Raw genomic sequence first — 114,166 nt, forward strand, 5'->3', positions numbered from 1 at the left:
AGGGTGCCGAGCGCGATGCCCACGAGCACCCAGAGCACGAGGGCGAGCAGCATCCGTCCGAGGAACGCCCAGGTCTCAGGGCGTCCGAGCTGCGGGTCGACGCCGAACAGCGCCAGCATCCCCCCGCCCGCGGCGACCGTCGACCCGACGGCGGCGACGCCGAACACGAGACCCATCACGACGCCGGCGATCATCTTGGCGGCCAGCGCGACGCCGCGCCGGGGCGTGGCCAGGAAGGTCGGTGTCAGGGTCTTGTGGCGGTACTCGCCGGTCACCAGCAGCGAGCCCACGACGAGCGGGAAGACGTATCCCATGGCGGTCGCGAGCCCGTAGATGAGGCTCGGCAGTCGGTCGCCGAGCCCGGTCGGCAACGACGTGGTGCCGGGGAGGGAACCGTTCTCGCCGGCCGCGAAGACGGCGGCCATGCCCCCGGCCGTTCCGCCGATGTACAGGATGAGCACGATCAGGAGCACCCACCAGACCGAGGTGGAGAACTGCTTCGTCAGTTCCGATCGGGTCGCGTTCACGAGGTTCATCGCGTCTCCTCCCCGGTGGCGGCCGACGGGTGCACGCGCGCGCCGCTCACCAGTTCGAGGAAGACCTCTTCGAACGCCGGGCCCTTCCGTTGCAGCGCGGTCAGGGCGATGCCGGCGTCGGCGGCGATGCGTCCGACCGTCGGGGCGTCGGCTCCGCGCACGGCGAGGCCGGTGCGACGCTCGTCGCTTTCGAAGCCGGCGGCCGAGATGGCGCGGCGGAGCGCCTCGCGGTCTTCGGCGTCGACGACGGTCGCGATCTCGTCCTGCGGCACGACGTGCTCGATGCCGCCCTGGTAGACGAGGCGGCCGCGCGTGATGATCATGAGCGAATCGACCGACTGCTGCACCTCCGCGAGCAGGTGCGACGAGACCAGAACGGTGCGTCCCTCGGCGGCGAGGTCTCGGAGGAAGCGGCGGATCCAGCGGATGCCCTCGGGGTCGAGTCCGTTCGTCGGCTCGTCGAGGACCAGGACGCCGGGGTCGCCCAGCAGTGCGTAGGCGAGGCCGAGGCGCTGCCGCATCCCGAGCGAGAACCCGCCGACCTTCCGCCCGGCGACGTCGCCGAGACCGACGATGCCGAGGGCGTCATCGACGCGGGACGCGGGGATCCCGGCGGCGTGCGCGTAGACCCGCAGGTGCGCCGCCGCCGATCGGCCGGGGTGGAAGCTCGACGACTCGAGAACGGCGCCGACGGTCTGCAGCGGGTGCTTCAGATCGCGGTAGCGCTGCCCGCCGATCGTCGCCGAGCCCGACGTCGGGGCGATGAGGCCCAGGAGCATACGCAGCGTCGTGGTCTTGCCGGCGCCGTTGGGCCCGAGGAAGCCGGTGACCGCGCCGGGTTCGACCCGCGCCGTCAGACCGTCGACCGCCGCGACGGGGCCGAAACGTTTGGCCACGTCGGTGAACTCCAGCACCTGTCCGTCCGCCATCGCGCCCCCTCTCGCCGGGTGGTTCGGCTCCCATCCTGCCCGACACGCCGCGTTCACCGCGAACTCCGGGCGGTAGCGTGGCGAGGGTGACCGACGCCGCAGCATCCGATTCGCGTGTCCGGGCCCGTGTCGATCGTGCGCTGGGACACCTCACGCTCGACCGCCCGCGAGCCATCAACGCCCTCGATCTCGGCATGATCGAGAACCTCGCCGCCGCGCTCGACGCGTGGGAGCACGACCCGAGTGTGGATGCCGTGCTGCTCGACGGTGCAGGGGAGCGCGGGCTGTGCGCAGGCGGCGACGTCCGCGGCCTGTACGACCAGATTGTCGCGGGCGATGTGGCCGAGACGGCCCACTTCTTCCGTGCCGAGTATGCGCTCAACGCGCGCATCGCCGCGTATCCGAAGCCCGTTGTCGTCTTCGCCGACGGCGTGACGATGGGAGGCGGCATCGGGCTCGCCGGCCATGCGGCGGTGCGCGTGGTGACCGAACGGTCGCGCCTCGCGATGCCCGAAGTCCGCATCGGGTTCACCCCCGACGTCGGCGGGAGCCTGCTGCTCGCCCGCGCGCCGGGTCGTGTGGGGGAGTTCCTCGCCCTGACCGGCGAGTCGATGGACGCCGCCGACGCGATCTACGCCGGTTTCGCCGACCACCTCGTTCCCTCCGAGCGGCTCGACGATCTGCGCGACGCTCTCGTCAGCCGCGCCGATCCGCAGACCGCGACCGAGCTCGTCCTCCTGTTCGACGAGACCGCCGGGCCCGCTCGCCTCGAGGCCGCCCGGCCCTGGATCGACGACGCCTTCGCCGCCGATTCGGTCGCCGAGATCATCGGACGGTTGCGGGATCGGGCCGAGCCGGACGCGCGAGCGACGGCGGAGCTGCTCGAGACCCTTCCGCCGACCGCTCTCGCCGTGACGCTCGCGGCCGTCCGCGCAGCGCGCGAGCGGAACGAGCTCCGGGCCGTCCTGGCGCAGGAGTACGGTCTCGTGCTCTGGTTCGCCACGACGCAGCCCGACCTCGTCGAGGGCATTCGCGCTCGCCTCGTCGACAAGGACGGGGCTCCCTCGTGGTCACCGGCATCCCGCGACGATCTCGCCCCGGATGTCGTGACGCAGGCGTTCGCATTCGAGCCGGCACTCGCCCTATGGACTGACTGAGTTCGCGCGTCCGTCCGGGCCGCACCTCCGGGCAAGGTAATAGTCTCGGGATGCTGTGCGTCCGCGCCGTCCCGGGGCAGCGCCGCACGAGGGAGGGTTCGTGTTCGACAGTCCGCTGTCCGCCTCTGCGTACGACGTGCTCGGGGTCGCGCCCGACGTCGACGACGAGGAGCTCCGCCGCGCCTACCGCCTCCGGCTGCGGCAGACGCACCCCGACACCGGCGGCGACGCCGTGACGTTCGTGCAGGTGCAGCGCGCATGGGACCTCGTCGGCACGGCCGCTGCCCGGGCCGCCTACGACCGCGGTCACGGTTTCGCCGACGCACCGACGTTCTCGCCCGATGCGCCGACGTGGCGGCCGCCGCAGCGACCCGCCGACACGCGCCCGCGGGCGCGGTCGTTCGGTCAGCCCGGCGGCTGGCGTCGCGAGCGCTACCTGACCCTCATCCGGGAGTGGGTGGGACGCGGCGCACCGGTCGAGGACCCCTATGACCCCGCCCTCGTCCGCACCGCGCCGCACGAGATCAGGCGGCTGCTGGCCGACGCGCTCGCCGAGGAGGCGACCGCCCGGGTCGTCGCCGACCTCGGCATGGGATACACGGTCTGGCACGACGTCGCCGCCGATCCGCGGGATCCCGAGGCGAAGCTCGACCACGTCGTGCTCGGGCCCTCGGGGCTCTACGCCGTGCTGTCCGAGGACTTCGGCACCCCCGTGCGCACCCGGCGGGGCGAGCTGATCGGCGAGGGCGTCGACTCGCCGATCGCGACGCTCGTGCATCGGGCGCGCGCGCTCAGCCGCGCGGCTCGCGTGAAGTTCAGCGGCGCGATCGTCGTCCTCCCCGACGACGACGTCGTGCAGGCCATCGAGGAGCTCGGACGTGTGCGCGGGCTCGCGATCGCCGTGGTCGGCCGCTCCGCGCTCGCCACCGTGCTGCGCCGGGGCGTCGCCGGGGCGCGCGAGATCGGCGGCAACGAGCTCTTCGACGTCCGCACCCGCCTGCAGCAGACCGTCCGCTTCGTGTGACGCGTGCTCGCGCGTCGCGAGGTCAGTCCGCGAGGCCCCACAGCTGCAGCGGGTGGCTGAGGCGCCACCAGACGTCCGGGTCGGGGATGTCTGTGGTCAGGCGCAGGGCCGTGGTCGCCGTGCCCAGCGGACCGGTGAGCGTCAGCTCGCCGGCCTCGTCGCCGGCGCCGCGCGAATCGCCGAGCTCGACGTTCGCGGCGGCCTGAGACGACTGCGTGTTCCACAGTGCGACACGGATGTCGGACTCGGTGACGATCTCGGAGGTCGCGCCCCACGCGGTCGTCGCGGTTCCCGCGACGGTTCCCGCGGGGAGAGCCGGTGAGGCCGCGATCTCGCTGATCGTGCGATCGAGCAGCGCGGCCGTCGCGGAGTGGCGGGTCTCGTCGTCGGGCTGATCGAGGGCGGTCGCGTAGACGCGGACGTTGACGCCGTCGACGTCGGTGTCCTTCGCGGCGACGAGGTTGTACGAGCCGAACAGGCTGCCCGTCTTGACTCCGACGACCGCGGGGTCGGCGAGCAGAGCGTTGGTGTTCTCCACGAATCCGGCGCCCGGGAGCTCGGCGGAGCGCTGCCCGACGATGCCCGAGATGACGGGGTTCGACATCGCGGTTTCGGCGAGGGTGATCACGGATGCCGGTGCCGCCGTGTTCTCCGGGTCGATACCGCTCGAATCGACGACGGTGACGCCGCCCAGGCCATGCGCCTGCAACCAGGCGTTCGCCGCTTCGACGTAGGCGTCCTCGTCGGGCCAGAGCTCGGACACGAGCCGGTCGGCGTAGTTGTTCGCCGACCCGATCAGCACTCCCTGGAGCAGCTGGTACTGCGTGAGGACACCGTCGACGGGAACGTCGAGCGCCGACTGGTCGTCGGCGAGGTAGGCGCGGTACTCCCGGCGGTCGGCGGAGGTGAACGCGAATTCCGGGCCCTGCTCGCCGTCGGCGAGCGGCATCCGATCGAGCACGACGAGGGCGGTGACGAGTTTCGTGATGCTCGCGATCGACTCCGGCTCGCCGGATGATGCCGACACTGCCGCGAAGCCGCCGACGGCCGTGGCGCCGGCGCCCTCGGCCGGCCACGCGGGCTGCGCGACGGGCGCGGCGGGCGCCGAGAGGGCGGCCGGCAGGATGTCGGGCGCGACGGCGTCGAGCGGCCACAGCAGCGTCGCCGCCGTGTATCCGCCCACGGTGAGCGCGGCGACCCCCAGCGTCGAGAGCACGGCCGGTGCGGCCGAGCGTCGAGGGGGCTCGGTGAGCAGCTCGGCGTGCGCGAGCGTGTACGGTCCCGCTGAAGCGGCGGCGTCACGACGGTCGTTCCCGCTGGCGACGGCATCGTCGTCGAGCCACGCGAGGGCGACGCGCGGGGCGGGAGAGGTCACCCGCCCAACGTACAACGCGCGTGCGCCGATATACTTCATCGACAACCACGGGAGTCCGGTGAGCCGGGCTGAGAGGAAGCGATCCACGCTTCGACCGTCGAACCTGATCCGGATCATGCCGGCGCAGGGAGGAGAGAGAATGCACGCTGCTGCGTCCACCACCGAGTCCGATCGTCGTACCGGGCGCACGCCCGGCCGCTTCCGCTGGCGCGTCGTCGACATCGTCATCGCGAGCGTCATCGGCGTCGCCTGCGCCGCGGTGTTCCTGCTGTGGAACGTCGCCTATCAGGGACCGTCCGCCGCGCTGACGCCGTTGCTCCCCGGCCTGCAGGGGCTGCTCGCGGGACCCTGGCTCATCGCCGGAGTGCTCGGCGGCCTCATCATCCGCAAACCCGGTGCGGCGCTGTACACCGAGCTGCTCGCAGCGGTGATCTCGGCGCTCGTCGGCAACCAGTGGGGTCCGCTCACGATCGTCTCCGGCCTCGTGCAGGGACTCGGCGCAGAGCTGATCTTCCTCGTCTTCCTCTACGCGTCGTGGCGTCTTCCGGTCGCGCTCCTCGCGGGCGCCGGGGCGGGCCTCGCCGGCGGCATCAACGACCGCGTCCTCTGGTACCCCGGTGCCGACACGCTGTTCACGTCGGTCTACATCGCCTCGACGACGGTCTCGGGCGCGGTCATCGCCGGCCTCGGCGGGTGGCTCATCACGCGTGCCCTGGCGCGGACGGGAGCCCTGAGCAGGTTCGCGGCCGGGCGCGAAGCCACCGCCCGCGTCTGACGGTGGGCGAAGACGCCGGCGCGGCGCGACCCGCGACCCTCGAAGCCCGCGGCTGGGGGTGGCGCTACGCCACACGTCGCGCGTGGGCCGCGCGCGAGACGACGTTCCGCATCGGGGCCGGCGAGCGGGTGCTGCTGCTCGGAGCATCGGGATCGGGCAAGTCGACGCTGCTGCAGGGTCTCGCCGGTGTGCTCGGGGGAGCGGACGAGGGCGAACAGGAGGGTGGGCTCCTCGTCGACGGTCAGCCGGCGGCGGACGCCCGGGGTCGGGTGGGGCTGGTCCTCCAAGACCCCGACAGTCAGACGATCCTCGCGCGGGTGGGCGACGACGTCGCCTTCGGATGCGAGAACCTCGCCGTGCCGCGCGACGAGATCTGGCGCCGGGTGCGCGCTGCTCTGGATGCCGTGGGGCTCGACGTCCCGCTCGACCGGTCGACCGCCGCGCTGTCGGGAGGGCAGAAGCAGCGCCTCGCGCTCGCGGGCGTCGTCGCGATGCAGCCGGGCGCGGTGCTGCTCGACGAGCCCACGGCGAACCTCGATCCGGCGGGTGTGATCGATGTGCGGGACGCCGTCGCCCGCGCGCTCGATGCCACGGGAGCCACCCTCGTCGTGATCGAGCATCGGATCGACGCGTGGCTCCCGCTCGTCGACCGAGTCATCGTCCTCGCACCCGGCGGCGGCGTCGTCGCGGACGGCGACCCGCGGACGGTGCTGACCGAACGCGGCGCGGAGCTGGCGGCCTCGGGGGTGTGGGTGCCCGGCATCCGTCCGGTCGTCCCCCCGCGGCCGGCCTCTCCGCCCGGCGACGTGCTGCTGTCGGCCGACGGCCTCGTCGTCGGCCGCACGACGGACGTGCCGGTCGCGGGCCCCCTCGACCTCGACCTGCGCGCCGGCGAGGTGCTCGGCGTCGTGGGCCCCAACGGCACCGGCAAGTCGACCCTCGGCCTCACGCTCGCGGGGCTGCTCCCCGGGCAGGGCGGCGCCGTGCGCGCGGCCGACGATCTGGCGGCGGGAGCGGCGCTCCTGCGCCGTTCCCGGCGACGCGACCGCGCCGACCGCGCCGACCCCGCGGCATGGACCTCGACGGCGCTGCTGACCAGGATCGGCACCGTGCTGCAGGAGCCGGAGCACCAGATCCTGCGCTCGTCGGTCCGCGCCGAGCTCGAGGTCGGGCCGCGCGCTCTCGGGCTCGAAGAAACCGAGATGACAGCGCGCGTCGACGAGCTGCTGGAGCGGCTCCGGCTCGCCCCGCTCGCCGCGGCGAACCCCTACACGCTGTCAGGCGGCGAGAAGCGCCGCCTGACCGTCGCCGCGATGCTGGCGGCGCGTCCCCGGGTCGTGGTCCTCGACGAGCCGACCTACGGCCAGGACGCGCGCACGTGGTCGGAGCTGGTCGCGATCATCGCCGCCCTCCGCGACGGAGTCGACGATCGCGGCCCGCGCGGGGTGATCGCGATCACGCACGACGACGCGGTGCTCGACGCCCTCTCGGCACGCCGGTTCGCTCTGGACGCGCCCGCCGGAGTCGGCGCATGACGGCCATCGCACCGTCCCCTGTCCGACGTGGCGTCGCGGCGCTCAACCCCGTGGCGAAGCTGCTGGCCGCACTGCTCATCGCGCTGCCGCTGGTCATCACGATCGACCCGGTCTCGGCCGGGGTGGCCCTGCTCCTCGAGCTGCCGCTCCTGCTCGCCTCGGGTGTCGGCTGGCGCCGATTCTGGATGCGGACGCTGCCGCTGTGGATCGCCGCGCCGGCGGCCGCGGTGACCATCTCGCTCTACGGGGAACGCAGCGGAGCGGAGGTCTTCTCCTGGGCGTTCGTCCACGTCAGCGAGGGGTCTCTCGCGCTGGGACTGGCAGCCGCGCTCCGCGTCCTGGCGATCGGTCTCCCGGCCGTCGTGCTGTTCATCACGGTCGACCCGACCGACCTCGCCGACGGGCTGGCGCAGATCCTGCGTCTTCCCGCCCGGTTCGTCATCGGGGGCCTCGCGGGGATGCGGATGCTCGGTCTGCTGACCGAGGACTGGCGCGCGCTCGCGCTCGCGCGGCGGGCCCGCGGTGTTGCCGACGCGGGGCGGCTGCGGCGCGCCTTGGGCATGGCGTTCGCGCTGCTCGTGCTGGCCATCCGGCGCGGCTCCGCCCTCGCGACGGCGATGGAGGCGCGGGCTTTCGGCGCACCCGGACGTCGAACGTGGGCACGGGAGTCGCGGCTGGCGGCATCCGATGTCGCGGTCATGGCGGGCGGGCTCGTGATCTCGGCCACGGCGGTCGCGGTGTCGGTCGCGGTGGGAGCCTTCCACCCGATCTTCGGCCCGTCCTGAGGTCGCGTCCCGAGATCGGGCCTCAAGCCGCTCCGACCGTGGTCTCCGCCAGCCGCCGGGCGAGCGCTTCCTCGACGACGAGCTCGGTGATCAGTCCCGCCGCGAGCGCGCCGCGCAGCGCGTCGAGCTTGGTCAGGCTCGACACCGCGCACAGGCGACGGGGGATGCGGCGGATCGCTTCGAGCGACGGGCCGCTCGAGCGGGCGTTGAGCTCGATGCCGGTCGCCGAGCCGTCGATGCGGTAGAACACGGTCGCGCAGTCGCCGACGACGCCGTCGCGCAGCAGCGAGCGCAGGTCTTCACCGGTGAGGTAGCCGCCGGCGTAGACGTGGGAGGGGACGTCGGCGTGAGGCGAGCCGAGCCCGAAGACGAACACCTGAACGCGTGACTGCGCGTCGAGGACGCGCCGGATCGACCGCTCGCGCCACAGCAGCTGCTTGGTCAGCGGGTCGTCGAACAAGGCGGGCACCGGGAACTGCTGCACGTCGGTGCCGAACGCCTGCCCGAACCGCTCGAGGATCGCGCCCGAGTACGAGATCCCCGACGTCGACTCGTTGGCCGCACCGTTCATCTGCACGATCTGCGAGTCGTGCAGCCGCTTGGTCGGCAGATGGCGGGCGATCGCCGACACCGTGGCTCCCCACGCGATGCCGATGCTGGCATCGGGGTCGAGGGTCGACGACAGGACGTGGGCCGCCGTGCGCGCCGTGCGCTCGAGTCGTTCGGCGTCGTTCGTGCGCGGGGGCGTGCTGACGACGTGAACCGAGATGCCGAAGCGCTCGGACAGGCGCCGGGCGACCACGGAGTTCGCCTCGTGCGGCGAGTGCACCGTGATCTCGACGAGTCCGATCTCGCGCGCGTGAGCGAGCAGACGCGAAACGGAGGAGCGCGAGAGCGCCATCTCGGCCGCGATCTGATCCATCGTGCGGTCCTGCACGTAGTACAGCTGCGCCGCGCGCAGCGCGTCCCGTGTGCGTGCCTCGGCCTCGGCGTCCGCGCTCATCGTCATCCGTCCTGCACGTTCGTGCATCGCCGCAGCGCCGGTGCACGTTCGTGCATGACCGTTGCGCATTCGTGCGGTGGACCCCAGTGTAGATCGGGACAGCCGTGGAAAAGGATGCAGTATGACCGAGTCGACGCCGACCACCCGAGCGAACATCCGAGCCCTGCGCGAGCGCCCCCATGCCGAGGTCCTCGTCATCGGCGGAGGCATCAACGGGATCGCGACGTTCCGCGACCTCGCCCTCCAGGGGGTCGACGTGGCACTCGTCGAGCGCGGCGACTACGTCAGCGGCGCATCGTCCGCGTCGAGCCACATGATCCACGGCGGTGTGCGCTACCTCGAGAATGGCGAGTTCCGTCTCGTGAAGGAGTCGGTGACCGAGCGCAACCGCCTCGTGCGCAACGCGCCCCACTTCGTCAAGCCGCTGCCGACGACGATCCCGATCCATCGCACCTTCTCGGGCATCCTCGCCGCCCCGTTCCGGCTGCTCGTGACGCACGGTCGCGGCAAGCCGCGCGAGCGCGGGGCGCTGCTGATCAAGGTCGGTCTGATCATGTACGACACCTTCTCGCGCGACGGCGGATCGGTGCCTCGTCACCGGTTCCGCGGCCGCCGCAGCTCGCGGACGCAGTTCCCCGAGCTCGACGAGCGGTTCCGCTACACCGCGACCTACTACGATGCCTCGATGCACGATCCCGAGCGCCTCGCGCTCGACGTGCTGCGCGACGGCGCACGCGAGGACTCCGCCCGAGCGGCGAACTACGCTCCGGTCGTGGGCGCCGACGGGTCGTCGGTGATCATCCGCGACGACGTCACGGGAGAGGAGTTCCCGTTCACGGCCGACGTCGTCGTGAACACCAGCGGCCCCTGGACCGATCTGACCAACAGCGCGCTCGGCACCCCGACCCGTTTCATGGGCGGCACGAAGGGGTCGCACATCGTCCTCGACAACACCTCGCTGCTCGAGGCGACCGGCGGCAACGAGATCTTCTTCGAGGCCGCGGACGGCCGTATCGTCCTCATCTACCCGCTCAAGGGCCGGGTCATGGTCGGGACGACCGACATCGACGCCGACCCGAGCCGCCCCACGGTCTGCACCGACGACGAGATCGACTACTTCTTCGATCTGATCGGCCAGGTCTTCCCCGACATCGCCGTCGACCGCTCGCAGATCGTCTACACGTTCTCGGGCATCCGTCCCCTCCCGCGGCACGACGACCTCGCTCCGGGCTTCGTCTCCCGCGACTACCGCATCGAGAAGGACCGTCTCGGCGACGTGCCCGTCCTCAGCCTCGTCGGTGGGAAGTGGACGACCTTCCGCGCTCTCGCCGAGCACCTCGCCACCGACGTCCTCGAGCTGATGCGGCGCCCGCGCCGCGTCGCGACCACCGACCTCGCGATCGGCGGCGGTGCCGGCTACCCCCGCAGCGTCGCTCAGCGTCGGCGCTGGATCGAGGCCCACCGCGGTGCGCACTCCGCCGAGTTCGCCGATCGCATGCTCGAGCGCTACGGCACCTACGCGCAGGAGGTGCTCGCCGCGCTCCCGGTCGCTCAGCAGGAGCTCGGGCACGCGCCCGGCTACTCCGTCGAGGAGATCGCCTTCCTCGCCGAGCGCGAAGAGGTTGTCACGCTCATGGACCTGCTGCTGCGCCGCACCTCGATCGCCTTCGTCGGCGGTGTCTCGATGGAGACCCTCACCGAGGTCGCCGAAGCGGCCGCTCCGGTGCTCGGCTGGGACGCGGAGACCGTCCGCGCTCAGGTCGAGGAGGCCGCGCAGGCACTCGAAGAGGCCCACCGCATCGACGTCCGCACGTCGCGCCTCGCGCCTCTCCCCGCCTGACGCGCTCACAGACCCGGCGAGGCCCGACGCCGGATCACCCTCGGGCCGCCCTCTCGCACGGCGACGCCGCCGCGCGATGATTCTGCAGAAAGGTCGACGCTGACATGCACGACATCAATCTCGGGCTCTACTTCGTGTCGGAGCTCGTGGGAACGGCGATGCTGCTCCTGCTCGGCGGTGGCGTGGTCGCCAACGTCATCCTCGCCAAGTCGAAGGGTCTCGGCGGCGGGACGCTCATGATCAACTGGGGCTGGGGCCTGGCGGTGTTCGCCGGTGTGCTCGTGTCGTCGTACTCGGGCGCTCAGCTGAACCCGGCGGTCTCGATCGGGCTCCTGGTGGGCGGGAAGATCGAGTTCGTCCAGTTCCTCGTCGCGATCGCCGCCCAGTTCGTCGGCGCCTTCCTCGGCGCCGTGCTCTGCTGGCTGGCCTACCACGACCACTTCGACGCCGAGCCCGACCCGGCCAACAAGCTCGGCGTCTTCTCGACGGGCCCCGGCATCCGCGCCTACGGCTGGAACCTCGTCACCGAGATCATCGCGACCTTCGTGCTCGTGTTCGTCATCTTCGGGTTCGCCGACTACGGCGACATCGAGATCGGCACGCCGGGCTCGCTCGGCCCCCTCACCGCGGTGCCGGTCGCCCTCCTCGTGGTCGGCATCGGCGCGTCGCTCGGCGGTCCCACCGGGTACGCGATCAACCCCGCCCGCGACCTCGGCCCGCGCATCGCGCATGCCGTGCTCCCGATCAAGGGCAAGGGATCGAGCGACTGGTCGTACGCGTGGGTTCCCGTCGTCGGACCCCTCATCGGCGGTACGCTCGCGGCACTCGCTGCCGGCGCCCTGCTCGGCCTCGCCTGACCCTCCCCACCGAACCGACAACGCGAACAGACAAGGACGTCACATCATGACCGACTACATCATCGCCCTCGACCAGGGCACGACCTCGAGCCGCGCGATCATCTTCGACAAGAAGGGCTCGATCGTCTCCGTCGGGCAGAAGGAGCATGAGCAGATCATGCCGCGGGCGGGTTGGGTCGAGCACGACCCGATCGAGATCCGCGACAACATGCGCGAGGTCATCGGCATCGCGCTCGGTCGCGCCAACCTCACCCGCCACGACATCGCCGCGATCGGCATCACCAACCAGCGCGAGACCGCCGTCGTCTGGGACAAGAACACCGGCATCCCCGTCTACAACGCCATCGTCTGGCAGGACACGCGTACGCAGCCGATCGTCAACCGGCTCGCCGGTGACAAGGGTGTCGAGCGGTACAAGGACATCGTGGGTCTGCCGCTGGCGACCTACTTCTCGGGCACCAAGATCGTCTGGATCCTCGAGAACGTCGAGGGTGCGCGCGAGAAGGCCGAGGCCGGCGATCTCATCTTCGGCACGACCGACACCTGGGTGCTGTGGAACCTCACCGGTGGCCCCTCGGGCGGCATCCACGCGACCGACGTCACGAACGCGTCGCGCACGCTCTTCATGGACCTCGAGACCCTCGAATGGCGCGACGACATCCTGGCCGACTTCGGGGTGCCGCGCTCGATGATGCCCGAGATCCGCTCCTCCAGCGAGGTCTACGGCGAGGCTCGCGACACGTCGCTGCTGCGCGAGACGCCGGTGGCCGGCATCCTCGGTGACCAGCAGGCTGCGACCTTCGGGCAGGCGGCCTTCGATGCCGGCGAGAGCAAGAACACCTACGGCACCGGCAACTTCCTGATCTTCCAGACCGGAACCGAGATCGTGCGGTCCGAGAACGGTCTGCTCACGACGATCGGCTACAAGCTCGGCGACGGCCCCACCCACTACGCGCTCGAAGGATCGATCGCCGTCACGGGGTCGCTCATCCAGTGGCTGCGCGATCAGCTCGGAATCATCGCCACGGCGCCCGAGGTCGAGAAGCTCGCGCTGTCGGTCGAGGACAACGGCGGCGTCTACTTCGTGCCCGCGTTCTCGGGCCTGTACGCCCCGTACTGGCGGCCCGATGCCCGCGGCGCGATCGTGGGGCTCACGCGCTACGCGAACCGCGGGCACCTCTCGCGGGCGGCGCTCGAGGCGACGGCCTTCCAGACGCGTGAGGTCCTGGATGCCGTCAACGCCGACTCCGGCGTCGACCTGGCCGAGCTGAAGGTCGACGGCGGCATGATCGCCAACGACACGCTGATGCAGTTCCAGGCCGACATCCTGGGCGTTCCCGTCGTGCGACCGGTCGTCGCCGAGACCACCGCGCTCGGTGCCGCCTACGCCGCGGGTCTCGCCGTCGGGTTCTGGAACGACCTCGACGAGCTGCGGGCCAACTGGCAGGAGGACAAGCGCTGGACGCCGAACGACGACGCCCCGGAGCGCGAGCGCCAGCTGCGGCTGTGGAAGAAGGCCGTGACGAAGTCGATGGACTGGGTCGACGACGACGTCCGCTGAGGCCGCGGTCAGAGCGCGAGCGCGAAGCAGACCGAGCGAGGCATAGTCTCGGCATAGGGCTCGTAGACCGGGATGCGGCTGAAGCCCATCGAGGAGTAGAGCGCGAGGGACTCGGGCTGCTGGAGCCCGGTCTGGAGGATCACGCGTTCCGCACCGTCTGCTCGGGCGGCATCGAGCGCGGCCGACATGAGGGCGCGCGCGATGCCGAGCCCGCGGAACGCGGGTGCCACGATGAGCCGCTTGATCTCCCATTCGTCGCCGAGCCGGCGCAGGACGACGTGCCCCGCGGGGGCCTCGTCCGCGCCGGCTTCGGCGACGAGGGCGATCAGCGTCGTGACGATCTCGTCAGGGTGCGTCGCGAGTGCGCGGGCGCGGGCGCGGCGTCGCTCGTCTGGCTCGTCGCCGTGGAAGCCGTCGTACCGGGCGCCGAGGTCGTCGTCGAGCTGTCGGCGCAGGTCACGGGCGCGGGGATCGTCGTAGGCGACGTCGACGATGCGCCAGGTCAGGTCTCGTTCCACAGCGACCGATAGTAGGCCAGGCGCTCGGGGTCGGGGGTGACGCCGTAGGCGGCGATGAGCGCGTCCTCCCAGCCGGGGCCGTAGTTCCACTCGGTGCTCATCGCCGCGACGGCGATGTCGGCCCACCGGTCGGCGACGCCGAGGGCCCCCAGGTCGACGTGCGCGAGCCACCGCCCGTCGTCGTCGACGAGGGTGTTCGGGCAGCAGGCGTCGCCGTGGCAGACGACGAGAAGATCGGGCTCGGGCGCCGCGTGGAGGGATGCCGGTACGTCGAGGCCGCGGGCCGCTGCGGTGCGCAGCCGATGCTCGACACCCCAGTCGAACGGGCAGCCGGCGACCGGCAGGGCGTCGTGGAGGGCGCGCAGTCCCTCGCCGACCGCGCGCACGGCGGTGGCGGGCTCCTCGACCCAGCGGGGATCGACAGCCGACCGGCCGGGCAGTGCGCGGGTCACGAGCCACTCGGCGTCGCCATCCTCACCGGTCTCGATCACCTCGGGAACCGGCGTGTACCGCGCGGCCCATCGCAGGCGCTCCGACTCGGCGCGCATGGACGTCTCGAGGTTCCGCGGACCGATCTTGACGACGCGGCCGTCGTCGGTGCGGAATGTCACACCCCCGATGGTGTTGCGCCACAGCGGCGTCGCGCCCGCACCGCCCGCGAGCCGTCGCAGCCGAGCCGAGAAGTCCGGCGGGATCGGGGCATCCGGCGGCAGCAGGGTCACAGCCTCATCATGCCTGCCCCACCCCAGTGTCTCACCCGCTCCGGCCTCACCCCCGCCTCCCTGCATCCCGCCCCCGAGATCCGCTGCAGGACCGGATCCCGGTGCCGTGCGCAGGCTGACCGGCCTATATAGCCGTGGCGCGGCGGTGGCGTAGCCGCCCAGCCTGCTCGCGGCACGCGCTCCGACAGCGCCCGTCCTTACCCGCGCCCGTCCTTACCCGCGCCCGCTCCCGTCGCGCCCGTGCACAGTGCATCAGCTGGCGTGCGGCCGGGCGTCGGTGCCGTCCGCAGGCTGGGGGGCTGGTCTGGGCGCCGCCCGGCGGCAAGACAGCGGCTCAGCCTGTCGACGGCACGCGCGACCGCCGGCCACCGGCCGGAGGTCGGAGGTACACCGCGGGCGTTCTAGGGTGGAGGGGCGAGTTCGAAGGAGAACACATGCAGATCGCGGGAGTCTCCGCCCTCATCACGGGCGGCGCCAGCGGCCTGGGTGCGGCCACGGCGCGGCGCCTCGCCGCCGCCGGCGCCCACGTCACGATCGTCGACCTCCCGGGGTCATCCGGGCCCGAGGTCGCAGCCGAGATCGGCGGCCGGTTCGCGCCGGCCGACGTCACCGATCCGGGCGAGGTCGCCGCGGCCGTCGAGACAGCCGGCGACACCGCGCCTCTGCGGGTCGTCGTCAACTGCGCCGGGATCGCGCCGCCCGCCAAGGTGCTCGACCGAGAAGGACACCCCACGCCGCTGCCGGACTTCGAGCGCGTCATCCGCATCAACCTCGTCGGCACCTACAACGTCGTGGCCCAGGCTTCGGCGGCGATCGCCCGGACCCAGCCGACCGAGACCGGCGCCCGCGGCGTCATCGTCAACACGGCCTCCGTCGCCGCCTTCGAGGGCCAGATCGGGCAGCCGGCCTACGCCGCGTCGAAGGGGGCGGTGCACGCGATGACCCTGCCGATCGCCCGGGAGCTCGCGCGCTACGGCATCCGCGTCTGCACCATCGCCCCCGGGATCATGCAGACCCCCATGATGGCCGGGCTGCCGGATGCCGCGCAGCGCTCGCTCGGCGAGCAGGTGCCGTACCCGCAGCGGCTGGGAGCGCCCGAGGAGTTCGCCGCGCTCGCCGCCCACATCGTCGACAACGACTACCTCAACGGCGAGACGATCCGTCTCGACGGCGCGATCAGAATGGCACCACGATGACCGACACTGCATCCGACACCGCATCCGACACCGTCCTGCTGCGGCGCGAGGGCGCGCTCGCGCGCATCACCCTGAACCGTCCGGCCTCCCTCAACGCGGTCGACGCCGAGATGGCCGTCCGCTGGCGCGAGGTCGCCGCCGAGGTCGCGGCCGACGCGTCGATCGGGGCCGTCATCCTGGATGCGGCGGGCCGCGCCTTCTGCGCCGGCGGCGACGTCGTGTCGATGTCGACCTCCGGGATGGGCGGCGCGGCGGTCACCGAGACGGCCCGCGTCATCCACGACGGCATCACGTCGCTGACCACTGCGGCGGTGCCGATCGTCGCCGCCGTGCAGGGTGCGGTCGCCGGGGGAGGGCTCGGCATCATGCTGGTCGCCGACTACATCGTCGCATCGCCGTCGGCGGTCTTCGTCAGCAAGTACGCGAACATCGGGCTCACTGCCGACCTCGGCGTGTCGACCCTGCTCCCGGCCGCGATCGGCCAGCGGCGGGCCTTGCAGCTGCTGCTCCACGACACGGCGCTCGACGCCGCGACCGCGCTCGACTGGGGGCTCATCGCCGAGGTCGTCGATGATCCGGCAGCTCGCGCCCAGGCGCTCGCCGCAGCCTGGCTGGACGGCGCGACGACTGCGTTCGGGCAGGCCAAGCGCCTCGTCCGAGAAGGCGCCGGGCGCACTCTCGCCGAGAACCTCGACGACGAGGCGCGGACGATCGGAACGCGCTTCGACACCCCCGAGGCGCGCGTTCGCATCGACGCGTTCGCCGCCGCATCCGCTCGCCGCACCCGAACCGAGGAGAACCGATGACCGACGCGAAGCCCTTGGCGGGCAAGACGCTGCTGATGTCGGGCGGAAGCCGCGGCATCGGCTTGGCCATCGCGCTCCGAGCCGCGCGCGACGGCGCGAACATCGCGCTGCTCGCCAAGACGGACCAGCCGCATCCGAAGCTCGAGGGCACGGTGCACACCGCCGCGGCCGAGATCGTCGCGGCGGGGGGTCAGGCGCTGCCGATCGTCGGCGACGTGCGCGACGAGAACTCCATCACCGAGGCCGTGCTGAAGACGCAGGGCGAGTTCGGCGGCATCGACATCGTGGTGAACAACGCCTCGGCCATCGACCTCTCGGGCACCCTGGAGCTCGGCACGAAGCGCTTCGATCTGATGCATGCTGTCAACGTGCGCGGGACGTTCCTGCTGTCGCGGGCCGCGATCCCCGTGCTGCGCGACGCCGCGAACCCGCACATCCTGTCGCTGTCGCCCCCGCTCAACCTCTCGCCGAAGTGGCTCGGCGCGCACACCGGCTACACGCTCGCGAAGTACGGCATGACGATGGCGACCCTCGGCATCGCGGCGGAGTTCGCCGGCGACGGGATCGCCGCGAACACGCTCTGGCCCCGGACGACGATCGCGACGGCGGCGGTGCAGTACTCTCTCGGCGGTGACCGGATGATGGCCGCGAGCCGCACGCCGGAGATCTACGCGGATGCCGCCTACGAGGTGCTCGTCCGGCCCGCGCGCGAGTACACGGGCCGGACGCTCATCGTCGAGGATGTGCTCGAGGCGTCGGGCGTGACCGATTTCTCGGGCTATGCGGCGGTTCCCGGCACGCCGGACAGCGAGCTGTTCCCCGACGTGTTCCTCGACTGAGACCGCTCCGACCGGCCGGGTTCAGGCGTTGAGGTCGACGCGCGTCCCGATGCCGCGCTCGTGCGCAGCGTCGAGCAGGACGGCCGCCACGGCGACATCCTGTGCGCCGATGCCGACCGAGTCGAAGAGGGTGATCTCGTCGTGGCCGGCGCGGCCGCGCACCCGACCCGTGAGCACCTCGCCGAGCGTCCCCACGACGTCGTCGAGGGTGAGGGCTCCCTCGGCGACGGCGAGGAGGAGGTCGCCCGATTTGGTCTCGGCCGTCGCGCGGTCGTCGACCCACACGGAGGATCTGGCGAGGGCGGCCCCGTCGACCTCGCGCTCGTCGGGACGCGGCCGTGCCCCGACGACGTTGAGGTGCTGACCCGGCCGCAGCCACGCGCCGGAGAGGATCGGCTCCACCGACGGGGTCAGCGTGCAGACGACGTCGGAGGCGTCGACGACCTCGCGCGGCGAGGATGCCGCGACGATCTCACCGTCCCAGTCGCCCGAGCGTTCGACGTCGGCGGCGAAGCGCGCGACGGTGGCGGCCGAGCGCGACCAGACGGTGAGGCGTTCGAACGGTCGCACGGTCCGCAGCGCGCGGACATGCTCTCGGGCGAGCGCCCCCGCCCCCAGCAGGCCCAGGGACCGGCTGTCGTCGCGGGCGAGGGCTCTGGTGGCGACGGCGCTCGCGGCCGCGGTGCGCACGCGCGTCGGGACGCGGCCGTGCAGCAGCGCGACCGGGGCGCCGTCGGCGCGGTCGACGATCAGGATCATCGACCGCTGCGTCGGCAGGTCGCGCTCGGCGTTGTCGGGGACGTCGGCGAGCAGCTTGACCCCCGCGAGGCCCGCCGCATCGGAGACCGCTGCCATGAGGATGAACCGTCCCGTGTCGCCGGGCGTCGCCATCGAGGTGGGGCCGGGCTGGTGCGCCCCGCCCTCCGCGATCTCCGCGAACGCCCGCGCCACCGCTTCGAGGGCGGCGTCACGGTCGACGAGGGACTCCAGCTCGGACGCCCCGAGAAGCAGGGTCACGCGGTCACCCCTCCGGTGAGCTCGAGCCCGTCGGCGACGACGACGCCGCGGTAGAGCACGGTGCGATCGGGGGACCGGTCCATGACCGCCGCAGTGACCGTGTCGCCCGACACGAGCACGAGGTCGGCCGGATCTCCCTCGGCGAGCCCCGGGCGGTCGGCCGCACCGTTCAGGCCCGGCGCCAGCCCCATGACGGAGCGGCCGCCGACCGTGGCGATAGCGACACAGTGCTCGATGTCCTCGTCGCGGCGGAAGCCGTTGGTGAAGGCGAGCTGCCACGTGCGGTCGAGCATGTCGGTGTTGCCGTAGGGCGACCAGTAGTCGCGCTGACCGTCCTGGCCGAGTCCGAGCCGGATGCCGTACTCGGCCAGCATCAGCGTCGGGAGCGCCGTCGGCGGGGCGATCGTCGCCATCGAGATGTCGAGCTCCCGCATCTCGTCGAGGAGCGGCCGCAGCTGCGCTTCGGGCAGGCGGCCGAGGCCGTACCCGTGCGAGATGGTGACCCGCCCCTGCATCCCCGTCGCGCGGGTGCGCTCGATGATCAGCTCGGCCGAGAACTTCGCCAGCTGATCGGGCTCGTGCAGGTGGATGTCGATCGGGGCGCCGTGCTTCTCGGCGATGCCGAAGACGATGTCGAGATGGCGCGCCGGATCGCGGTCGAGCGCACAGGGGTCGATGCCGCCCACGACGTCGGCGCCGCGTGCCATGGCCTCATCGAGCACGTCGGCCGATCCCGCCTCGCGCAGCAGGCCCGCCTGCGGGAACGCGATGATCTCGACGTCGCAGCGCCCGGCATTGGCCTCGCGCGCGGCGACGACCGCGTCGAGGCGTTCGTGGCCGGCGTCGACGTCGACCTGCGCGTATGTCCGGACGGCGGTCGTGCCGCGGGCGATCGCCCGCTCGAGGGTCGTCGCGACCCGCTCCTCGATCGAGACCTCGGCCTTGCGCCAGTTGCGGCGGTCGTTGAGCATCATGTTCCAGACGCCGGGCGAACCGGTGTGGGGGCGGAACGGCAGGCCGACGCGCGTGGAGTCCAGGTGCACGTGGACGTCGGCGAACGAGGGGATCAGGATCCGGCCCCGTCCGTCGACGACGTCCGCGGCGGTGGTGTCCGCGGTGCCGGGGGCGGCGGTGCCGATGATGACACCGCCGCCCACGATCACATCGGTGGTCGCGCCGCCCCAGGGACGGACGCGGGAGAGGATGGTGCGGGTCATTCGAAGCTCGTCTCGGTGAAGTCGTACAGGCCGTCGGCGCGCGGGGTCCACTGCAGCGACGATCCGGCGGCGAAGTTGTTGGCGGGGACGTACAGCGGCACGAAGTAGACCTGCTCGTTGCTGTAGCCGAGCAGCTCGGCGAAGACGTCTTCGCGCGCGGCGCCCTCGACGCCGCGCTGGCGCTCGGCGAGCTCGGTGGTCGCGGGGTCGAGTGCGTAGTTGTTGTTGCCCGCCGGCTCGTAGAAGTCGGTCAGGGGCAGGTCGCCGTCGAGGGTGGAGGGAGCCCACGTGTTCAGGTAGATGCCCTGCATCTCCTTGCCGCGGACCTTGAGCGTGTGGCTCTGCTGGTCGGCGCCGCGCATGTCGACGGCGATGCCGACGGTCTCGAGGTAGCCCTGGATGCTCTGGGCCACTTCGCTCGAGAGCGGGATGCGGCCATCGGTGGCGTAGTCGAAGGGGATCGGGGTGCCGTCGTACCCGGCCTCCGCGAGCAGCGCGCGCGCCGCCTCCGGGTCGTAGCCGATCGCCTCGACGTCGTCGGAGTAGCCCTCGACGGCGGGGGCGAGCATCGCCTTCGCCGGCTCGGCGAGTCCGGCCAGCAGCGAGTCGACGATCGCCTCCGTGTCGATCGCATGGCCGATGGCCTCCCGGACGCGGACGTCCTGGAGCGGGCCGGCCGTCGAGTTGGCGCCGAGGAAGACCACGCCGTTCGACAGGGCCGAGAACACCTGCGCGTTGCCGGCCGACTCGATGCTCGAGACCTGGGTCGGACCGATCTGGGCCACGTCGAGGTCGCCCGAGAGCACGCCGCTCGCACGCGACTCGGCGGACGAGACCGGCTGCAGCGAGATGGTCTCGATGGCGGGGGCCTCGCCCCAGTAGTCCTCGTTGCGGACGAGGTCGTACGAGACGCCCGGGGTGATGGAGTCGAAGACGTAGGGGCCCGATCCGATCGGCTCGCGGGCGTAGGCGTCGGGACCCATCTCCTGATAGGTGTCGGCCGGGACGATCGAGATGAGCGAGGTGTTTCGGGGGAACGCCGAGAAGGGCTGCTTCAGGACGAAGCGCACCGTCAGGTCGTCGACCTTCTCGACGCGGTCGACCGACGAGAGGTAGGCGTAGTTCTCGCCCGTCGGGTCGCCGAGGATCGTCTCGTACGAGAACACGACGTCGTCGGCGGTGATCTCCTCGCCGTTGCTCGCCGTGACGTCGGGCTGGAGGGTGAACTCCCACTCGGTCAGGTCGGCGTTCGCGGTCCAGTCGGTCGCGAGCTTGGGCACCATCTCGCCGTCGGCGGTGATCTTCACGAGCTGGTCGTGCGTGTGGAAGAACACCGACAGCACCACGAGAGCGCCCGAGCGGATGGGATCCATCGACGTCGGGTCGGTGGGCAGGGCGGCGGTGATGGATGTCTGGGCCGACCCCGAGGCGGAGCCGCCGGACGGGGAGTCGAACCCGCCGGCGCAGCCGGCGAGCACGAGGGCGCCGAGGGTGAGGAGGGATCCGCCGGCGAGGGCGCGCCGGGAGGTGTGTCGGGTCATGTGAGTGCCTTTCGAGCGGTGAGACGGGGAATGGCGTCGAGGAGGGTGCGGGTGTAGGGATGCTGCGGGTCGGTGAAGACGTCTTCGGTGGGGCCGTGCTCGACGATGCGGCCGCCCTCCATCACGACGACCCGGTCGGCGATGCCGCGCACCACGCCCAGATCGTGCGAGACGAAGAGGTAGGCGAGCCGGTGCTCGCGCTGCAGGTCGCGGAGGAGGTCGAGCACTTGCGCCTGGATCGACACGTCCAGCGCCGAGACCGGCTCGTCGAGGAGCACGAGCGCCGGGTCGAGCGCGAGAGCGCGGGCGATCCCGACGCGCTGACGCTGCCCGCCGGAGAGACGTCGGGGCAGCCGGTCGTCGAACGACGGGTCGAGGCCGACGCCCGCGAGCAGCTCGCGGACGCGGTCCGGGCTGTACGCGTGCCGCACGCGCAGCGGCTCCGCCACGGAGCCGGCGACGCTGACCCGGGGGTCGAGGGCCGACGAGAGGTCCTGGAAGACGATCTGCGCCCGGGCGCGCTCCGCGGCGGAGCGTCCGGCGATGGCGGGGGCCGCGGCCGTGCCCGCGATCGTCACGCGGCCCGAAGCGGCCGGGGTGAGCCCGAGGATCGCGCGCAGCAGCGAGGACTTGCCGCATCCGGACTCGCCGACCACGGCGAGGGTCTCGCCCGCGCGGATCCGCAGCGAGACGCCGTCGACCGCGCGCACGGTGCCACCGCGGCGGCCGGGGTACTCGACGACGAGGTCGCTCACCTCCAGCGCGATCTCCGCAGCATCGTCGACCACCACGGCCGCCGCGCGGGCGGGCGGCTCGTGCGCCGACGGGACGGCGGCGAGCAGCATCCGCGTGTACTCCTCGCGCGGGGCGGCGAGCACGTCGGCGGTCGCGCCTCGTTCGACGATGCTCCCGGCGCGCATGACGGCGATGTCGTCGGTGTGCTCGCCCACGAGACCGAGGTCGTGCGTGATGAGCGCGAGCGCCGAGCCGGTGCGCTCGCGCACCTCGTCGAGCAGCGCCATGACCTGCGCCTGCACGGTCACGTCGAGCGCCGTGGTCGGCTCGTCGGCGATGAGCAGCAGGGGATCGTGGGCGATCGCCATCGCGATCATCGCGCGCTGCCGCATCCCGCCCGACCACTGGTGCGGCCGGGCTGCGGCCCGCTCGGCGGCGTTGCGGACCCCGACCGACTCGAGGAGCTCGACCGCGCGCCGCCGGGCGGCGCCGCGTCCGAGGCCGGGCGCGTGGACCCGCACGGCGCTGGCTACCTGCGCGCCGACCGCGCGCAGCGGGTTGAGCGACGACATCGGGTCCTGGAAGATCATGGCCGCGACGCGGCCCCGGCTCGACCGCAGCTCGCGGTCCGTGAGCGCCGTGACGTCGCGTCCATCGAGGAGGATCCGGCCGGACGTCACGCGAACGCCCTCGGGCAGCAGTCCCATCGTCGCGAGCATGGTGAGGCTCTTGCCCGACCCCGACTCGCCAACGATCCCGAGCGCGCGGCCGCGCCCGACGTCGAGCGATACGCCGGCCACGAGCGGCCGCGGGCCGGTGGGGGTGACGGCCTCGAGGGACAGATCCTCGATGGTCAGGACGGATGCGGTCATCGCCGGCCTCCCTTGCGCAGCAGGGCGCCGCGCGCCTCCGCGGTGAACTGCTGACTGACGAACTGGGCTCCCGCGACGGCGAGGAACATGACGAGTCCGGGCAGGATGACCAGCCAGGGGTCGGTCGACAGGTACTTCTGACCGTCGAAGATCATCGCGCCCCAGCTCGGCGTGGGCGGCTGGACGCCGAGCCCGAGGTACTCCAGCGACGCCTCGATGAGGACGATGGTGGCGATGTCCGTGGCGGCGATGATGAGGGTGTGCGGCCAGACGTTGGGCACCACGTGGCGCGTGATGGTCCAGAAGGTGTCGGCGCCCTGCGTCAGCGGGGCGACGACGAAGTCCTGCCGTCGCAGCGCCGCCGTGATGTTCCGGGTCACGCGGGCGTAGCCGACCCACCAGGTGCAGCCGACGACGAGGATCGTCAGACCCGCGCTCGGTGAGACGACGGCGCAGATGGCGATGAGCAGCAGCACCACGGGCATCGCCAGCACCGTGTTCGACAGCACCGAGAGGCCGGCTTCGACCTTGCCCCCGAAGTAGCCGGACACGATCCCGACGGTCGTCCCGATGAGGGCGTTGAGGGCCACGATCGCGAGGGTGATCCCCAGGGTGACCGACGACGCCAGGGCCACCCGGCTGAACAGGTCGCGGCCGAGCGGGTCGGTCCCGAGGGGGTGGGCGGGGTCCGTGAACGGCGGCAGCAGAGCCCGCGAGAGGTCCTGCCCCATCGGATCGAACCCCGGCAGCACCGGGCGCAGCGCGGAGAGGGCGATGACGAGCCCGATCATGGTGAACCCGACGACGGCCGAGGGGCGCAGGCGCAGACGCGGCGGACGCGGGGCGGTCGCGGGTGACGCGGTGACGGGCGCGGGAGCGACGGGCGTGAGGGTCATGAGTGAGCCGTCCGGGTGTCGATGCGGGAGACGAGGGTGTCGACCAGGGTGTTCACGAGCACGAACATCAGGGCCACGAACAGCAGGCCGGCCTGGACGATGGGGAAGTCGCGCTGGCTGACGGCGTCGGTCAGGAGGCTGCCGAGGCCGGGCCAGGCGAACACCACCTCGACGACGACCGTGCCGCCCAGGAGCCCGCCGAGGTTCAGGCCCGCCATGCCGAGCACGGGCGCGAGCGCGTTGGGAAGCATCTGGGTGAGCAGGATGCTCGCCCGGCTGTGCCCCTGGGCGAACGCGGTGCGGACGTAGTCCTGTTCGGCCTGTTCGCTCAGCGCGGCGTCGAGGAGGCGCAGGTACATGACGAACTGGCCCGTGGCGAGCGTGATGACGGGAAGCACCAGGCTGGCGGGGCTCGTCCGGCCCAGCGAGGGCAGGACGCCCAGCAGGACCGAGAAGACCAGCACGAGCAGGAGAGCGAAGAAGAAATCGGGGACCGACTGCCGCACGGCACCGCTCCAGCCGACGATCGCTCGCAGCAGGCGGCTGCCGGTGAGCTGGATGGCGAGGGCGGCGATCAGCGCGAGGGCGAAGCCCGCGATGAAGGCCCAGAAGGCGAGTTCGACGGTCGCCGGGACGCGCTCGAGGACGAGGCCGAGGGCCGACTCGTGCCGGCGGTACGAATCACCGAAGTCGCCGACGAACAGACCGCCGAGGAAGTCGAGGTACTGCACGATGACGGGCCGGTCGAAACCGAGGCGCGCGTTGAGCGCGTCGACGTCGGCGGTCGAGGCGTTGTCGGGCAGGAGCAGCGCCCCGGGCGCGCCGGTGAGGCGCCCGAGGACGAAGCCGACGGTCACCACCAGGAAGATCGTGGCGACGGCGAGGCCGAGGCGGCGGAGGAGAAAGGGGAGCACGAGCAGGACGCTATGGCACGGCGGCTCGCGGACCGGGCCGCGTAACGAACACGCAACACAACTCTTACGCTCGTGACACTTTGGCGTACCGAATCGTGCCTTCGAGCCGCTTTCAAGGCTTCAAATGGCCATCCGGGATACCAGATGGCGATTCCCGCCCCGACTGCCCGACCTGCCAGGATGGTCGGGTGGATGACGAGACGGATGCCGCCGGGCGGCGCATCGCACATGCCCTGCGGGAGCGGATCATCACCGGCGACATCGCGATGGGCGACAAGCTCGGCGAGCGTGACGTCGCCCTGCAGCTCGGAGTCTCGCGGGTGCCCGTCCGCGAGGCGCTGCAGCTGCTCGAGTCCGAGGGCTTCGTGTCGTCGTCGCACCGGCGGGCCGCGATCGTTCACACGTTCACGCTCGACGACGCCGTCGAGCTGTTCGACATGCGCATGCAGCTCGAGCCCTTCGCGGCATCCCTCGCCGCCCGCAACGCCGCGGCAGGCGCCGACACGACCCACCTGGTCGCCGCCCTCGAGGTCGCTCACGTCGCGCACGACGAGGACGCGCCGGCGTCGACCCGCAACTCCGATCTGCACGAGGAGATCTTCGCGCTCGCCGGACACCGCCTTCTGCTGCGGATGAGCGGCCAGCTTACGGGCCGCACACGCTGGCTCTTCCGCCTCACCCCGGAGCGCGACACGGAGCGCCGATGGGACGAGCACGACGAGATCGTCGAGGCCATCCTCGGTGGGCACGCGGATCTCGCGTTCGCGCTCGCAGCGGCCCACGTCGAGCGCGGGCGGGTCGAGTCGATGCCCCGTCTGGCCGAACGGCTGCCCGCCGAGCCCGTGCGACGTCGCCGTCGCGGCGCATCGAAGGGCTGACCGCGCGTCCGGCGCAGCCGATCAGTCGAGTGGCTTGCGCAGGAATATCTGGAAGGTGCCGTCGCCCTGCGGCACGCGCTCGGACTCGGCATACCCCTCGCGCTCGTAGAGGCGGAGGTTGGCTTCGCTGAGCGAGCCCGTGAACAGTTCGGCTTCGCGCGCACCGGCCTGCCGTCCGCGTTCCTCGACCGCGGCGAGCAGCGCGGTGCCGAGACCGGATCCCTGCTGGTCGGGGGCGATCGCGATGCGGCCGATGAGCAGCAGCTCGCCGTCGAGACGGGCGCGTGCCGCTCCGACGATGCGTCCGTCGTCGAGGGCGACGCAGCCGAGGTTCTCGTGCAGCTCGGCCCGGAGCTCGTCGAGGGTCTGGGTCAGGGGCGGCATGTCGGCCGCGTCGTAGATGAGGGCTTCGGACACGAACGCCGCGCGCTGCAGGGTCAGCACTTCACCCGCGTCGGCGGGGTCGATGGGGCGGATGTCGTGCTCGCGGGCCTCGGGGGCCATCAGGCGGCCGTCTCAGGGTCGATGATGCCGTGGCGGACGAAGGCGTTCCAGATGCCGTCGTCGAGGACGCCGGTGGTGACCTCGCCGGCGATGCGCTGGAGGTGCGGGTCGGCTTCGGCCATCGCGATCGCGGTGCCGCAGACCTCGAACATCTCGACGTCGTTCCAGCTGTCGCCGATTCCGATGGCGTCGGCGGCGTCGCGGCCGAGGTGGCTCAGCATCGCCTGGATGCCGGTCCCCTTGTTCGTGCCGCGCATACCGACCTCGCCGTTCGACCCGGTCGGCAGCGGCATGCTGCCCGGTATCACGTGGAACTCGTCGCCGAGGGCTCGCTGGGTCTTCTCGACGGCGTCGGGGTCGGAGCTGACGAACACCGCTTTGGCGATGTGGTCGAGATCGGCCTCCTCGACCGGGGCGAAGCGCGGCGCGGCCACGACGTCCTCGGCGAGGGCCACGGTGGAGAGGTCTTCAGCGTGACGGCGCCGGCGTTCGCTGATGAAGTCGGCGATGAAAGAGCGCACGCCCTCGCTCGCGTAGACCCCGGCGTGAGACTGGATGAAGTACCGCGTGCCCTGCTCGTCGAAGTAGGCCATGACGCGCTCGACGGCGGCGCGTGGCATCAGCTCGGCGAGCACCGTCTCGTCGCCGGAGACCGCGAGGGCCCCGCCGTTGGAGATGGCGCCGTCGAAGCCGATGTCGAGCACACGGGGGTTGATGTCGCCGGCGGCGCGTCCTGTGCAGAGGTAGACGAGGTGCCCGCGTTCACGCGCGGCGCGAACCGCTGCGATCGTCGAGGGGGCGATCGACTCGCCGTGCGCGAGGATGGTGCCGTCGACGTCGAGGAAGATGATGCGAGATTGCGACGTCACCCCTCCAGCGTAATGGGGCGATCTAGAGTGGCGACATGTCCGACGTCGCGACCGCTCTGTCCGACCGGCCGCTGTTGCTGGACGGCGGTCTGGGGACGACCCTCGAGGCAGGAGGACACGACCTCTCCGGTGAGCTGTGGTCGGCGCGCGTGCTGTCGGAGGCTCCGGCGGACGTCCGCGCGGCGCACGCCCGTTTCGCCGCTGCCGGCGCAGACATCCTCACCACGGCGTCGTACCAGATCGGGTTCGACAATCTGGCCGCGGCGGGCTTCGACGCCGCTCGCACCCGCCGGCTGCTGGACCTGTCGGTGCGGGTCGCCCGCGAGGGCGGGGCTGAGGCGGGGCGGGAGGTGCGGGTGGCCGCATCCGTCGGGCCGTTCGGTGCGACGCGGGCGGACGGCAGCGAATACACCGGCGACTACAGCCTCACCGCCGCCCAGCTCGAGCGCTGGCATCGTCGCCGTCTCGATGCGCTCGTCGCCGCCGAGCCCGACCTGCTGGCGGTCGAGACCATCGCCTCCCCAGCCGAGGCTGAGGCGGTCGCGCGTGCGGTCGAGGGCATCGGCATCCCGACATGGGTCGCGCTGTCGGCGGCGAGCACGGCGTTCGACGAGGCGTCGCTGCGCGAGACCCTCGTCGCGATCTCGCGGGTGCCGGGCGTCGTCGCCGTCGGGGTCAACTGCTGCCCGCCGGCCGCCGTGGCATCGGCCCTGACGTCGGCCGCAGCCGTGCCGTTCGTCGTCTACCCGAACAGCGGCGAGTCGTGGGATGCCGATTCGCGCGTCTGGACCGGCGAACCGGGCCACGCGCTGGCCGAGGCCGAAGACTGGATCCGGGCCGGCGCGCGCATCGTGGGCGGATGCTGCCGCACCACGCCCGACGATATCGCCGCTCTTGCTCGCCGGCTCAGATGAGGCCGTGGCGGACGAAGGCGTTGTGGATCCCGTCGTCGTCGATCGCCGTCGTCACCTCGTCGGCGAGGGCCTGCACCTCCGGCGCGGCGTTGCCCATCGCGATCGCGGTGCCGCACACCTCGAACATCTCGGCGTCGTTCCAGTTGTCTCCGATGCCGATCGCGTCGGCGGGATCCACGCCCAGGTGGGCGAGCACCTCCAGGATCGCGGCGCCCTTGTTCACGCCGCGCGGCGCCACTTCGCCCGAACTGCCCTCCGGCAGCGGGATCGTGCCCGAGACGACGGCGAAGTCGGGGGCGAGCTCGGCGAGCAGGTCGGCGACCGCGTCCGCGTCGTGCCCGAGGATGACGGCCTTGGCGACCTCGGCATCCGAGAAGTGGACCTCGTCGTCGAAGGTCTTCATGCCGACGCTGAAGAATTCGAGCTCGTCGGGGTCGACCCCCGCGGCCCGGGCGTCGTCGGCGTGGCGGGCGCGGTCGCGCTCGAGCCGGTCCGCGAGCAGGTCCGGCAGACCGGGGCTCGCGAACATACGGTCGAAGGACTGGTAGTACCAGTGGATGCCGCGTGCCTCGAACGCGGCGCTGAGGCGCGCGACCTCGGCGGCGGTCATGAGTCGCGAGACGATCAGCTCGTCGCCCACGCCGGCGAACGCGCCGCCGTTCGTGACGGCGCCGTCGAAGCCGATGTCGAGGATGCGGCCGCGCAGCTCGGCCATGCCGCGTCCCGTGCTCAACAGCACGAGGTGGCCGTTCTCGCGCGCGCGGCGGACGGCGGCGACAGCGGACTCGGGCAGGTGGGTGCCGTCCTGCAGGAGCGTGCCGTCGACATCGAGGAAGACGGCGCGGCGGCGGAAGTCGGACGAAGTCATGCGATCCCCTCTCGGATGCGGAGAAGGGCGCGGTCGCGGGCCAGAAGGAGGGCCCCGCGACCGCGCCCGGTCGGGTCGGCGTCTCAGCGGGTGAGCGAGGCGCCGTTGGTGCGGATGACCTCGGCGTACCAGCCGAACGACTTCTTCTCGTAGCGCTCGAGCGTGCCCGAGCCGTCGTCGTTGCGGTCGACGTAGATGAAGCCGTACCGCTTGCTCAGCTGCGCGGTCGAGGCGCTGACCAGGTCGATGCAGCCCCACGAGGTGTAGCCGAGCACCTCGACGCCGTCGGCGATCGCTTCGCCGACCTGCACGAGGTGGTCGTTGAGGTAGGCGATGCGGTAGTCGTCGATGACCGTCTTGACGCCGTCGACCTCGACGAGCTGGTCTTTCGCGCCCAGACCGTTCTCGACGATGAACAGCGGCTTCTGCCAGCGGTCCCAGAACTGGTTGAGCACGAGGCGCAGGCCCACGGGGTCGATCTGCCAGCCCCACTCGCTCGCCTCGAGGGTCGGGTTCGGAACGCCGCCCATGATGTTGCCCTCGCCGGTGACCTTCTTCGCGGGGTCGGCGGTCGCGGCGACCGACATGTAGTAGCTGAACGACACGAAGTCGACCGTGTTGGTCAGGTCGTCGCGGTCCTCGTCGGTGATGTCGAGCTCGATGCCCTTCTCCGCGAGGGTGCGCAGGAAGTACCCGGGGTAGGCGCCGCGGGTGTGCACGTCGCCGTAGACGAGGTTCGAGTGGTCGAACGACATGACCTCCAGCGCGTCTGCGGGCGACGGCGAGAGCGGGTACACGGGCATCGACAGCACCATGCAGCCGATCTGCGCGTTCGGGGCGACCTCGCGTGCGATGCGCGTCGCGCGGGCCGAGGCCACGAGCTCGTGGTGCATCGCCTGGTAGAGCTGCTGCTCGGTCAGCTCGTCCTTCGGGGTGTTGATGCCGCCCGACATGAAGGGGGCGTGGAGGAGGGAGTTGATCTCGTTGAAGGTCAGCCAGTACTTCACCCGGGCGCCGTAGCGCTCGAAGAGGGTGCGCGCGTAGTTCTCGTAGAAGGCGATGAGGCGGCGGTCGGTCCACCCGTCGTAGGTCTCGGCGAGGTGGAGCGGCGTCTCGTAGTGCGAGATGGTGACGAGCGGCTCGATGCCGTGCTTCTCGAGCTCGTCGAGGACGCGGTCGTAGAAGGCGAGGCCCTCTTCGTTGGGCTCGGTCTCGTCGCCCTTCGGGAAGATGCGGCTCCACGCGATGGAGAAGCGGAAGGTCTTGAAGCCCATCTTGGCGAAGAGGGCGATGTCTTCGGCGTAGCGGTGGTAGAAGTCGATGCCGACGAGCTTGAGGTTGTCGGGGGTCGGCTCGTCGGTGCGGGCGCCGACGATGCCGCGGGGCATGACGTCCTGCACCGAGAGCCCCTTGCCGCCTTCGTCGTAGGCGCCCTCGAGCTGATTCGCGGCGGTCGCTCCGCCCCAGAGGAATCCGTCGGGGAAGGTGGTGGTGCTCATGGCTCTCTCGTTTCGTATCGCTTGGCCCGCAGGTGGCGGGACTGTGTATCGCTGGTCCCGCGGCTGGCGGGACGGGTGGGGGAGGGGGCGCGGTCCGGTTCCGCGCCCCCTCCGCGCGGGGTGTCGCTCAGTTCGCGAGCGCGGACTCGACCGAGACCGCCGTGAACAGCGGCTCGCCGTGCGCGATCGGGCCGGACGCCTGGCCGGCCAGAGCGGGGTACAGCTCGCCGTTGGTGACGATGACGGGCGTCGTCAGGTCGTAGCCCGCACGCTCGATCGCGTCGCCGTCGAACTCGACGAGCAGGTCGCCGGCCTTGACCTCCTGGCCGGTGGTGACCTTGACGTCGAAGTGCGCGCCCGCGAGCTTCACCGTGTCGATGCCGATGTGGATGAGCACCTCGGCGCCGTCGGCGTGACGGAGGCCGATCGCGTGACCGGTCGGGAACGCGGCTGCGACGGTTGCGTCGAACGGGGCGTACACGGCGCCCGAACGCGGCTTGATCGCGACGCCGTCTCCGAGGCTGCCCTCGGCGAAGGCGGCGTCGGGAGTCTCGCTCAGCGGCACGACCGTGCCGTCGACGGGGCTCAGCACGACGACGTCGTTGCCGGATGCCGCGGGGGCCGCGGCCGGTGCGGCATCCTCTTCCGGCTCCGTGAATCCGACGATCGCGGTGAGCAGGAACGGGATGACGATCGCGGCGGCGAGTCCGATGATCAGCATGACCATGTTGCCGTTGCCGAACAGGGCCGGGAGGGCCAGCCCGGAGGGCACGACGAACGCCGTCGAGAACACGCCGCCCATCGCGATGATGGCGCCACCGATCACACCGCCGACGATGCCGAAGGCGAAGGGGCGCTTGAGCGGCAGGTTGATGCCGTAGATGGCGGGCTCGGTGATGCCGGCGAGGAAGCCCGAGAGCGTTGCGGGGGCGGCGAGCGACTTGAGGTTCTTGTTGCGGGCGCGCACCCACACACCGGCGACGGCAGCGGCCTGCGCGAGGACGGCTGCGAACACGGGGCCGATGAGCAGGATCTGACCGGTGGTCTGGTACTCCAGCGTGAACAGCGGCACGAGACCCCAGTGCAGACCGAAGATGACGAAGACCTGCCAGAAGCCGCCCATGATGGCGCCGCCGGCCCACGGCGCGTTCTCGAAGACCCAGCCGATGCCGTTGCCGAGCGCGCCGCTGAGGATCGCGGAGATCGGACCGATGACGACGAAGACGATCGGGACGGCGATGAGCACGACGATCATCGGGGTGACGAAGCGGCGCACCGCGCCCGGGAGCTTCGCGTAGAGGAACTTCTCGGCGTGGCTCTGCAGCCAGACGATCACGATGATCGGGATGACGCTCGAGACGTAGGTGACCATCGTGAAGGGGATGCCGAAGAAGGTCAGGCCCTCGACCCCGACCAACGGGGTGATCGTCGGGTAGAGCAGCGCTGCCGCGATCGCGAAGGCGGTGAACTCGTTGGCCTTGAAGTAGCGCGCCGCGGTGAAGGCGAGCGCCATCGGCAGGAAGTTGATGAGGCCGTCCGACAGGGCGTTGAGCACCGCGTAGGTCGAGTTGTCGGTGGTGATCCACCCGAACGTGACCGCCGCAGCGAGGAACGCCTTGAGCAGACCGGTACCCGCCAGGGCCCACAGCAACGGCGTGAAGATCGCCGAGATCATCGAGATGAAGCGGTTGAAGAGGTTGCCCTTGGGGCCCTCGGATGCCGCGGCGTCGGAGCCGGCGCCGAACTTCGAGATCTTGCCGATCTCGGCGAACACGTCGGGGACGTCGTTGCCGATGACGACCTGATACTGGCCGCCGGCCTGGGCGACGGTGACGACGCCGGGCACGGCCTTGACGGCGGCGGTGTTCGCCTTCGACTCGTCCTTCAGCACGAAACGCAGACGAGTCGCGCAGTGGACGAGGGAGTTCACGTTCTCCTCGCCGCCGACGCCCTCCAGGACGCCGGCCGCGGTCTTCGAGTAATCCATCGGGACTGCTCGCTTTCTGCCGCAGCATCGCGGCACTCGGGTGGAGGAAGCCGCCGCATCCCGTTTCCGGGCAACAAAAAAACCTGAACTCGTTCACCGCCGATCAAAGCGATGTGAGTTCAGGTTTTGCCCGCTGCCGCGGTAACAATCCGGAGACTTCCACAGGGCAGCGACGCCCTGCGAGGGTCACGGTACCACGCGTGTGGTGTCTTCGCCAGTGCCGTTCGCCCCGACCTGCGTCGCGAGGCGCTCGACGTGGACGATGACGTAGAGCAGCTCCTCGTCGGTCAGCTCCGACTCGGTCGCGGCGCGGACGTAGGCCTTGACCTCCTCCGCGATCGCGTACGACCGGGGATAGCTGTGCTTGGCGAACTCGAAGAACGAGGTGTCGGCGCTGCGCAGCATCGTCTTGGAGACGAGGCGCTGCAGCAGGAATTGGATGTGCAGGATGAAGCGCGCGTAGTCGGGGCTGTCGGTGTCGAGTTTGACGCCGAGGCCGTTCTCGACCGTCATGACGACGTGCTGCAGACGGCGGAAGAGAAGGGCCGCCGTGCCGTTGGGTTCGTCACGAGTCGCGTTGAGCAGGTGCATCGTGAGGAACACGGCCTCTTCGTCGGGCAGCTCGCGATCGAGCGACTCGGAGATCGCGGTGGCCATCCGCTGCGCCGCGGAGAACTCGTGCGGGTGCAGCACGCGCAGTTCGGGCATGTTGGTCGCGGGGATCCGGATGCCGTTGTCGAGCCGTTCGAGCACGAACTGGATGTGATCGATGACGGCCATCGTGAAGAACCGGTCGAGGTGGTGGCCGAGACGGCGCTCGGCCTCGTCGACGGCGCGAGTGACGGCTTCGACGACCGGATAGGGAACGTTGGTCAGCAGCTGCCGCTCGCGGTCACCGGCATCCCCCGCATCGAGGATGAAGGTCTTCTCGACCTTGTCGGGGTCGAGGGTGTCGGAGGGCTTCAGCTGGAATCCGAGTCCGCGCCCCATGAGCACGCGCTCGCGGCCGTGCTCGTCGAGGGTGATGACGACGTTGTTGTTCAGCACCTTGTGCACGACGGTGCCGCGCGGGGGCGGAGCGACGTCGTCGAGGTTCATGGCTGAAGTCTAGGGCGGGAGGGGTCGGGGGCCGCCGGGCACGGCGAATGCCGGCGGCCAGCCTTCGCGCAGCCGGCGCCGGTACCCTGGATCATATGACCGATTCTGATCCCGTGCGCGAGACCGCGTCGTCCGTGCGCGAGACCGCGTCGCGCGTGCGCTCCACCAAGCCGCGCCAGGTGCGCCCCGCGACCGAGGGGTGGTCGCAGCAGAAGGACGAGTCCGGTCGCCCCCTCCTCCAGTTCGCGAGCCCGAAGCGCGGCAAGCCGCCCGTCCACCTCGCCGACCTCACCCCCGAGCAGCGCGTCGATAAGGTCAAGGAGCTCGGCATGCCGGGCTTCCGGGCCAAGCAGCTCGAGAAGCACTACTTCCGTCACTTCACCTCGGATGCCGCGGAGATGACCGACCTGCCCGCCGCGGGGCGCGACGAGCTCGTCGCGGGTCTGCTGCCGCCGCTGCTGACCGAGGTGCGCCGACTCGAGACCGACCGCGGCGACACGATCAAGTTCCTGTGGAAGCTCCACGACGGCGCCCTCGTCGAGTCGGTGCTGATGCGCTACACCGGCCGCATCACGCTGTGCGTGTCGAGCCAGGCCGGATGCGGCATGAACTGCCCGTTCTGCGCGACGGGCCAGGCGGGCCTGACCCGCAACATGTCGGCCGCCGAGATCATCGAGCAGGTGGTCCGGGCGAACCGTCTCATCGCGGACGGAGGCCTCGGCGATCCCCGCAAGGTCGGGCACGAGGGCGAGCGCGTCACGAACATCGTCTTCATGGGCATGGGCGAGCCGCTGGCGAACTACGCCCGCGTCATGCAGGCGGTGCGCACGATGGTCGATAAGGATCACGGCATCGGCATGAGCGCCCGCGGCATCACGGTGTCGACGGTGGGCCTCGTGCCCGCGATCCAGAAGCTGACGAAGGAGGACATCCCCGTCACCTTCGCTCTCTCGCTGCACGCCCCCGACGACCAGCTGCGCGACGAGCTCATCCCCGTCAACTCACGCTGGAAGGTCGACGAGGCGCTCGACGCCGCGAAGGCCTACTTCGATGAGACGGGCCGGCGGGTGTCGATCGAGTACGCCCTCATCAAGGACATGAACGACCACGCGTGGCGCGCCGACCTCCTCGCCGAGAAGCTCAACGCCCGCGGTCGGGGGTGGGTGCACGTGAACCCGATCCCGTTGAACCCCACGCCGGGCTCGATCTGGACCTCGTCCGAGCCCGAGGTGCAGGACGAGTTCGTGCGACGGCTCAACGAGGCCGGCATCCCGACGACTCTCCGCGACACGCGCGGCAAGGAGATCGACGGCGCATGCGGTCAGCTCGTGGCGACCGAGGACGACCAGCGCGCGGCCGACACCGTTCCTGCGGGTTGAGGTCATAAGACGCAACTCCGGCCCGTCCGGACCCACCGGGAGGTAGCGTTTTCCCATGGTTGAGTATCGCTACCTCGGCAACAGTGGATTCAAGGTCTCGGAGATCACGTACGGAAACTGGGTGACGCATGCGTCGCAGGTGGAGAACGACGCGGCCATCGCGACCGTCCACAAGGCGCTGGACCTCGGCATCACCTCGTTCGACACCGCGGACGCTTACGCGAACACGGCAGCGGAGGTCGTCCTCGGCGATGCGCTGAAGGGCCAGCCCCGCGAGACGCTCGAGATCTTCACCAAGGTGTACTGGCCGACCGGCCGCAAGGGCCCTAACGATCAGGGGCTTTCGCGCAAGCACATCTTCGACAGCATCAACGGATCGCTCCGCCGTCTCGGCGTCGACTACGTCGACCTCTACCAGGCGCACCGGTACGACTACGAGACGCCGCTGGAAGAGACGATGCAGGCCTTCGCCGACATCGTCCGCCAGGGCAAGGCGCTCTACATCGGCGTCAGCGAGTGGACCGCCGAGCAGCTGCGCGAGGGGCACGCCCTGGCGAAGCAGCTCGGTTTCCAGCTCGTGTCGAACCAGCCGCAGTACTCGGCGCTGTGGCGCGTCATCGAGGGCAAGGTCATCCCCACCTCGCAGGAGCTCGGCATCTCGCAGATCGTCTGGTCGCCGCTCGCGCAGGGCGTCCTGACCGGCAAGTACCAGCCCGGTCAGCCCGTGCCCGAGGGGTCGCGCGCGACCGACGAGAAGAGCGGCGCGAACTTCATCAAGCGCTTCTTGAACGACGAGGTGCTCACGGCCGTCCAGAAGCTGGAGCCGATCGCCGACGAGGCGGGCCTCACCGTCGCGCAGCTCTCGCTCGCGTGGGTGCTCCACAACGAGAACATCGCGGCGGCGCTCGTCGGCGCCTCGCGCCCGGAGCAGCTCGAGGACACCGTCAAGGCCTCGGGCGTCAAGCTCGAGCAGTCGGCGTACGACGCGATCAACGACGCCCTCGCCGGCGTCGCGGTGACCGATCCGGCCGAGACCGACAACGTCTCGCCGAAGACGCGCCCGGCCTGATCCGGGCTGATCGTGGTCACGACGAGCGCCGGCATCCTGCCCTACCGCATTGCTGCGGACGGCACGGTGTCGGCGCTCGTCGCACACATGGGCGGGCCGTTCTGGTCGGCCAAGGATGCCGGAGCCTGGTCGATCGTCAAGGGCGAGTACGACCCCGACCGCGAGGCGGCGCTGGACGCGGCCCGCCGCGAGTTCCGCGAAGAGCTCGGGCTCGAACCGCCCGAGGGCGAGTACGCCGAGCTGGGCACCTTCTCGTACTCGTCGGGCAAGCGCATCACGGTGTTCGTCGTCGACGGCGCCGATCTCGACGTCTCGGGTGCGGTTTTCGGGGAGTTCGAGATGGAGTGGCCGCCGCGGTCAGGGCGTACGGCATCCTTTCCGGAGGTCGACCGCGTCGAGTGGGTCGACCTCGGCCGCGCCCGCGAGCTGCTCGTGAAGGGTCAGCGACCGGCCCTCGACCGGCTCGACCAACTCCTGGATGGGGAGAACTCCCCATCGCCGTGACCGCCCGAGTGTTCCTATGCTGTTCCACGACAACCTGGGGGGACCGCAATGGCCGACGGCGTAGACATTCCGCTCGACTCGATGCAAGCGCTCAGCGATGCGCTGAGCGACATCATCGCCGAGTTCGAGGACGCCGGCTCGCGCACCGGTGACCTGGTGGGTGCGATCGGCAACCCCCAGGGCGACAGTCGTCTCGCCCGTGCCGCCGAGGACTTCGAGTCCGAGTGGGACGACAAGCGCGAGACCCAGCGTCGCAACCTCGAAGAGATGAAGAAGCGCCTCGACGACGCCCGCGAGGGCTGGGAGCAGGCCGATCTGGAACTCGCGCAGAGCATGGAGTCCGCCGAATGACCGAGAACTCGTTCATCTACTCCCGCGAGGAGATGCCCTCGACGCCGGGTCGTCGGCGGGTGCGCAAGATCGAGGGTGATCCCGGTGCGATCAGCGCACGGGCTGCCGACATCGAGTCGCTCGGCGACAAGATGGCTCGTGCGGCGGCGACCCTTGAGCGGTTCGCCGACGGCACCGTGGGCCGTGGCGAGTCGTTCGAGGCGGTCCGCGAGCAGGCGAAGGAGGTCTACGAAGACCTGCAGACGGCGGCTCGCCGGTACCGCCCCAGTGGCACCGCGCTGGCGGCGTATGCGACCGCGCTCAGCACCGTCCAGGCCGACAGCGACTGGCGGGTCGACGGAGCGAACCGGACGTGGCCCGAGGTCAACGAGGCATCGCGCGCCCTGAGCGGTGCGGAAGCCGACCAGCACGAGTTCGACACCCAGGAACGCCTGCATCCCGACGTCGAGCAGACCGGCACGCGGCCCAGCACCGCCGGCGCGCAGGCAGCGTTCGATGCCGCGGTGTCGTCGTGGGAGGCCTACTGGGGAACCTACGACGCGCCTGTCGAGACATGGGAGTCGGCCTACGACACGGCCGTCAACAGCCTCGAGCGCACGAACGCCGACGGCGTGTCCGACAGCTTCTGGGACAACTCGATGCCGTTCGTCGAGGCCATGCTCGACGTTCTGCTCGTCGTCGGCGTGATCTTGCTCGTGGTCGCTTTCCTCGTGACCGGCCCACTTGCATTGCTTGCCGGTGTGCTGGCCGCAGTGGCTGGAGTGCTGAGCCTTCTCGGCGAGATCGCCAAGCTGAACGCCGGGCGCGGTGACTGGCAGAGCGTCGCACTCGCCGCCGTCGGCATCATCCCCTTCGGCAAGCTCGCCAAGCTGGGGGACCTCGCTCAATTCGCGGGGGCAGGCGCCCGGTTCCCGCGGCTCAGCGGTGCATTTCGTCTCGGCGGGAGCGAGTTCGCCGACCTCCATACGTCACTGAACCAGTTCCTCACCAGACGCATCCCCGATCTATTCACCGTGCACGGCCTGAACTCGCAGAATCTCATGCGGGTCGTGAACATGCCCGCCTACCTCGCGCAGGGCAATCGCTGGGTCGGCGGGTGGAGGGCTGGGTGGAACGCCCTCGCTGGCAACCCGACAAACCTGCCGGAGGCTCTCGGCGGCTCTATCGACGTGATGCTCGACGTCATCGGGATCGCCAAGGATGGTAGCGAACGTCTCACCTCGCTCGCGCGATAAGCTCGGCAGCTGTACCGCGTTCGGTCGTCCGCCGGGGGAGGCTGACATGTCATCGCATGTTTCCGAGATAGTCCTGCGCGCTGACCCCGCGATCTGGAGTCCCGTGCCCCACGCTCACGCGGAGGTAAACAATTGGATCGCCGCCCGGGTGGCCAGCGCCCCGGCAGATACTGCTAGACATGTCGAGGACGCCGCCCGGCTTGCGCTCTATGCAACGCTCGGCAGCGAGCTCAGCCTCGCGCTGCTGCTCACCGTGCCATCGTCGGGGATCTACGGAATGCTGGGGGTGCTCGGGGTCGCCGGTGCCCCCGCGCCCTCGAATGCGGAGGAAGCGCGCGATGTCGCCGAAGCGCTGCTCCCTTCGCCTTGGGGCGCGGAGATGTTAGCGGTGGATCTCGGCACCGCCCGTGGGTGGCGTGCGACCGTGCTGGACCCGGTTCAGCGCGACGACGATGGCGTCGCCCTGCCGCAGACCGTGTCGACGGCATACGTCTTGGACGTCGATGGTCGCTGTGTCGTCGCTGCACTCTCGCCGCTCGCACCCCTTGCGGCGGCTGCGGCTCAGGTGCTGGCGCAGCGCGCGCTCTCGACTATCGACGTATCCGAAAGGTCTGAGGTATGACAGATACGCAGCTGATGGCGCAGCTCGCCGCCGTGCGCGCGGAGATCGCGCCGGCACTGCCCCGGAACGTGGAACCGCACATCGTCGAACTCGCGGCTTTCAGCGCCGTTGGCGAGCGCGAGCTCGCGCTAAGAGTGTGGCACGAAGCTCGCGAGGCGGCGGAGGAGGCTCGTCGCGCGATGCGACGTCGTCTGCGCGAACGGCACGGCGCGAGACACCCGGGCGGGTGGCCGCTCACGGTGCTGTTCGTCGGTGCGCTGTGCGCGGCGGTGGCGGCCGCCCTCGCCAGCGGCGTCCGGTTCGACCCGGAAGACACGGCGACCGTCACCGTCGTGCTCGCAGGTGTCGCGGCCGCGACCTGCGTCGTCGTCATGGTCGCGGCCCGCGGGCGCGCCCTCAACCGCGCAGTCATCCGCATACATGGTGTTGTCACAGTCGGCCTCCTCGCAACAGCGGCTTTCGCGATGAGCCGGGACTCCGGTCCGCTGACGCCGGCTGTGCTCATCGCTGCTTTCGTCGGGGTCGTTGGATTCGTCATCGTGCTCGTTGCCCGGGCGCGCAACGCCGCAGACACCGAGGCTGTCGACACCGCGGCGAACGTTGGGCTTGCCGAGACGCTGCCCGAGGTGGAGGCGGTATCGCTGCGGCTGCGCTCCGAGGTCTCGGCCGCCCTGCCGCCCGAGCGTGCACGCCGAATCGTGGAGCTGCGGACCGCGACGCTCGAGGGGCTCTCGGCGCAAGGCATCCTGATCGAGCCCGTCGATTCCCGGACTCCCGCGGGCGGAGTGATCATCGATGCCATGCTCGCCGCCTGGGTTCCGGACGTCATGAATGACGAGATCTGACTGCGCTGACGTGAACGCGGTGTCGGACGAGCAGGTCGAGACGCTGGTCGCGCGCGCCAAGCCCCGCGTCGAGTCGGCCATGGCCCTCCCGCAGTTCACACCCGGCATGGCCGAGGTCAACGTGTTCGATGTCGCCGGCCAACGGGCCGTGGCCGATTGCGCGTCGGACGCGGTTCGCGACCTCGGCTCCGAAGCGGTGCGGCGGGCCAAGAGCGGACTCGTCCGCGATTTCGGCGCGCGTAATCCCGAGCGCGGCTGGATCGGTTTCGCGATGTTCCTCTCCGTCGTGGCGAGCGTGCTGGCGGCCGCCTTCGCGTCGGGCATCCGGTCCGATCCGGCTGACGTGGCGATCGTGGCCACCATCCTCGCCGTGGTCGGCGCCCTCGCGAACGCGATCTCACTCGCGGCCTCGAGGCTGCGACCGCTGAACCGGTTCGTCCTGCGCATGCAGCTCGTGACCTGCGTCGCCCTGGCGGCCGCGGTGGCGCTGAGCTTCTCCCATGGGCTCGTCTGGCCGGCTACGGCGCAACTCGTGTGCCTGATCGTCACGGTCATCGTGGGCCTCATCATCGTCGCCGTGCGCCGGCGCGACGCCGAGGCGACCGAAGAGATCGACCTCTGCGTCGAGCGCGCCTATCTGAGCGCCATCGACGAGGTGGAGGCGGGGGCGCGCGAAGCGCAGCAACGGCTGAATGCCGAACTCGATCCAGGCGCCGCTGCCGTGATCCTGCGCGTCCGCACGGCGCTGTTCGCCGACCTCGGCAAGCGCAATGCCGCTCTTGCCGCATTCGACCCGTCCGCCCCGGTCGGTTCGGCGCTCATCGCCGCAAAGACCGACCCCGATCGCTGGCTTCCGGCTGCGCTCGCCAAGACGCGGAAGCGGCCGGCCCGCTAGTCCTCACCGGTGCCCGCCACGGTGCGAGGCACCCGGGCGGGTGGCCGCTCGCCGTGCTGTTCGTGGGAGCGCTGTGCGCGGCCGTGGCCGCCGCTCTCGGCCGCGGTGCGCGCTTCGAACCCGACGACATGGCGACGGCGACCGTCGGGCTTCTCGTGGCGGCCGGCTTCACGATGAGCCGGGATGCCGGACACTCGACGTCGGTGGTGATCGTCGCGGCTGTCGTCGGGGTCGTCGGGTTCGTCGTCGCGCTCGGGCCCGAGCGTGCGCGCCGCATCGTCGAGCTGCGTACCGCGACGCTCGCTGCACTCGCCGCGGAGGGCATCGCGCTCGAGCCCATCGATCCGCACGTGCCGGCCGGCGGCGTGATCATCGACGCTCTGCTGGCCTCGTGGATCCCCGAGGTGATGCGCGATGCGACCTGACACAGCCGGCTCGATAGGCTGGCACCCCCGACGGAAGGAAACCCCATGTCGCTGCGCGCGGAGCTGATCGGTGAGACCGTGAGCGAGCCGTCGTTCGCGGTGCTCCTGCCCACCGGCTGGGAGGCTCACACGCCCGACTTCGCATCGGTGGATGAGCGTGTCGACGCTGCCGTCGCGGCGCTCCCGGTCGCTTCCCGAGGTGCGGTGCTGGCGACGCTGCGCGAGACGGTGGCTTCGGCCCGTGCCGAGGCGACGCGTGCCGACATCATCCGGGTCTTCTCGCCGTCGCAGGCCGGCGAGGACGACGCGATCCCGGTCTCGCTCGTCGCCTCGTGGCTCATCGCACCCGCGGGTGCAACGGCATCCGATCTGGGGGCGACGATGGTGCAGCGCTACCGGGCACGGCCGCTCGACGAGCGCGGGACGATCCTGAAGTGGTCTGCGGCGAAGACCTCCACGATCGAGGGTGCGGAGGTGCGCACTGCAGGTCACGGCTATCTCATCCGCGTGCCCGACGAGCAGAAGCGAGCGCTCGTCTTCCGATCGACGATCCTCCAGCGTGTGGACGGCACCGAGATCCCCGACGACGGCATCGATGCGATGGAGCTCGTCTGCGACGCGATCGTTGCGAGCGTGCGCTGGAGGAAGCGCGCCTGACGGTGACGGACGAAGAGTCGATCAGAGTCGCATCCGAAGCCGCGCGTCGCAACGTACGCGGAAGCCTCGGTTCGCGGTCATTCCACCCGCGCGACGCGGAGATGCTGGTATTCGACGCCGCCGGTCAGCGGGCGCACGCTGTGGAGATCTGGCACGCCGCTCGCGCGATCGGCGAGGAAGGCAACAAGTCGGCCCGCGCCGAGCTGCGCCGCCGCTACGGCGGTCGGGCGCCGGGCGTCGGGTGGATCGGGTGGGTGCTGGTGTTGGCTGCGATCTGCGCCGCCCTGGCGCTCGTCATGTCCACGGGCTTCCGTGTTCCCGCGGAGAACCTGGAGGGGGTCGTCGTCGCGGTGAGTGTCGCCGCTGCCGTCCTGGTTGCGACGACACTATTCGGCGCGCGCTTACGGGCGACCGACCGTGCCCACGGCCGCATCCTCCTCACCGTGTGCGGTGCCCTCGTCGTCGGCGGCGCCATCGTCGCGTCGGCGGCGCTCGTCGCTCTGGCCGCGCTGGCCACGGTGCAGGACCGAGCGGCCGACCTCCAGCGGCAGACCGCCGACCGGCTGGGCCCTGAGCTTGCGGCCGCGATCGTGCGGATCCGCACTGCGGCGTTCGCCGAGGCGCCCGTCTCGCCCCACGGTCTCGATCTGGCGCGCTACGACGATGCGGTTCCCGCCGGTGGCGTGATCATCAGCGACTTCGCGGACCCCCGGGTCTGGCTGCCCCGCGCCCTCGCCGACAAGCTGTGACTCAGGGTCAGCGCTTCTTCTTCGGCGCCTCCGAGACGTCCAGCTTCTCGTGCAGCCCGCCGAGCGATGACCAGGCACTGGCGGTGCCCTTCGCAGCGTGCTCGGCGCCGCGCACGGCTCGCTCGTCGGCCCACTCGTTCAGGACGTGGCCGCGGTGTCCCCGGACGTGCTCGAGGATGACGTCGGGCAGGCCGCGCGCACGGCGGGCGTCGCGGGCGGCGATGAGCTGCTCGAGGATGTCGCGGTTCTTCGTCGGCGCGCCGGTCGAGGTCTTCCAGCCACGGCGGCGATGGCCGTCCATCCACGATGCGTACGTGTCGATCGCGTACTTGGAGTCGGCCTGAACGACGAGCTCGCGGACGTCGGGGTGGTCCTCGATCGCCTTGAGCAGACCGAGGAGCTCGCCGATGTTGTTCGTGCCCTGCGGGATCGCTCCGGCGGCCCAATGGCCGTCCTCGCCGACCCAGGCCCAGCCGGTCGGTCCGGGATTGCCCTTGCAGGCGCCGTCGGTGGCCACGGTGTATCGGTCGGAACTCACTCGGGCAAGGGTACCCGGGGCCCGGCTTGATGCGATTTCTGTATACGTTCACGTTGGATTCCGGTGATTTGGGCCCGTTTGCGTGCTCTTGTGTATACAATCGCCGCATGGCGGCCGAGGGTGGAGCACGAGCGGGAGAGCGCGCGTACGCCGCTCTGCTGACCGAGATCCAGAACGGCGACCTCGCGCCCGGCGCGGTGCTCGGCGAGGTGGAGCAGGCGACCCGGCTGGGCGTCAGCCGCACGCCGCTGCGCGAGGCCCTGCGGCGGCTCGCGGCCGACGGCCTCGTGCGTCAGGCCTCGCCGCGGGTGACGGTCGTCGCCGACATCGATCGCGACGACATCCGATCGCTCTTCGAGGTGCGGCGTGCGCTGGAAGAGACCGCCGCACGGCTCGCGGCATCCCGGGGCGACGCCGCGCTGTTCGCCGAACTCGCCGCGGCGTTCGAGCGCACGGCGCAGCCTGAGGCGCCATCCGCGGGCGACCCGGACGCGTACTACGCGCTCATCGCACGCTTCGACGCCGCCCTCGACGACGCGGCCGGCAATGCCTACCTGACGTCGGCGCTCACGAAGGTTCGCGCTCACCTCGTGCGGGTCCGGCGCCTCGCGCGCGACAACCCCGCGCGGCTCGCCGCGTCGATCGGGGAGCACCGGCTCATCGCGAGCGCGATCGCCGCCCGCGACGCCGACCTCGCGGCCCACGCGACCCATGTCCACCTGCACAACGCCCTGACCAGCATCCTCGACTCCCTGGAGGCATCCGCATGACCGTCAGCCATCACGTCCGCGTCCACCGCAGCGACGAGGAGCTCGCACGCGAGGACCAGCTCGCCTGGAAGATCGCGGAGGTCGCCGTCGACCCCGTCGAGGTCGAGCCCGAGGTCGTCGACATGATCGTGAACCGCATCATCGACAACGCCGCCGTGGCAGCGGCATCGCTCACCCGGGCGCCCGTCAGCTCGGCCCGCGCGCAGGCGCTCGACCACCCGGTCTCGCGGGGCGGCGCGGGGGCGAGCGTGTTCGGCGTGACCGACCGCACGAGCCCCGAGTGGGCCGCGTGGGGGAACGGCGTCGCGGTGCGCGAGCTCGATTACCACGACACCTTCCTCGCCGCCGACTACTCGCACCCCGGCGACAACATCCCGCCGATCCTCGCGGTCGCTCAGCACGTCGGTGCCGACGGCGCGGCGCTCGTGCGGGGCCTCGCGACCGGGTACGAGATCCAGATCGACCTCGTGCGGGCCATCTGCCTGCACAAGCACAAGATCGACCACGTCGCCCACCTCGGGCCTTCGGCCGCCGCCGGCATCGGCACGCTGCTCGGGCTCGACACCCCGACGATCTACCAGGCGGTCGGCCAGGCGCTGCACACGACGACGGCGACCCGCCAATCGCGCAAGGGCGAGATCTCGACCTGGAAGGCGCACGCGCCCGCGTTCGCCGGCAAGCTCGCGGTCGAGGCCGTCGACCGCGCGATGCGCGGCGAGACGAGCCCGAACCCGATCTACGAGGGCGAGGACGGCGTCATCGCGTGGCTGCTCGACGGACCGGATGCCGCCTACACCGTGCCGCTGCCGGCGCCGGGGGAGGCCAAGCGCGGCATCCTCGACTCGTACACGAAGGAGCACTCGGCCGAGTATCAGGCGCAGGCGTGGATCGACCTCGCCCGCAAGCTCTACGGCGAGCACCCCGAGCTGCGCGACCCGACAAACGTCGAGAGCATCGTCCTGCACACGAGCCACCACACGCACTACGTCATCGGCTCGGGCGCGAACGACCCGCAGAAGTACGACCCGACCGCGTCGCGCGAGACGCTCGACCACTCCATCCCGTACATCTTCGCGGTCGCGCTGCAGGACGGCGGGTGGCACCACGTCGACTCGTATACGCCCGAGCGCGCGGCCCGCCCCGACACGATCGCCCTGTGGCGGCGGATCACGACGGCCGAGGATGCCGAGTGGACCCGGCGCTACCACTCGGAGGATCCGGCCGAGAAGGCCTTCGGCGGGCGCGTCGAGATCCGGATGGCCGACGGCTCGACGATCATCGACGAGATCGCCGTCGCCGACGCCCACCCGCTCGGGGCCCGGCCGTTCGCCCGCGAGGATTACATCCGCAAGTTCCGGATCCTCGCCGAGCCCGTGCTCGAACCGGCCGAGATCGAGCGCTTCCTCGACCTCGCCCAGCGCCTGCCCGAGCTCACGGCCGACGAGGTGCGCGAACTGAACATCGTCGCGCGCGAGGGAGTCATCGCGTCGGCACCGAACCCGCGGGGGCTGTTCTGATGCTGTATTCGCAGACCACGGCGGCCGACAAGCGCCGCGCGCTGCGGGAACGACTCGTGAGCGGTGAGACGCTGCGCTTCCCCGGAGCATTCAACCCGCTCTCGGCCCGGCTCATCGAGCAGCACGGCTTCGACGGCGTGTACGTCTCGGGCGCGGTCATCGCGGCAGACCTCGGGCTCCCCGACGTCGGTCTCACCACGCTCAGCGAGGTCGCCGGACGCGGACAGCAGATCGCGCGGATGACCGAGCTTCCGGCGATCATCGACGCCGACACGGGGTTCGGCGAGCCGATGAACGTCGCCCGTACGATTCAGACGCTCGAGGATGCCGGGCTCGCGGGATGCCACATCGAGGACCAGGTCAACCCCAAGCGATGCGGACATCTCGACGGGAAGAGCGTCGTCGACGAGAACACGGCGGTGGGCCGCATCCGGGCTGCCGTCGATGCCCGGCGCGACGCGAACTTCCTCATCATGGCGCGCACCGACGTGCGGGCGATCGAGGGGATGGATGCCGCTGTCGACCGCGCCCGCGCGCTCGTCGACGCCGGGGCCGACGCGATCTTCCCCGAGGCGATGCGCGACCTCGCGGAGTTCGAGGCGATGGCGTCGGCCGTCGACGTGCCGATCCTGGCGAATATGACCGAGTTCGGGAAGTCGGAGCTGTTCACGGTGGACCAGCTGCGCGACGCGGGCGTGCGGATCGTCATCTGGCCGGTCTCGCTGCTGCGCATCGCGATGGGTGCGGCGGGCCGCGCGCTCGACGAGCTCACGACGGCCGGGAACCTGACCGCGAAGCTCGGCGAGATGCAGCACCGCGCCGACCTGTACGACCTCGTCGACTACGAGGGCTACACGCGATTCGACTCGTCGGTCTTCGACTTCACCCTGTCCACTCGCCAGAATGAGTCGATCGACCGGGGCTGAGACCCGCAAATTCTGGCTACTCGACGGAGAGGGAACAGAACATGACCGAGCAAGACATCCGCAAGGGGCTCGTGGGGGTCGTCGCCGATGTGACGGCGATCTCGAAGGTGAATCCGGAGACGAACTCGCTGCTCTACCGGGGGTACCCGGTGCAGGAGCTCGCGGCGACCCAGCCGGTCGATGCCGTGGCGCATCTGCTGTGGCACGGCGAGCTGCCGACCGGCGACCAGCTCGCCGAGCAGCGCCGACGGGCTCGGCCGCACCGTGCGCTGCCGCCGGAGCTGCGTGAGGCGATCGACCGGATGCCGGTGGACGCGCACCCGATGGACGAGGTGCGGACCGCCGTGAGCGTTCTCGGCGCTCTCGACACCGCCGGCGCGGCATCCGTTCTCGAGGCGGTGGGGACGCCCGAGCGCAACCGCGAGCGAAGCCTGCGCCTGTTCGCGGTGCTGCCCGCGGTCGTCGCCTACGGGCAGCGTCGCCGTCGGGGGCTCGAGATCGTCGAGCCGCGCGACGACCTCGACGACGCGGCGAACTTCCTGTGGATGACCTTCGGTGAGGAGCCCGATCCGGTCGTGGTCGACGCGTTCAACCGGTCGCTGATCCTCTATGCCGAGCACTCGTTCAACGCCTCGACCTTCACGGCGCGGGTCATCGCGTCGACGCTCAGCGACCTGTACTCCGCGGTGGTGGGCGCGATCGGGGCGCTGAAGGGGCCGCTGCACGGCGGCGCCAACGAGGCCGTGATGCACGTCTTCGACGAGATCGGGGATGCCGCCGCCGTCGAGGCCTGGCTCGACCGGGCGCTCGCCGAGAAGCGCAAGATCATGGGGTTCGGTCACCGCGTCTACAAGCGCGGCGATTCGCGGGTGCCGACGATGAAAGCGGCGCTGGACGCGCTGGTCGCCCACTACGATCGCCCGGATGTCGCGGAGCTCTACGACGCCCTCGAGCGCGAGTTCACCGGCCGCAAGGGCATCTACCCGAACCTCGACTACCCGTCGGGGCCGGCGTACAACCTCATGGGGTTCGACACCGTCACCTTCACGCCGCTGTTCGTCGCGGCCCGGGTGGTCGGCTGGACGGCGCACATCATGGAGCAGTACGCCGCCAACGCGCTCATCCGCCCGCTGTCGGCGTACGACGGCCCCGCCGAGCGGCACGTCGACGGATACGTCGCGGACGAGGCCGAGGTCGAGGCAGCAGAGCGCCCCGAGGAAGCCGCCGGCTGACGACTTCCTCGGGGCTGGCCCGGGCGGACTCGGACGGGTCAGGCGGCTCGGCGGCGACGCGCGGCGACCAGCAGGCCACCGAGCGCGAGGGCAAGGACGCCCGCCACCGCGAACCCGATCGGGGCGGTCCCGCCGGTGACGGCGATCGTGCCCGCAGGCGCGGCGGCCGTCACCGTCACGCCGACCTCGATCGGTGCGAGCGAGCCCGACGTCACGACGAGGCGGTGCGCGCCGACCTCGAAGTCCCGCGGGATCGCGATCGAGAACGCCGTGCGGCCGGAGGCGTCGGCTGCGGGGATGCCGCTGACGACGATCGGCTCGCTGAACAGCGTCGCGGCGACCCGCTGCCCCGGCTCGAGGCCCGTCACCGTCACTGCGAGCGTGCCGCCCTGCGCGACGGTGCCGCTGCCGAGCTCGACGGTCGCCCACGGCTGTGCGGGCTCGGCGGGCTCGGTGGGCTCGCCGGGCTCGCCCGGTTCGCCGCCGGGGGCACCGGGACCGGGGAAGCCGGGCTGCTCGATCGGCGGCTGCTCGCCGGCGACGTAGGCACGGTTCGCCGGCGCCGGTGAGACCGGGCCCACGGCGGCGAAGAACTCCACGGTCGCCTGCAGGTCGACCTGGCCCGAATCCGCCGTGCCGGTGCCCGTCGCGAAGGTGCCGAAGTTGTCGCCGCCGCCCGCGAGGAACGAGTTGGTGACGACGCGGATCTTCGTGGTGGTGTCGTCGAGCGCGAGCTGCTCACCGTTCAGCTGCATCGAGCGAATGTGCAAGCCACGCGTCGCCTCGGGGTCGTATTCGAACGTGAAGCCCTTCGACACGCCCATCGCGAGCTTGGGGCGCGACGCTCCTGCCGGCTGCCACTGCTCCTCGAGCACCTGCTTGATCTGTGCCGGGGTGAGCTCGAGCGTGACCAGGGTGTTCGCGAACGGCTGGACGTTGGCGACCTCGCGGTATGACACAGCGCCGTTGTCGTCGCCGAACATCAGGTCGGCGCGCAGGCCGCCCGGGTTCATGAACGCCACCTCGGCGTCGCGCCCGCCGTAGGCGGGGTTCTGCGACGTGGCCCACAGGTAGACGTCGGCGACGGTGTTGCCGAGCGTCGAGTGCACGCCGCGGTCCTCCGAGCCCGACGCGGTCTTGCCGCGCAGGATGTCGGCGGTGATCGAGCCGACCTGCACGCGGCCCTTCTCGTCCGCGATGCGCACCGCGTTCGCGACGACCTGGGCCGTCTCGGTGTCGGGGTAGGCGATGTACTGGCCGACGGTCGTGTCGTACAGCGACACGGTACCGGGGGTGATCGACGCGAGGTCGCCGGCATCCGTGAGCTCGATGTCGAGCGAGCCCAGCGTCGTGCCGTACTGGTGAGCCTGGATCACCGGGCGGCCGCCGATCTCGCACGCGTACCTCTGGTGCGTGTGAGCGGAGACGATCGCGTCGATGTCGTCGGACGCGCCGCGGACGAGGTCGCCGAAGTCGCCGGTCTCGGTCGCGATCGCGGCGCAGTCCGAGCCGGCGGATCCCTCGTGAGCGAGGAGAACCACGACATCGGCGCCGTCGTCGACCGCCGCGGACGCGGCATCGTTGGCCGATGCGACCTGGTCGCGGAACTCGATGCCCGCGATGCCCTGCGGGCTCACCATGCCCGCGGTCTGCTCGGTCACGGTGCCGACGAAGGCGACCTTCGTGCCGTCGACCTCCCTGATCGTGTAGGACTTGAGGGCGTGCTCATCGGTGCCCTTCACGAAGACGTTCGCGCCGAGTGCGAGGTCGCTGAACGCGTCGGCATCCGCGTCGCCCTCGTAGCGGGGGATGACGCGGTCGGTGAGGTCGGCGAACCCGCGGTCGAACTCGTGATTGCCCACCGCGCTCGCGTCGAGTCCCGCGGTGCGCAGGGCGTCGATCGTCGGGCTATCGGCGTCGATGAACGATTCGAACGCCGATGCGCCGATGTTGTCGCCCGCCGAGACGAACAGCGTGTTCGGGTTCTGCCGACGGAACGACTCCACGGCCCCCGCCAGCACCGCGGCGCCCGCCACGCCGTTCGACTCCGGCACGAGACGGCCGTGGAAGTCGTTGATCGTCAGGATGCGGATGTCGGGCTGCGTCACCGGCGCGCCGCCGACGAGCTGCTCGATGCCGTAGACCGTCGTGCTGCCCGACACCTCGTTGCCGACGACGAGGAGAGCCTGTCCGGAGGGTGAGCGGTGCGCCGGGATGAACTGGATGCCCTCCGGGCCGAGGTCGCCCGCAGCCGGCGCGTCGGCGGCGGCGCTGAAGTCGCGGTTGTTGACGTACGTGACGTAGGCCGGTGCCTTCGGGTCCGTGATGTCGTAGACGATGACGCCGCCGACGCGCTCGAAGCCGATGAAGGCGTACGTGCGGCCGCCGACCGTGCCGATCGACAGGTTCTCGGGCTCGGGGCCCTTGTCGTCGCTGCGTCCCTCGAGGTTGGCCTCGGTGTGGTTCGAGTTGACGTACTCGGGCACGACGCGCGCGAGGATCTGCTCGAACTGGTCGCCGGAGTCGAACACCAGCGAGCCGTCGGTGCCCCAGATCGAGAACGAGCGCCCGCCGAAGGAGTACAGCTCGTCGTAGCAGCTGCCGTCCGCGCGCAGACCGTCCTCGATCGTGACGTTCAGACGTCCGAGGGCTGCATCGCCGAGCTGCGCCGCGAGGGGGGAATCGGCGCAGACGGCCGGGAGCCCCTTCTTGCCGAGGTCCTTCACACGGACGGCCTCCGCGTAGTCGCCCCACTCGCGGGCGTCACCCTCGTTGGCGGTGACGAGGTAGGTCGTGGCCTTGCCGCCCGCCGTGGCCGAGTACGACTGGATGCCGTCGGGCATGTAGACGCCCTTCAGGCCGGCGTAGGTGGCGATGTTGATCGCGCCGTCCTTGTCGCTCGCGTCGAGCCCGTTGCCGGTCGCGCCGTGATCCTTGAACCCGAGCGGGACGACCTTGGTGACCTCGGCCTTGGCGAGGTCGACGACGGCGATCGCGTTCGCCTCCTGGAGCGCCGCGTAAGCGGTCGTGCCGTCGACGGTGATGTACTCGGGCTCGAGGTTGCGGCTGACACGGTTGGCGTCGAGGGGCTTGTCTCCCTGGTCCGGTGCCGCGACGTCCGGTCCGAACACGCGCACGCCGGCCGGAAGCGTCTTCGAGCCGCCGGGCTCGAACGCGCCGAAGCTCGCGATGCGCACGGCCGCCTGCGCGGGAGCCGAGACGGTCTTGGGAAGCGCGACGACACCGACGGATCCTTCCGGGTCGACCGAGAAGTCGTCGGCGGGCTCGCCCTCGTTCGCGACGACCGCGTACGCGCCGTCCTTCGAGATCGTGACCATATCGGGCAGGGCGCCGACGGTGACCGAGCCGAGGCGAGCGGATGCCGCGTCGCCGGCGTTCGCGTCGAAGAACACCAGCGTTCCGTTCGCGGTCTTGTCCTCGGCCTCGAAGGCCACGACGCCGAGACCGTCGTCGCGGATCGCGAGGGAGTTCGCCGTGCCGGCATCGGCGATGGTGAACAGCTCGACCGGCGTGGTCGGGTCGTTGTTGTCGAGCACCGTCACCGAGCCGGCCTGCGCGTTGACGACGTAGAGGCGGTCGCGGTACGACTGCACGATCTCGGCGGCCGACTCGTCGAAGACGCCGGTCTCGTGCGTGCCGATCGGCGTCAGTGCGAGTGCGGCACCGGGAGCGGAGTCGGTGATCGGTTCGCTGACGATCGCGGCGGATGCCGTGGTGAGCGGCGTCAGCGCCAGCGTGCAGGTGAGTGCGGCCGTCGCGACGGCGGCGAGCGTGCGGGGAACCGTGCGGCTCCGGGCAGGCGAAGGCATAGGTGTCCTCTGGTCGGGTGAACGGGTGCAGGTCGTGAGTACTCTCCGCACGTGTCCGGCATGTGAATGCCCGGCAACCGATCGGAGACGCGCGGAGAGGCGCGTGGCACGATGAGGGGATGAGCGACTACACGACCATCGTCAGCGAGACGCGAGGGCGCGTCGGCTGGCTGACACTGAACCGACCGGAGGCGTTGAACGCCCTGAACTCGACGCTCGTCGCCGAACTCGCCGACGCGGCCATGGCGTTCGACCGCGACGAGGCGATCGGCGCGATCGTCGTGACCGGCTCGGAGCGGGCGTTCGCGGCCGGCGCGGACATCAAAGAGATGGCGGGCAAGAGCGCCCGCGACATGTCCATGGAGAATCCTTTCGCGGCGCTGGAGGACTTCGCGCGGGTGCGTACCCCCGTCGTCGCCGCGGTTGCCGGGTTCGCGCTCGGCGGCGGGTGCGAGCTGGCAATGATGTGCGACATCGTGCTGGCCGCCGACACCGCGGTGTTCGGGCAGCCCGAGATAGATCTCGGCGTCATCCCGGGCATCGGCGGGACGCAGCGGCTGACGCGCGCCGTCGGCTACTACAAGGCCGCGGAGCTCGTGCTGACCGGACGTCGGATGCCGGCGGAGGAGGCGGAGCGCGCCGGACTCGTATCTCGTGTGGTTCCGGCGGAAAAGCTGCTCGAGGAAGCCGGTGCGGTGGCCGATCGGATCGCGTCGCGCTCGCTTCCCGTCGCCTATGCCGCCAAGCAGGCGTTGCGCGCCTCGCAGGAGACGACTGCGGCCGAGGGCCTCCGCCTCGAGCGCACGCTCTTCGCGTCGTTGTTCGCGCTCGAGGACCAGAAGGAAGGCATGGCCGCCTTCGCCGAGAAGCGCAGCCCCGAGTTCCGACACCGCTGACCTTCTGCGGTGATGCTCGAACGCGGGTCCGCCGCGCGCCGACGGGCGACGCTGGTCGCCGTCCTCGGCGTGGCCCTGGTGCTCGCGGCCGCGGGAGCCGTCGCGTCGGCGCGCTGGATGCTGAGTCTCGATGCGATGCGCGGGTTCGTCGAACGCTACCCGGGCGCATACCCCCTGCCGGAGGGGGCGCCGGTCGGGATTCCGCCGTGGCTCGCCTGGCAGCACTTCTTCAACGCCTTCCTGATGGTGCTGATCATCCGCACGGGTCTGCAGGCGCGGGAGGAGAAGCGTCCGAGGGTGTTCTGGTCGCCGCGGGGCAGGCCGAAGCGCCGGACGAGCCTCACGATCTGGTTCCACCAGGCGCTCGATGTGCTCTGGATGGGCAATGGCGTCGTGTTCGTGATCCTGCTCTTCGCGACCGGACAGTGGATGCGCATCGTGCCGACGAGCTGGGAGGTCGTGCCGAACGCGGTGTCGGCGGCGTTGCAATACGTGTCGCTCGATTGGCCGACGGAGAACGGCTGGGTCAACTACAACAGCCTGCAGCAGCTCGCCTACGCCACGACGGTGTTCGTCGCTGCTCCGCTCGCGGTCGCCACCGGTGCGCGCCTCAGCACCGTCTGGCCGCGTGGTGACGGGAGGCTCAACCGTCTGTATCCGATCGAGTGGGCGCGACGCCTGCACGTGCTGGTGATGCTCTTCTTCGTCGTCTTCATCGTGACCCATGTCGCTCTCGTCCTGGCCACGGGAGCGCTTCGCAACCTCAATCACATGTATGCCGCGCAAGGGTCGGCCGACCCGGCGGCGTACGCCGACAACTGGACCGGGTTCTGGCTCTTCGTGCTGTCGCTCGGCGTCATCGTCGGCGCGTGTGTCGCCGCTCGCCCCGCTGTCCTCGTACCGATCGCACGATTGTTCGGCACGACCATCACCCGTTGACGCGCGCCTGCGGGTCGGAGATCACGCCCGCGTCATCACGCGATGTCAGAAAGGTGGTGGTTCATCCGGTGGCGGGTTTGCGGTGTCGCTGGTGAAGCACACCGCGGGTATGGGTACGTCTTCGCGGTAGACCCGTCCGAGGGGTGAGGTCCATTCGAGGACCCCGCCGCCGAGCTGCCGGACTTCCCACTTGATGAATTGCTTCATGGAGTGGTGTCGTTGGCAGAGGTGGGCGAGGTTGGAGATGTGGGTGTGCCCGCCGAGGGCGTGATCGACGGTGTGGTCGATTTCGCAGCGGATCGCGGCCCGGCGGCATCCGGGGAACCGGCAGTGCTGATCCCGGGCCATCAGGAGTTTCTTCATCGATGCGGTGGGCCGGTACGTGTGGATCTCGACCGGCGTCCGGGTGACCGGGTCGATGAAGAGTCGGTCCCACTCCGATACCTGTCCCGCGAGCTGTCGTGCCGTGTCGGCGTCGATCAGCGCGCCCCCGACGGCTTCGGCGGGGTTCTCGTCCCGCCCCATCAGGGTCTCCGCGGTGACGGCGACTTGCACGCGTGCCCGGATCGCGCCGAGCCCACCGGGCCGGTCGGTCCCGTAGGTCGGGTCGACCACGGGTGCCCCGCCGAGCACCAGGTCGCCCAGAATGTCTGCGCGCAGCTGATCCATGGTCCGCGTATCAGCGGCAGCCTCTCCAGCGGCGCCTGCGCCTGCGGCATCCTCACCCGAGCTGACTGCACCCATCCCGGCGCCAGCCATCCCGGCGGCATCCTCCCCGGCGGCGTCCGCGCCAGCATCCGCGCCCCCGTCCGCTCCGGCACTCTCCACCCGGGCGTCCTTCACCGACTGTCCCATCTGCGTGAGCCGGTCGAGCATCCCCGCCGCGATCACCGTGGGCAGACTGGCGACGAGGTTCGACATCCCATCGGACCCGTGGAACACCCGCACGCACCGTTCCGCGACCGCGGTCTTATGCCGCTCGGTGAACGTCTGCGGGTGCAACCTGGCCGCCAGGGCCTCCAGCGCACCGCGCACCCGGGAGGGCACATCCCGCTCACACACCCCGATCGCGGCTTCCGCGTACTCTGACCGCACCTCGACCGGCACCCCCGCGCCGACCCGCACGACCACATCGACATGTCCGCGTTCGATCCGCCGTGAGACCCACGCCTCGAACACCGCGGGATAGTCGTCGATGACGGTCATCGCATGGTCGATCTCACCCTGCAACCGCCGGTCGGTGAGCCGCGCCATCCCCGCCGCCTCGGCCGCGACCGACCGCAGCTCCATGTCCGACGCCATCCCCCGCACCCCATCACGGCGCGCCTCGTGCAGCGCGGCGCGACCCAGATCGGCCAGCGCCCGGGTGCGGGCGAGGTCGGCGGCGTGGGAGAGGTCGAGAGCCTCGGCGTATCGCGAGAAAGCGAGCGCCTGCGACGGCGCGAGCGTTCCGCGTCCCACCTCGCCACCTGCGCCATTCGCCGTCATGTTCCCATCATGACAGTGGGGTACGACATCGAAATCGAACAAAAGTGCGAGTTGTGGGTAACTCACGACCTAGCCCAGCGGGGGAGAAGAGGCGCCAACCACCGAGGCCGAATAGCCAGTCGAGGCCAGTCAGCTCGCCGAAGCCTCGCGACCTAGCCGAGCGGGGCGAACTCCTACTCAGCGGACGAAACGGACCTCGGTCAGCGTTTCGCCGAGGAACGGCTCGGTGTGCGTCTGCCCGTCGAGCGTGAAGCCGTTGCGCTCGTAGAAGCGGTGCGCGCGGGGGTTGTCCTCCGCGACCCACAGGTAGACGCCCTCGTCCTTCTCGACGGCGGCGTCGAAGAGGCGCTGGCCGATGCCGGTGCCGTGCCACGCGTCGAGGAGGTAGATGAAGTAGAGCTCGCGCATCCGAGGGGCGTCGCGATCGCGAGCCGGGCCCGACCCCACGAAACCGACGATCTCGCCGCGGACGAGCGCGGCGTGCATCCGGAAGTCCTCTCCCTGTGCGGCCCAGTGTGTCCACAGCTCGGCGAGACGTCGCGGCGACACGCTCTGGAGCGCGGCGGTGCTGATGAGGTGGTCGTACGTCTCGTGCCAGCAGGTGGCGTGCACGCGCCCGAGGGCTTCGGCGTCGACATCCCGCACCGGACGGACGACGATGTCGGTCTGCAGTTCGGCTTCCATGGCCAGACTCTACGCGCGGCCGGCGGTGGCGTGAAATCGAGGAAAGGGGGTTGCGGACGGGGTCATCGGGCCCCGGCCCCGGCCCCGTCGCCGACCGCAGCCGCGGCCTCGTCGCTCGCCGCTGCCTCGATCGACACCAGGTTGACCTCTCCCGGCGTCCACCCGGCAGCGATCAGGCGGTCGTGGAGCGCCTCCTCGACGGCAGCCTGGTCGTCGTCGATGCGCACGCGCGTTCCCGTCCGCGTCGCGTCGACGACCGCATCCGGATCGAGCGTCCGTGCCGCGGCGATCAAGTCGTCTTTCATCCGATCCGCGCGGGCGGGGCCGAGCGCGGCGCGCACGATGCCGAACGAGCCCAGGCCGACCGACCATGTCGGGCCGAGCTCGAGGTCGAGCCTCCCGGCGGCGCGCTCGCGCTGCGTGGCCAGCGCCGCGCTCCGGTCCGACAGGATCATCAGCAGCGCGATCCCGCTGAGGAGCACGAGCGCAGCGCCGGCGACAGTCGTGGGCACGACCGACAGAGCCGAGCGGTAGAGGGGCGAATCCCACCCGGTGGTGAGCCCGACGACGGCGCGGCACAGGGAGAAGACCCCGTACGCGGCCATGGTCACCGCGAGCAGCCGGGACCCGCGTCTCGCGGCGATGGCCGGCTGCATCGCCGCGGCGCTGGTCAGCCCGCAGGCGGCAGCCACGACCACGACCTTCACCGCGAGGGACGCCGGCATCCCGACCGTCGTGGACACGACTCCGACCGCGGCGGCGAGCGAAAGGGCGACCCCGGCACGGGCGAGAACCCCGCCGCTCAATGAGCCCAGCCCGGCGAAGACCAGACCGGGGGCCAGAACCATGGCGATGTCGCTGATGACAAGGGTCGCGGCGTCGCCGGTCTTCGTGTGCACGAGGTACAGCAGGCTGGCCGCCGTCGCCGACAGCGCGCCCACGATGCCGAAGCGCAGCAGTCCACCGCGGCGTCGCCAGCTCGGCCGCAGGGCGAGCACCCCGACGAGTCCGGCGATGGTCGCCAGACACGCGCAGACCAGTGCGACGCCTGCTGTCAGCACGGCCCCACCCCCTCGCGCGCCGGCCCGTGAAGCGCGCTCACTCGCAACCTACGCGCTTCGGGGACCGGGAGAAAAGCATCGCGGCCCAGAGGGTGCAAACCGGCCTGCTATGGTCGTGTCCCGACACGGGGTGCCCGCGACCGCGAGCTGAGATCAGACCCGTCGAACCTGCTCCAGTGCAATGCTGGCGAAGGGATGTCGAAATGCGCGATGTCGTGCCCACCGTCCGAGGACCGGAAGCGGCGCTCCGAGCGCTGCGGGATGCCGTTCCGCTCACCCACTGCGTGACCAACGCCGTCGTCACCGGGTTCACCGCGAATGCGCTGCTCGCGCTCGGGGCGAGTCCTGCCATGGTCGACATCGCCGGTGAAGCGGGGATCTTCGCCGGAATCGCCGACGGCGTGCTGATCAACCTCGGCACCCCGAATCCCCAGCAGCAGGCCAGCGCCCGTGAGATCGTGGCGGCGACGCGGCGCTGGGTGCTGGACCCTGTCGCGGTCGGGATGCTGCCGATCCGCACCGCTCTCGCGGCGGAGCTCGTCGCCGCTCGACCCGCGATCATCCGGGGCAATGCCTCCGAGGTCGCGGCGGTCGCCGGCGGCGGTTCCGGCGGGCGCGGCGTCGACAGCGTCGACGACCCGGACTCGGTGCACGCGGCGGCTGCCGACCTCGCGCGCCGGACCGGGACGGTGGTCGCGGTGTCGGGAGAGGTCGATCTCATCACCGACGGCGAGCGGGTCGCGCGGGTGCGCGGGGGAGATCCCCTGCTGACCCGGGTCACCGGCGGGGGCTGTTCGCTGGGCGCGACGATGGCGGCCTTCCTCGGCGTCGTCGAGCCGTTCTCGGCGGCGATCGCCGCGTCGGTCGTGCACAAGCACGCGGCCGAGGCCGCGGCATCCGTCTCGTCCGGCCCCGGTTCGTTCGCCGTCGCGTTCCTCGACGCGCTTGCGGCGCTGAGCCCCGAGGACCTCGACGGGTCCCGGGTCGAGGCTCACCTCGCGAGCGCGGAGGCGACGCGGTGACCCGCCGGGTCGACCTCGCTCTGCACCTCGTCACCGATGACCGGCTCGATGCCGACGCGCTGCCGTCGATCGTCGACGCCGCGATCGACGGGGGCGTGACCGTCGTGCAGCTGCGCGACAAGAGAGTGAGCGCGGCGGAGCTCGTCCGCCGCGCTCGGGTGCTGTCGGAGGTGATCGCCGGACGGGTCCCCCTGCTCATCGACGACCGGGTCGACGTCGCCCTCGCCGCCATCGATGCGGGTGCCCGCGTGGACGGCGTGCATCTCGGTCAGAACGACATCCCACCCACGACCGCGCGCAGGCTGCTCGGGACGGGCGCCGTCATCGGGTGGACGGCGAACACGGCGGCGCATCTGCAAGCCGCCCACGCGATGCCGCACGGAACCCTCGATTATCTCGGTGTCGGTGTGATCCGGCCGACCTCCACGAAGGCCGATCACCCGCCGGCCCTCGGCATCGACGGATTCGCCGAACGCGCCGCGGCCACGCCGCTCGCGTGCGTCGCGATCGGCGGCGTCGTCGCCGAGGACGTCGTTCCGCTTCGCCGCGCGGGCGCGGCCGGGGTAGCCGTCGTGTCGGCGATCTGTGGCGCCGCAGATCCCGCCGCCGCGGCCCGTGCCTTCGCCCGCGGGGGCGACCGGTGACCGCGGGGGTACCGGCGCCCCGGGTGCCGCGGGTGCTGAGCATCGCCGGCACCGACCCCTCGGGCGGCGCCGGCATCCAGGCCGACCTGAAGTCGATCGCCGCGATGGGTGGCTACGGGATGGCCGTCGTGACGGCGCTCGTGGCGCAGAACACCCGCGGCGTGCGGGCGGTGCACGTGCCTCCGGCTGAGTTCCTGCGCGCGCAGCTCGACGCCGTGGGCGACGACGTCGAGATCGACGCGATCAAGGTCGGGATGCTGCACTCCGTGCCGCTCATCGCGGTCGTCGACGACTGGCTCGCTCGCCGCGGCCACGACCTCGTCGTGCTGGACCCCGTCATGGTCGCCACGAGCGGCGATCGCCTGCTCGACCCCGCCGCGGAGGCTGCGATCCGCGACCTCTGCCGGCGCGCCGCCCTCGTGACGCCCAACCTCCCCGAGCTGGCCGTCCTGACGGAGGAGCCGGTCGCGCGGTCGTGGCGGGATGCGCTCGCGCAGGCGTTGCGCTTCGCCCGCGCCTCGGGCTCGATCGTGCTGGTCAAGGGCGGGCATCTCGCCGGCGAGGACTGCCCCGACGCGATCGTGACGCCGGACGGCGTCGCCGCAGAGGTGGCCCGGCGGCGCATCGCCTCGACCAACACGCACGGCACCGGATGCTCGCTGTCGTCGGCGATGGCGACCCTCGGCGCGAGCGGCGTCGACTGGACCGACGCCCTCCCGCGCGCCACGGCGTGGCTGGCCGGTGCGATCGCGGCCGGCGCGGCGCTCGGCGTCGGTCGCGGCAACGGGCCCGTCGACCACCTGCACGAACTGCGCCCGCACCTCCCGTCGCCGGTGTCGCCTGTCTCGTCGTTGTCGTGGACAGCGCGCGTATGGGCCGAGGCGGCTCCGCTGCGCGCAGCCGTCGACGCGTGCGGCTTCGTCGACGGGCTGCGCACGGGGTCGCTCGATGAGCCCGTGTTCGCCTGGTACCTCGAACAGGACGCGCTGTACCTCTCGGAGTACGCCCGCGTGCTCGCCCGCGCCAGCGCTCTCGCGCCGCGGAGCGATGAACAGGTGTTCTGGGCGGAAGCCGCCGCCTCGGCGATCGCAGTCGAGTCGGAGCTGCATCGCTCGCGCGTCGACGCAGATACCGCGGAACCGGCGCCCACGACGCTCGCGTATACCGATCACCTGCATGCGGCGTCGGCCCGCGGCTCGTACGGCGAACTGGTCGCCGCCCTCCTGCCGTGCTTCTGGCTCTACTCCGATGTGGGCGAGCGGTTCGCAGCGGCATCCCACGCGCGGCATCCGTATCGGGATTGGCTCTCGACCTATGCCGACCCCGCGTTCGCCGCGTCGACCCGTGCCGCGATCGAGATCGCCGACCGGGCCGCCGCAGGCGCATCGGCGTTCGAGCGCGAGCGGATGAGCGTCGCGTTCGAACGATCGATGCGCCACGAGCTCGCCTTCTTCGAGGCCCCCGTCGCAGCGCTGGTCGGCGCAGCACGGGCGGGAGGGGCTGTGCGCGGGGCCTAGTCTGTGCTCATGCCGAAGGGAAGAGCCGGCCGAGCCACCATGAAGGATGTGGCGGCGCTCGCCGGAGTCTCGGCGAAGACGGTCTCCAACGTGCTGACGGGCACCGCGGTCGTCCGTCCCGAGACGCAGCAGCGCGTGGAGTCGGCCATGCGCGAGCTCGACTTCGTGCCCAACCTCAGCGCCCGCGGGCTGCGGAACGGCCGCTCCGGTGTCATCGCCATCGCGCTGCCGGACCTCGCGACGGCGTACTCCGCCGAGATGCTGCATCACCTCGTCGATGCGGCGCATCAGCGCGGCTATGCGGTGCAGATCGAGGAGACGGCGCTCGAGCCCGAGCGCGAGCGAGACCTCGTCTCACGGGCGCGACAGCACCTCGTCGACGGTGTCGTCCTGAATCCGATCCGCATCGAGGACAGCGTGGTCGACCGTGATGAGCGGCTGCCGCCCGTCGTGCTGATCGGAGAGGTCGAGCAGCACGTCACCGACCGGGTTCTCGTCGACAGTCGCGCCGGGGCGCGCGACGCCGTCGCGCACCTGGTGTCCCGCGGCGCGCGACGCATCGCCGCGATCGGCGGCGATGAGCAGGCCGGCCTCGCGACGGCGACGAGCCGCCTGCGCCTCGCCGGGGTACGCGACGCGCTCGACGAAGCGGGTCTCGCGCACGATCGTCGCCGAGAGATCAACGCCCTGCCGTGGAACATGGAGGCGGGCGCGATCGGCGTCCGGACGCTGCTGGAGCGCGGGGTCGACGTCGACGCTGTCCTCTGCTTCACCGACTCGATCGCGGTGGGTGCGCTGCACGAGCTGGCGCGTGCGGGCATCCGGGTGCCGGACGATGTGCTCGTGTGCGGCTTCGACGACATCGAGCAGTCGCGCTACACCACGCCCGAGCTGACGACCGTGTCGTTCGACCGGGTCGAGTTCGCGCGCGCGACCATGGCGCTTCTGGAGGAGCGCATCGCGGCGCGCGACATCCCGGTCCGCGCCGTCGCGATCGCGCATCGCGTCGTCGCCCGCGCCAGCACGGATGGCGCGCCCCGCGGCATCTCCGCGCGACGGTGACGCACCGATGGCGTCGCGGAACGCCATCGGTGGCGGCATCCGGATTTTCCTTGCGCATTGATTACATCGATGTAAAAGTATGAGGGTCCCTGGTTGTCACGATGTCGTGCCGTCACAAAGGAGTGACCGATGGCCCCACCCATAGAACTCAGCAGACGGCGGTTCCTCACGGGAGCCGCAGCCCTCGCCGGAACCGCCTTCCTCGCCTCGTGCGCCGGTCTCCCCGGCGGTACGGGCGCCCGCACCCTCCAGTTCTGGCACCTGCTCTCCGGTGCCGACGGCGTGACGATGTCCGGGCTCATCGACGGCGTAAACGCCGCGCAGTCCGACTACCGCGTGCGCCCGACCGTGCTCGCCTGGGGCGAGCCGTACTACACGAAGCTCGCGATGGCGGCCGCGGGCGGGCGGGCGCCCGACGTCTCGGTCATGCACGCCTCGCGCGTCGTCGGCTATGCGCCGGGCGGGCTGCTCGACACGTGGGACACCGCACGCCTGGCCGACCTCGGCGTCGACGCGAGCACCTTCACCGACGCGATCTGGCGCAAGGGCTTCATCGGCGACGACCTCTACAGCGTCGCGCTCGACGCGCACCCGTTCATCCTGATGTACAACACCGACATCTGCGCCGAGGCGGGTGTGCTCGACAGCGACGGCAAGCTGCCGCCGATCACCTCGCCCGACGACTTCCTCGAGCTCGGACGGGCGGTGGCCGCGGTCTCGGAGTCGCACGGGCTGTCGTTCGGCTACCTCGGCGACGGCGCGCAGATGTGGCGCCTCTTCTACACGCTCTACACGCAGCACGGGCTCGAGATCGAGCTTCCCGAGGGCGGCAGGGCGCAGATCGACGAGGATGCCGCGGTCGCGGCGCTCAGCTTCATGCAGCAGCTCCTCGACGACGAGATCGCCTCGCGCAGCGCCGACTACCAGAGCGCGATCGCGGAGTTCGCCACCGGCCGCAGCGGACTGTTCCTCACCGGCGTCTGGGAACTGCGCTCGATGCAGCAGCAGAACCTGCCGATCGACGCCGCGATCATCCCGGCCGTGTTCGGCACCCCGTCGGTCTACGCCGACTCGCACTCGTTCACGCTGCCGCACCAGAGCGCACCCGACGAGGAGACCCGCGACCTCGTCTACCGTTTCGTCGCCGACATCCTGAAGGGCTCGTTCGACTGGGCAGGGGCAGGACACATCCCCGCCTACCTCCCGGTCACGCAGTCGGCCGCCTATGCCGACCTGCTGCCGCAGGCGCACTACGCCGAGGCCGCCGAGCTCGTCCGGTACGACCCGCCGGCGTGGTTCACCGGCTCGGGCTCGCGCTTCCAGGCCGACTTCGGCGCCGCCGTGCAGAACGTCCTGCTCCAGGGCGCCGACCCGGCTCAGGCGATCGCCCGCTTCCGCGCGGGTGTCGACCTGCGCCTGCAGACGCCGAACCCCGCCGCACCGGAAGGAGCCCGCGCATGACCCTCGACACCGGATCCGGCCGCGCCGGTCTCGCCGACACGGCCGCGACGCGGACGATCGTCACCGGCGACCGCACGCGGCGGCACCGTCACGTCGGCGACCGCGGAGAGCAGCGCATCGCCTGGACCTTCCTCGCGCCCTTCCTCGCCGCCTTCCTCCTCTTCCTCGTGTGGCCGCTGCTGCACGGGCTCTATCTGAGCTTCACCGACCAGTCGCTGACGGGCGCCGGCGGATCGTTCATCGGCATCGCGAACTACGTCGAAGCGCTCGGCGACCCCGTCATGTGGCGCTCGCTCGGCAACACCGCCTGGTTCACGGTTCTGTCGACCGTGCCGCTCGTCGTCCTCGCCCTGGTCATGGCGCTGCTCGTGCAGCGCGGCCTGCCCGGGCAGTGGCTCTGGCGGCTGTCGTTCTTCATGCCGTACCTGCTCGCCTCCACGGTCATCTCGCAGATCTGGGTGTGGATCTTCAACCCGCAGATCGGCGCGGCCAACGGCATCCTCGAGGCGTTCGGGCTCGAGCCGATCGCCTGGCTGCAGAATCCCGACACCAACATGCTCGCGATCGTCGTCGCGACGGTGTGGTGGACGATCGGCTTCAACTTCCTGCTCTACCTCGCGGCCCTCCAGAACATCCCCGAGACCCAGTACGAAGCCGCATCCATCGACGGCGCGGGGGAGTGGCGCAAGCTCTTCTCGATCACGATCCCGCAGCTCGGGCAGGTCACCGTGCTCATCGTCATCCTGCAGGTGCTGGCTTCGCTGAAGCTGTTCGACCAGGCGTACCAGATGCTCGGAGGCATCGCGAGCGAGACGACCCGCTCGATCGTGCAGTACATCTACGAGTCCGGGTTCGTCGGGTACCGCTTCGGCTACTCGGCGGCGATCTCGTACGTCTTCTTCGCCGTGATCGTCCTGATCGGCGTCATCCAGGCCCTCGCCACCCGTCGCCGGAAGGAGCACTCATGAGCGCCGTCACCGCCAGCTCCACGGCCACGCGCGCCGTCGTCGCCCCGGGGGTCGCCCCCGATCCGCGAAGCCGCAAGCCCGGCCAGCGCCGGTTCAGCGCGATCAACGTCGTCGCCTTCATCGCCCTCGCCCTCATGGCGATCGGCTGGCTGCTGCCGTTCCTGTGGGCGGTCGCGACCGCCTTCAAGACCGAGACGGATGCCGCATCGGGCGCCGGCGGATGGGTGGGCGAGAGCGGGCCCACGACCGAGGCGTTCACCTCGATCCTCTCGCAGGGCAACGTCTGGGTCTGGGCCGGCAACAGCCTCTGGACCTCCGCCGTGATCACCCTCCTCACCGTCGCGATCTCGGCCGTGGCCGCCTATGCGTTCTCGCGGCTGGAGTTCCGCGGCAAGAAGTTCCTCTACGGCGCGGTGATCGCCTCGATCGTCATCCCGCCGCAGGTGCTGATCATCCCGCTCTTCTACGAGATGCTCGCCTTCAACCTCGTCGACACCCCGTGGGGCCTGATCCTGCCGCAGGTCGTCGCGCCGGCGATGGTGTTCATCCTCAAGAAGTTCTTCGACCAGGTGCCGATCGAGCTCGAGGATGCCGCGCGGGTCGACGGCGCCGGACGCTTCCGGGTGTTCTGGTCGATCGTGCTGCCGCTGTCGCGGCCGATCCTCGGCGCCGTCGCGATCTTCGTGTTCATCGGCGCGTGGAACAACTTCCTCTGGCCGTTCCTCATCATCAACGACACGACCCTCATGACCCTGCCGGTCGGACTCCAGACCGTCATCAGCGCTTACGGCGTGCAGTACGCGCAGGTCATGGCCCAGGCCGTCCTCGCCTCGGTGCCGCTGATCATCGTCTTCCTGGTGTTCCAGAAGCAGATCGTCCGCGGCGTCGCCACGACCGGTTTCGGCGGTCAGTGACCGGCGTCGCCCGGCACGCGTCGTCCGCATCCCCTCACCCCGAAAGAACAGGAGCATCATGCCCCGCGCCCGCATCGTCCTCGATCGCGACTTCACCGTGGCCGACGTGCCGCGCCGCCTCTTCGGCTCGTTCGTCGAGCACATGGGCCGTTGCGTCTACACCGGCATCTACGAGCCCGGTCACCCGCAGGCCGACGAACGCGGCTTCCGGCGCGACGTCCTCTCGCTCGTGAAGGAGCTGGGCGCCACCGTGATCCGCTATCCCGGCGGCAACTTCGTCTCGGGCTACAACTGGGAGGACGGCGTCGGTCCCGTGGCCGAGCGTCCGCACCGGCTCGACGGAGCATGGCACACCGTCGAGACCAACGCGTTCGGACTCCACGAGTTCGTCGACTGGGCGCGCGAGGCCGAGGTCGAGGTCATGGAGGCGGTCAACCTCGGCACGCGCGGTGTCGACGAGGCCCGCGCGCTCGTCGAGTACGCCAACCACGCCGGCGGCACGTACTGGTCCGACCTGCGTCGCCGCAACGGCGCAGCCGCTCCGTTCGACATCCGGCTCTGGTGCCTGGGCAACGAGCTCGACGGCCCGTGGCAGATCGGTCACAAGACCGCGCACGAGTACGGCCGGCTCGCACAGGAGACGGCGAAGGCGATGCGCCTGGTCGACCCCGACATCGAGCTCGTCGCGGTGGGGTCGTCGAACCGGCAGATGCCGACCTTCGGCTCGTGGGAGCACACGGTCCTCACGCACGCGTACGACGAGGTCGACTACATCTCGATGCACGCCTACTACCAAGAGGACGGCGGGGATGCGGCATCCTTCCTCGCCGAGGCCGTCGACATGGACGCCTTCATCGACGGCGTCGTCTCGACGATCGACGCGGTCAAGGCTGCGGGCAAGCACCGCAAGCAGGTCGACATCTCGTTCGACGAGTGGAACGTCTGGTACCAGCGTGGCCTCGACACCGAGGACCAGCCGCACATCGTCTCGGCGTCGAAGGAGTGGCGCGCCCACCCGCGCCTCATCGAGGACACCTACAACGTCACCGACGCCGTCGTGGTCGGGACGTTCCTGCACAGCCTGCTGCGCCACGGCGACCGCGTGCGCATCGCCAACCAGGCGCAGCTGGTCAACGTGATCGCCCCGATCCGTTCCGAGGAGGGCGGAGCGGCCTGGCGGCAGTCGATCTTCTGGCCGTTCGCCCGCATGTCGCAGCTCGCCCAGGGGCGGGTCCTCCGGCTCGCGGTCGACTCCGACCAGACGCCGACGACGAAGTTCGGCGATGTGGATGTCGTCGACGCGGCCGCCACGTGGGACGAGGCGACCGGCCGCGTCGCCCTGTTCGTCGCGAACCGCTCGCTCGACTCCGAGACCGAGGTGTCGCTCGAGCTGCGCGGGCTCGGGGCCTCGGGCGTCGTGTCGGCCGAGGTGCTGACGGTTCCCGAGGGCGGCGACCGGCGGTCGGCCAACACGGAGCACGACCAGGATTCCGTCGGCCTCGTGCCTCTGCGCGGCGTCGGTCTCGACGAGGGCACGCTGCGAGCGACCCTGCCCCCGCTGTCGTGGGCGGTGATCGTGCTCGACACCGCGCGCGCCTGACCCGCGCGTCGCGCGTACGTCGGAGAATCGCGCGTACCTCGGACCGATCCCGCGAGATCCTCCGATGTTCGCGCGATTCTCCGTTCTTGCGCGCGGGTCGGCGGGGCCGGGGTTGTGGAAGGGGCACAACGGATGCGGGTGGGGGCATGGGGCATCCGATAGCGTCGGCCCTCGTGAACGTGTGGCTCCGGACCCTGCTGACGATCTGGCGAGCGAAGCGACAGCTGCGCAGGAACGGCCCGCGGCCGCTCATGGCGGTCGGCCGGGTGAAGCTGCGAACGCTGCCGACCGACATCGACCTGCTCGGGCACATGAACAACGGGCGCTACGCCTCGCTGTTCGACCTCGGCCGGTTCGACCTGCTGGTGCGCAACGGCATTTGGGACACGTTCCAGGAGAAGGGCTGGTACGGCGTCGTCGCGAGCAGCACGATCACCTTCCGGAAGTCGCTGAACCTCTGGCAGCGCTTCACGATCGAGACGCGCCTGCACGGGCACGACGACAAGTCGGTGTACATGGTGCACCGCGCGGTCGTCCGCGGCGAGGTGTACGCCGAGATGGTCGTGCGGTCGCGGTTCCTCCGCCGCACGGGTGGCATCGTGCCGCTCGACGAGCTGTTCGACGTTCTCGGCCGACGCGACGACCTGCCCCCGCTCGAGCCGTGGATGACCGAATGGGCTGCCGCTACCGCGCTTCCGTCGACCCGTGCCGAGGCGCCCAGCATCTGGGAGTGATCGCCCGGGCGAGGCGCCACCCCGGGAGAGCTGCCGCGACATAGGCTGACGGCATGTCCGACACCGTTTCGTCCGGCACCACCCCGCCGGGCTTCCCCGCCGACGACAACCTCGCCCAACAGGCGGTGGACCTGGCCCAGAAATGGGTGCACTCGTCGGCCGATTTCCCCGCGGATGCCGCAGCGCAGCGCCTCGCCGGAGTCCTGCGCGACCCGAACGGGCTGCCGTTCACGATCGGCTTCGTCGACGGGGTGATGCGCCCCGAGAGCGTGACCGCCGCAGCGACCCGGCTGCACCACGTCGCCCCGCTCGTCCCCGAGTTCCTGCCGTGGTACCTCCGCGGGGCCGTGCGCGTCGGCGGCGCCGTCGCCCCGATGCTGCCGACCCCGGTCGTGCCGATCGCCCGCACGGCGCTGCGCGAGATGGTCGGACACCTGGTCGTCGACGCTCGACCCCACAAGCTCGGCCCGGCGATCGCCCGGATCCGCGAGTCCGGCGCCCGACTGAACCTCAACCTCCTGGGCGAGGCCGTGCTCGGCGAGGACGAAGCCCGCCGCCGGCTCGCGGGCATCCACGAGCTGATCCGCCGCGACGACGTCGACTACGTCTCGGTCAAGGTCTCGGCGATCGTCAGCCGCATCTCGATGTGGGCGTTCGACGAGGTCGTCGCCGACGTGGTCGAACGTCTGCTGCCGTTGTACCTCAGCGCCGCCGAGGACGGCACCTTCATCAACCTCGACATGGAGGAGTACCGCGACCTCGACCTCACGATCGCCGTCTTCACCCGCCTGCTCGAAGACGAGCGCCTCCGGGGCCTCGAGGCGGGAATCGTGCTGCAGGCGTACCTCCCCGACGCCGCGGACGCCCTCGACGAGCTGACGGCGTGGGCGCAGGCCCGCGTCGCCGCCGGCGGAAGCCGGATCAAGGTGCGCCTGGTCAAGGGGGCGAACCTCGCGATGGAGCGCGTGGACGCGACGATCCACGGCTGGCCGCTCGCGACCCACGCCAGCAAGCTCGACGCCGACGCGATGTACCTCCGCTGCCTCGACCGGGCCCTGCGTCCCGAGCGCAGCGCGGCGGTGCGGCTCGGCGTCGCCGGCCACAACCTCTTCGACATCGCCTACGCCTGGCTGCTCGCCGGCGAGCGCGGCGTGAGCGACGACATCGAGATCGAGATGCTGCTCGGCATGGCCCAGGGCCAGGTCGCGGCGGTGACGGCCGATGTCGGCCACGTCCTGCTGTACGTGCCGGTCGTGCGGCCCGACGAGTTCGATGTCGCGATCAGCTACCTCGTCCGCAGGCTGGAGGAGAACGCCTCGAGCGAGAACTTCCTCTCCGCCGCGTTCGACCTCGCGACCGATGCGAGCCTGTTCGAGCGCGAGCGCGACCGATTCCTCGCCTCGCTCGAGCGCGCGGCCGACCCGGCGCTGCCCAGCTCGCCCAACCGTACGCAGGACCGCACGCTCTCGCTCCGGCCTATCGCGCCGCAGCGCATCACGCGCGACCCCGCCGAGGGCGACGACGGCCTCACGCAGGCGGTGCTCGGGATCGCCGACGCCGCGGGCCGCTCGGACGACACCACGGCGCTGGGCCAGCACGACGACATCCTGTTCGGCGGTGAGCGTTTCGTCGAGACGGCGGTGTACGCGCCCCGCGAGACGCGCCGCGCACCGGCACTCGGGGCACCCGGTTTCGCCAACACCCCCGACTCCGACCCCTCGCTCGCGGTCAACCGGGAGTGGGCCCGCGGCATCCTCTCGCGGATCGCCGGCAGCACGGCCGGTGACGAGACGATCGCGGCGGCGCGGGTCGACGACGCCGGAACGCTCGACGAGATCGTGGCGCGCGTCGGCTCGGCGGCATCCGCCTGGGGCGCGATGGCGGCAGCCGACCGCAGCGCCGTGCTGCTCGCGGCCTCGCGTGCGCTCGAGTCGCGCCGGGCCGAGCTCATCGAGGTCGCCGCGTCCGAGACGGGCAAGGTGCTGGCCGAGGCCGACGTCGAGGTCAGCGAGGCGGTCGATTTCGCCGCCTACTATGCGGCGACGGCGCGCGAGCTCGACCGGGTGAGCGGTGCCGTCTTCCAGCCGGCCTCGGTCACGGTGGTCACCCCGCCGTGGAACTTCCCGCTCGCCATCCCCGCCGGCGGCGTGCTCGCGGCCCTCGCTGCCGGCTCAGGCGTCGTCTTCAAGCCAGCGCCGCAGGCCCGGCGCTGCGCGGCGGTCGTCGCCGAGGCGCTGTGGGACGCCGGTGTGCCCCGCGACCTGCTCGCGCTGGTCGACATCGACGAGGGCGATCTCGGCCGACGCCTCATCACCCACCCGTCGGTCGACCGCGTCATCCTCACCGGCTCGTGGGAGACGGCGGCGCTGTTCCGGTCGTGGCGGCCCGAGCTGCCGCTGCTGGCGGAGACGAGCGGCAAGAACGCGATCATCGTCATGCCCTCGGCAGACCTCGATCTGGCGGCATCCGACCTCATCAAGAGCGCGTTCGGGCACGCCGGTCAGAAGTGCTCCGCCGCGTCGCTCGCCATCCTCGTCGGGCCGGTCGGCCGGTCGAAGCGGTTCGCGCGCCAGCTCGTCGACGCCACCCGTTCGCTGCGGGTGGGTCCGCCGACCGATCCGCGCAGCGAGGTCGGGCCCGTGATCGAGCCGCCCCAGGGCAAGCTCGAGTGGGCGCTCACCTCGCTCGAGGACGGTGAGCGCTGGCTCGTCGAGCCGCGTCGTCTCGACCTCGGCGACGACACCGCGGGCCGGTTCTGGTCGCCGGGCGTCAAGGTCGGGGTGAGCCCGGGGTCGCGCACGCATCTCGAGGAGTTCTTCGGTCCGGTGCTCGGCATCATGCACGCCCGCACGCTCGAGGAGGCGATCGAGCTGCAGAACGCGGTCGCCTACGGCTTGACCGCGGGCCTGCACACCCAGGATGCCGCCGACCTCGCGACGTGGCTCGACCGGGTCGAGGCCGGCAACCTGTACGTCAACCGCGGTATCACGGGTGCCATCGTGCAGCGTCAGCCCTTCGGCGGCTGGAAGCGGTCGTCGGTGGGCGCGGGCACGAAGGCCGGGGGACCGAACTACCTCGTCGGTCTCGGTTCGTGGCGCGCCTCGAGCGGGTCGGCGTCCAGCACACTGCACCTGCGCGGTCTCGACTCGCGCATCACGACGATCATCGAGTCGGCCCAGCCCACGCTCGACTACGAGTCGTTCGAGTGGCTGCGGCGCGGTGCGCTCTCGGATGCCGTCGCGTGGGACCGCGAGTTCGGGCAGGTGCGCGACGTGTCCGGCCTCGGCGTCGAGCGGAACCTGTTCCGGTACCGCCCGGTCGACGTCGCCGTGCGCGCGTCGTCGGACGCCACCTGGCAGGCGGTGCTCCGCGTGATCGTCGCGGGTGTGCGGGCCGGGTCGGGCGTGACGCTCAGCTCGCCGGTGGGCCTGCCGGCCGAGGTGCGGCGGGCGCTCGGCGAGGTCGACATCTCGGTGTCGGTCGAGACGGATGGTGAATGGCTGCAGCGCATCGCCGCGGCGGATCGGCGCCCCGGCCGCATCCGCCTGGTCGGGTCGCGAGACGCGGTGGCCGAGCTGCGAACCGCGATCGCGGGGGCGACCGGCGGCGACCCGGATGTCGCCGTCTACGCCGACGAGGTCACCACGGCCGGCCGCATCGAGGTGCTGCCGTTCGTGCACGAGCAGTCGATCACGATCACGGCGCACCGCTTCGGCAACCCCGACGACTGGTCCGAGGCGGTCATCTGACGTGCGACTGCGGAGCCGCCTCGGTAGCGTGGCGGGATGACGGATGACGCAGCCGCCGCGCCCACGCTGATCCTGGCCCGCCTGTCGATCGAACGCGAGTCGCTCGTCGGGGCCTTGTTCATCGGGCTCGGGGCGGTGGGACTCGCGATCGCCGTCATCGGGCTGGCGTTCTCGCCGTCTCTCAGCCTGCCGGTGCTCGTCGGTGTCGGTGCGGGGGCGGTGCTGCTCGTCCACGGCATCCTGCGCCGTTCGGCCGCCGCGCGTGCCGCCGCCACGCTCGACCGGCTCGGGTCCGCCCCGGCCTCCGCCTCTCGCTGAGCTGAGCCCGGCGCTGCGCGCGACCTCTAGGCGATGGCGTCGAGCACGGCGGTGACGTGGGCATCCAGTGCCTTCGGCGCCGGCTCGGGGTCGAGGGCGAGGAGGCGTCGACGGTGCGGCTCGCCCAGCAGTGCCCCGAATTCGGGGGCGGGCCGTCGTGATCGGTCTGCGCCGGATCAGGCGTCGATGCCGACCGAGTGCGACAGGCGTGCGCGCTCGTCGCCGGAGAGCTCGAGGTCGACCGCCTTCGCGCTGTCGACGATCGACTCGGCGCGACGCGCTCCCGGAATCGGGATGACGGTGTCGCCGAGTCCCAGCTCCCAGGCCAGCACGACCTGCTGCGGGCTCACGTCGTGGGCGCGGGCGACCTCGCCGAACACGGCGAAGCGATCACCGATCGAGCGTGCGCCACCGCCCGTGCCGCCCAGGGGGCTCCAGGGCAGGAACGCGATGCCACGGTCGACGCAGTAGCGCAGCTCGTCGTAGCTTCCCGGGTGCCGCGGCGAGAACTCGTTCTGGACGCTCGTGACGTTGCCGTCGCCGAGCACCTGCTCGGCGATCTCGATCTCTTCGACGCTCGCGTTCGAGATGCCGACCGCCCGGATCTTGCCCTCCTGCTGCAGGGTCTTGAGATTCTCCATGACCTCGCCATAGACCATCCAGCGGTCGGGGCGGTGGTACTGGTACAGGTCGATCACGTCGACGCGGAGCGCGCGGAGCGAGGCCTCGACGGCCTTCCGCAGGTAGTCGAGCGAGCCGTCGCGGCCCCACTTCTCGCCCTCGCTGCGGGTGATGCCGCCCTTCGTGGCCACCACGATCTGCGAGCGGTCGCCGCTCCACGTGGCCAGGGCCTCGGCCATGATCTCCTCGTTGTGCCCCATCGTGTCCCAGCTCGGGGCGTAGATGTCGGCGGTGTCGAGCAGGGTGACGCCCGCGTCGAGTGCGGCGTGGACCGTGGCGACGGCATCCTTCCGGTCGGGGATCTGCTTGTCGTTGTTCATCGAGACGGGCATCCCGCCCAGGCCGATGGCCGAGACGGTGAACGGTCCGAGGGTGCGCTGCTGCATGGGTCTCCTTCGACGATGAGCGGTGGTGTGGCTCCAGCCTGTCAGGCGCGACCGCGAACGGGCAGGACCTTGCGCATCGGACCGCGATGTCTCTCAGCGGAGCCCGAACGGCCCGGGGGAGAATGGATGCCGGCCGCCCGGCGACCCGCCGCCGCGTGCGCGACCGCCGAAGCCAGGAGCCCGAATGACGATCGCCGACCCCCCTGCCGCCCCCGATGCGAATGAAAGCGGCAGCTCGACGCGCGCCCTCGCGGGACCCGCGCCGCTGCTGCCGGTCATGGCCGCGACGGCCGAGGGCGCGTGGGTGACCGACGTCGAGGGGCGCCGGTACCTCGATCTGACCGCCGATCCCGCGCTCGCCTTCGGGCACCGCCATCCCGCCCTGCTCGCCGTCGCCACCGAACAGCTGGGTCGGTTGACCGCGACGAGCGCCGTCGTCGCCGACGACCGTGCCGACGGTTTCGCCGACGCACTGGCCGCTCTTCTCGGCGCTGAGGCGGTGCTGCCCGTCGGCGCCGGCGACGATGCGCTGCAAGTCGCGGTCGACGTCGTGCTCGGTGCGGGGGAGCGGACGACCGTCGTCGTCGCGGCCGGCTCGCACCCCGAGCTCGTCGCATCGGGAGCCGTCGCCGTGCCTTTCGGTGAGGTGGACGCGCTCGTCGCGGCGCTCGACGCCACCGTCGCGGCCGTCGTCCTCGAGCCCGTGCAGGCCCGCGCGGGCGTCGTCGGCGCGCCGGAGGGATACCTCGAAGCCGTGCGGCAGGCGACCGCCGATCGCGGGATCGCCCTGATCCTCGACGAGACCCGCAGCGGCCTGGGCCGGCTCGGCGACACCGTCGCCCTCGCCGGGGGAGGGATGGCCCCCGATCTCCGCGTGCTCGGCCCGGCGCTGGGCGGCGCGATCGTCCCCATCGCCGCCGTCGTCGGGAGCCGTGCGCTGCTCGGCGGTGTCGTGGCGCCGGCATCCGTTTCCTCGCTTGCGAGCGCCATCGCCCACCGCGTGGTCGAGATGCTCGAGGTGGGCGAGCTGCAGAACCGGGCCCGTGCTCTCGCCGAGCACCTCGCCGGACGCGTGGAGGCCCTCGTCGGAGCGGGTGCCGTGGCCGTCCGCGCCGCGGGGGTGTGGGCGGGAGTCGACGTCGACCCGGCGCTCGTCACCGCCCCCGAGGTCGCCCGGCGCCTCGTCGCACGCGGTGTGCTCGTCGACGTGGTCGACGAGTCGACGATCGTGCTCGCCCCGCCGTTGATCATCCGGGCGACCGAGCTCGACTGGGCGATCGAGCAGCTGCGCGTCGTGCTCGCGGCCTGATTCCGCCTCGTCGCGATACAGCCGCAGGACCGGTGGGGCTGGTGTCAACGCCCGCCGACGGCGGGACGACACCAGCCCCACCGGTCCGACGGATGTATCGCCGAGCCCGCAGAATCCGTCGTTGACACGGTCGCCGCCGAGCCGCTACCGTGCTGGTCATACGTAGAAGCACACCGTCGTTCTTCTACGGATCGGCGCTCATACGTATGACCGTCGGAACCGCACGCCACGTCACAGGAGACCGGAATGCGCACTTCCCGAATCGCCGCCACCGCCGCCCTCGCGACCGCGGCGCTCGCCCTGGCCGCCTGCACACCGGGTGCCGCCACGAACACCGCCGCCCGAGCCGACACCCTGATCTACGGCAAGTCCGACGGCGGTACCACCTACGTCCGCAACTACAACGTCCTGGGTCCCGCGACCGAGAAGGCGCCCAACGCCGAGCTGATCTACGAGCCGCTCGCGCGCATCGACTACGCCAACGGCGCGGTGGTCGAACCCTGGCTCGCGCAGTCGCTGCAGTTCGACGAGGCCGGCACCGCGCTCACGATCGAGCTGCGCTCCGACGTCACATTCTCGGACGGCGAGGCGATGGATGCCGACGATGTCGTCTACTCGCTCTCGCTGCCGCTCGAGCGCCCCGAGCTCAACCTCGCCGGCGTCACCTACGAGGCGGTGAGCAAGATCGACGACGACACGGTCCAGGTCGACTTCGCCGAGCCCTCGTTCGCCGCTCTCAACCAGTTCGCGTCGAGCTCGCTGCCGGTCGTCCCCGAGCACATCTGGCGCGACCAGGACCTCATGAGCTGGACGAACCCCGACCCCGTGGGCACGGGTCCCTTCACGGTCGACGCGTTCGCGGCCCAGCAGGTGACGCTCAAGGCGCGCGACGACTACTGGGGCGGGCAGATGCCCATGACCTACCTCAAGGTGCTCGCGACCAACGCGGAGGCGGTAAAGGCGCAGCTGCTCCGCGGCGACGTCGACTGGGCCCCGGCCTCGTGGGCGGGCGCGGAGGAGGAGTTCGTCGCGCAGAACCCCGAGACGAACCTGTACCAGCTCTACGCCACCGGCGGCGCGTACTCGATGATGTACAACACCGCGCAGCCGCCCTTCGACAACGCCGACCTGCGGCGCGCGCTCGCGCTGTCGATCCCGCGCTCGGACATCACCGCGACGCTCAACCGGCCGGGCACCGAGGCGGGCCCCACGGGCCTCGTCGACCAGATCTACGCCGACTGGATCGCGCCGGAGTATCGCGGCGTCGTGCAGGAGGTGGATGCGGCTGCGGCGCAGGCCGCCCTCGCGGCATCCGGTTTCACGGTCGTCGACGGCGCCCTCGAGAAGGACGGGCAGCGGTATTCGCCGCGCCTGTCCTTCAACCAGGACTTCGGGTGGAACGCGTACGCCGACATCATGATCAACAGCTGGAAGTCGGTGCTGGGCATCTCGGTCGCCCCGGCTGGGGCCCCGGGGGCGACTCTCTACGACCAGCAGAAGACGGGCGACTTCGACCTGACCATCGCCACGACCGGCGGTGCGGGGGTCTACGGCGTCTACGGGTTCCTCGACAGCCGGTACGTCGAGCCGCTCGGCACCGCCGCCGCGACGAACATCGGGCGCTGGAACGACCCCGAGACCGACCGCATCCTGTCGGACATGACCCGCGCGGCCGACGAAGACACGCTGCGCTCGCTGGGGCAGGAGATGCAGCGGATCGTCGTCGACGAGGTGCCCTTCAGCCCGCTGTACAACTCGTACTGGTTCGTCGACGTCAACGCGACGTATTGGACCGGCTGGCCGACGCCCGACGACTTCGATGCGGTGCCCTTCCCGAGCCTCGGGCCCGACACCGTCCGCACGCTGCTCTCGCTGAAGCCCGCGTCATGACCGCGCTCGGTGGGGCTCCCACGCCCACGACGACGACGGCCCTGGCCGAGGTCTCGGCGCGCCGGAAGCCCCGCCGGCGCAGCGGAGCCTTCCTCCTCAAGCGCCTCGGGTTCTATCTGGTGGCCGCATGGTCGGCGATCACGCTGAACTTCGTCATCCCGCGCCTCATGCCCGGCGATCCGTCGGCGGCGATCATCGACCAGCTCGAACGGGTGAGCGGTCAGGCGCTCGCGCCGGAGGCGCTCGTGTCGATCCGCGGGCTCTTCGGCAACCCCGATCAGAACCTGTTGGAGCAGTACGGCGCCTACCTCGCCCAGCTGGCGAGGTTCGACCTCGGCGTGTCGATCTCGAACTTCCCGGTGCCGGTCGCCGATCTCGTCGGCGCCGGCCTGCCGTGGACGCTGCTGCTGGTGGGGACGACGACCGTCATCTCGTTCGTCCTCGGCACGATGCTCGGAGTCGCCGTCGGATGGCGGGCCGGGTCGAGGTTCGACTCGATCATGACGCCGCTCATCACGTTCGTCTCGTCGGTGCCCTACTTCTGGATCGCGCTGCTGGCCCTGTGGCTGTTCGGCTTCGTCGTCGGCTGGTTCCCGCTCTCGGGCGGATACGACCCGAACCTGCCGATCTCGCTCGAGCCGGCCTTCCTGCTGAGCGTCATGCAGTACGGGGCGCTGCCCGCCCTGACGATCATCTTCTCGGCGTTCGGCGGGTGGATGCTGGGCATGCGCAACATGACCGTCACGACGGTGCGCGAGGACTACGTGCTCCTCGCGCAGGCCAAGGGCCTTTCTCCCGCGCGCGTGCGCTGGCGTTATGCGGCGCGCAACGCGATGCTGCCGCAGTTCACCGGCTTCGCGATGGCGCTCGGCGGCGTGGTCGGCGGGGCGCTGCTGACCGAGATCGTCTTCAGCTACCCGGGCATCGGATACCTGCTGTTCTCGGCGCTGCAGAAGCGCGACTATCCGGTCATGCAGGGCGTGTTCCTGCTCGTGACCCTCACCGTCCTGCTGGCGAACCTCATAGCCGACTCGCTCTACGTGTGGCTCGATCCCCGCGTCCGAGAGGAGAGCTGACATGCGTGCCTCCCTGCTCCGCAACGGCAAGGTGCTTTTCGGAGTCGTCGTGCTGGCGTTCTTCGTGCTGCTCGCGCTGCTGGGCCCCGTGCTGCTGTCGGCGCTCGGCCTCGACGCCCGCGCCAACGACATCTCGGCGATCGCCGCCCCGCCGAGCGCGGCGCATCCGCTGGGTACGACCCAGTTCGGTCAGGACGTGCTCGCGCAGGTCATCGAAGGCGCTCGGGGCTCGATGTTCGTGGGCTTCCTCGGGGCGGCCATCGGCACCGCGATCGCGATCGTCGTCGGTGTGCCGGCGGGCTACTTCGGCGGCACGACGGGCAACCTGCTGAACTTCCTCACCAACATCTTCCTCGTCATGCCGGTGCTGCCGCTGATCTTCGTCGTGGCCGGCTACCTGCAGGGCACGGGCCTGGTCATGATCGCGATCATCATCGGCGTGTTCGGCTGGGCCGGCGGGGCGCGGACGCTCCGTGCACAGGCGATGAGCGTGCGCAACCGCGACTTCGTCCAGGCCATGCGGATGCTGGGCGAGCCCCACCGCCGCCTCATCTTCGTCGAGGTGCTGCCGCACCTCTACGGCTGGATCGCGTCGATGTTCCTCGGCGGCCTCATCGGCGCCGTCATGGCCGAGGCCGGGCTCGCCTTCCTCGGGGTCTCGGACTCGTCGGCGATCAGCTGGGGCACCATGATCCAGGCCGCGCAGCAGCAGAGCGCGGTGCTGCGCGGGCTCTGGTGGTGGTTCGTGCCGCCGGGCCTGTGCATCGCTCTGGTCGGCACGGCCGCCGCGCTCATCAACTTCGGCGTGGACGAGCTCGCCAACCCCAAGCTGCGGGCGGCGAGCCGGCGCGTCGCGAAGCGCACCGCCTCGGTGCGCCGGGAGGCCGCCGTGCTCGAGACGACCGGTGCAGAGAGGGCATGACGTGACGATGATCCAGGAGAGGCGACCGGACGCGCCCTCGGATGCCGCGGGCTCGGACGTGCTACTCGAAGTGCGGGGGCTCACGGTCGAGTACGCCGGAGCGACGGGCGCGGTGCGCGCGTGCGCCGATGTCACCTTCGACCTGCAGCGCGGCGAGATCCTCGGTGTCGTGGGGGAGTCGGGATCGGGCAAGTCGACGCTCATCACGGCGCTCACGCGGTTGCAGCGGCCGCCGGCTGTCACGACGGCGGGAAGCGTGGTCTACCACCCTCGCGAGGGCGGAGCGGGGATCGATCTCGTCCAGCTCAGCCCGCGGCGGCTGCGGGGACTCCGCTGGACGCGACTGTCGATCGTGCTGCAGAGCGCGATGGACGCGCTCAACCCGGTCACCCGAGTCGGCGAGCAGTTCGTCGACGTGCTGCGCACCCACGACCGCTCGATGAGCCGGGCCGCGGCGTGGGAGGAGGCGCGGCGGCTGCTCGGGCTCGTCGGCATCTCGGCCGACCGTGCGCGGAGCTTCCCGCACGAGCTGTCGGGCGGGATGCGGCAGCGTGCGACCATCGCGCTGGCCCTCGCGTGCCGACCCGAGCTCGTCGTCATGGATGAGCCGACGACGGCGGTCGATGTCGTGATGCAGCGGCAGATCCTCGCCCAGGTACTGCGGTTGCGGCGCGAGCTCGGGTTCGCCGTCGTGTTCGTCACGCACGACCTGTCGCTGCTGCTCGAGCTCGCCGACCGCATCGCCGTCATGTACGCCGGCCGCATCGTCGAGCTCGCGGCGTCGCGCGAGATCTACCGCTCGCCGCTGCATCCGTACACGCAGGGGCTGCGTGATTCGTTCCCGCCCTTGCACGCGCCGATCCAACGGCTCGAGGGCATCCCGGGAACGCCGCCCGATCTGCGTCTGCTCCCCGCGGGCTGCCCGTTCGCGCCCCGGTGCCCCCACGCGTTCGACCGATGCCGGTCGGAACTGCCGCAGCTCACCCCGCACGGCGAACGGTCCGTCGCCTGCCACCTGCGCGAACCCGAGGAGGTCGGCCCATGAATGAGACCACGACGATCGAGCCCCCGATCGAGCCCGCGCCCGTGCTCGAGGCCGTCGGCGTCACCAAGCACTTCACCGTCACCTCGGGGCTCGGCGCCAAGGCGACCGTGCACGCGGTCGAGGACATCACGCTCCGGCTCGTCCCCGGCCGGGTCACGGCCGTCGTCGGCGAGAGCGGGAGCGGCAAGACGACGCTCGCGCGGCTGCTCGCGCGCTTCTACGAACCCACCTCGGGCACCGTCCGCCTCGAGGGGCGACCCGTCGAGCGGCCGACCGGTCAGGAGGAGCTCGCCTACCGGAAGGCGGTGCAGCTGATCTTCCAAGACCCCTTCGGGTCGCTCAACCCGCTGCACCGCGTACGGCACAACATCGACAGGGCGATCCGCCTGCATCACCGCGGGCTCTCGCGCGCACAGCGACTCGGCCGCGCGCGCGAGCTGCTGGAACGCGTCGCGCTGACCCCGGCCGACGACTACCTCGAGAAGTTCCCGCACGAGCTGTCGGGCGGTCAGCGCCAGCGCGTGGTGATCGCGCGGGCGCTCGCCGTCGAGCCTCGTGTCCTCCTCGGCGACGAACCGATCTCGATGCTCGACGTCTCGATCCGGCTGGAGATGCTGAATCTGCTCGACCGGCTTCGTCGCGAGGACGGTCTCGCCCTGCTGTACATCACCCACGACATCGCGAGCGCCCGCTACCTCTGCGATGACATCGTGGTGATGTACGCGGGCCGCATCGTCGAGATGGGGCCGAAGGAGGCGGTGATCGCCGATCCGCAGCATCCGTATACGAAGCTGCTCATCGAGTCGTCGCCCGACCCGCAGGGCGACCCCGACCGCGATCGTGACGCCGTCTTCGGATCGGCCGACGACCTGGGCGAGCCGCCGAGCCTGATCGACCCGCCGAGCGGATGCCGCTTCCACCCGCGGTGCCCGTTCGCGATGGAGCAGTGTCGGACGACGCGTCCGCCCCGGATCGCCGTGGGGCCCGACCATGGCGCAGACTGCTGGCTGCACGACGTCGGTCGCGGGCACGAGCTCGCCGGTTCATCGATGACGCAGCTCGTCTCCCGCACCCTGACCGAGGAGGTCCCGTGACCACGCCCGCCGCGCGCCCGCGCTCCATCCGCCAGTCCGACGTGGCCCGCCTCGCCGGGGTGTCGCAGTCGGCGGTGTCACGCGTGATCAGCGGCGACGCCGCGCGGATCCCCGACGAGACCCGGCAGCGCATCCACGAGGCGATCGCCGAGCTCGGCTACGTGCCCAACCCCGTCGCACGCAATCTCCGCGGCTCACGCACGCAACTGCTCGGAGTGCACACGTTCGAGCCGCTCTTCCCGAACGCCCGCGAAGGCTTCTACGTCGAGTTCCTGCTCGGCATCGAGCAGCGCGCCGAGGAGACGGGCCACGACCTCGTGCTGTTCAGCTCGACGGGCGACGGTGCCGGCGGACGGCGGATCTACCGCGACGAGACGAACCGGTTGCGCATCGCCGACGGCAGCGTCCTCCTGGGCGTCTCGCCCGACCGCGACGAGCTCGCCAAGCTCTGGCGCGAGGGATACCCCTTCATCCACATCGGCCGGCGCGATGTGCCGGGCGCCGACATCCCGTGCATCATCCCCGATTACCGCGCAGCGGCATCCGAGATCGTCGGACGCCTGCACGAGCTCGGGCATCGCGACCTCGTCTATCTGCGCGATTCCATCGACGTCGAACCCTACGAGGACCGCCGCGCCGGGTACGCCGAGGCGGTCACTCGTCTCGGCATCGCCGACGCATCGCCCGGGTACCGCGAGGGCCGGGCGGGTGTGCCCGACGAGGTCGTCGACGCTCTCGCGGGTGGCCTGTGCACCGCCGCCGTCGCCGAGAGCGAGCGCGTCGCCGCCGAGCTGCGCACCCGGCTGACGGAGCGCGGCGTCGACATCCCCGGCGACGTCTCGGTCGCCGTCCTCGAGGACACCAGCGCCGGGGACGTGCGATGGGACGACCTCCGCATCCCGCGCCAGGAGATCGGGCGCATCGCCGTCGACCGCCTCATCGAGATGGTGGACGATCCGGATGCCGCCCGCGAGAGCACGTTCGTCGCGTGCGAGGTGGTCGCCGGCGCCACGGTCGCCCGCGTGAAGGAGGAACGAGGATGACCGAGCCGATCGACCTGCTGATCATCGGAGGCGGCGTCGGCGGGGTGGCCGCGGCCATCACCGCGACCCGCCTCGGCCTGCGGGTCGTGATGACCGAGGAATCGGGCAGACTCGGCGGGCAGCTGACCTCCCAGGCCGTGCCGCCCGACGAGCACGCCTGGATCGAGCAGCCGACGACGTCGCCGAGCTACGCCGAGTTCCGGAGGCGTGTGCGCGACTACTATCGCCGCAACTACCCCGTGACCGCGGAGGCGGCGGCCGAGCAGGTCTTCAACCCGGGACGCGGCATCGTCAGCCGGCTCTGCCACGAGCCTCGTGTGGCCGACGCGGTCATCGACGAGATGCTCGCGCCGTGGCTCGCGACCGGGAGACTGCGGATCCTGCGAGACCACGAGCCGGTCGCCGTCGAGGTCGTGGGCGACCGGATCGAGGCTGTCGTCGTCCGCGGCAGCACGGGGGAGGAGATCGTGCTGACGGCCCCGATCGTCGTGGATGCCACCGAGCTCGGCGACCTGCTCGAGCTGGCTCGAGTCGAACACGTCATCGGAGCCGAGGGGGCCGACGACACCGGCGAGCTGCACGCCCCGGCCGTCGCCGATCCGATGGACCAGCAGGCGGTGTCGTGGTGCTTCGCGATCGAGCACCGCGAGGGCGAGGACCACGTCGGCGACCGACCCGCGCGCTACGAGCACTGGCGGACGCACGTCGATGCGTTCTGGCCGGGGCCGCAGCTGTCGTGGACCGACATCGAACCGATCGGCCTGCACGAACGCACACGGCCGCTCTTCCAGGAGATCGACACCCCCGAGGTGCCCTTCGATCTGTGGCGGTACCGTCGTGTGCTCGCCGCCGCGAACTTCACCGGCGGGATCTCCGACGTCACGCTCGTGAACTGGCCGCAGATCGACTACTGGGAGGCACCGCTCCTCGGGGTCGACGCCGCAGCGGCCGATCGGGCCCGCGCGGCGAGCCGCGAGCTGTCGGAGTCGTTCCTGTACTGGATGCAGACCGAGGCGCCCCGTCACGACGGCGGCACCGGATATCCGGGTCTCCGCCTGCGCGGCGACGTCACCGGCACCGCCGACGGATACGCCGACCGCGTCTACATCCGCGAGGCGCGACGCGCGGTGACCGAGTTCCGCGTGCTCGAGCAGCACGTCGGGGTGCAGTCCCGCGGTGCGGGGGTGGGGAGCGCCGTGTTCGACGACAGCGTCGGGCTCGGGCACTACCGCATCGACCTGCATCCCTCGACGGCGGGTCGCACGTACGTCGACATCGAGTCGTACCCGTTCCAGATCCCGCTGGGCGCGCTGCTGCCGGTGCGCGTGGACAATCTGCTGCCGGCCGCGAAGAACATCGGCTCGACCCACATCACCAACGGCTGCTACCGGCTGCATCCGGTCGAATGGAGCATCGGCGAGGCCGTCGCCGCACTCGCCGCCGTCGCGCTCGCCGAACGCGTGCCGCCGCGCGCCGTTCGGGCGCAGCCGCGACTGCTCGACGACCTGCGCCGGGTGCTGACGGGCCGGCTCGGCATCACGCTGCGCTGGCCGGAAGAGGTGCGCACGCACCACTGGAAGCCGCGGGAACGAACCCGCCACATCGTCCCGTCGCGCTGACGCGCCGGGATCGTGCGCCGGCGACGAGGCCGGCGCACGTGTCAGGAAGGACGGATCCATGCCCCCTCTCTCCCACCCGCCCCATCCCGCCGCGCGCCGGCGCGGACGCTTGCGGCGACGTTTCGGCGCCGCCGTCTCGGCGGTCGCGCTCATCGCCGGCCTCGCGTGGGCCGCACCCACCGCGGCCGTCGCCGACGGGTCGCTCCCGGCGCTGTCGACCCAGGGCAACCGCGTCGTCGACGCCACCGGCGCCGATGTCGCCCTGCGCGGGGTGTCGGTGCTCGCCCCCGAGCAGAACGACCTCTGCGACTACTGCGATTCGCGTCCGACCTCCGAGATGATCGATCTCGCGGCGGCCTGGGGATCGAAGGTGGTGCGCCTGCCGGTCACCGAGATCTCGGCGACCACCGACCTCGCCGCCTACGACGCCGAGTACATCGCGCCGTATGTGCAGCAGGCCGTCGACCTCGGCATCTACCTGATCATCGACCTGCACCTCGTCCGCGACTACGGCGACGGGGCGGGCGCAGTGCCGCGCTCGACGGTCGAGCGCTTCTGGGACTACGTCGCCCCGCAGTACGGCGATGTGACCAACGTCGTCTTCGAGGTCTTCAACGAGCCCATCAACCCCGCGAGCTGGTCGACGTGGAAGGCCTACATCCAGCCCGTCGTCGACGGCATCCGGGAGACCGCGCCCGACACCCTGCTGCTGATGGGCTCGCCCCAGTGGAGCACGTTCGTCAACGGCGCGGTGACCGACCCGATCGCCGGCGGCAACATCGCCTACGTGTTCCACATCTACCCCAACCAGGGGGCACCGACGACGGCGCTGCTCGACAGCAAGTTCGGCAACGCCGCACAGCAGATTCCCGTCGTCATCACCGAGTTCGGGTGGAATCCGCCCGGGGAGTTCTCCGACAGCATCACGGCGGGGACCACGACGAACTGGGGCGTGCCGTTCCGCACCTACCTCGACGCGCGCCCGTGGATCGGGTGGCAGGCATGGATCCTCGACAACTTCTGGAAGCCGCAGATGTTCGACTACGACTGGAACATCCTCGGCGGCGAGCACCAGGGGCAGTTCGTCAAGGACTGGCTGGGCGGCCTGCCCAACGTCTCGCCGTGCGCCTCGCACGACGGCCTCGGGGCCGCGGTCACGGTGTCATCGACGTACTCCGCGGCGTTCCCCGGCTCGCGCCTCGTCGACGGCGACTGCACCGACGCCGGCCGGTGGCTCTCGGCGGTGGGCGATGCGACGCCGACGGCGACGATCGAGCTGGCCGCGCCGCAGCGGGTGAGCTCGCTCGGCGTCTACAGCGGGTTCGGCGGCGGGGCCGGAACCGGCGTCGTGCTGGTCGACTTCACGGTCGAGGTCCGCACCGCAGCGGGATGGCAGCAGGTCGCCGCCATCACCGGCAACACGCAGGCGGCGCGCGAGGTCGCGATCGGGGTCGACGGCGTCGAAGCGGTGCGCCTGGTGGTCACGAACCCCTCGGCTTCGACCACCGAGGCCAAGATCGCGCGCGTCTACGAGCTCGCCGTGCGCGGCTGATCTCGCCTCGTCGCGATACAGCTGCAGGACCGATGGGGCTGGTGTCAACGCCCGCCGACGGCGGGACGACACCAGCCCCACCGGTCCGACGGATGTATCGCCGAACCTGCGCGCCGGATGTCAACCCGGCGAGCGAAACGAACCGGGAAATACTGACGCAACACAGCCCGGATTAGGCTCGCATCCATGGGTGACCTCTTCGACGGATACGGCTCGACGCTGACGCCGCGCAAGACCGTGACGGGGGTGCCGCCGTACGACGAGATGTTCGAGGTCTCGGGCACTCTGCCCGCTCCGGGCAGCTCGCGTGCGGCATACCGCGAGCTCTACCAGGCGCTCGCGCAGATGACCCAGGAGGAGCTCCGGGGACGCACCGAGTCGCTCGCGAGCTCGTACCTCGCGCAGGGCGTCACGTTCGACTTCGCGGGAGAGGAGCGGCCCTTCCCGCTGGATGCCGTTCCCCGCGTCATCGACTACGACGAGTGGTCGCACGTCGAGTCGGGCGTGAAGCAGCGCGTGCGCGCCCTCGAGGCCTTCCTCGACGACGCGTACGGCCACCAGTTCTGCGTCCGCGACGGTGTGCTGCCGGCGAAGCTCATCGCCTCCTCGCAGTACTACTACCGTCAGGCGGCCGGCATCCGCTCCGCCAACGGCGTGCGCATCCAGGTCTCCGGCATCGACCTCATCCGCGACGAGCACGGCGAGATGCGGGTTCTCGAAGACAACGTGCGCGTGCCCTCGGGGGTCAGCTACGTCATCTCGAACCGCCGGGTGATGGCCCAGACCCTGCCGGAGCTGTTCGTCTCGATGCGGGTGCGCCCCGTGGGCGACTACCCGAACAAGCTGCTGCAGGCGCTGCGCGCCTCGGCCCCTCCCGGAGTCGACGACCCCAACGTCGTCGTGCTCACCCCGGGCGTCTACAACTCCGCGTACTTCGAGCACACGCTGCTCGCGCGTCTCATGGGCGTCGAGCTCGTCGAGGGCCGCGACCTGGTCTGCTCGGGCGGCAAGGTGTTCATGCGCACGACGCGCGGCCCGCAGCGCGTCGACGTCATCTACCGTCGGGTCGACGACGACTTCCTCGACCCGCTGCAGTTCCGTGCCGACTCGATGCTCGGCGCTCCGGGGCTCATGCTCGCGGCGCGCCTGGGCAACGTCACGATCGCCAACGCGGTGGGCAACGGCGTCGCGGACGACAAGCTGCTGTACACCTACGTCCCCGACCTCATCCGGTACTACCTCGCGGAGGAGCCCATCCTCAAGAACGTCGACACCTGGCGCCTCGAAGACCCGGGCGCGCTCGAGGAGGTGCTCGACCGCCTCGACGAGCTCGTCGTGAAGCCGGTCGACGGCTCGGGCGGCAAGGGGCTCGTGGTGGGGCCCGACGCCTCACCCGCCGAACTCGAGAAGCTCCGCAAGAAGCTGCTCGCCGACCCGCGCGGCTGGATCGCGCAGCCCGTCGTCATGCTCTCGACGATCCCGACGCTCGTCGAGGACGGCATGCGTCCCCGCCACGCCGACCTCCGCCCGTTCGCGGTCAACAACGGCGAGGAGGTGTGGGTGCTGCCGGGCGGCCTCACCCGCGTCGCGCTGCCGGAGGGCCAGCTCGTCGTCAACTCCAGCCAGGGCGGCGGATCGAAGGACACGTGGGTCGTCGGAGGCGATGCGCCCCGGACGGCCGAGTACAGCCAGGGCAACCTCGCCGGGCTCGTGGCCGACCAGGCGTCGACGCAGGCGATCCCGATCATCTACGACGAGCAGGACGAGCCGGCCCATTCGCCGCAGGACCATCCCGGCGGCCTGAGCGAGCAGCAGGAGCAGCAGCAGCAGACCGGGGGTGCGACGTGCTAAGCCGCATCGCCGAGAGCCTCTTCTGGATCGGACGCTACATCGAGCGGAGCGACGGCACTGCCCGCATCCTCGATGTGCACCTGCAGCTGCTGCTCGAGGACCCGTGGATCGACGAGGACACCGCCTGCCGGTCGCTCCTGTCGGTCATGGGGTCGTTCCCGCCCGAGGGCCTCGATACAGTGACCCGTCAGGACGTGCTGACCCGGCTCGCGGTCGACCGCACCAACCCGTCCAGCATCGCCTACTCGCTGCAGTCGGCTCGCGAGAACGCCCGCCGCGCGCGCGAGATCGTCTCGACCGAGCTGTGGGAGACCCTCAACACGACCTACTCCCGGATGCCGCGGCGGCTCAACGCCGAGAAGGTGCACGAGTTCTTCCACTGGGTGCGCGAGCGCGCGGCGCTCGCCGTCGGCGTCACCGACTCGTCGACGAGCCGCGACGAGGCCTGGCAGTTCTTCACGCTCGGCCGCTCGATCGAGCGCACCGACATGACGGCGCGGCTGCTCGCGACCCGGTCGCTGACCGAGGAGTCCGGCCCGTCGTGGACGACGATCCTCCGCTCCTGCGGCGCGTACGAGGCGTACCTGCGCACCTACCGCGGCATGCCGAGCGCGCGCAACGCCGCGGAGTTCCTGCTGCTCGATCGGCTCTTCCCGCGCTCGATCATCCACTCGATCCAGCGCGCCGAGGAATGCATGAGTGCGATCGACCCGGTCGCCGACCGCGTGGGCCACTCCAATGCGGTGCTCCGCGCGCTCGGCCGCATCCGCAACGACCTCGAGTACCGGCCGCTGGGCGAGATCCTGTCGGAGCTGCCCGAGCACATGGACAACGTGCAGAAGGTGACCCGCGAGGCCTCCGAGGCGATCCGGAGCCGTTTCTTCCCCACCGCGGCGGAACCGAACTGGATCGGAGAGACCTCGTGAAGCGTCTGCGCATCGAGCACACGACCGGGTTCACCTACCCCGGCGACGTCGCCGCGTCGTACAACGAGGCGCGGATGCTGCCGAGCTCGACCGACAGCCAGTTCGTGCTGAGCTCGCAGCTCGACATCGACCCGACGACGGCGGTCAACCACTACGTCGACTACTTCGGCACCCGGGTCGCGGCGTTCGACGTGCTGGCCGCCCACCGTTCGCTCGCGATCACGGCCCGCTCGCTCGTCGAGGTGCGGCCGCGCCCCATCGAGCACCGCCAGATCTCGTGGGAGGAGCTGGCCGCCGAGACCGAGCGCTCGATCCACACGGTCGAGCAGCTGGGGCAGACCGCCCGCACCGCGCCGCATCCGGAGGTCGTGCAGCTCGCCCGCGAGATCGCGGCGTCTCACGACGAGCCGGGGCCGGCGGCGCATGCGATCGCGATCGCGATCGGGGATGCCGTGGAGTATATGACCGGCGTCACGGGAGTGCACTCGACGGCGGCGGAGTCGTGGCCCGAGCGCAAGGGCGTATGCCAGGACATCGCGCACATCACCCTCGGGGCGCTGCGCAGCGTCGGCATCCCCGCCCGCTACGTCTCGGGATACCTGCATCCCGATCCCGACGCGCAGGTCGGTGCGCCGGTGACGGGTGAGTCGCACGCCTGGATCGAGTGGTTCGCCGGCGACTGGCAGGGTTTCGATCCGACGAACAACGTCGAAATCAGCGACCGGCACGTGCTGGTCGGGCGCGGGCGCGACTACAACGACGTCCCGCCGCTGCGCGGGGTGTTCGCGGGGCCCTACAAGAGCGCCCTGCACGTCACGGTGACGATCACCCGCGAGGCGTGACCTCGGCGGCATCCGCTTCATCCGCCTCGCGGCGGGTGCCCCGGCCGAGGGATGCCGTCGCGGCGAGGCCCAGCACGAGGAATCCGGCCGCGGCGAAGCTCGCGGCGCGCGTGCCGTCGGAGAGGGCGGCTCTCGCGTCGGTCGCGATGTCGGCGGTCTGCGGTGAGGCCTCGAGGCCCGCGATCGCGCCGCCCGCGCTCTCGACGACGGCGCTGACGACCTCATCGCGCTGCTCGGGCGGGATGCCCCGATCGTCGAGTCGCGTCGCGAGGGCGCCGGAGGTCGTCGAGAACAGGATGGTTCCGAGGATCGCGATGCCGAGCGCGGCGCCGAGCTGACGGGCGGTCGACTGCGTGCCGGACGCCTGTCCTCCCTCGGCGACGGGGACGTCGGCGAGCACGACACCGGTCAGCTGCGCCGTGGCGAGGCCCACGCCGATGCCGTAGACGAACAGCGCGGGGATGAGCGGACCCCAGGTGGCATCCGGCCCGATGACGAGGGCGACGCCGGCGACGCCGACGATCTCGGCCGCGAGGCCCGCGCGCACCACCCACACCGGCGCGACCTTGCCCGACAGGGCGCCGGCCAGCCCGCTCGCGACGAACGAGCCCGCGGCGAGGGCGAGCAGCACGAGGCCCGTCTGGACCGCCTCGAAACCGAGCGCGAACTGCAGCCACAGGGGGAGGGCGAGGATGATGCCGAACTCGCCGAGCGCGACGACGAGAGCGGCGAGGTTTCCGTTGCGGAACGACGGGATGCCGAAGAGCCCGAACGCCAGCAGAGTGGGCTGGCCGGCACGGCGACGGTGCAGGCCCCAGGCGATGAAGGCCGCGATCGCGAGGGCCGAGACCGCGAACGCGATCGGGACGGGCGAGAGGTCGCCGGGCCACGACGCGCCGAAGAGCTCGGGACGCTGGTCGACGGTCCACCAGCCGTAGGTACGTCCCTCGATGAGGCCGAAGACGAGGGTTCCCATGGCGATGACCGACAGGACGGCTCCGACGACGTCGATCCGCGTCGCGCCGCCGCGCGACTCGTCGACCGTGAGCAGGACGCCCACGACGATGAGGATGCCGAGCGGGATGTTGATGCCGAAGGCCCAGTGCCACGAGAACGTCGTCGTCAGCCAGCCGCCGAGCAGCGGTCCGACCGCGGCCATGCCGCCGATGGTCGAACCCCAGACGGCGAAGGCGATGCCGCGCTCGCGGCCGCGGAAGGTCGCGTTCAGCAGCGACAGCGTGGTCGGCAGGATCATCGCGCCGCCGACGCCCTGCACGAAACGGGCGAGGATGAGCAGGTCGCCGGTCGACGCGAGCACCGCGCCCACGGAGGCGAGCGCGAAGACGACGACGCCGGTCAGCAGCATCCTGCGGCGGCCGACCCGATCGGCGATGCTGCCGAAGACGAGCAGCAGTGAGGCGAATACGAGGGTGTACGCCTCCTGCACCCACTGCACCTGGGTCGAGGTGATGCCGAGGTCGTCGACGATCGAGGGGACGGCGACGTTGACGATCGTCGAGTCCACGATGATGAGTGCGACGGCGATGCTGATGAAGACGAGTCCCGCCCACCGGCGGCGTGCCGAAGTTTCCATGATTGCTAGAATAGCTAGCAAAATTGCGGGCACAAGGCGTGGTTCGCGCAACGCGAAAACGGCCGGTCCCGCGGGGAACCGGCCGTCTCGATCGAGCCCGTGGATCAGGCGGGCGGGTCGCCCGGGTCGAGCGTCTTGAGCATGTCCTCCTCGGCGGCGTTGTCGGCCGTGAGCTCGTCCTCGGTGGTCTCATCACCACCGCGGGGTGCGTCGTCGGTGATCGACTGCTCGGCGCTGGGATCGTCGAGGTGACGGTCGCCTGTGGGCTCTTCGGACGGGATCGCGCTGTCTCCGGCGCCGCCGGCCGGGTTCTCGTGGCTGCTCATGGGCGCGACGTTACGCTCGCCGTCGCCGCGCGCGGCACCCCTTGACACGCGATCCGGCCGTGGTGCCGATACACCCGTCGGATCGGCGTGACGGGAGTGGTGACGGCCTCCGCTTGAGGCCACTCCCGCACCGCCGGTCCGACGAATGTATCGCCGCCAGGCGCTGGGGCTAGGCGCGGGGCTCGTAGCGACGCGGTGCGTGCGTGCGGGCGACGAGATCGCGGAGCGCCTCGAGCGAGCCCGACACGAACCCCGCGGCGCGGGCCTGCACCAGCACGTTGCCGAGCGCCGTCGCCTCGACGGGGCCGGCGAGAACCGGCATTCCGGCGCGATCGGCCGTGCGCTGGCACAGCAGCTCGTTGAGCGCTCCGCCTCCGACGATGTGGATCGTCCGGACGTCGACGCGGCCGAGGCGAGCGGCGTCGGCCACGGCATCGGCGAACGCCTGCGCAAGCGACTCGACGATCGACCGGGTGTACTCCGCGCGCGTGCGCGGCGGTGCGACATCGTGCTCGGCGCACCACGCGTCGATGCGGGAGGTCATCTCTCCGGGGGCGAGGAAACGCGGGTCGTTGACGTCGAAGACGACGCCATCCGCTTCGCGTGCGGCGTCGAGCAGCGTCGGCAGGTCGATCCGGTGCCCCTCGTGCCGTTCCCATTGACGGACGGCCTCGCTCAGCACCCACAGGCCCATGACGTTGTGCAGCAGGCGGATGCGGCCGTCGACGCCGCCCTCGTTCGTGAAGTTCGCCTCGAGCGCGGCGCGGCTGAGCACGAGGTGGTCGACCTCGACGCCGACGAGGCCCCACGTGCCGCAGGAGATGTAGGCCGCGGCATCCGGCTGCATCGGCACGGCGACGACGGCCGAGGCGGTGTCGTGCGAGCCGACGGCGGTGACGGGCGTGCTCTCGGGTGCTCCGATCGACGCCGCGACGTGCGCCCGCAGCGGGCCGAGTCGATCACCCGGTGCGATGAGCGGGGGGAGGATGCCGCGGGGGATGCCGAGCGCCGAGACGAGGGCGCCGTCCCATGAGGCCTGCAGCACCCGCAGGAGTCCGGTCGTCGACGCGTTGGTCTGCTCGGCGCGGGCCTCGCCGGTCAGCCAGTACCCGACGAGGTCGGGTACGAGGAGGGCGGTGTCGGCGAAGGCCAGCACCTCCGGGTCTTCGGCGGCGAGCTGGTACAGCGTGTTGAACGGCAGGAACTGCAGGCCGTTGCGCTCGAAGAGCTCGGCGTGCGGAAAGCGGGCGTGCACGCTCTCGACCCCGCGCGCGGTGCGCTCGTCGCGGTAGTGGAACGGTTCGCCCAGCATCCGCCCGCCGCGCAGCAGCCCGTAGTCGACAGCCCACGAGTCGACGCCGATCGAGGCGATGCCGGGGGTCGTGCGGAACGCGTCGCGCAGCCCTCCCAGCACCGCGCCGTACATGCCCACGAGGTTCCAGTGCAGGCCGTCGCCCGCGTGCACCGGGTCGTTGGCGAATCGCGCGACCGTCTCGGTCTCGAGCGTGTCTGCCCCCACATGCCCCACGATGACCCGCCCACTGGTGGCCCCGAGATCCACCGCCGCCACATTCCCCGACACGCTCACGCGCGGCATCCTTCCCTCGGGTGCACGGCCTGCCGCCGAGTGCACGACCTCGGAGTGTGCGGATGCCGTGCACTCGGCGCGAAGCCGTGCATTCGAGTGCCCGCGTTCATCGCAGGAACGCGGCGGCGACGCCGGAGTCCACGGGGATGTGCAGGCCGGTCGTGCGCGAGAGCTCGGGGCCGGTGAGGACGTAGACCGCGTCGGCGACGTTCTCGGGCACCACCTCGCGCTTGAGGATCGTGCGGTTGGCGTAGAACTGGCCGAGGTCCTCCTCGTTGACGCCGTAGGTGGCGGCGCGGTTGGCGCCCCAGCCCGAGGCGAAGATGCCCGAGCCGCGCACGACACCGTCGGGGTTGATGCCGTTCACGCGCACGCCGTGCTCGCCGAGCTCGACCGCCAGCAGCCGCACCTGGTGGGCCTGGTCGGCCTTCGTCGCCGAGTACGCGATGTTGTTCGGACCTGCGAAGACGGAGTTCTTCGACGAGATGTAGATGACGTCGCCGCCCATCCTCTGCTCGATGAGTGCCCTCGCGGCCGCCTTGGAGACGAGGAACGACCCCTTCGCCATGACGTCGTGCTGCAGGTCCCAGTCCTTCTCGGTGGTCTCCAGCAGCGGCTTCGACAGCGACAGCCCGGCGTTGTTGACGACGAGGTCGATGCCGCCGAACGCCAGCAGCGTCGCGTCGATCGCGGCCTGCACGCCGTCGGCGTCGGCGACGTTGGCCGCGACGCCGATCGCGACGTCGGTGCCGCCGAGCTCGGCGGCGGCACCCTGTGCCTTCTCGAGGTCGAGGTCGGCGACGACGATGCACGCGCCCTCGGCCGCGAGCCGGGTGGCGATGGCCTTGCCGATGCCGGATGCCGCACCCGTGACGAACGCGATGCGCCCCTGGTGGGTCTTGGGCTTGGGCATCCGCTGGAGCTTGGCCTCTTCGAGGGCCCAGTACTCGATGCGGAACTTCTCGGCGTCCGAGATCGGCGCGTACGTCGAGAGGGCCTCGGCGCCGCGCATGACGTTGATCGCGTTGACGTAGAACTCACCGGCGACGCGCGCGGTCTGCTTGTTCGCGCCGTACGAGAACATCCCCACACCCGGAACCAGCACGATGAGCGGGTCGGCGCCGCGGATCGCCGGCGAGTCCGCGTCGGCGTGGGCGTCGTAGTACGCCTGGTAGTCGGCGCGGTACTCGGCGTGCAGCTCGTGCAGACGGGCGATCTGCTCCTCGGCCGTTGCCGTCGCGGGAACGTCGAGGATGAGGGGCTTGACCTTCGTGCGCAGGAAGTGGTCGGGGCAGCTCGTGCCCAGAGCGGCGAGAGCGGGTGCCTTCTCGGATGCCAGGAAGTCGAGTACGACGTCGGTGTCGGTGTAGTGGCCGACCATCGGCTTGTCGGTCGAGGCGATGCCGCGGATCGTGGGGGCGAGGGCGGCGGCGCGGGCGCGGCGCTCGGTCTCGGGCAGCGCCTGGAACCCGGCGCGCACGCCGCCGAAGGGCTCTGCCGCGCCGTGCTCGTCGATGTAGGCCTGCGCGGTCTCGATGATCCAGAGGCTGTTCGCCTCGGCCTCATCCGAGGTGTCGCCCCACGCCGTGATGCCGTGCCCGCCGAGGATGCACCCGATCGCCTGCGGGTTCTGCTTCTTGATCTCGGCGATGTCGAGGCCGAGCTGGAAGCCGGGCCGCCGCCACGGCACCCAGACCACCTTCTCGCCGAAGATCCTCGCCGTCAGCTCCTCGCCGTCCGCGGCGGTCGCGATGGCGATGCCGGCGTCGGGATGCAGGTGGTCGACGTGCGCGGCATCCACCAGTCCGTGCATCGCCGTGTCGATCGAGGGGGCCGCTCCGCCCTTGCCGTGCAGGCAGTAGTCGAATGCGGCGACCATCTCGTCCTCGCGCTCGACCCCGGGGTAGACGTTCACCAGTGCCCGCATCCGGTCGAGGCGCAGCACCGCGAGCCCCGACTCGGTCAGGGTGCCGAGGTCGCCGCCGGAGCCCTTGACCCAGAGCAGCTCGACGGGCTCACCGGTGACGGGGTCGATGTCGGTGCCCTTGGCGGAGGTGTTGCCGCCGGCGTAGTTGGTGTTCTTCGGGTCGGAGCCCAGGCGGTTGCTGCGCGCGATGAGGTCGGCGGCTGCGGCGGAGGTCATGGCTTTCCTTCGGGGGTAGGGAGGGGAGGTCAGGATGCGGCGAGGCCGGCGAATCGCCGCGCGATGCGTGCCATCGAGGCGGCGAAGCCCGGGTGCTCGGGCCGGTTGAGGTGGCCGTGGTCGGTGCCCGGCTCGACGACGACTTCCACGTCGCCACCGGCCTCTCGCAGGGTCGCGGCGAACACGTCGCCCGAGACGCTCAGCTCGTCGATCTCGCTGTTGATCATGAGCGTCGGGGGGAACCCCCGCAGCTCGGTCGCCGACGCGAGGCCCGGGACAGCGGCGATCGGCGCGCCGATCACCGAACCGCCGAGGTAGTTCTCGTACATGTCACGGACGACGTCGGCTCCGAACCGGTCGTGCTCGGGGTGAGCGGCGAGGGCGGCACGCAGCGCCGGGCCGGGCGCCGGCTGCACGGCGAGCAGCGTGGGGTAGGCCAGCACGACGAGGCGGGGCGGGATGCCGTCCGCGCCGAGCAGGCGCAGGGTCGCGCCCGTCGCGAGGTTCGCGCCGGCGCTTGCCCCGCCGATCGCGAGACGCGTCACGCCGAGCTCCTCGGCGTGTGAGGTCGCCCACTCCCAGGCGCGCAGGACGTCGTCGGATGCCGCCGGGTAGCGGTTGCCGCTGCGGTCGTCCGTCTGCTCATCGCCGCCGTCCCAGGTCGGCGGGACCGGGGCGAGGCGGTAGTCGACGGAGAAGACCGTCGTCCCGGCCGCGGCGAGCCCGCGGGCCACGGCATCCGCTTCCGGCATGTCGAGGTCGCCGAACGCGAACCCGCCGCCGTGCATCCAGACCAGTCCGGTGCCGTCGGGCTCGGTCGCACGGTAGAGCCGGATGAGCCCGTCCGCCTGGGAGGTGGGGGAGGACGCGGCCGGGGCGGCGGCGCTCACCGGGCCACCCGCTCTTCCGCCGGCGTCGGGACGTGCCGGCCGTAGCGCTCGAGCTCGATGTCCTCGAGCGACTTGCCCTCGGTGTTCGGTGCCCAGATCGTGCCGATGAGCAGCGCCGCGACGAGCAGGCCGAGGATGATCACGCCCAGTCCGCCGAGTCCGAGTCCCGACAGCAGGACGGGGAAGACGAGGCTCAGGAGGCCGACCATGACGCGGGCGAGCATGAAGAGCACGCCCTGGGCGCTCGCGCGGTAACGGGTGGCGAACAGCTCGGCCGTCCACAGGCCGTAGAACGCCTGTGCCCCGACGCCGGCGGAGACACCCCATGCGACGGCGAAGAACAGCAGCGAGAACAGGCCCGGGGGAGCGTAGATCAGCACGGCCCACGCCGCGACGCCGAGCGCCGCACCAGCGAGGTAGAGCCACTTGCGGCGCACCCGGTCGCCGAAGCGCATGAAGCCGAAGAAGGTCGCCGCGGCGGTGAGGCTCCAGACGAGCACCTGCAGCAGGTTCTGCTGCATCGGGTCGTGCAGGCCCGCGGCGTCGTAGACCCGCGGCTGGAAGATGCCGGCCTGGCCGGCGACGGTGTTCCAGAGGCCGTAGACGCCGATGAGGAAGGCGAGAGCGCCCCAGTTCTTCGGCTCTTTGAGCAGGCCGACGATGCCGGAGAAGAACGACGGGCGCTCGCCCGCGACGAGCGCGGCCTCGCGCTGGCTCTTCCACCGGCGCGACTCGGGGAGTCCGCGGCGCACCCACCACGTCACCGCGGCGATGACGAAGAGGTGGAAGAAGATCAGGCGCGAGCCGAGCAGGCCGAGCGGGCCGACGATGACGGCGAGGAGGAACCCGACCGCGGGGCCGATCGACCAGGCGAGCTGCGCCGTGCCCACGTGCGCGGCACGGTGCTCGTTGGGCGCCTCCTCGGCGATGTAGGTCCACGACGCGGGAACGCCCGCGCCGACGGCGATGCCCATGAGGATGACGCCGACGAGCAGAACCGCGAGGTTCGGCGCGAACGTCACGGCGAGAGCGCCGAGCATGAACACGATCAGGTCGTAGGTGTAGATGAACTTCCGGCCCAGCCGGTCGCACAGCGGGCCGCCGATCGCGGCGCCGATCGCCGCGCCGAAGGCGTTGGCCGACAGGGCGGCGACGATGCCGACGACGCCGTCGTCGAAGCCGAAGGCCTCCTGCCACAGCGTCAGGCTCGTGGCGAGCGCGATGATCGCGCCGGCCTCGATGTAGTTCGACATGGCGACGGCGATGGTCGCCTTCCACGCGCTCAGGGGGCGCCGGGTGCGGGTCGTGCTCATGCGCCCCACCCCGCCTGGGTGCCGCCGACGCGGTCGGCTTCGATCTTCTCCTGATAGCCGGATGCCGCGTACGCGGCCATCGGGTCGGCGGGAAGCCCCCGCGACTCGCGCCACTCGGCCAGGGCCGGACGCACGTCGGTGTAGAAGGCGTCCATGAACACCGCCTGCGCCCCGAGCACGTCGTTCGCGGTGCGGGCGGCGGCGAGGGCGTCGGCGTCGATGAGCAATGCGCGGGCGGTCATCTCCTGGACGTTGAGCACCGAGCGGATCTGCCCGGGGATCTTCGCCTCGATGTTGTGGCACTGGTCGAGCATGAAGACCACGTCGGGGTTGTCGAAGCCGCCGCCGCGCAGCACCTCGACGAGGATGCGGAACAGCTGGAACGGGTCGGCCGCGCCCACGATGAGGTCGTCGTCGGCGTAGAAGCGCGAGTTGAAGTCGAACGAGCCGAGCTTGCCGAGGCGCAGCAGCTGCATGACGATGAACTCGATGTTCGTGCCGGGGGCGTGGTGCCCGGTGTCGAGGCACACCATCGCGCGCTCGCCGAGGGCCGCCACCTGCACGTAGCTCGTCCCCCAGTCGGGGACGTCGGTGTGGTAGAACGACGGCTCGAAGAACTTGTACTCCAGCACGAGGCGCTGCTCGCCCGTGAGGCGGTCGTAGATCCGCTGCAGCGAGTCGGCCAGGCGGTCCTGGCGTGCGCGCATGTCGTTCTGCCCGGGGTAGTTCGACCCCTCGGCCAGCCAGATCTTCAGGTCGCGCGAGCCCGTGGCATCCATCACGTCGATGCACTCGAGGTGGTGGTCGATGGCCTTGCGGCGGATCGCGTCGTCCTCGTGGGTGAGGGCGCCGAACTTGAAGTCCTCGTCCTGGAACGTGTTGGAGTTGATCGTGCCGAGCGAGACACCGAGGTCTTCGGCGTGTCGGCGCAGGGCGCCGAAGTCGTCGACCTTGTCCCACGGGATGTGCAGGGCGACGGCGGGAGCGAGGCCCGTCAGGCGGTTGACCTCGGCGGCATCCGCGATCTTCTCGAACGGATCGCGGGGCGTGCCGGCGGTGGGGAAGACCCGGAACCGGGTGCCGGAGTTGCCGAACGCCCAGCTGGGCAGCTCGATGCCCTGGCGCTCGAGCAGGGCGAAATGGTCGGGGGAGAGGGTGCTCACGATGCGTCGTCGCTTTCGTCGGGGTTTTCGGTGGATGTCGTGGCGGCCGTGTCGGTGACGGCCGCGGCGGTGGTCGCCGCCGCGAGTTGGTCGTGCAGGTTGAAGACCTCGGTCAGGGGTGTGGCGGCCTGGTCGGGGCGGCCTTCGAGCCCGACGAAGAAGCGCGCCATCTCGGCCTCCCAGCGGGCGGCGACGGGCGACGCGGCGAGGTAGGCCTGAGCCGCGGCATCGTCGTCGACCTCGTAGTAGCCGATGAGTCGTCCGCCCTCGCCGAGGAACAGCGAGTAGTTGCGACGGCCGGATGCCGCGATCTCCGCCAGCATCTCGGGCCAGACAGGGGTATGCCGGGCGATGTACTCATCGAGCAGGTCCGGGCGTATCTGCAACGAGAAGCAGACCCGGTGGGCAGATGCACTCGTCATCGAGGCTCCTTGGTGAGCGGTTGTGAATCGTTTCACGAGCGTAGCGGGTTGTTCGCGGGAGCACAAACGGCAAGCGCTTACCCACATCCTGCCGCTGCCGCCGTGCTCGCGCTACGGTGGTGTGCATGGCAGTGAGCGTGCGGGATGTCGCGGTCGCGGCATCCGTTTCGGTGGGGACCGTCTCGAACGTCCTCAACAACCCGACGCGCGTGTCGCCCGAGATGGTCGCGCGCGTGCAGCAGGCCATCGCCGATCTGGGATTCGTCCGCAACGATGCGGCGCGGCAGCTGCGGGCTGGGCGGAGCCGATCGATCGGTCTCGTGGTGCTCGACATCGGCAACCCGTTCTTCGCCGAGGTCGCACGGGGCGCGGAGGAGCGTGCGGCCGAGAGCGGCATGGCTGTGCTGCTCAGCACGAGCGACGAGAAGCCCGAGCGCGAGTCGGCGTACCTCGACCTCTTCCGCGAGCAGCGTGTCAACGGCGTGCTCGTGACTCCCGCGAGCGATGACCTCGAACGGCTGCGCGGGCTGCAGGCGGCGGGTGTGCCCGTCGTCCTCGTCGACCGCGAGGTACCCGACGACGTCTTCGCCTCGGTCTCGGTCGACGACGTCGAGGGCGGCTACCTCGCCGTGTCGCATCTCTTGGCGCGCGGGCGCCGGCATATCGCTTTCGTCCGCGGGCCGGTGTCGATCCGTCAGGTCGCCGATCGTCTCGAGGGTGCGCGGCGTGCGGTGGCCGAGGTCGCCGACGCACGGCTGGAGGAGATCGCCGTGCCCGCCCTGTCGGTGCTGCACGGCCGCGCCGCCGGGGAGCAGCTGCGCGAGCGCCGCGGAGAGGACCGCGTCGATGCCGTGTTCGCCGCGAACGATCTGCTCGCCGTCGGCGTGCTGCAGGCCTTCGCGGTCCTCGGGCGCCTGAGGGTGCCCGAGGAGGTCGCCCTGATCGGCTACGACGACATCGACTTCGCGTCGGCCACCGTCGTGCCGCTCAGCTCGATCCGCCAGCCCGCGCACGAGATCGGATACCGCGCCGTCGACCTCCTGTTGCGCGGCCTCGACGATCCCGGCGGCGAGCACGAGCGCCGCGTGCGCTTCCGTCCCGAGCTCGTCGTCCGCGACTCCACCGCCTGACCCCCCGGTATCCCCCCGCCCCGGCATCCCCCCGGCATCCGCCCCGCCCCGGTATCCCCCCCGGCATCCGCCCCGCGAGGTCCCAGTTCGGCCGGTTCTGCGCGCCGAATTCCCGGCCCAACGGGGACCTCGCGCCCACCCGGCCCCGGGTTCTGCTCTTGACCAGCGGCGAGAGTGCAGGTCTGCACGGTGTTGGGCCGCTCTGACCGTGCGTTCGCGCGTCCTCGAGGCGAGGCGGAGGTAGAGGGGGGAGAGAGGGCGGGGCAGGGGGGGTCAGAGGTGGGACCAGGTGGTGGGGGAGAGAGGGACGGAGGCAGGGAGAGTGGCGGGGGTGGTCACGGTGAGCGTGCGGGGGCGGGTGTCGAGGTTGGCCGCCAGCACCGTGATCTCACCGCGATGCTCGGCGCCGACGGCCCAGACGAGGCCGTCGGGGCTCGAGCCCGAGAGCAGCTCGCCGCCCGCGAGCCCGGCGAGGGCTGCGATCGCCTCGCCGACCGGCAGCGCCGTGCCATCGGAGTCGAGGATGCCGCGCGGCCCCCACGACTCGAAGAACGTCAGGCTCGCGACGCCGGGCACGGCGAGGGCCGCGGCACTCGCGATCGTCCAGGCCGCGAGCTCAGGCGCGCGCTGCCGCGGGTCGTCGGCGTCGGTCAGGTGCGTGCCGTAGCCGGCCGACAGATCGGATGCCGCGGGGCGCGGCGGCGCCGTCGTGGCGACGTCGTTGAAGTGCGGTCGCAGGGTCACCGGGCCGACGTGCACCGGCACCCCGCCGCCGATCTCGACCGCCTGCGTCGCGACCAGGCGCTGCATCGCGAGCGACTCGACGAGCTGCTCGGTGTCGCGGCTGTGGAAGAGCGGCGTGACGCTGAACGTCAGCCCCGCGAGACCCCGCGGCAGGCGGTGCTGCTCGCGGTTGAGCTCGGTGAAGTGCGAGCGTGCGCCGCCGACGACGGGCACGTCCAGGCCCGACTGATCCAGCGCGTCTCGGAGCAGCGCGACTGTGGCCTCGTCGGAGACGTGACGGCCCGGCCCGGAGGGCTGGAACGCCGCCACCCGCGTCACACGAAGACGACCGAGCGCGGCCATCGCGCCGGAGAGCGCCGAGGCGATCGCGGCATCCGCGCCATCAGACACCCCCGCCTCGGCGGGCAGCACGAGCCGGACGTCGAGGGGAGGGCCTTCGGATGCCGCGCGCTCGAGCGCCGCCGGCCACCCCGGCCACGCCAGGTCGAGCTCGACGAGCGTGCTCGCCGCGCAGCCGGTCCCGATGCGTGCCGACGCGGGATCGGGCGCCGGGTCGGGGGCGGTCGACGCGCTCAGCCCGCTCGCGGGGAAGGTTCCGGCGCGCCGCAGCTCGATCACGGCATCCCCGATCACATCGCTCTCGGCGGCGGAGTCCTCGGTCGGCGCGGCACCCCGCGTCGGCGCGGCCTCAGCCGTGACGGTGATCTGCTGCCGCACGCGCTCGCCCGCCGCGACCGGGTAGGGGAACGGCAGTGCGAGCGGCCGGCTGTAGACCTTGAACGAGGCGTCGGTCCAGTTGCGCTGGTCCTCCATCTCGAACACATCGCCGTCGAACGCGAGCCCGACATCGACGCCGCCGTCACGCCACCGCAGACCCGCGATGTCGAGCACCGGCTGGTGGGGGCTGATGGCGACCGGAAGCGCCGTCTGCGACACCCCGCCCGTGCTGTGGGTCACCGACAATCCGGCCCCGGCCGTCGAGGGCGGGATGAGGGCGACGAGGCCCGTGCGGTTCGTCTCGATGGGCGTCGCCGCCTCGAGGTCGCACAGCACCCGCAGGCTCTCGCCGCGGACCTCGGCGCGGACGACGCCGCTCAGCGGCATCCGCTCGTCGCCGGTCCGCACGTGCATCGTGAGGCTGGTCTCGCCGGCGGTGACCCGGTCGACGACGAGGTCGAGCGTGTTCCAGTCGCGGTCGCGCACGACGGCCCGGATGCTGCGCAGCACGCGCCGGCCATCCCGTCGGATGTCGGCGAACTCGTCGCCGCGCAGCTCGAACTCCCAGGCCCCGATCCGTCGCCGATCCGCGGCGTCGCGTCCCCACATCGTCGGCATCCTCAGAGGGTCGTCATGCCGCCGTCGACCGAGAAGGTCGCCCCCGTCGCGAACGAGCCCTCGTCGCTCGCGAGGTAGACCATGATGCCGGTGACGTCGGCGGGGGTGCCGGCGCGGCCCACGGGGATGCGCGAGACGATCGCCGCCCGCGACTCCGGGTCGTCGCTGATGGCCGACACGAGCGGCGTCTCGGTGTACGCGGGCTGGACGGTGTTCACACGGATGCCGCGATCGGCGTATGCCGCGGCGACCGTGCGGCCGAGCCCGTGCACGCCGGCCTTCGACGCGCTGTAGGCGGTGAACGCCCACCCCTCGCCGTTGACGGCGGTCGGGCTCCCGGTCAGGATGATCGACCCGCCGCCGCGCGACAGCAGCGCGCGGACGGCGTACTTCACGGTGAGGAACGTCCCGGTGAGGTTGATGTCGATCGTCCGCCGCCACACGTCGAGGTCGAGGTCGGCGGCGGGTGCGTCCTGTCCGAAGAGCTGCACGCCGGCGTTCGCGACGACGACGTCGGGCGTCCACCCCGCCGACTCGACCTCGGCGAAGGCCGCCGCGACGGCGGTCTCGTCGGAGATGTCCATCATCACGGCGCGCGCGAGCGGCCCGAGCGAGGCCGCCGCATCGCCGACGGCCGGCCCGTTGCGGTCGGCGAGAACGACGCGCGCGCCCTCGGCGACGAAGCGCTCGGCGACGGCGTGTCCGATGCCCATCGCAGCGCCGGTCACGAGCGCCGTCTTGCCCTGCAGTCTCGTCATCGTCGTCGTCCTCAGCGCTCGATGTGATCCAGGTGCAGCATCCGGGCGAGGTTCTTGTCGAGCTCGTCGTCGCGGAAGATCTTCTTCCAGTCGTCCTTGATGATGCTCTCGCGACCGTAGTCCATCGCGATCAGGCACGCATCGCTGAACGGGTTGTCGCCGCGCAGGCCGTTCGCGAGGGCGACCTGCGTGTGGCCGTACAGGATGCTGCGGGCCGCGGCCTCGGGCACGCCCATCGTGTGGATCGCCTCGTCGAGCGCCTCGTTCAGGAGCGAGCCGATCATGCAGGCGACGGTCTCGACGAGGGTCGGCTCGAGCTGCGCGAGCTGCTTGATCGTCACCCAGTGCACGTCGATGACCGGTGCGTAGATCGCGCGAACGGTCTCTTCGACGATGCGCTGCTTCTCGGGGTCGTCCGACTCGATCGCGGCGATCGCGTCCTGCGGGGCCGCGATGCCGCCGAACGTGTCGGCCCACTCCTCCTTCGTGGTCCGCTCGAGGAAGACCGACGGGTGGCACGGGTGCGCGACAGCCTGGATGACGTCGTCGCGCGTCGTCAGCAGGCCCGCGTAGGCGGCGGCCGGGTCGAGCGTCAGCACGATGGCGCCCGGCTTGAGCTGGGGGACGAGATCGGCGGTCACCGGTCCCAGCGCGAGGTCGGGCACGGCGAGCACGACGATGTCGGCGTCGGCGACCGCGGCGGCGGCATCCGTCAGCTCGCGCCCGGCGGCGATCGTGCGCTCGCGCCCGGCCGGGGAGTTCTCGACGTAGAAGACGGTGTGATCGGTCTTGACGAGGTTGTTGGACACGCGCGTGCCCATCTTCCCGCCCGCTCCGACGACGGCGATCGTGTGGCTCATCAGGTGCTCCTCAGGTATTCCAGGGTGGCGCGGGTCCAGTCCCGCTCGGTTCGGACAGTGGTCTCGGCATCGCCCTGCCAGGGCAGCCAGTGCTCGACGATCTCGTTGACCTCGCGCTCGTCGACCCCGCGCTCGCGCGGCCTCACGGTCTCGAGCAGATGGGGGTAGTCGTGCAGGCCCTCGCCCATGCGGACCCCGGTGAACGTGAAGCCGACCCAGCCGGGCTGCCGGGCGAAGGCGAAGTCCTTCACGTGGATGTTCGTGACGTAGGGCGCGGCGAGCTCGACGGTCTCGCGCGGCAGCTCCAGGCGCGCGACGACGTTGGCCGGGTCGAGGCACACCCCGAGGGCGGGGCTGTCGATGGCCGCGATGAGCCGCGTGAGATCTGCGGTCGACACCTGCTCGTAGGTCTCCAGAGCGAGGGAGACCCCGGCTGCCTCGTACGCGGGCAGGATGCCGCGCAGCCACGCCTCGGCCTCGGCCAGCGTCGGGCGGGAGTCGGGGGCGTAGATCATGCTGCGCACGAGCCGCGCGTCGAAGACCGCGGCGAGCTCGAGGAAGCGGGTCAGACGCTCGGGGGCGACCCCCTTCGTGCCGACCTCGATCGTCAGGCCGAGGTCACGGGCCGCGGCGGCCGCATCGCGCAGCTCGATACCGTCCATGAGCTCCAGCGGCGCGTAATCGCAGATCTGGAACAGGTGGACGCCGAGCTCGCGGGTGCGCTCGAACGCGCCGACGAGCGAGAGGGGCTGGGGTGCACGGTCGGAGTGCTCCCACAGAAAGGCATAGGTGCCGAGGCCGATCACGACGTCGCTCCGTTCTGCGTGCTGCGGGCTGCCGCGAGCTCGGCGGCTTCATCGATGACGCGGCCGAAGGCGGCGGCGTCGTGCGCGAAGCGCCCGAGGAAGAGGCCGTCGACGGCGCCCTCGAGCCGCGCGAGCAGGCCGGGTCCGGCCGAGCCGCCGTAGATGACGCTCGATCCGGCGCGCTCCGGATCGGCGTCGAGCGCTGCCCGCAGCGCGCGGCTCACGGTGACGATGTGCGCTGTGGGTGCGGGCTCGGGGGCGCCGATCGCCCACACCGGCTCGTACGCCACGACGACCCGGCCGGCGGGAGCCCCCGTGAGATCCGCGTGCAGCTGCGCGACGGCCGTGCGTGCCGCGGACTCGGCATCCGTCCGTTCCGGCTCTCCGATGCAGAGCACGGGGGTGACGCCGTGTCGCAGGGCCGCCGCTGCCTTGGCCGCCGTGATCTCGTCGGTCTCGCCGAACAGGCGCCGGCGTTCGGCGTGGCCGATCTCGGCGAACGCGCCGCCCGACTCCGCGACCTCCGCCGCGGTGATCTCGCCGGTGTAGGCGCCGGGTTCGTACGCCGAGACGTCCTGCACCCCCACGCGGACGCCGGCGGGCGCGAGGTAGTCGCGCGCATCGTCGAACTGCAGGTAGGTGGGGATGACGAAGACCTCGACGGCGCCGCTGCGCACGGCCTCGCGCTCGCTCACGGCGGCGGCGACCTCGCCGAACCACACGCGGGCGGCGCGTCGGCCGAAGTACGCCTTGAGGCTCACCCCGACGGTCATGGGCGTCATCAGCAGGATCCGGTGCTCTCGTACCGGTCGATGACGGCCACCTTCTCGGCCGAGGCGGAGGACGTGTCGAAGCGGTAGGTCAGCCACTCGCGGACGAGGCGACGCGCGAGCTCGATGCCCACGACCCGCTGGCCCATCGTCAGCACCTGCGCGTTGTTGGAGAGCACCCCGCGCTCGACCGAGAACGAGTCGTGCGCCGTGACGGCACGGATGCCGGCGACCTTGTTGGCTGCGATCGCGACACCGAGCCCGGTGCCGCAGATGAGCAGGGCGCGGTCGGCCTCGCCGCGCGCGACCCGCTCGGCGGCCTCGATCGCGACGGTCGGGTAGGGGGTGTGGCCGTCGGCGCCGACGCCCACGTCGATGACCGACGCGACGCCGGCGCTGGCCTCGAGGTCGCGCTTGAGCACCTCTTTGTAGTCGAAGCCGGCGTCGTCGCAGCCGATGACGATGCGGAGCGGTTCGGTCATGACGGGGTCCTCTCGTGGTGGGTGAGCACGTCGCCGACGGCGGTGACGATGAGCGCGAGGGAGTGCGCGCCCGGGTCGGGGGTGCCGACGCTGTGCTGGCCGTGGGTGCGCGCCCGGCCCATGCGGGGGAGCAGCGCGGCGGTCGCGGCAGCGGCGGCCGACGCGGCGGATGCCGCCGAGCGCCAGGCCTCGGCCAGCGTCGCGCCGCCCGCGACCGCGGTCGTGAGCTGCGCGCTGAAGGGAACGAGGGCGTCGACCATCGTCTTGTCGCCGAGCTCCGCCTTGCCGTACGACATCACCCCGCGGGTCGCGGCAGCGACACCTGCGGCCACCCCGGCGGCATCCGGCCGTCCCGTGTCGCCGAGCGCGCTCGCGACCGAGGTGAGGATGACGCCCCACAGGGCCCCGGACGTGCCGCCGGCGCGGTCGGACCAGGCATCGGCGGCGCGGGCGAGCGTCGTGGCGGCGCCGGCCCCGGCGGCCGCGCTCTCGTGGGCGGCAGCGCGGGCGGCGTGCGAGCCTCGCTGCATCCCGATGCCGTGGTCGCCGTCGCCCGCGATCGCATCCATCCGTCCCAGCTCGTCGACGTGGGTGTCGACCGTGCGGGCGACCGTGTCGACCACCTCGACGACCACGCGGGCGACGGACTGCGAGTCGGTGTCGCCGGGGACGATGGCGGTGGCGGCTTCACCGCCATCTGCGTCGGCGCCGGCGGTCGTCGCCGTGTACCGACCGGAGGCCTCGGGCGCGACGGAACCGCGGCGATAGGCCGGGGTGTCGACGGGGGTCTCCCACAGTTCGGCGAGCTCGTCGTCGAGCCAGAACAGCGTGAGCGAGGTGCCCGCCATGTCGAAGCTCGTGCAGTATTCGCCCACGTGCGGGTCGATGACCTCGAGGCCCGCGTCGGCGAGCAGCTGGGCGATGCGCCGGTAGACGACGAACATCTCCTCGTGCTTGAGCGAGCCCAGGCCGTTGAGGATGGGCACGACGCGTCCGTCCGCGCCGACGGGGCGTTCGGCGAGCAGCCGCGACACGAGCAGCTCGGCCAGCCCGTCGGCGGTCGGCACCTCGGCCTCGTCGATGCCCGGCTCGCCGTGGATGCCCAGTCCGATCGCCATGCGCCCCTCGGCAACGCTGAACAGAGGTGCGGGGGCGCCCGGAAGCGTGCATCCCGAGAACGCGACGCCGAACGAGCGCGTCCGGTCGTTCGCGAGGCGCGCCACGCGCGCGGCGTCCGCGAGGTCGTAACCGGCGGATGCCGCGCCCGCGGCGGAACGGAAGACCGTGAGGTCTCCCGCGATCCCGCGCCGCCGGTGGATCTCGTCAGCCGATGCGCTGGCGATGTCGTCGGTGACGGCGACCGTCTCGCACGCGATGCCTTCGGCGCGCAGCCGCTCCTGCGCCGCGTCGAAGTTCAGCACGTCGCCGGCGTAGTTGCCGTACGAGAACAGCACCCCGCCGCCGCCGTGAGCTGCGCGGGCGACGGCGTGGATCTGCTGCGTCGAGGGGGAGGCGAAGAGGTTGCCCATCGCGGCGCCGTCGGCCAGGCCTGCCCCGACGAGCCCGCCGAAGGCCGGGTAGTGGCCCGATCCGCCGCCGACGACGACGGCCACCCGGCCCGCGGGCGCGGGCGTGGTGCGGACCACGCCTCCCGAGACGCGTCGGACGTAGCGCGCGTTGGCCGCGACGAAGCCGTCGATCATCTCGTCGGCGAAGTCGGCCGGGTCGTTCCACAGGCGGGTCATCGTGTCGCGGGCCCGTTCTGCGTCGCGGCGGCCGTCAGGCCTGTTCGCGGGACGGCCGCGGGAGCCATCCGGTCGCCGCGCGCGAGCAGCACCATCAGCACGGCCGAGACGAGCATCATCACTCCGACGATGACCATCGGCACCTCGTAGCCCCCGGTCCAGTCGCGGACGGCGCCGGTGATGTAGGGCGCGCTGAAGCCGGCGAGGTTTCCGACGGTGTTGATCAGCGCGACGCCGGCGGCGGCCGCGGCTCCCGTGAGGAAGCGGGTGGGCAGGGTCCAGAAGTTCGGCAGGGCGGCGAAGATCGCACACGCGGTGACCGTGATGACGGCGATCGTCGCGGCGGGCGAGCCGGCGAAGAGCGCGAGCGGGATCGATACGGCCCCGGCCACGGCGGGCACCGCGATGTGCCAGGTCTTCATGCCGCGGCGGTGGGCGTCGCGCGACCACAGGACCATGACGATCGCCGCGGGCAGGTACGGGATCGCGGTGATCAGGCCCTTCTGGAAGACGTCGAAGGTCTGGCCCGTCTGCTCCTGGAAGCCCTCGATGATCGTCGGGAGGAAGAACGCCAGCGCGTAGAGGCCGTAGATGAAGCCGAAGTAGATGAACGACAGCGCCCACACGCGTCCGCTGCCGAAGGCGAACCGTGCCGAGACGTGCTTCTCGCGTGCCTCGGTCGCCGACCGCTCGGCCGCGAGGGCTCCGGTGAGCCAGGTCTTCTCGTCGGTCGTCAGCCACGCGGCATCCGCGGGGGAGTCCTTCAGGTAGAACCAGGCCACGACGCCGACGACGACGGCGGGGATCGCGACGCCGAGGAACATGAACCGCCATCCCTCGAGCCCGAAGAAGACGCCGTGCTGCTGGATCAGGGCTCCGGCCAGCGGCGCTCCGATCACGGTGGTGAGGGGCTGGGCCAGGTAGAAGAGCATGAGGATGCGGCCGCGGTAGCGCGAGGGCACCCAGAGGCTCAGGAACAGGATCGCGCCGGGGAAGAACCCGGCCTCGGCGACACCGAGGAGGAAGCGCAGGACGACGAGCTGCTCGAAGTTCTGCACCCAGGTGAACAGCACGGCGACGATGCCCCAGCTGACCATGATGCGCGCGAGCCACTTGCGGGCGCCGAAGCGGTGCAGGGCGAGGTTGGAGGGCACCTCGAGCAGGATGTAGCCGATGAAGAACACCCCCGAGGCGAACCCGAACTGCGCGGCGCTCAGGGCGAGGTCGTCGTTCATGCCGTTCGGGGCGGCGAAGCCGATCGCGGTGCGGTCGAGGTAGTTGATGAAGAACATCAACGCCACGAAGGGCACGAGGCGGATCGCGACCTTGCGGATCGCGGAACGGGCTACGGGGGATTCCGTTTCGGAAGAGGTGTCCACGCTGACTTCCCATCGTCGGTTGCGCGATGGGTTGCCTCATCGCTCGGCTAGTTTGGCAAACCGGTTGACCAATTGCAACCCGAGGGACGCCGGGTAGGTTTGTCGTCATGCCCGCCTATCGCTCCGACGGATCGCCCGACCTCGCGGCATCCCTCGCGGCGCTCCCGGCGCGCACCCCCGTCTCGGAGGTGGCTCGGCGCCTGCTCGACCTGTTCACGTCGGGCGAGGTCGCCCCGGGAACGCGGCTGCCTCCGGAGCGACAGCTCGCCGCGACGCTCGAAGTCGGCCGATCGGCCGTGCGCGAGGCGCTCGCCGCCCTCGAGATCCTCGGCATCGTCGACGTGCGCCCCGGCTCGGGCACGTACCTGCGCGGTGCGGCGAGCGAGCTGCTGCCGCAGACGCTGCGGTGGGGGCTGCTCATCGGAGAGCGGAACACGCACGAGCTGATCGAGCTGCGATCGGGACTGGAGATCTACGTCGCCCGCCTCGCCGCCGCGGCGGACGGTTCGGGCGACCTCGAGGCTCACGTCGAGCGGATGCGGTCGACGCTCGGCGACCTCGGCGCGTTCGCCCGCGCCGACCTGGCGTTCCACCACGAGCTGGCCCGCATCGCCGGCAACGCGATGCTGATCGATCTGCTCCACGTCGTGCGGTCGCTGCTGCAGGTCTACGCCGACCGTGCGGTGCACGACGACGAGCAGGCCCGCCGCGCCCTCGCCGAGCACGAGGAGATCGCCCGGGCCGTCGCCGCCGGCGACGAGGATGCCGCGGCCTCGGCCATGGCCACCCACATGGCCACCGCCGCCCGCCGCATCGCCCCCTGACCGGCCGCTCACAGAACCGCGAGGTCCCACTTCGGCCGATTATCCGGGTCCCATACCCGGCCGAACGGGGACCTCGAGGTGGGTGCCCGCGCGGGGGGCGGGGTCAGTCGGAGAGACGGGTGAGGCGGATGGCCATGTAGGGGCGGCCGGGAAGCTCGACGCGCAGCTGGCCGCGATGCTCGCCCGGCACCGGCTCGACGGTCATGTTCCAGGTGTCGACGACCTCGACCCGCCAGGCGCCCTCCTCGAGGATGACGTTGCGGAACCGTGGGCGGTTGAATCCGAAGTAGCCGATCTTCACGGCTCCCGCGACCCCGCCCCACGGCACGTCCCAGTCGCTCGGCAGGGGGTCCCACACCCCGGTCGGCGACTCGGACTGGAGGCGCTCCAGGAACGCGATGCGCTCGGGGGACGACCCGTGCAGCTCGCCGCCCTTCGACCACCAGAGGATCTCGTCATCGCGGCCGTGCGCGGGCGGGTAGTAGGTCTCGCCATGGCCGACGTAGCCGCCGCGCACCGCGCCCTCCCAGAATCTCCGCGTCATCTCCTCGCCGGTGATGTTGCCCCAGCCCTGGTCGATGTCGCCCTCGTAGGCGCACTCGTCGATGACGACGGGCTTTCCCCACTGCTCGCGCCACTGATCGGTGTTCTCGGCCGTGCGGTAGACGTCGACCCGCTGGATGCTGACGTGGGTGATCCAGGGCTTGTCGTAGTCGTAGACCGGTCGGCAGTTGTGGATCGAGTTGAGGTGACCGAACGCGTCCTCTTCGCCGACGACGGCGGCGAGCCGCTCCCAGTCGTCGAGGTCCTTCGACCACAGCAGGTCGTACTCGTTGGCCATCGACCACCACACGTTCGCATAGCCCGACAGGCGTCGCACGACGTAACGCAGGTAGCGCTCGTCGACGGCCGGTCCGAGGTCGGCGAAACCCCATCGGTCGTAGGCGTGGAAGAGGATGACGTCGGCCTCGATGCCGAGCTCGCCGAGCTGGGCGATCCGCCTCTCGAGGCGGCGGAAGTGCGCGGGGTCGAAGCGCTCGAGGTCGAAACCGTCCGAGAGGCTGCCGACGAAGGGGAAGTCGGCCGGCTCGTCGCTGTTGTACAGGTACGACTTCGGGAAGACGCACATGCGGAGCTTCGCGAAGGATGCCGCAGCGAGGGTCGACAGCGTCTGCTCCTGCAGCTCGTCGGGCTGGTGCGTCCAGGCGTACGCCGTCGTCCCGAGCGGACGGTGTCTCGTGCCGTCGGCGTGCCGGAAGTGGAAGCCGTCGACGCGAACCGGTCCGTGCGAGCCCGCGCGTGCCGTGACGACCTCGAGAGCGCCGGTGATGCCGTCGAGCGACCGCGCCGTCGACCGGGTGCGGAAGGTCCAGGCGCCGAGAGCGTCGGCGAGGGCGCGGATGACGTAGACGCCGTCGCCGTCGTAGAAGCCGCCGACCCGCACCTCGGCGCCGTCCCTCTCGAAGATCGCGTCGAGCTCGACGTCGACGAAGGGGTTGCCGTGGGCGGGGCCGGTGATGCGGATCTCGATCGGGTCCCACAGGGCGGCGCTCGCCGGTACGTCGAGCGCAGCCGACCCGCGCGCGACGTCGTCGCCCTCGTATGCGGGATCGGGCTCGAGCGCCGGCGCGTACGGCGGTCGGGGCGCGCCGCTGCCGACCTCGGCGAGAGCCGCGAAGAAGCGCTCGCGCTCGGCGAGGTCCTCGAGCGCCGGCACGATCGCGACGAGCTGGCCGAGACGACCGCCCCGGAACTGGGTCGCCATCGGCGAGGCGGCGACCCCGGGCATGTACCGCTCGAGGATGGCGCGCGCGGCGGGGTCGTCGAGGGCTTCGCCGAAGGTCGTGGCGCGGTCGAACATTCATGCCTCCTGGGCGGGAACGGGATCGGGAGGGTCGGGCGGGTCGGGCCGGGTCGGGGTCGGGGCGTGGCGTTGCTCAGCGCGCGGTGGCCTCGCGGATGGCGGAGTCGACCGCCGTGAGGAGGTCGGGCGGGCTGAACATGAGGACCGAGCTCACCGTGCGGCCGGCGCCCCAGCGGGTCTCGTCGCGGACGGCCGGCACCCGGTCGGGGGCGTGCTGCTCGAGCGCGCCGAGCAGCGCGCCGTACGCCCGCGGGTCGTCGATCACGTCGGCGAGCGAAGCGCTCAAGCCGTCGAGCGGCGGGAGCGCCGGTGCGCTCTCAGCTGCGAAACGCCACTCGTGCGTTCCCGAACCGACCTCGGCGCTCAGGCCGCGCAGCCCCGGCAGGTCGACGTCGGCGCGGGTGCTCGGCGGCACGGTCGCCGTCACGACGATCTCCCCGCCGTCGCGGCGCCAGGCCACGCTCGCCTCGCCGTACGGCGTGAGGTGGCGCGCCGAGGCGTGGTCGAGCGAGCGCAGCGGGCGGGGAGCGACCCGGATCCGCCGATAGCCCGGGGCTGCCGGGGCGAGCCCCGCGACCGTGCGGTGCAGCCAGTCGGCGACCGCGCCGAGGGCGTAGTGGTTGAACGACGTCATCTCGCCCGGGTTCACGCCTCCGTCGGGCAGCAGTGAGTCCCAGCGTTCCCAGACGGTCGTCGCGCCCTGCGTGACCGGGTACAGCCACGACGGGCACTCCGTCTGCGTGAGGAGGCGCTCCGCGGCATCCAGCCGTCCTCCCTCGGCGAGGGCGTCCGCCACGAGCGGCGTGCCGACGAATCCGGTGCCGATGCGGTAGCCGCCCTCGCGGACGAGGTCGGCCAGCCGGGAGGCGAGGGCCGCGCGCACCGGCGGGTCGACGACGAGGTCGAACTCGAGCGCCAGGGCGTAGGCGGTCGGGGCATCGCTGACCATCCGGCCGGCGGGGGTGACGTACTCCGCGACGAAGGCCTTCCGGCTGCGCTCCGCGAGCGCTCCGTAGCGAGCGGCGTCCGCGTCGAACCCGAGCAGCCCGGCGGCGTCGGCGACCTGCCGCAGCGAGCGGGCGAAGTACGCGCTCGCGACGATGTCGGAGTCGACCTTCGCCTGGCCCGGCTTGTCGGGGGGAGCGGCGGGGTCGAGCCAGTCGCCCAGCTGCATGCGTCCGGCCCACAGCCCGCTGTCGCCTGCGTCGGCGGCCACCGCGTCGACCCACGAGCGCATGCTCGCGTACTGCGCGGCGACGACGTCGCGATCGCCGAAGCGCTCGTGCATCACGGTGGGCACGACCGTCGCGGCGTCGCCCCACGCGGCGGGGCTCACCCCGAACGCCCCGAAGCCCGTGAGGGCAGCGGGGACGACGACGGGCACCGAGCCGCCGCTGCGGCGCTGCTCGTGAGCGAGGTCGCGCAGCCACGACGTCAGGAAGCCGGCGCAGTCGTAGAGGAAGGATGCCGTCGGCGCGAAGACCTGCAGGTCGCCGGTCCAGCCCAGACGCTCATCGCGCTGCGGACAGTCGGTGGGGATCGAGAGGAAGTTTCCCCGCATGCCCCACACGACGTTCTCGTGCAGCCGGTCGATCAGCGGGTCGGACGAGGCGAACCATCCGGTGCGGGTCATGTCGGTGTGCAGGACGACGGCTTCGATGTCGGCGGGGTCGACGTCGGCACCGGTGATCTCGGCGTACCGGAACCCGAAGAAGGTGAAGCGCGACTCGAGGACGTCGTCGCCGCCCGAGAGGTCGAACGTCGCCGTCGCCGCTGCGTTGCGCAACGGACGCAGCGCGAGCTCGCCGTCCTCGAGCACCTCGGCGTGGCGGATGACGACGCGCTGACCGGCCCGGCCGCGCACGCGCAGCCGCAGCCGCCCGACGAGGTTCTGGCCGAAGTCGAGGATGCGCCCGCCCGACGGCGTGGTGAGCACCTCGGACACCGCAAGCGCCTGAGTGCGGCGAACGGGCGGGGCGATGCGAGCCTCCGGCGTCGGCACGTTCTCGTAACCGGGACGTGCCGACGCGCCGACCCGCGCCGGCGAGAACGCGGTCGCCGTGCGTGCGAGATCCTGGTGCTCGCCCGCGTAGATGCCGGAGTCGACGACGGGTCCGTCGCCCGCGGCCTCCCATCCCGCGCCGGTCGCGGCGAGGGTCTCGGCGGAGCCGTCGTCATAGGTCACCCGCAGCTGCGCGAGGAACGACGGCTGGTCGCCGTACAACCGATCGGCGAACGCGAAGAAGCCGTACTTCTCGGTGTACCAGGCGCCCGCGAGGGTCGCGGTCAGCTCGTTCTCGCCGTCGCGGACGAGATCGGTGACATCGACGGTCTCGTGCACGAGACGATCGCGGTAGGCGGTCCAGCCCGGGGCGAGCACCTCGTCCGAGACGGCGACGCCGTTGATCTCGGGCTCTGCCGACCCGAGCGCCGTCCAGAAGAGGATCGCGCGGGCGACGGGCCGGGGCGGCCGGAACCGGGTGCGGACGACGGTGGGCTGGGCGGGACGCTGCGGGGCGGCCAACCCGACGGGCTCGGCGACCCACTCGTCGTCGGCGAGGAAGGCCGCGGTGACGACGAGGTCGTCGCTCCAGGGGGTCATCGTGCCCGAGGCGCCCTCGACGCGGATGCGCACGCGCCTCGCCTCCCCGGGCGCGAGCGGGGCGAACGGCCACGTCACGAGCGCGCTCTCGTCGTGCTCGAGGGCGACCGCACCCGAACCGTCGTCGATCTCGGCGCGTCGCTGCATCCAGTCGGACTCGTCCGTCCGGACGGTCCAGCTCAGCCGCGGTGTCGGGGTGGCGACGAAAGCGGTGTCGTCGCGCAGCTCGGCACGCAGCGTCGCGGTCGCGGCGGTCATGCGTCGCCCAGGATGCGGCCGAGCCGAGCGGCCAGCGCCACGGCGCGCGGATCGGCGCCGCCGGGCCAGGGGCCGCGGGCGATCGTCCAGGCGAAGGCGAGCCCCGTCTCGGGGTCCACGCACGCGAGCGCGCCGGCGGCTCCGTCGTGCCCGAACGCGCGCGGGCCGCCGAACGCGAGCTGCTGCGAGGGTTTCTGGAAGACGATGGCGTGTGCGCGGTCGTGCTGGTGGAGCACTTCGTCGTAGCCGCGGACCTGCTGCTGGCCGATCGCGGCGACCGTGTCGGCGCCGAGCACCGGTGCGGCACCGTCGACCCCGGTGACCATGGCCGCGAACAGGCGCGCCAGCCCGCGGGCCGACCCGGTACCGCTGCCGGCCGGATGCCCGTAGCGCCAGCTGCGCGGGGAGTTGGCGAGGTCGAGGCCGCCCGCCGGGGGCGCGAACACCCGTGGCCCGAGCGCGGACGAGGGTCGTTCGGCCGTGTCGGAGACGGGCCGGATCATCGGCAGAACATCGACGCGGCGGTGCTCGAGGTCGGCGGGGAGCCCGAGGTGGAAGTCGATCGCGTGCGGCGCGCGGATCTCGGTCTCGTAGAACTCGTGGAGCGTGCGGCCGGTCACGCGGTACACGAGCTCGTCGCCGAGGCTGCCGATCGTGATGGCGTGGTAGCCGAAGGCGCTGCCGGGGTGCCAGAACGGCGTCGCGTCGGCCAGCCGCGCGGCGGCGGCGTGGTGGTCGAGCAGCTCGTCCCACGTGAGGGGATCGTCGGTCTGGGGGAGGCCGGCCTGATGTGACAGCAGCTGACGGACGGTCACGGCCCCCTTGCCCTTCGCGGCGAACTCGGGCCAGTAGTGCGCGACGCGCTCATCGAGGTCGATCTCGCCGCGTTCGACGAGCAGGCCGACGGAGAGCCCGATCGTGTTCTTGGTGACCGAGTACGGCACGATGACGGACTCGCCGTTCAGGTGCGGACCGCCCCACGCGTCGAGCACCGTGCGGCCGCGGTGGATCGCCGCGACCTGGAACGACAGGTCGGGATCGGCGGTGAGCAGCCCCTCGAGCTCGGTCACCACCTCGGTCAGGCGATCGTCGGCCCGCCCGTGCAGGACGCCGGTCAGCTCGGTCGTCGGCTCAGTGGTCATGCGGGAACCTCCCACTCGGCGGTGAGCGGGAGTTCGGCCACCGATGCTCCCGTCTGCAGGGTATAGGCGCCGGGCTCGACGACCCAGGCGCCGTCCCAGTGCGCGAGGCGACGCGGGTCGACCGCGATGTCGACCGACACCGTCTGTCCGGCCTCGGCGCGCACGACGGCGAATTCGACGAGCCACCGCACCGGGCGGTCGACGGCGGAGCCGGGCCGCTCGGCGTAGACCTGCACGACCTGCTTGCCGGCGCGATCACCGGTGTTGGTGAGCGTCACCGTGAGCGTGTCGCCGTGGCGCTGCGCGGCATCCCATCGCCAGGTCGTATAGCCGAGCCCGTGTCCGAAGACGAAAGCGGGCTCGACGTCGTCTCGCAGCCAGGCCCGGTAGCCGACGTGGATGCCCTCGGCGTAGCGCAGCATGCCGTCCGAGGGGGTCACCTCGGTGACCGGGACGTCGGCCAGTGCGGCGGGCCAGGTCGTGGGGAGGCGGCCGCCGGGCTCCGCGGCGCCGGTGAGGATGTCGGCGAGGGCGTGGCCGAACTCCTGGCCGCCGAAGTAGCCCTGCAGCACCGCGGCGACGTCGCCGGCCCACGGCAGCACGACGGGGGATCCCGCGTTGACGATGACGATCGTCGGGGTTCCCGTCGCGGCGACGGCCCGCACGAGGTCGTCCTGGCGGCCGGGGAGGTCGAGGTCTGTCCGGTCGTAGCCCTCGGACTCGACCTTGGAGTTCGTGCCCACGACGACGACCGCGATCTCGGCCGCGGCGGCGGCGTCGACCGCGCGGGCGATCAGCTCGTCGGGATCGGTGCGCTCGGGGGCGATGCCGAGGGTGGCGGAGAACGCGCCGGCGATCGCGCCGTCCCCCGCCCGCGCGAACTCCACCCGGATGTCGACGGGCGTACCGGTCGTCACGGTCACCGGCGCGGTGAGCGAAGGCGGGTTGAGGAACGCGGCGCCGAGGTCGGTGCCCGTCAGCACGGGGGCGTCGTCGAGACGCAGCTCGCCGTCGACGAAGAGGCGGCCCGGGTTCGCCCCGGCGAAGCCGAGCTCGATCTCGCCGGACTCGGCCGGGGTGAGCCGTGTCTCGTAGACGATCGTCGCGCTCTCGCCGATGGGGGCGTCGCCGCCGAACCACACGAGGGCGGTCGAGCGGCGGTCCTCGGCGAAGATCTCGCCGCCGGCGGCGTCGAGGAAGCTCACGCGCATGCCGGGCTCTCCGGTCATGGGGTTCGTCAGCTGCGACAGCGGCAGCTCGGCGACGCCCTCCTGCACGACGGCGCCGATCTCGAAGCGCACCTCGGCACCGGGCAGGGCTTCGCGCAGAGCGTCGAGCGGCGACACCACCCGCGCGGGCACGACCGTCGCCGACCCGCCACCCTGCGTCCGGGCGTCGCGGGCGTTCTGGCCGACGACCGCGACGCGGCGAAGCGGCGTGGCGTCGAGGGGCAGGAGGCCGTCGTTGCGCAGCAGCACGGTTCCGGCGACCGCCGCCTCCCGCGCGAACGCGACGCCGTCGACCGGGGCCGTCTCGCTCGGCGCGCTGTCGCCCAGGGCGCCGACCCGCTCGGCGAGCAGCAGGATGCGCAGCACCTTGCGGTCGAGGTCGGTCTCGTCGACGCGCCCGTCGCGCACGGCGGCGACGAGGTCGGCGTACGCCGGCGCCGGTCCCGGCATGGCGAGGTCCTGTGCCGCGGGCACGGCGCCGAGGGATCGCACCGCGGTCCAGTCGCTGATGACGACGCCGTCGAAGCCCCACTCGGTGTTCAGCGGCGTCTCGAGGAGGGCGTTCTCGGTCATCGTGACGCCGTCGACGGAGTTGTACGAGCTCATGAGGGCCCAGGCGCCGGCATCCGTGACCGTCCGTTCGAAGGGGGCGAGGTAGAGCTCGCGCAGGGCGCGCTCGTCCACCTGCACGTCGA

At 71.3% G+C, this 114,166-nt stretch carries 99 protein-coding genes and 2 riboswitches (2 of these 101 only partly in view); of the genes, 55 read left to right on the plus strand and 44 right to left on the minus strand.

Features of this window, described 5'->3' with window-relative positions:
- Both C1N74_RS02155 and C1N74_RS02160 read right to left on the minus strand, forming a co-directional pair.
- Nucleotides 1-536, minus strand: partial view of an ABC transporter permease subunit gene (locus C1N74_RS02155; RefSeq protein ID WP_023952738.1) — the 5' portion only. Its footprint begins 286 nt before the window's first position; the window shows 536 of its 822 coding nt (coding positions 1-536); the start codon lies at nt 534-536; its stop codon lies off the left edge, out of view.
- Nucleotides 533-1,465 carry an ATP-binding cassette domain-containing protein gene (locus tag C1N74_RS02160; protein ID WP_064956339.1) on the minus strand — a complete coding sequence of 311 codons (933 nt, stop codon included), beginning with the start codon at nt 1,463-1,465 and terminating at the stop codon, nt 533-535. The genes C1N74_RS02155 and C1N74_RS02160 overlap by 4 nt, the downstream gene beginning before the upstream one ends.
- An 86-nt stretch (nt 1,466-1,551) precedes the next feature.
- Here C1N74_RS02160 and C1N74_RS02165 point away from each other — a divergent pair, with 86 nt between their 5' ends.
- Both C1N74_RS02165 and C1N74_RS02170 read left to right on the plus strand, forming a co-directional pair.
- Entirely contained in the window at nt 1,552-2,622 is a 1,071-nt protein-coding gene (locus C1N74_RS02165; RefSeq protein ID WP_023952736.1) for an enoyl-CoA hydratase/isomerase family protein, read from the plus strand.
- A gap of 100 nt (nt 2,623-2,722) precedes the next feature.
- Nucleotides 2,723-3,646, plus strand: coding sequence for a DnaJ domain-containing protein (locus tag C1N74_RS02170; RefSeq protein ID WP_023952735.1), 924 nt, complete (start codon nt 2,723-2,725; stop codon nt 3,644-3,646).
- Between the two features lie 22 nt (nt 3,647-3,668).
- Here the strand turns inward: C1N74_RS02170 and C1N74_RS02175 are convergent, their stop codons facing one another.
- Entirely contained in the window at nt 3,669-5,021 is a 1,353-nt protein-coding gene (locus tag C1N74_RS02175) for a D-alanyl-D-alanine carboxypeptidase (protein ID WP_023952731.1), read from the minus strand.
- A 37-nt stretch (nt 5,022-5,058) separates the two neighbouring features.
- Nucleotides 5,059-5,168, plus strand: a riboswitch (TPP riboswitch).
- On the opposite strand from C1N74_RS02175, the gene C1N74_RS02180 reads away from it, so the two are divergent.
- The 3 genes from C1N74_RS02180 (at nt 5,161) to C1N74_RS02190 (ending at nt 8,116) form a co-directional block, all read left to right on the plus strand.
- A complete protein-coding gene (locus C1N74_RS02180) occupies nt 5,161-5,796 on the plus strand; it encodes an ECF transporter S component (RefSeq protein ID WP_023952729.1) in 636 nt (211 codons plus the stop codon). (Overlaps the previous riboswitch by 8 nt.)
- 2 nt (nt 5,797-5,798) lie before the next feature.
- Complete coding sequence (locus tag C1N74_RS02185; protein WP_083990624.1) at nt 5,799-7,331, plus strand: ABC transporter ATP-binding protein; 1,533 nt, start codon at nt 5,799-5,801, stop codon at nt 7,329-7,331.
- Entirely contained in the window at nt 7,328-8,116 is a 789-nt protein-coding gene (locus C1N74_RS02190) for an energy-coupling factor transporter transmembrane protein EcfT (protein WP_137749869.1), read from the plus strand. The genes C1N74_RS02185 and C1N74_RS02190 overlap by 4 nt, the downstream gene beginning before the upstream one ends.
- Before the next feature lie 22 nt (nt 8,117-8,138).
- Here C1N74_RS02190 and C1N74_RS02195 read toward each other — a convergent pair whose 3' ends face one another.
- Nucleotides 8,139-9,119 carry a sugar-binding transcriptional regulator gene (locus C1N74_RS02195; RefSeq protein WP_088380707.1) on the minus strand — a complete coding sequence of 327 codons (981 nt, stop codon included), beginning with the start codon at nt 9,117-9,119 and terminating at the stop codon, nt 8,139-8,141.
- Between the two features lie 121 nt (nt 9,120-9,240).
- Here C1N74_RS02195 and C1N74_RS02200 point away from each other — a divergent pair, with 121 nt between their 5' ends.
- The 3 genes from C1N74_RS02200 (at nt 9,241) to glpK (ending at nt 13,377) form a co-directional block, all read left to right on the plus strand.
- A complete protein-coding gene (locus C1N74_RS02200) occupies nt 9,241-10,959 on the plus strand; it encodes a glycerol-3-phosphate dehydrogenase/oxidase (RefSeq protein ID WP_064956334.1) in 1,719 nt (572 codons plus the stop codon).
- A 104-nt stretch (nt 10,960-11,063) separates the two neighbouring features.
- Nucleotides 11,064-11,816 (plus strand): MIP/aquaporin family protein, encoded by a 753-nt coding sequence (locus tag C1N74_RS02205; protein WP_023952721.1) that lies wholly within the window; start codon nt 11,064-11,066, stop codon nt 11,814-11,816.
- 46 nt (nt 11,817-11,862) lie between these two features.
- Nucleotides 11,863-13,377: a glycerol kinase GlpK gene (gene glpK, locus C1N74_RS02210; protein ID WP_137749870.1), complete on the plus strand. Its 1,515-nt coding sequence runs from the start codon at nt 11,863-11,865 to the stop codon at nt 13,375-13,377.
- An 8-nt stretch (nt 13,378-13,385) separates the two neighbouring features.
- Here glpK and C1N74_RS02215 read toward each other — a convergent pair whose 3' ends face one another.
- A complete protein-coding gene (locus C1N74_RS02215) occupies nt 13,386-13,895 on the minus strand; it encodes a GNAT family N-acetyltransferase (RefSeq protein WP_137749871.1) in 510 nt (169 codons plus the stop codon).
- Complete coding sequence (locus tag C1N74_RS02220) at nt 13,880-14,617, minus strand: aminoglycoside 3'-phosphotransferase (RefSeq protein WP_258317976.1); 738 nt, start codon at nt 14,615-14,617, stop codon at nt 13,880-13,882. Before C1N74_RS02220 ends, C1N74_RS02215 begins: the two co-directional genes overlap by 16 nt.
- A 434-nt stretch (nt 14,618-15,051) precedes the next feature.
- Between C1N74_RS02220 and C1N74_RS02225 the strand changes: the two genes are divergently transcribed.
- From C1N74_RS02225 to C1N74_RS02235, 3 genes are read left to right on the plus strand one after another with little or no spacing between them, the layout of a single operon-like run.
- Nucleotides 15,052-15,813 carry an SDR family NAD(P)-dependent oxidoreductase gene (locus C1N74_RS02225; protein WP_103841441.1) on the plus strand — a complete coding sequence of 254 codons (762 nt, stop codon included), beginning with the start codon at nt 15,052-15,054 and terminating at the stop codon, nt 15,811-15,813.
- The gene (locus C1N74_RS02230) at nt 15,810-16,619 is read left to right on the plus strand and encodes an enoyl-CoA hydratase/isomerase family protein (RefSeq protein WP_137749873.1); all 810 of its coding nucleotides are present in this window, start codon (nt 15,810-15,812) and stop codon (nt 16,617-16,619) included. The genes C1N74_RS02225 and C1N74_RS02230 overlap by 4 nt, the downstream gene beginning before the upstream one ends.
- Nucleotides 16,616-17,458 carry an NAD(P)-dependent oxidoreductase gene (locus C1N74_RS02235; protein ID WP_137749874.1) on the plus strand — a complete coding sequence of 281 codons (843 nt, stop codon included), beginning with the start codon at nt 16,616-16,618 and terminating at the stop codon, nt 17,456-17,458. Before C1N74_RS02230 ends, C1N74_RS02235 begins: the two co-directional genes overlap by 4 nt.
- A gap of 21 nt (nt 17,459-17,479) precedes the next feature.
- Here the strand turns inward: C1N74_RS02235 and C1N74_RS02240 are convergent, their stop codons facing one another.
- The 6 genes from C1N74_RS02240 to C1N74_RS02265 are packed head-to-tail and all read right to left on the minus strand — an operon-like array spanning nt 17,480 to nt 24,650.
- Nucleotides 17,480-18,475: an ornithine cyclodeaminase family protein gene (locus C1N74_RS02240; RefSeq protein WP_137749875.1), complete on the minus strand. Its 996-nt coding sequence runs from the start codon at nt 18,473-18,475 to the stop codon at nt 17,480-17,482.
- A complete protein-coding gene (locus tag C1N74_RS02245; RefSeq protein WP_137749876.1) occupies nt 18,472-19,692 on the minus strand; it encodes an amidohydrolase family protein in 1,221 nt (406 codons plus the stop codon). The genes C1N74_RS02240 and C1N74_RS02245 overlap by 4 nt, the downstream gene beginning before the upstream one ends.
- The gene (locus C1N74_RS02250) at nt 19,689-21,233 is read right to left on the minus strand and encodes an ABC transporter substrate-binding protein (RefSeq protein WP_071918599.1); all 1,545 of its coding nucleotides are present in this window, start codon (nt 21,231-21,233) and stop codon (nt 19,689-19,691) included. The genes C1N74_RS02245 and C1N74_RS02250 overlap by 4 nt, the downstream gene beginning before the upstream one ends.
- The gene (locus tag C1N74_RS02255) at nt 21,230-22,840 is read right to left on the minus strand and encodes an ABC transporter ATP-binding protein (RefSeq protein ID WP_137749877.1); all 1,611 of its coding nucleotides are present in this window, start codon (nt 22,838-22,840) and stop codon (nt 21,230-21,232) included. Before C1N74_RS02255 ends, C1N74_RS02250 begins: the two co-directional genes overlap by 4 nt.
- Nucleotides 22,837-23,736 (minus strand): ABC transporter permease, encoded by a 900-nt coding sequence (locus C1N74_RS02260; RefSeq protein WP_023952703.1) that lies wholly within the window; start codon nt 23,734-23,736, stop codon nt 22,837-22,839. Before C1N74_RS02260 ends, C1N74_RS02255 begins: the two co-directional genes overlap by 4 nt.
- The gene (locus tag C1N74_RS02265; protein ID WP_146053632.1) at nt 23,733-24,650 is read right to left on the minus strand and encodes an ABC transporter permease; all 918 of its coding nucleotides are present in this window, start codon (nt 24,648-24,650) and stop codon (nt 23,733-23,735) included. The genes C1N74_RS02260 and C1N74_RS02265 overlap by 4 nt, the downstream gene beginning before the upstream one ends.
- A 188-nt stretch (nt 24,651-24,838) precedes the next feature.
- On the opposite strand from C1N74_RS02265, the gene C1N74_RS02270 reads away from it, so the two are divergent.
- Complete coding sequence (locus C1N74_RS02270) at nt 24,839-25,528, plus strand: GntR family transcriptional regulator (RefSeq protein ID WP_023952699.1); 690 nt, start codon at nt 24,839-24,841, stop codon at nt 25,526-25,528.
- Nucleotides 25,529-25,549: 21 nt separating this feature from the next.
- On the opposite strand, the gene C1N74_RS02275 is transcribed toward C1N74_RS02270, so the two are convergent.
- Both C1N74_RS02275 and C1N74_RS02280 read right to left on the minus strand, forming a co-directional pair.
- Complete coding sequence (locus C1N74_RS02275; RefSeq protein ID WP_064956323.1) at nt 25,550-26,032, minus strand: GNAT family N-acetyltransferase; 483 nt, start codon at nt 26,030-26,032, stop codon at nt 25,550-25,552.
- Nucleotides 26,032-26,901 carry a Cof-type HAD-IIB family hydrolase gene (locus C1N74_RS02280; protein ID WP_064956322.1) on the minus strand — a complete coding sequence of 290 codons (870 nt, stop codon included), beginning with the start codon at nt 26,899-26,901 and terminating at the stop codon, nt 26,032-26,034. The genes C1N74_RS02275 and C1N74_RS02280 overlap by 1 nt, the downstream gene beginning before the upstream one ends.
- 35 nt (nt 26,902-26,936) lie before the next feature.
- Here C1N74_RS02280 and mmuM point away from each other — a divergent pair, with 35 nt between their 5' ends.
- Nucleotides 26,937-27,815 (plus strand): homocysteine S-methyltransferase, encoded by an 879-nt coding sequence (gene mmuM / locus C1N74_RS02285; protein ID WP_137749878.1) that lies wholly within the window; start codon nt 26,937-26,939, stop codon nt 27,813-27,815.
- On the opposite strand, the gene C1N74_RS02290 is transcribed toward mmuM, so the two are convergent.
- The 4 genes from C1N74_RS02290 to C1N74_RS02305 form a co-directional block, all read right to left on the minus strand.
- The gene (locus C1N74_RS02290) at nt 27,808-28,683 is read right to left on the minus strand and encodes an HAD hydrolase family protein (protein ID WP_023952691.1); all 876 of its coding nucleotides are present in this window, start codon (nt 28,681-28,683) and stop codon (nt 27,808-27,810) included. The two genes, mmuM and C1N74_RS02290, sit on opposite strands and share 8 nt — an antisense overlap.
- Before the next feature lie 83 nt (nt 28,684-28,766).
- The gene (locus tag C1N74_RS02295) at nt 28,767-30,182 is read right to left on the minus strand and encodes a glycoside hydrolase family 1 protein (protein ID WP_023952689.1); all 1,416 of its coding nucleotides are present in this window, start codon (nt 30,180-30,182) and stop codon (nt 28,767-28,769) included.
- A 127-nt stretch (nt 30,183-30,309) separates the two neighbouring features.
- Nucleotides 30,310-32,169: a beta-glucoside-specific PTS transporter subunit IIABC gene (locus C1N74_RS02300; RefSeq protein ID WP_071918594.1), complete on the minus strand. Its 1,860-nt coding sequence runs from the start codon at nt 32,167-32,169 to the stop codon at nt 30,310-30,312.
- 186 nt (nt 32,170-32,355) lie between these two features.
- On the minus strand, nt 32,356-33,267 hold the full coding sequence (locus tag C1N74_RS02305) for a PRD domain-containing protein (RefSeq protein ID WP_137749879.1): 912 nt from the start codon (nt 33,265-33,267) through the stop codon (nt 32,356-32,358).
- 95 nt (nt 33,268-33,362) lie between these two features.
- On the opposite strand from C1N74_RS02305, the gene rlmN reads away from it, so the two are divergent.
- The 11 genes from rlmN to C1N74_RS02360 all read left to right on the plus strand — a co-directional run bounded on the left by rlmN (nt 33,363) and on the right by C1N74_RS02360 (nt 41,998).
- On the plus strand, nt 33,363-34,646 hold the full coding sequence (gene rlmN / locus C1N74_RS02310) for a 23S rRNA (adenine(2503)-C(2))-methyltransferase RlmN (protein ID WP_137749880.1): 1,284 nt from the start codon (nt 33,363-33,365) through the stop codon (nt 34,644-34,646).
- A 55-nt stretch (nt 34,647-34,701) separates the two neighbouring features.
- Nucleotides 34,702-35,715, plus strand: coding sequence for an aldo/keto reductase family protein (locus C1N74_RS02315; protein ID WP_137749881.1), 1,014 nt, complete (start codon nt 34,702-34,704; stop codon nt 35,713-35,715).
- Between the two features lie 12 nt (nt 35,716-35,727).
- Nucleotides 35,728-36,219 carry an NUDIX domain-containing protein gene (locus C1N74_RS02320; protein ID WP_023952678.1) on the plus strand — a complete coding sequence of 164 codons (492 nt, stop codon included), beginning with the start codon at nt 35,728-35,730 and terminating at the stop codon, nt 36,217-36,219.
- A 48-nt stretch (nt 36,220-36,267) separates the two neighbouring features.
- Nucleotides 36,268-36,570 carry a hypothetical protein gene (locus tag C1N74_RS02325; RefSeq protein ID WP_023952676.1) on the plus strand — a complete coding sequence of 101 codons (303 nt, stop codon included), beginning with the start codon at nt 36,268-36,270 and terminating at the stop codon, nt 36,568-36,570.
- Nucleotides 36,567-37,805 carry a hypothetical protein gene (locus C1N74_RS02330; RefSeq protein ID WP_023952675.1) on the plus strand — a complete coding sequence of 413 codons (1,239 nt, stop codon included), beginning with the start codon at nt 36,567-36,569 and terminating at the stop codon, nt 37,803-37,805. The genes C1N74_RS02325 and C1N74_RS02330 overlap by 4 nt, the downstream gene beginning before the upstream one ends.
- A 46-nt stretch (nt 37,806-37,851) precedes the next feature.
- Nucleotides 37,852-38,427 (plus strand): hypothetical protein, encoded by a 576-nt coding sequence (locus C1N74_RS02335; RefSeq protein ID WP_023952672.1) that lies wholly within the window; start codon nt 37,852-37,854, stop codon nt 38,425-38,427.
- On the plus strand, nt 38,424-39,272 hold the full coding sequence (locus C1N74_RS02340) for a hypothetical protein (protein ID WP_137749882.1): 849 nt from the start codon (nt 38,424-38,426) through the stop codon (nt 39,270-39,272). The genes C1N74_RS02335 and C1N74_RS02340 overlap by 4 nt, the downstream gene beginning before the upstream one ends.
- Nucleotides 39,273-39,282: 10 nt before the next feature.
- Nucleotides 39,283-40,167 (plus strand): hypothetical protein, encoded by an 885-nt coding sequence (locus C1N74_RS02345; protein WP_137749883.1) that lies wholly within the window; start codon nt 39,283-39,285, stop codon nt 40,165-40,167.
- A gap of 53 nt (nt 40,168-40,220) precedes the next feature.
- Nucleotides 40,221-40,592: a hypothetical protein gene (locus C1N74_RS02350; RefSeq protein ID WP_071918587.1), complete on the plus strand. Its 372-nt coding sequence runs from the start codon at nt 40,221-40,223 to the stop codon at nt 40,590-40,592.
- Between the two features lie 45 nt (nt 40,593-40,637).
- Nucleotides 40,638-41,249: a hypothetical protein gene (locus C1N74_RS02355; protein ID WP_137749884.1), complete on the plus strand. Its 612-nt coding sequence runs from the start codon at nt 40,638-40,640 to the stop codon at nt 41,247-41,249.
- Nucleotides 41,250-41,350: 101 nt separating this feature from the next.
- Nucleotides 41,351-41,998 (plus strand): hypothetical protein, encoded by a 648-nt coding sequence (locus tag C1N74_RS02360; RefSeq protein ID WP_137749885.1) that lies wholly within the window; start codon nt 41,351-41,353, stop codon nt 41,996-41,998.
- A gap of 7 nt (nt 41,999-42,005) precedes the next feature.
- On the opposite strand, the gene C1N74_RS02365 is transcribed toward C1N74_RS02360, so the two are convergent.
- A complete protein-coding gene (locus C1N74_RS02365) occupies nt 42,006-42,536 on the minus strand; it encodes a ribonuclease H (RefSeq protein WP_036304688.1) in 531 nt (176 codons plus the stop codon).
- A gap of 107 nt (nt 42,537-42,643) precedes the next feature.
- Between C1N74_RS02365 and C1N74_RS02370 the strand changes: the two genes are divergently transcribed.
- From C1N74_RS02370 to C1N74_RS02385, 4 genes are read left to right on the plus strand one after another with little or no spacing between them, the layout of a single operon-like run.
- A complete protein-coding gene (locus C1N74_RS02370) occupies nt 42,644-43,306 on the plus strand; it encodes a GntR family transcriptional regulator (protein WP_071918584.1) in 663 nt (220 codons plus the stop codon).
- Nucleotides 43,303-44,823, plus strand: a complete 1,521-nt coding sequence (locus C1N74_RS02375) for an MmgE/PrpD family protein (RefSeq protein WP_137749886.1) — start codon at nt 43,303-43,305, stop codon at nt 44,821-44,823. Before C1N74_RS02370 ends, C1N74_RS02375 begins: the two co-directional genes overlap by 4 nt.
- Entirely contained in the window at nt 44,823-45,749 is a 927-nt protein-coding gene (gene prpB, locus C1N74_RS02380) for a methylisocitrate lyase (RefSeq protein WP_103841414.1), read from the plus strand. Before C1N74_RS02375 ends, prpB begins: the two co-directional genes overlap by 1 nt.
- Nucleotides 45,750-45,790: 41 nt before the next feature.
- The gene (locus C1N74_RS02385) at nt 45,791-46,981 is read left to right on the plus strand and encodes a bifunctional 2-methylcitrate synthase/citrate synthase (RefSeq protein WP_114598080.1); all 1,191 of its coding nucleotides are present in this window, start codon (nt 45,791-45,793) and stop codon (nt 46,979-46,981) included.
- Nucleotides 46,982-47,019: 38 nt separating this feature from the next.
- Here the strand turns inward: C1N74_RS02385 and C1N74_RS02390 are convergent, their stop codons facing one another.
- Nucleotides 47,020-50,811, minus strand: coding sequence for a choice-of-anchor I family protein (locus tag C1N74_RS02390; RefSeq protein ID WP_219994755.1), 3,792 nt, complete (start codon nt 50,809-50,811; stop codon nt 47,020-47,022).
- 119 nt (nt 50,812-50,930) lie between these two features.
- Between C1N74_RS02390 and C1N74_RS02395 the strand changes: the two genes are divergently transcribed.
- On the plus strand, nt 50,931-51,707 hold the full coding sequence (locus C1N74_RS02395; RefSeq protein ID WP_137749887.1) for an enoyl-CoA hydratase-related protein: 777 nt from the start codon (nt 50,931-50,933) through the stop codon (nt 51,705-51,707).
- Between the two features lie 12 nt (nt 51,708-51,719).
- Complete coding sequence (locus C1N74_RS02400) at nt 51,720-52,646, plus strand: cytochrome b/b6 domain-containing protein (RefSeq protein WP_137749888.1); 927 nt, start codon at nt 51,720-51,722, stop codon at nt 52,644-52,646.
- Nucleotides 52,647-52,691: 45 nt separating this feature from the next.
- Here C1N74_RS02400 and C1N74_RS02405 read toward each other — a convergent pair whose 3' ends face one another.
- From C1N74_RS02405 to C1N74_RS02415, 3 genes are all read right to left on the minus strand, one after another.
- Nucleotides 52,692-54,134 carry an HNH endonuclease signature motif containing protein gene (locus tag C1N74_RS02405; RefSeq protein WP_137749889.1) on the minus strand — a complete coding sequence of 481 codons (1,443 nt, stop codon included), beginning with the start codon at nt 54,132-54,134 and terminating at the stop codon, nt 52,692-52,694.
- Between the two features lie 177 nt (nt 54,135-54,311).
- A complete protein-coding gene (locus C1N74_RS02410) occupies nt 54,312-54,818 on the minus strand; it encodes a GNAT family N-acetyltransferase (protein ID WP_023952650.1) in 507 nt (168 codons plus the stop codon).
- Nucleotides 54,819-54,880: 62 nt separating this feature from the next.
- A complete protein-coding gene (locus C1N74_RS02415; RefSeq protein WP_137749890.1) occupies nt 54,881-55,879 on the minus strand; it encodes a hypothetical protein in 999 nt (332 codons plus the stop codon).
- A gap of 116 nt (nt 55,880-55,995) precedes the next feature.
- A riboswitch (TPP riboswitch) is annotated at nt 55,996-56,092 on the plus strand.
- Here C1N74_RS02415 and thiM point away from each other — a divergent pair.
- The 11 genes from thiM (at nt 56,083) to C1N74_RS02465 (ending at nt 69,868) form a co-directional block, all read left to right on the plus strand.
- Entirely contained in the window at nt 56,083-56,901 is an 819-nt protein-coding gene (gene thiM / locus C1N74_RS02420) for a hydroxyethylthiazole kinase (protein WP_137749891.1), read from the plus strand. (Overlaps the previous riboswitch by 10 nt.)
- The gene (gene thiE, locus C1N74_RS16355) at nt 56,898-57,545 is read left to right on the plus strand and encodes a thiamine phosphate synthase (RefSeq protein ID WP_064956307.1); all 648 of its coding nucleotides are present in this window, start codon (nt 56,898-56,900) and stop codon (nt 57,543-57,545) included. The genes thiM and thiE overlap by 4 nt, the downstream gene beginning before the upstream one ends.
- 32 nt (nt 57,546-57,577) lie before the next feature.
- The gene (locus tag C1N74_RS02425; protein WP_309147417.1) at nt 57,578-59,062 is read left to right on the plus strand and encodes a bifunctional hydroxymethylpyrimidine kinase/phosphomethylpyrimidine kinase; all 1,485 of its coding nucleotides are present in this window, start codon (nt 57,578-57,580) and stop codon (nt 59,060-59,062) included.
- Between the two features lie 9 nt (nt 59,063-59,071).
- On the plus strand, nt 59,072-60,124 hold the full coding sequence (locus C1N74_RS02430) for a LacI family DNA-binding transcriptional regulator (RefSeq protein ID WP_036305168.1): 1,053 nt from the start codon (nt 59,072-59,074) through the stop codon (nt 60,122-60,124).
- A 129-nt stretch (nt 60,125-60,253) separates the two neighbouring features.
- A complete protein-coding gene (locus tag C1N74_RS02435) occupies nt 60,254-61,585 on the plus strand; it encodes an extracellular solute-binding protein (protein ID WP_114598074.1) in 1,332 nt (443 codons plus the stop codon).
- Nucleotides 61,582-62,553 (plus strand): carbohydrate ABC transporter permease, encoded by a 972-nt coding sequence (locus C1N74_RS02440; protein ID WP_023952636.1) that lies wholly within the window; start codon nt 61,582-61,584, stop codon nt 62,551-62,553. Before C1N74_RS02435 ends, C1N74_RS02440 begins: the two co-directional genes overlap by 4 nt.
- On the plus strand, nt 62,550-63,467 hold the full coding sequence (locus C1N74_RS02445; RefSeq protein WP_023952635.1) for a carbohydrate ABC transporter permease: 918 nt from the start codon (nt 62,550-62,552) through the stop codon (nt 63,465-63,467). The genes C1N74_RS02440 and C1N74_RS02445 overlap by 4 nt, the downstream gene beginning before the upstream one ends.
- Before the next feature lie 58 nt (nt 63,468-63,525).
- Nucleotides 63,526-65,067, plus strand: coding sequence for an alpha-N-arabinofuranosidase (locus C1N74_RS02450; protein ID WP_137749892.1), 1,542 nt, complete (start codon nt 63,526-63,528; stop codon nt 65,065-65,067).
- Between the two features lie 173 nt (nt 65,068-65,240).
- Nucleotides 65,241-65,801 (plus strand): thioesterase family protein, encoded by a 561-nt coding sequence (locus C1N74_RS02455; protein ID WP_036305161.1) that lies wholly within the window; start codon nt 65,241-65,243, stop codon nt 65,799-65,801.
- Between the two features lie 53 nt (nt 65,802-65,854).
- Entirely contained in the window at nt 65,855-69,550 is a 3,696-nt protein-coding gene (locus tag C1N74_RS02460; protein WP_137749893.1) for a bifunctional proline dehydrogenase/L-glutamate gamma-semialdehyde dehydrogenase, read from the plus strand.
- Nucleotides 69,551-69,586: 36 nt separating this feature from the next.
- A complete protein-coding gene (locus C1N74_RS02465) occupies nt 69,587-69,868 on the plus strand; it encodes a hypothetical protein (RefSeq protein WP_103841402.1) in 282 nt (93 codons plus the stop codon).
- 176 nt (nt 69,869-70,044) lie between these two features.
- Here the strand turns inward: C1N74_RS02465 and C1N74_RS02470 are convergent, their stop codons facing one another.
- Nucleotides 70,045-70,935, minus strand: a complete 891-nt coding sequence (locus C1N74_RS02470) for an aldo/keto reductase (RefSeq protein ID WP_137749894.1) — start codon at nt 70,933-70,935, stop codon at nt 70,045-70,047.
- Between the two features lie 184 nt (nt 70,936-71,119).
- Here C1N74_RS02470 and C1N74_RS02475 point away from each other — a divergent pair, with 184 nt between their 5' ends.
- The 12 genes from C1N74_RS02475 to C1N74_RS02530 all read left to right on the plus strand — a co-directional run bounded on the left by C1N74_RS02475 (nt 71,120) and on the right by C1N74_RS02530 (nt 86,104).
- Nucleotides 71,120-72,244, plus strand: a complete 1,125-nt coding sequence (locus C1N74_RS02475; protein ID WP_137749895.1) for an aminotransferase class III-fold pyridoxal phosphate-dependent enzyme — start codon at nt 71,120-71,122, stop codon at nt 72,242-72,244.
- Between the two features lie 246 nt (nt 72,245-72,490).
- Entirely contained in the window at nt 72,491-74,134 is a 1,644-nt protein-coding gene (locus C1N74_RS02480) for an ABC transporter substrate-binding protein (RefSeq protein WP_103841395.1), read from the plus strand.
- On the plus strand, nt 74,131-75,210 hold the full coding sequence (locus C1N74_RS02485; protein WP_023952620.1) for an ABC transporter permease: 1,080 nt from the start codon (nt 74,131-74,133) through the stop codon (nt 75,208-75,210). The genes C1N74_RS02480 and C1N74_RS02485 overlap by 4 nt, the downstream gene beginning before the upstream one ends.
- 1 nt (nt 75,211) lies before the next feature.
- A complete protein-coding gene (locus tag C1N74_RS02490) occupies nt 75,212-76,132 on the plus strand; it encodes an ABC transporter permease (protein ID WP_023952618.1) in 921 nt (306 codons plus the stop codon).
- Nucleotides 76,133-76,139: 7 nt separating this feature from the next.
- Complete coding sequence (locus C1N74_RS02495) at nt 76,140-77,177, plus strand: ABC transporter ATP-binding protein (protein ID WP_137750940.1); 1,038 nt, start codon at nt 76,140-76,142, stop codon at nt 77,175-77,177.
- Nucleotides 77,174-78,271, plus strand: a complete 1,098-nt coding sequence (locus C1N74_RS02500) for an ABC transporter ATP-binding protein (protein WP_023952614.1) — start codon at nt 77,174-77,176, stop codon at nt 78,269-78,271. The genes C1N74_RS02495 and C1N74_RS02500 overlap by 4 nt, the downstream gene beginning before the upstream one ends.
- Nucleotides 78,268-79,314 (plus strand): LacI family DNA-binding transcriptional regulator, encoded by a 1,047-nt coding sequence (locus C1N74_RS02505; protein WP_205800269.1) that lies wholly within the window; start codon nt 78,268-78,270, stop codon nt 79,312-79,314. Before C1N74_RS02500 ends, C1N74_RS02505 begins: the two co-directional genes overlap by 4 nt.
- Complete coding sequence (locus C1N74_RS02510) at nt 79,311-80,933, plus strand: FAD-dependent oxidoreductase (protein ID WP_137749896.1); 1,623 nt, start codon at nt 79,311-79,313, stop codon at nt 80,931-80,933. Before C1N74_RS02505 ends, C1N74_RS02510 begins: the two co-directional genes overlap by 4 nt.
- 58 nt (nt 80,934-80,991) lie before the next feature.
- Nucleotides 80,992-82,485 carry a cellulase family glycosylhydrolase gene (locus tag C1N74_RS02515; RefSeq protein WP_023952608.1) on the plus strand — a complete coding sequence of 498 codons (1,494 nt, stop codon included), beginning with the start codon at nt 80,992-80,994 and terminating at the stop codon, nt 82,483-82,485.
- A gap of 186 nt (nt 82,486-82,671) precedes the next feature.
- Nucleotides 82,672-84,336: a circularly permuted type 2 ATP-grasp protein gene (locus C1N74_RS02520; RefSeq protein ID WP_023952606.1), complete on the plus strand. Its 1,665-nt coding sequence runs from the start codon at nt 82,672-82,674 to the stop codon at nt 84,334-84,336.
- Complete coding sequence (locus C1N74_RS02525) at nt 84,330-85,262, plus strand: alpha-E domain-containing protein (protein WP_023952605.1); 933 nt, start codon at nt 84,330-84,332, stop codon at nt 85,260-85,262. Before C1N74_RS02520 ends, C1N74_RS02525 begins: the two co-directional genes overlap by 7 nt.
- A complete protein-coding gene (locus C1N74_RS02530) occupies nt 85,259-86,104 on the plus strand; it encodes a transglutaminase family protein (protein ID WP_064956295.1) in 846 nt (281 codons plus the stop codon). Before C1N74_RS02525 ends, C1N74_RS02530 begins: the two co-directional genes overlap by 4 nt.
- On the opposite strand, the gene C1N74_RS02535 is transcribed toward C1N74_RS02530, so the two are convergent.
- The 8 genes from C1N74_RS02535 to C1N74_RS02570 all read right to left on the minus strand — a co-directional run bounded on the left by C1N74_RS02535 (nt 86,088) and on the right by C1N74_RS02570 (nt 95,543).
- Complete coding sequence (locus C1N74_RS02535; RefSeq protein WP_023952601.1) at nt 86,088-87,698, minus strand: DHA2 family efflux MFS transporter permease subunit; 1,611 nt, start codon at nt 87,696-87,698, stop codon at nt 86,088-86,090. The two genes, C1N74_RS02530 and C1N74_RS02535, sit on opposite strands and share 17 nt — an antisense overlap.
- Nucleotides 87,699-87,802: 104 nt before the next feature.
- A complete protein-coding gene (locus tag C1N74_RS02540; protein WP_137749897.1) occupies nt 87,803-88,024 on the minus strand; it encodes a hypothetical protein in 222 nt (73 codons plus the stop codon).
- 169 nt (nt 88,025-88,193) lie between these two features.
- Nucleotides 88,194-89,621 (minus strand): rhamnulokinase family protein, encoded by a 1,428-nt coding sequence (locus C1N74_RS02545; RefSeq protein ID WP_137749898.1) that lies wholly within the window; start codon nt 89,619-89,621, stop codon nt 88,194-88,196.
- A 97-nt stretch (nt 89,622-89,718) separates the two neighbouring features.
- The gene (locus C1N74_RS02550) at nt 89,719-91,755 is read right to left on the minus strand and encodes a bifunctional aldolase/short-chain dehydrogenase (RefSeq protein ID WP_137749899.1); all 2,037 of its coding nucleotides are present in this window, start codon (nt 91,753-91,755) and stop codon (nt 89,719-89,721) included.
- Between the two features lie 29 nt (nt 91,756-91,784).
- Nucleotides 91,785-92,645, minus strand: coding sequence for an alpha/beta hydrolase (locus C1N74_RS02555; protein WP_258317979.1), 861 nt, complete (start codon nt 92,643-92,645; stop codon nt 91,785-91,787).
- Nucleotides 92,642-93,958, minus strand: a complete 1,317-nt coding sequence (locus tag C1N74_RS02560) for an MFS transporter (RefSeq protein WP_219994756.1) — start codon at nt 93,956-93,958, stop codon at nt 92,642-92,644. Before C1N74_RS02560 ends, C1N74_RS02555 begins: the two co-directional genes overlap by 4 nt.
- Complete coding sequence (rhaI, locus tag C1N74_RS02565; protein ID WP_137749900.1) at nt 93,955-95,121, minus strand: L-rhamnose isomerase; 1,167 nt, start codon at nt 95,119-95,121, stop codon at nt 93,955-93,957. The genes C1N74_RS02560 and rhaI overlap by 4 nt, the downstream gene beginning before the upstream one ends.
- Entirely contained in the window at nt 95,118-95,543 is a 426-nt protein-coding gene (locus tag C1N74_RS02570) for an L-rhamnose mutarotase (protein ID WP_023952587.1), read from the minus strand. Before C1N74_RS02570 ends, rhaI begins: the two co-directional genes overlap by 4 nt.
- Before the next feature lie 125 nt (nt 95,544-95,668).
- On the opposite strand from C1N74_RS02570, the gene C1N74_RS02575 reads away from it, so the two are divergent.
- Nucleotides 95,669-96,673: a LacI family DNA-binding transcriptional regulator gene (locus tag C1N74_RS02575; RefSeq protein WP_023952585.1), complete on the plus strand. Its 1,005-nt coding sequence runs from the start codon at nt 95,669-95,671 to the stop codon at nt 96,671-96,673.
- 273 nt (nt 96,674-96,946) lie between these two features.
- Here C1N74_RS02575 and C1N74_RS02580 read toward each other — a convergent pair whose 3' ends face one another.
- The 8 genes from C1N74_RS02580 to C1N74_RS02615 are packed head-to-tail and all read right to left on the minus strand — an operon-like array spanning nt 96,947 to nt 105,552.
- Entirely contained in the window at nt 96,947-98,752 is a 1,806-nt protein-coding gene (locus C1N74_RS02580) for a hypothetical protein (RefSeq protein WP_181405573.1), read from the minus strand.
- Between the two features lie 2 nt (nt 98,753-98,754).
- Entirely contained in the window at nt 98,755-99,510 is a 756-nt protein-coding gene (locus tag C1N74_RS02585) for an SDR family NAD(P)-dependent oxidoreductase (protein ID WP_137749901.1), read from the minus strand.
- A gap of 11 nt (nt 99,511-99,521) precedes the next feature.
- Complete coding sequence (locus C1N74_RS02590; RefSeq protein ID WP_023952579.1) at nt 99,522-100,370, minus strand: phosphogluconate dehydrogenase C-terminal domain-containing protein; 849 nt, start codon at nt 100,368-100,370, stop codon at nt 99,522-99,524.
- Entirely contained in the window at nt 100,370-101,176 is an 807-nt protein-coding gene (locus C1N74_RS02595; protein ID WP_137749902.1) for a sugar phosphate isomerase/epimerase, read from the minus strand. The genes C1N74_RS02590 and C1N74_RS02595 overlap by 1 nt, the downstream gene beginning before the upstream one ends.
- Nucleotides 101,173-101,958, minus strand: coding sequence for a triose-phosphate isomerase family protein (locus C1N74_RS02600; protein ID WP_064956276.1), 786 nt, complete (start codon nt 101,956-101,958; stop codon nt 101,173-101,175). Before C1N74_RS02600 ends, C1N74_RS02595 begins: the two co-directional genes overlap by 4 nt.
- Nucleotides 101,958-102,428 (minus strand): ribose-5-phosphate isomerase, encoded by a 471-nt coding sequence (locus C1N74_RS02605; RefSeq protein ID WP_023952574.1) that lies wholly within the window; start codon nt 102,426-102,428, stop codon nt 101,958-101,960. Before C1N74_RS02605 ends, C1N74_RS02600 begins: the two co-directional genes overlap by 1 nt.
- Nucleotides 102,425-104,173, minus strand: coding sequence for a dihydroxyacetone kinase family protein (locus tag C1N74_RS02610; RefSeq protein WP_137749903.1), 1,749 nt, complete (start codon nt 104,171-104,173; stop codon nt 102,425-102,427). Before C1N74_RS02610 ends, C1N74_RS02605 begins: the two co-directional genes overlap by 4 nt.
- Nucleotides 104,170-105,552 carry an MFS transporter gene (locus tag C1N74_RS02615; RefSeq protein WP_137749904.1) on the minus strand — a complete coding sequence of 461 codons (1,383 nt, stop codon included), beginning with the start codon at nt 105,550-105,552 and terminating at the stop codon, nt 104,170-104,172. The genes C1N74_RS02610 and C1N74_RS02615 overlap by 4 nt, the downstream gene beginning before the upstream one ends.
- A 107-nt stretch (nt 105,553-105,659) precedes the next feature.
- Between C1N74_RS02615 and C1N74_RS02620 the strand changes: the two genes are divergently transcribed.
- The gene (locus C1N74_RS02620; protein ID WP_071918557.1) at nt 105,660-106,376 is read left to right on the plus strand and encodes a FadR/GntR family transcriptional regulator; all 717 of its coding nucleotides are present in this window, start codon (nt 105,660-105,662) and stop codon (nt 106,374-106,376) included.
- A 103-nt stretch (nt 106,377-106,479) separates the two neighbouring features.
- Here the strand turns inward: C1N74_RS02620 and C1N74_RS02625 are convergent, their stop codons facing one another.
- The 4 genes from C1N74_RS02625 to C1N74_RS02640 all read right to left on the minus strand — a co-directional run.
- The gene (locus C1N74_RS02625) at nt 106,480-108,237 is read right to left on the minus strand and encodes a DUF5605 domain-containing protein (protein WP_114598056.1); all 1,758 of its coding nucleotides are present in this window, start codon (nt 108,235-108,237) and stop codon (nt 106,480-106,482) included.
- Between the two features lie 76 nt (nt 108,238-108,313).
- Nucleotides 108,314-111,100: an alpha-L-rhamnosidase gene (locus C1N74_RS02630; RefSeq protein ID WP_137749905.1), complete on the minus strand. Its 2,787-nt coding sequence runs from the start codon at nt 111,098-111,100 to the stop codon at nt 108,314-108,316.
- On the minus strand, nt 111,097-112,242 hold the full coding sequence (locus C1N74_RS02635) for a serine hydrolase domain-containing protein (RefSeq protein WP_114598054.1): 1,146 nt from the start codon (nt 112,240-112,242) through the stop codon (nt 111,097-111,099). The genes C1N74_RS02630 and C1N74_RS02635 overlap by 4 nt, the downstream gene beginning before the upstream one ends.
- Nucleotides 112,239-114,166 carry the 3' portion of a glycoside hydrolase family 3 protein gene (locus C1N74_RS02640; RefSeq protein ID WP_258318028.1) on the minus strand. 358 nt of this gene lie beyond the right edge of the window, so 1,928 of the gene's 2,286 nt are visible here — the last part of the coding sequence; its start codon lies off the right edge, out of view; it ends in the stop codon at nt 112,239-112,241. Before C1N74_RS02640 ends, C1N74_RS02635 begins: the two co-directional genes overlap by 4 nt.

It is taken from the genome of Microbacterium sp. SGAir0570, from assembly GCF_005491085.2.
GTDB classification, from domain to species: Bacteria; Actinomycetota; Actinomycetes; order Actinomycetales; family Microbacteriaceae; genus Microbacterium; species Microbacterium arborescens.

What these genes read in the sequence shown, in the direction of transcription:
- C1N74_RS02590 (WP_023952579.1), bottom strand. Translation starts at nt 100,370, where the DNA reads ATGAGCCACACGATCGCCGTCGTCGGAGCGGGCGGGAAGATGGGCACG.
- C1N74_RS02550 (WP_137749899.1), bottom strand. Translation starts at nt 91,755, where the DNA reads ATGACCTCCGCCGCAGCCGCCGACCTCATCGCGCGCAGCAACCGCCTG.
- C1N74_RS02510 (WP_137749896.1), top strand. Translation starts at nt 79,311, where the DNA reads ATGACCGAGCCGATCGACCTGCTGATCATCGGAGGCGGCGTCGGCGGG.
- C1N74_RS02235 (WP_137749874.1), top strand. Translation starts at nt 16,616, where the DNA reads ATGACCGACGCGAAGCCCTTGGCGGGCAAGACGCTGCTGATGTCGGGC.
- C1N74_RS02635 (WP_114598054.1), bottom strand. Translation starts at nt 112,242, where the DNA reads ATGACCACTGAGCCGACGACCGAGCTGACCGGCGTCCTGCACGGGCGG.
- C1N74_RS02480 (WP_103841395.1), top strand. Translation starts at nt 72,491, where the DNA reads ATGCGCACTTCCCGAATCGCCGCCACCGCCGCCCTCGCGACCGCGGCG.
- C1N74_RS02540 (WP_137749897.1), bottom strand. Translation starts at nt 88,024, where the DNA reads ATGAGCAGCCACGAGAACCCGGCCGGCGGCGCCGGAGACAGCGCGATC.
- C1N74_RS02580 (WP_181405573.1), bottom strand. Translation starts at nt 98,752, where the DNA reads ATGCCGACGATGTGGGGACGCGACGCCGCGGATCGGCGACGGATCGGG.
- C1N74_RS02225 (WP_103841441.1), top strand. Translation starts at nt 15,052, where the DNA reads ATGCAGATCGCGGGAGTCTCCGCCCTCATCACGGGCGGCGCCAGCGGC.
- C1N74_RS02450 (WP_137749892.1), top strand. Translation starts at nt 63,526, where the DNA reads ATGCCCCGCGCCCGCATCGTCCTCGATCGCGACTTCACCGTGGCCGAC.
- C1N74_RS02325 (WP_023952676.1), top strand. Translation starts at nt 36,268, where the DNA reads ATGGCCGACGGCGTAGACATTCCGCTCGACTCGATGCAAGCGCTCAGC.
- C1N74_RS02375 (WP_137749886.1), top strand. Translation starts at nt 43,303, where the DNA reads ATGACCGTCAGCCATCACGTCCGCGTCCACCGCAGCGACGAGGAGCTC.
- C1N74_RS02360 (WP_137749885.1), top strand. Translation starts at nt 41,351, where the DNA reads ATGCTGGTATTCGACGCCGCCGGTCAGCGGGCGCACGCTGTGGAGATC.
- C1N74_RS02245 (WP_137749876.1), bottom strand. Translation starts at nt 19,692, where the DNA reads ATGACCCGCACCATCCTCTCCCGCGTCCGTCCCTGGGGCGGCGCGACC.
- C1N74_RS02395 (WP_137749887.1), top strand. Translation starts at nt 50,931, where the DNA reads ATGAGCGACTACACGACCATCGTCAGCGAGACGCGAGGGCGCGTCGGC.
- C1N74_RS02160 (WP_064956339.1), bottom strand. Translation starts at nt 1,465, where the DNA reads ATGGCGGACGGACAGGTGCTGGAGTTCACCGACGTGGCCAAACGTTTC.
- C1N74_RS02190 (WP_137749869.1), top strand. Translation starts at nt 7,328, where the DNA reads ATGACGGCCATCGCACCGTCCCCTGTCCGACGTGGCGTCGCGGCGCTC.
- C1N74_RS02605 (WP_023952574.1), bottom strand. Translation starts at nt 102,428, where the DNA reads ATGACCGAACCGCTCCGCATCGTCATCGGCTGCGACGACGCCGGCTTC.
- C1N74_RS02475 (WP_137749895.1), top strand. Translation starts at nt 71,120, where the DNA reads ATGACGATCGCCGACCCCCCTGCCGCCCCCGATGCGAATGAAAGCGGC.
- C1N74_RS02230 (WP_137749873.1), top strand. Translation starts at nt 15,810, where the DNA reads ATGACCGACACTGCATCCGACACCGCATCCGACACCGTCCTGCTGCGG.
- C1N74_RS02545 (WP_137749898.1), bottom strand. Translation starts at nt 89,621, where the DNA reads ATGCCGCGCGTGAGCGTGTCGGGGAATGTGGCGGCGGTGGATCTCGGG.
- C1N74_RS02435 (WP_114598074.1), top strand. Translation starts at nt 60,254, where the DNA reads ATGGCCCCACCCATAGAACTCAGCAGACGGCGGTTCCTCACGGGAGCC.
- C1N74_RS02495 (WP_137750940.1), top strand. Translation starts at nt 76,140, where the DNA reads ATGATCCAGGAGAGGCGACCGGACGCGCCCTCGGATGCCGCGGGCTCG.
- C1N74_RS02575 (WP_023952585.1), top strand. Translation starts at nt 95,669, where the DNA reads ATGGCAGTGAGCGTGCGGGATGTCGCGGTCGCGGCATCCGTTTCGGTG.
- C1N74_RS02535 (WP_023952601.1), bottom strand. Translation starts at nt 87,698, where the DNA reads ATGGAAACTTCGGCACGCCGCCGGTGGGCGGGACTCGTCTTCATCAGC.
- C1N74_RS02430 (WP_036305168.1), top strand. Translation starts at nt 59,072, where the DNA reads ATGCCGAAGGGAAGAGCCGGCCGAGCCACCATGAAGGATGTGGCGGCG.
- C1N74_RS02290 (WP_023952691.1), bottom strand. Translation starts at nt 28,683, where the DNA reads ATGACTTCGTCCGACTTCCGCCGCCGCGCCGTCTTCCTCGATGTCGAC.
- C1N74_RS02490 (WP_023952618.1), top strand. Translation starts at nt 75,212, where the DNA reads ATGCGTGCCTCCCTGCTCCGCAACGGCAAGGTGCTTTTCGGAGTCGTC.
- C1N74_RS02335 (WP_023952672.1), top strand. Translation starts at nt 37,852, where the DNA reads ATGTCATCGCATGTTTCCGAGATAGTCCTGCGCGCTGACCCCGCGATC.
- C1N74_RS02600 (WP_064956276.1), bottom strand. Translation starts at nt 101,958, where the DNA reads ATGACGCCCATGACCGTCGGGGTGAGCCTCAAGGCGTACTTCGGCCGA.
- glpK (WP_137749870.1), top strand. Translation starts at nt 11,863, where the DNA reads ATGACCGACTACATCATCGCCCTCGACCAGGGCACGACCTCGAGCCGC.
- C1N74_RS02315 (WP_137749881.1), top strand. Translation starts at nt 34,702, where the DNA reads ATGGTTGAGTATCGCTACCTCGGCAACAGTGGATTCAAGGTCTCGGAG.
- C1N74_RS02295 (WP_023952689.1), bottom strand. Translation starts at nt 30,182, where the DNA reads ATGAGCACCACCACCTTCCCCGACGGATTCCTCTGGGGCGGAGCGACC.
- C1N74_RS02200 (WP_064956334.1), top strand. Translation starts at nt 9,241, where the DNA reads ATGACCGAGTCGACGCCGACCACCCGAGCGAACATCCGAGCCCTGCGC.
- C1N74_RS02305 (WP_137749879.1), bottom strand. Translation starts at nt 33,267, where the DNA reads ATGAACCTCGACGACGTCGCTCCGCCCCCGCGCGGCACCGTCGTGCAC.
- C1N74_RS02445 (WP_023952635.1), top strand. Translation starts at nt 62,550, where the DNA reads ATGAGCGCCGTCACCGCCAGCTCCACGGCCACGCGCGCCGTCGTCGCC.
- C1N74_RS02255 (WP_137749877.1), bottom strand. Translation starts at nt 22,840, where the DNA reads ATGACCGCATCCGTCCTGACCATCGAGGATCTGTCCCTCGAGGCCGTC.
- thiM (WP_137749891.1), top strand. Translation starts at nt 56,083, where the DNA reads ATGCGCGATGTCGTGCCCACCGTCCGAGGACCGGAAGCGGCGCTCCGA.
- C1N74_RS02520 (WP_023952606.1), top strand. Translation starts at nt 82,672, where the DNA reads ATGGGTGACCTCTTCGACGGATACGGCTCGACGCTGACGCCGCGCAAG.
- C1N74_RS02410 (WP_023952650.1), bottom strand. Translation starts at nt 54,818, where the DNA reads ATGGAAGCCGAACTGCAGACCGACATCGTCGTCCGTCCGGTGCGGGAT.
- C1N74_RS02400 (WP_137749888.1), top strand. Translation starts at nt 51,720, where the DNA reads ATGCTCGAACGCGGGTCCGCCGCGCGCCGACGGGCGACGCTGGTCGCC.
- C1N74_RS02330 (WP_023952675.1), top strand. Translation starts at nt 36,567, where the DNA reads ATGACCGAGAACTCGTTCATCTACTCCCGCGAGGAGATGCCCTCGACG.
- C1N74_RS02460 (WP_137749893.1), top strand. Translation starts at nt 65,855, where the DNA reads ATGTCCGACACCGTTTCGTCCGGCACCACCCCGCCGGGCTTCCCCGCC.
- C1N74_RS02355 (WP_137749884.1), top strand. Translation starts at nt 40,638, where the DNA reads ATGTCGCTGCGCGCGGAGCTGATCGGTGAGACCGTGAGCGAGCCGTCG.
- prpB (WP_103841414.1), top strand. Translation starts at nt 44,823, where the DNA reads ATGCTGTATTCGCAGACCACGGCGGCCGACAAGCGCCGCGCGCTGCGG.
- C1N74_RS02625 (WP_114598056.1), bottom strand. Translation starts at nt 108,237, where the DNA reads ATGTTCGACCGCGCCACGACCTTCGGCGAAGCCCTCGACGACCCCGCC.
- C1N74_RS02470 (WP_137749894.1), bottom strand. Translation starts at nt 70,935, where the DNA reads ATGCAGCAGCGCACCCTCGGACCGTTCACCGTCTCGGCCATCGGCCTG.
- C1N74_RS02370 (WP_071918584.1), top strand. Translation starts at nt 42,644, where the DNA reads ATGGCGGCCGAGGGTGGAGCACGAGCGGGAGAGCGCGCGTACGCCGCT.
- C1N74_RS02465 (WP_103841402.1), top strand. Translation starts at nt 69,587, where the DNA reads ATGACGGATGACGCAGCCGCCGCGCCCACGCTGATCCTGGCCCGCCTG.
- C1N74_RS02260 (WP_023952703.1), bottom strand. Translation starts at nt 23,736, where the DNA reads ATGACCCTCACGCCCGTCGCTCCCGCGCCCGTCACCGCGTCACCCGCG.
- C1N74_RS02440 (WP_023952636.1), top strand. Translation starts at nt 61,582, where the DNA reads ATGACCCTCGACACCGGATCCGGCCGCGCCGGTCTCGCCGACACGGCC.
- C1N74_RS02300 (WP_071918594.1), bottom strand. Translation starts at nt 32,169, where the DNA reads ATGGATTACTCGAAGACCGCGGCCGGCGTCCTGGAGGGCGTCGGCGGC.
- C1N74_RS02390 (WP_219994755.1), bottom strand. Translation starts at nt 50,811, where the DNA reads ATGCCTTCGCCTGCCCGGAGCCGCACGGTTCCCCGCACGCTCGCCGCC.
- mmuM (WP_137749878.1), top strand. Translation starts at nt 26,937, where the DNA reads ATGTCCGACGTCGCGACCGCTCTGTCCGACCGGCCGCTGTTGCTGGAC.
- C1N74_RS02205 (WP_023952721.1), top strand. Translation starts at nt 11,064, where the DNA reads ATGCACGACATCAATCTCGGGCTCTACTTCGTGTCGGAGCTCGTGGGA.
- C1N74_RS02485 (WP_023952620.1), top strand. Translation starts at nt 74,131, where the DNA reads ATGACCGCGCTCGGTGGGGCTCCCACGCCCACGACGACGACGGCCCTG.
- C1N74_RS02610 (WP_137749903.1), bottom strand. Translation starts at nt 104,173, where the DNA reads ATGACCCGCCTGTGGAACGACCCGGCCGACTTCGCCGACGAGATGATC.
- C1N74_RS02585 (WP_137749901.1), bottom strand. Translation starts at nt 99,510, where the DNA reads ATGACGAGACTGCAGGGCAAGACGGCGCTCGTGACCGGCGCTGCGATG.
- C1N74_RS02620 (WP_071918557.1), top strand. Translation starts at nt 105,660, where the DNA reads ATGCCCGCCTATCGCTCCGACGGATCGCCCGACCTCGCGGCATCCCTC.
- C1N74_RS02385 (WP_114598080.1), top strand. Translation starts at nt 45,791, where the DNA reads ATGACCGAGCAAGACATCCGCAAGGGGCTCGTGGGGGTCGTCGCCGAT.
- C1N74_RS02630 (WP_137749905.1), bottom strand. Translation starts at nt 111,100, where the DNA reads ATGACCGCCGCGACCGCGACGCTGCGTGCCGAGCTGCGCGACGACACC.
- C1N74_RS02405 (WP_137749889.1), bottom strand. Translation starts at nt 54,134, where the DNA reads ATGACGGCGAATGGCGCAGGTGGCGAGGTGGGACGCGGAACGCTCGCG.
- C1N74_RS02340 (WP_137749882.1), top strand. Translation starts at nt 38,424, where the DNA reads ATGACAGATACGCAGCTGATGGCGCAGCTCGCCGCCGTGCGCGCGGAG.
- C1N74_RS02180 (WP_023952729.1), top strand. Translation starts at nt 5,161, where the DNA reads ATGCACGCTGCTGCGTCCACCACCGAGTCCGATCGTCGTACCGGGCGC.
- C1N74_RS02515 (WP_023952608.1), top strand. Translation starts at nt 80,992, where the DNA reads ATGCCCCCTCTCTCCCACCCGCCCCATCCCGCCGCGCGCCGGCGCGGA.
- C1N74_RS02570 (WP_023952587.1), bottom strand. Translation starts at nt 95,543, where the DNA reads ATGACGAGTGCATCTGCCCACCGGGTCTGCTTCTCGTTGCAGATACGC.
- C1N74_RS02275 (WP_064956323.1), bottom strand. Translation starts at nt 26,032, where the DNA reads ATGGCCCCCGAGGCCCGCGAGCACGACATCCGCCCCATCGACCCCGCC.
- rlmN (WP_137749880.1), top strand. Translation starts at nt 33,363, where the DNA reads ATGACCGATTCTGATCCCGTGCGCGAGACCGCGTCGTCCGTGCGCGAG.
- C1N74_RS02250 (WP_071918599.1), bottom strand. Translation starts at nt 21,233, where the DNA reads ATGACCCGACACACCTCCCGGCGCGCCCTCGCCGGCGGATCCCTCCTC.
- C1N74_RS02560 (WP_219994756.1), bottom strand. Translation starts at nt 93,958, where the DNA reads ATGAGCACGACCCGCACCCGGCGCCCCCTGAGCGCGTGGAAGGCGACC.
- C1N74_RS02195 (WP_088380707.1), bottom strand. Translation starts at nt 9,119, where the DNA reads ATGAGCGCGGACGCCGAGGCCGAGGCACGCACACGGGACGCGCTGCGC.
- C1N74_RS02500 (WP_023952614.1), top strand. Translation starts at nt 77,174, where the DNA reads ATGAATGAGACCACGACGATCGAGCCCCCGATCGAGCCCGCGCCCGTG.